Genomic DNA, 115,343 nt, shown 5'->3' on the forward strand with positions numbered 1-115,343 from the left:
CCAGGATATAGGTCAAGCACAAGCCCGCTTACAAAGCGCTCAAGCTACCTTAAGTAAAGCGGAAGATGATTATCGCCGTAATCAACAACTGTACAATTCTGGCGGTATTGCACTACAGGTTGTTAACCAAAAACGGGCAGATAGAGACAGCGCCCAAGCTGCTGTTAATGAAGCGCAGCAAGCCTTAGCTCTACAAAAAGCTGGTTCGCGTCCAGAAGATATTGCCCAAGCCAGGGCTACAGTTAACCAAAGACAACAAGCTTTAGCTCTATTAAAAGCCGGAAGCCGCCCAGAAGATATTGAGGTAGCGCGTGCCCAAGTTACATCTGCGCGCGGTTCACTGCAAAATATTCAAGCTCAAATAAATGACACTATTATTCGCGCACCTTTTGATGGCGTTGTAACTAAGAAATACGCCGATCCAGGTGCGTTTGTGACTCCTACAACAGCCAGTAGCGATGTATCTTCTGCTACTTCTTCCTCGATTTTGGCGTTAGCTTCTACGAATGAAGTTGTTGCTGATTTAGCAGAAACCAATATTTCTAAAATTCGCCTGGGTTTACCAGTGACAATTCAGGCAGATGCTTACCCAGGAAAAGTTTTTGAAGGTAAAGTCAAGCAAATCGCCGCCCAATCTGTAGTGACGCAAAATGTCACGAGTTTTGAAGTCAGAATATCGCTTACAGATCCCCAAAGATTATTGCGGTCTGGGATGAATGTGACTACAGATTTCCAAGTTGGTCAAGTAGAGAATGCGCTGGTAGTGCCAACCGCATCTGTTGTGCGTCGAGAAAATAGCACAGGTGTGTTTGTAGCAGGGACAGATAACAAACCTATATTTACACGTATTGAAACTGGCGTAACTGTTGGTAAATTTACGGAAGTAAAATCAGGCTTGACTGGTGACGAGAGAGTATTGCTCAGTTTCCCACCAGGTTCACGACCACAATCTACACCACGAGGCGGAGTTTTCCCTGGCGTGGGAGGCGGCGGTGGTGGCGGCGGTGGCGGCGGTCGCCAAGGTGGTGGTTCTGGTGGCGGTCGTCAAGGTGGCGGTGCGCCCTAAAGAAGTTGGTAATGGGTAATTGGTAATGGGTAATTGGTAATGGGTAATTGGTAATTGGAATTAATAATTTCCCCCTGCTCCCCTTCGGGTTCACCAGTCACTCATGGGGGAAACCCCCAAGACCGCGCTGGTTCACCTGCTCCCTGCCCCCCTGCCTTGCCAAGTCCCCAGTCCCCAATCCCCAATCCCCAGTCCCCAGTCCCCATTACCCCTTATCCCCAGAGGGGGCCCCGAGTTCCCCAGTCCCCAGTCCCTAGTCCCTCTCCTGTTCCTCAAACAGTATGTTTAAGCTATTTAAGGGGTTTTATAAACCTAAAAATACCCGGACTGTTCCGTTTCTAGAAATTTTGACAATGGCAGCGGAAACGCTGTGGAGTAATAAATTACGCACGGGATTGACGATGCTGGGTGTAATTATTGGCATTTCCTCTGTGATTGCCATTACCTCTGTGGGACAGGGCGTGCAAAAGGGTGTTGAGCAGCAAATCCAAGCATTAGGTACAGATGTCATCCAAATCTTGGCAGGTGCGGCGAGAAGCGGAAATATCAGCCAAGGGATAGGTTCTAGTAGTACTTTGACATGGGAAGATGCAAAGGCGATCGCACAACAAGCACCATCGGCTCAGATGGTGTCAGCTTATTTACAACGCAATGCACAAGTAGTTTATGGAGGGCAAAATACATCAACCACCATTTACGGTACTGATTTAAGTTACCCAGATATCAGAAATACTCACCCGCAACAAGGCAGATATTTTACTGAGGAAGAACTGAATACGGCTGCACAGGTAGCTGTACTGGGGCCGACAGTATTAAATACTCTGTTTGGTCAAGGTGCTAATCCCATAGATGAGACAATCCGGATTCGAGGAGAAGCTTATAAAGTAATTGGGGTAATGGAACCGAAAGGTTCTCAAGGGCCAATGGATCGAGATGACCAAGTTTTCATACCGCTAACAAGTATGTCTGCCAGATTAGTCGGTAACAATGCTCTAGCAGGTGTTTCTGTAAGTGGCATTTTAGTTAAAGGTGCCAATCAAGAACAGTTAGAGGCGGCGCAGTTTCAAGTTACCAATCTCTTACGTTTACGTCACAATATTTATCCACCACAAGCTGATGATTTCCGGCTAACGAACCAAGCTGATATTGTCAGCACCTTTACCAATGTCGTGGGATTGTTTACCGTCATGGTAGTGGCGATCGCAGGCATTTCGCTAGTAGTAGGCGGTATTGGGATTGCTAATATCATGTTGGTGTCGGTAGTGGAACGTACCAGAGAAATTGGCATTCGCAAAGCCGTTGGTGCAACCAATTCAGCGATATTGAATCAATTTTTAGCCGAAGCGATCGTTATTTCCATTGTCGGTGGCGTAATTGGGATGGTAAGCGGGATTGCGATCGCTTTTGGTGCAGCGAATATTTTTAAGTTCCCCTTTGTAATTTCTGTTCTCTCCATAATTGTTGGCTTTGCACTCTCGTTAGGTGTCGGCTTAGTCGCTGGCGTAATTCCCGCCAGAAACGCCGCCAAATTAGATCCAATTACAGCTTTACGTAGCGATTGAGGAGGGATTGGGGAAAAGGGGAAAGGGAAAGGGGTAAAAGGGAAACAAACACCAATTACCAATTACCAATTACCAAATGACCAATGACAAATGACAAAGGACAAACATCATTATGCCAACAATGATTTGGATGGAATCGATTACCAAAACCTACCACTTAGGGGAAGTTGAGGTTCCTATTTTGAAGGGAATTCAACTTTCTATTGAGGAAGGCGAATATGTTGCGATTATGGGTGCATCAGGTTCGGGTAAGTCTACACTGATGAATATTTTGGGTTGTTTGGATCGTCCCAGCGCAGGACATTATATTTTTGAAGGCAGAAACCTCACCACTTTTGATGATGATGAGTTGGCTTATATTCGCAATCAAAGAATAGGTTTTGTGTTCCAGCAATTTAATCTTTTGGCAAGAGCAACAGCGCTAGATAATGTCATGCTACCAATGGTTTACGCTAATTTACCTAAGCCGAAACGCCGCCAAAGAGCATTAGAAGCATTAGAAAGAGTAGGATTAAAAGAACGTGTGGCTAACCGTCCTAGTCAACTTTCTGGGGGACAACAACAACGAGTCGCGATCGCGCGTGCTTTGGTGAATCGGCCTGCATTAGTTTTGGCAGACGAACCTACAGGTGCATTAGATACAGAAACTTCTTACGAGGTCATGAATTTATTAACAGAATTGAATGAACAAGGCATCACAATTATCATTGTTACCCATGAACCTGATATTGCAGCCCAAACTAAAAGAATTATCCGCGTGCAAGATGGGTTAATTGTGGGCTGAGTTTTTTAGGGTTGTGAGTTGAATTTTATATTTTAAATTAAATTTTATTGTTGAATAATAGTTTACAACATCAAATAAGTAGTTAGGGCAAAAGTAGGGAAAGGAATCGCAAACTACACAAAAGAATAAGATAAGATGTTTAAGTGTATTTAGGGTGCGTAAGAATAATTTATATTTAAAAGCTGCTCTAACGAGTTTTAGATATAATTCAACATTACCAATAAAAATTCAAGATTTACTATCCTATCAAACCTATTTACTACATCAGCCATGAATTTTATTTTATTCCGCGTGCATTCTACCTGGGTCACATTATTAGTTGCAGTTCTCATGACGACTTTAGCCAAAAGTGCCAATGCAGAAACTACAGCACAAACTCTACAATCTCCAAGTCCTACAGTTAATAATTCTAGGTCAATTATAGATAATCTTAGCCCTAATCCTAACCCTTTACTGTTTCCTACCAAACCTGAAGAAGTGAGGATTCAGGGAACTGTACCTCTGAGTTTGGCTCAAGCTTTAGAATTAGCTAGACGCAACAATCCGACTTTACAAGCATCGCAATTTCAGGTAGAACGTAGCCGCAGCGCATTACGAGAAGCTCAGGCGGCTTTACTTCCTAATGCTAATGTGAGTGGGAATTTGGCTAATAGTGGTAGTAATTTATTTACTGGTGGTTCAACTCAATCCAGCACAGCTTTTAACGGTCAAGCACAAGTAAATTATAATCTCTATACTTCTGGTAACCGACAAGCTAATATTCGTTCCTCTGAAGAACAAGTACGTATAGATGAATTGAATTTAGAAAATCAATCTTTAGTAGTTGGTTTAAATGTTGCTACCCAGTACTACAATTTACAAGGTGCAGACGAACAAGTCAGAATTAATCGCTCTGCGGTAGAGAATGCCCAAGCTAGTTTACGAGATACGCAAGCACGATTGCAAGCTGGAGTGGGTACGCAGTTTGATGTTCTGCAAGCTCAGGTAAATTTAGCTAATGCTCAACAACAACTGACTAATTCTATTGCAAATCAGCAAATTGCCCGTCGTCAGTTTGGTACTCTCTTAAATTTGCCGCAATCAGTTGATATTACTGCGGCCGATCCTGTGCAATTAGCTGGTTTATGGCAACAAACACTAGAACAAACTATTGTACAAGCTTTTCAAAACCGCCCGGAATTGCCGCAATTTTTAGCGCAACGCAATCAAGCCGAACAACAGCGAAGACAAGCACTTTCGCAATTAGGGCCGCAACTGGGTGTAACTGGTACTTATAATTTTCGAGATATTTATAACGATGCGATTAGCGTTGTTGATGGCTATTCGGTGGGGTTACAAAGCAGTTTAACCTTATTTGATGGTGGTGCAGCTAGAGCTAGAGCAGCTCAGTCACGGGCTAATATTGCGATCGCAGAGACTCAATTTGCTAATCAGCGTGATCAAATTCGCTTTGATGTCGAACAATTTTATTTTCAGTTGCAGTCTAATTTAGAGAATGTGCAAACTTCCACTTTGGCTTTAAGCCAAGCTAGGGAAGCTTTGCAGATAGCTAGGTTGCGGTTTCAAGCAGGAGTAGGTACGCAAACAGAGGTAATTGCGGCTGAAAATGACTTAACAAGGGCGGAAGGTAATCGCGTTACAGCTATTTTGGATTACAATCGCGCTCTAGCTAGTTTACAGCGTTCTGTCACTTCTAGAGCCACACGTTAGTGCAGAAATCACGAGTCAAAAAGGTGATAAATCGAGCTTTTTGAGAGATTTACTGAATTGCTGCCAAGGCATATAATTTAGGGTCACGGCATGAAAATACTTTCGCTCTCTACAGAAATTGTCTGAATGTTGTGACCCTACTAATGTATTTTGAATGTTTTTTTAGGATGGGCTGTGGTGATTTTATTTTCTGGGAAATATTGCAGCAAAATTTGGATAAAAAAGCAATATTTCAATTAGGGATAAAAGCATATAGGAATCAGCACGGATGCGTTACGCTATCGCTAACGCATCCTACATGAACTTCAAAAATCGGCGTTGCATATTGGCGGGATGAATTCAGACTTCGGGAAAAAGCTAAAAGTCGATTCTTTGTTCCTTTGCACCTTTGCGTGAGACAAAAATCATCCAATCAATCAGCAACGCCCAAAAATCAAATATGAGTCTTATAGAGTCTAGGCTAATAAAACTTAGGGCGGAATTTTGATATTACTTCAGAATTCACACTTCATACTTCAGCCTGATTTTGAGTCACCCAGTCAGGTGAAGCCACGCAAAGAAGTGAATAGCTAATATGAAGGTATCTTAATATGCAATAACTGAGCAAATGAATCTTGAGGTCGTTGATTAATATATAACCTTGATTATGAACTTTATTTCCTTCTAAATTGCAGTAATAGCCCATTAACTAACAGCTATTCCAGCAAAACAATCTTTATCGCCTGGTATCATGAATACGCACATAGAAATCCCCATAGTTGGCAAAAAAATTAAGTATCCCATGCGCTGGCTGATAGGGTTAATAACAGCTGGTGCTTTGGTTGTGGGCACTACTACTACCTATAATTTGGTGAATCGGGGAAATACTAAACAAGATATATCTCAACTAACTGTTCCTGTAGAAACCCAAAGTGTGACGCTGCGGATTACGGCGAGTGGGAAGGTAGTACCAGTTCAAAGTGTAAATATCAGTCCCAAAAATCCTGGGGTGTTGGGTGAATTATATGTGGAACAAGGCGATCGCGTGCAAAAAGGGCAAGTAATCGCCCGCATGGATGTTGGCGAAATTCAAGCGCAAATCCTGCAATATCAAGCTAATATCGCCCAAGCACAAGCCCAACTCGATGAAGCACGGGCGGGTAGTCGTCCCCAAGAAATCGCCCAAGCAAAAGCACGTTTAGCGCAAGCCCAAGCACAACTAGCCGCAGCGCGTGCGGGTAATCGCGCTCAAGAAATTGGACAGGCGCAAGCGCAAGTCGAATCTGCAAAAGCTCAGGTTAATTTAACGCAAGCGCGGGTAGTACGCTATCAGGAATTAACTAGACAAGGCGCAACTTCTCAAGATCAGCTCGATCAGTATATTAGTGAAAATAGCCGCGCCAAAGCTGCTTTAGAAGAAGCGCAAAAACGCCTATCTCTGTTGCAAAGTGGAACTCGTAGCGAAGAAATTGACGCGAAAGAAGCAGCCGTTACTGAAGCCAACGCCGCTTTAGTACTGTTACAAAATGGTAGCCGTCCTGAAGAAATTGCTCAACGCCAAGCCGCAGTCAAAGCAGCTCAAGCGCAATTAAAAGCCGCCCAAGTCAGGCTTGCAGATACAGAAATTCGCGCACCTTTTAACGGTATAGTTACGCAGAAATACGCTAACGTGGGTTCATTTGTCACACCTACAACTTCCGCATCTAGTAGTGCATCAGCTACATCTAGCTCCATTGTCGCCGTGGCGCGTGGTTTAGAAGTGTTAGCGCAAGTCCCTGAAACCGACATTGGCAGAATTAAGCCAGGACAACAGGTAGAAATTGTTGCTGATGCTTATCCCGACCAAGTATTTAAAGGTCGTGTACGCCTGATTGCACCAGAAGCGGTAGTAGAACAAGGTGTAACTTCTTTTCAAGTGCGAGTTGCATTAGATACAGGGATAGATAAACTGCGTTCTGGCTTAAACGTAGATTTGACCTTTTTAGGCGATCGCGTCAACAATGCATTAGTTATACCCACCGTCGCTATTGTCACCGAAAAAGGACAAACTGGCGTACTCGTCCCCGACGAAAACAATAAACCCCAATTTCGCCAAGTTACCGTCGGCGCACAAATCCAAGACCAAACCCAGGTTTTAGAAGGCGTGAAAACAGGCGATCGCATTTTCGTAAACCCACCGAAGGATTACAAAATCGAAAAAGCCAAGGAGCAGGGTAAGTAAGGCATTGGGGACAAATCAATTCAAAATTCAAAATTCAAAATTCAAAATTAAAGAACTCTTGGGGAGTGGGGATAAATTACTCTTGACCTTTGACTTTTGACCCTTGACTCTTGACAATCACCCATTACCAATTACCCATTACCAATTACCAATTACCATGAACCTGTTAGAAAGTATCCAAATGGCGGGGAAAACCCTGCTGGCGAATAAGTTACGCAGCGCGCTTACCATGCTGGGGATTGTCATTGGTAACGCTTCGGTGATTGCAATGATTGGGATTGGCGAAGGTGGACAGAAGTATGTTTCGCAACAGCTGGAGTCTTTGGGGCCTAATATCTTATTTGTAATTCCCGGTAACCAAGAAACGCAGCGCATCTCTAGGGATGTACCGAAAACTCTGGTTTTGGAAGATGCGAAAGCGATCGCCACTCAAGTACCCACAGTTGCAAATGTGACGGCGGAATTAAATAGCCGTCAAGTTGTTACCTACCGTAATCGCAACACCGATGTTAATATCATTGGCACTACTCCCACGTTCTTGACAGTTAGGGATTTTGAAACCGCTAAAGGGCGATTTTTTACTGACATCGATATGAAGCGCAGCAACCAAGTTGCTGTATTGGGTGCAGATTTAGCCCAAAGACTGTTTGGTAGTGCTAATCCTGTAGGACAGCAATTAAGAATTAAAAATACTAGCTTTCAAGTCATTGGTGTACTCACAGCCAAAGGTTCTAATTTAGGCGTGAATTACGACGATGCAGCTTTAGTACCTATTATCACCACAGCTAATCGCTTAATTGGGCGAACTTCTCCCTACGGTTTGGAGTTAAGCTATATTGTCGCCTCTGCCAAAAATGCCGATAGCGTTGATGCAGCAGAGTTTCAAATTACCAATTTACTGCGCCAACGCCACAAAATTACTGGTGAAGATGACTTTACCATCCGTTCTCAAAAAGATGCTTTGCAAACAGTCGGACAAATTACAGGCGCACTAACAATTATGCTAGCTGCGATCGCAGGCATATCTTTGTTTGTCGGTGGTATCGGGATCATGAACATCATGCTAGTATCCGTCACCGAACGCACCCAAGAAATTGGATTGAGAAAAGCGATTGGCGCAACAGAGCAAGATATTTTGCTACAGTTCATGATTGAGGCGGTAATTGTTTCTGCAATTGGTGGCTTGGTAGGTACTGGCGTAGGTGTGAGTGGAATTTTGTTAGTCGCAGCCTTAACGCCATTACAAGCTGGCATTTCTCCCGTAGCAATTACAATGGCTGTTGGTATCTCTGGCGGAATCGGCTTATTCTTTGGTGTTGTTCCTGCACGTCGCGCCGCTAAACTTGACCCAATTGTCGCTTTGAGAAGTGCGTAGTGCCGCTACAGTCCGAATTCAAAATTCAAATTAAAGCACAACTAATTTACTCATATCAATTTGAAAAAAATGCGACAGATTGTAGGGGCAAGGCATTGCCCATACGTGTCAACTTAAGCTAAAAGCTATATACGGCGAGTGTTGTACAAATACCTCGCACCCTCATCCCCTAACCCCTTCTCCCGCAGGAGAAGGGGAACTAAATCTCTTGCTCCCTTCTCCCTGAGGGAGAGGGGCTGGGGGTGAGGGCGAAACCTTGCAACCAAGCGGGTTTGGTGTTAAGTTGACACCAATAGGCATTGCCTTGCCCTCTAGAATATATTGATGTGTCGCAAACATGATTTGAATTTTTATTAGATAAACTGCTGTGTGAATTTTAAAAAATTTTCTACAAGAGGTGTGAGACTATTTTCTTGCCAGATGACAGCAGTTTCTATAACGGGTGCTGCTTCTAGTAGAGGACGATAAGTCACACCAGAACGTTGCAAATTTTGTAGAACAGATGGTGTAATCGCCACACCCATTCCCGCCGATACTAAACCAATAATGGTTTGCATTTGAACTGCTTCCTGAGTAATTTGAGGTTTGATATTTCTCTGCCGAAAAAGACTCATAATCAAATCGTAAAGTCCGGGTGCTAGATAACGAGGAAACATAATCAAAGGCTCATCCTCTAATTCCTGCACCTGAATATGTTCTGTTTGAGCTAAGGAATGATTTGACGGTAACGCGACAACTAAAGTTTGCTGGTGAATAGATTGATAGGATAGCGTGTCATCTTCTAAAGGTGGATGGGCAAAACCTACATGAATTAGGGAATCTCGAAGTGCTTGTTCTTGTTGACTTGTAGTTAACTCTCGTAAGACTAGTTCTACTTGGGGAAATTGCTCGCGAAATTGGCGCAAAATTGAGGGTAATAATTCGTAGATTACCAAACTCGTAAATCCTATTCGTAGTTGACCAGTTTGACCTCTACCAATCCTTTGAGTGAGTACGATCGCAGTTTCTAGTTGTAGTAATAATCCATAAGCTTCTTGTAAAAAAACCTTACCCGCTTCTGTTAGCTGTACCTGTCGCTTGGTTTTGCGTTGGAAAAGTTCTACTCCTAGTTCTGCTTCTAGCTGCTGAATTTGTTGGCTGAGAGGCGGTTGCGCTATATGCAGCCTTTCTGCGGCTTTACTGAAATGTAGTTCTTCAGCTACAGCAATAAAGTAACGCAGGTGTCGTAGTTCCATTTTTTAATATTTAAAAGATATCAATTTGAAATAAATATATATTGGACATCTCAAAAAAGTCTACATATCATACTCGTACAACGATGTTGAATGAGGCTAGAGCAATGTCTGAGAAAACAATCTCCGAAAATTTCCGTAGTAAAGCAGTCACGCAAGGGGTACAACGAGCGCCAAATCGAGCGATGCTGCGTGCAGTCGGTTTCCAAGATGGGGATTTTAATAAAGCAATTGTGGGTGTGGCTAATTCCTACAGCACCATTACTCCCTGCAACATGGGAATTAATCGGCTGGCACAAAGAGCCGAAGAGGGAATTAAACTAGCTGGGGCAATGCCGCAAATGTTCGGCACAATTACCATTAGTGATGCCATATCTATGGGAACCGAAGGGATGAAATATTCCCTAGTATCACGAGAAGTAATTGCTGACTCCATTGAAACCGTCTGTAATGGTCAAAGTATGGATGGTGTGATTGCCATCGGCGGTTGTGATAAGAATATGCCAGGGGCAATGATTGCGATCGCTCGGATGAATATCCCTGCTATTTTTGTTTATGGTGGCACTATCAAACCCGGACAGCACAAGGGTAAAGATTTGACTATTGTCAGTTCTTTTGAGGCTGTCGGTGAATACAGCGCCAATAAAATTGACGAAGATGAACTATTAGCCATTGAACGCCAAGCTTGTCCGGGTTCTGGTTCCTGTGGTGGGATGTATACAGCCAATACCATGTCTTCTGCTTTTGAAGCGATGGGAATGAGTTTGCCTTATTCTTCTACAATGGCAGCCGAAGACGATGAAATAGCCGACAGTACGGAAAAATCAGCCAAAGTATTAGTAGAAGCCATTCGCCAGCAAATTTTACCGAGACAAATTATCACCCGCAAATCCATAGAAAACGCTATTTCTGTAATTATGGCTGTGGGTGGTTCCACAAATTCTGTATTACATTTTCTCGCGATCGCTCATGCAGCTGGTATAGAACTCAGTCTAGATGACTTTGAAACTATCCGTGGTCGTGTACCTGTGTTGTGCGATTTGAAACCTAGCGGTAGATATGTGGCTACAGACTTACACAAAGTAGGCGGTATCCCCCAAGTTATGAAGATATTACTTGTGCATGGTTTACTCCACGGCGACTGTATCACCATCACAGGTAAAACTATCGCTGAAGTTTTAGCAGATATCCCCGATGAACCACCCAGCAATCAAGATGTGATTCGTCCGTGGAATAACCCGATGTATGCTCAAGGTCACTTAGCCATCTTAAAAGGGAATCTCGCTACCGAGGGAGCAGTAGCCAAAATTACGGGAGTGAAAAATCCCTGTATTACCGGGCCAGCGCGGGTATTTGACTCCGAGGAAGAATGCTTAGATGCTATCTTGGCAAATAAAATCCAAGCTGGCGATGTGATTATTGTTCGCTATGAAGGCCCCAAAGGCGGCCCTGGAATGCGGGAAATGCTAGCTCCCACCTCAGCAATTATTGGTGCAGGTTTAGGCGACGCAGTTGGGTTAATTACCGATGGACGCTTTTCCGGCGGTACTTACGGGATGGTAGTTGGTCATGTTGCTCCCGAAGCCGCCGTTGGTGGTGCGATCGCTTTAGTTGAAGAAGGCGATCGTATCACTATCGATGCTCATTCTCGCTTACTGCAAATCAATATTTCCGATGCAGAATTAGCCAATCGCCGCGCTAAATGGCAACCTCGTCCACCCCGTTATACAAAAGGCACCTTAGCCAAATATGCTAAGTTAGTTTCTTCCAGCAGTGTTGGTGCTGTCACAGACTTAGATTTATTTAAGTAGGGCGTTTTGAAAATAGAATACAACATCATTGGTAGGGGCATGGCAATGCCCATTGGTGTCAACTTAACGTGAAACCCGCTTGGTTGCAAGGTTTCGCCCTCACCCCCAGCCCCTCTCCCACCAGGAGAGGGGAGCAAGAGATTTAGTTCCCCTTCTCCTGCGGGAGAAGGGGTTAGGGGATGAGGGCGCGAGGTATTTGTACAACACGCACCGTATATAGCTTTTAGCTTAAGTTGACACGTATGGGCAATGCCATGCCCTCTAGAACATATTAATGTGTCGCAAACATAATTTGATTTCTGAAAAAACTCACTAAGCCGTAACGCACCGCATTCTCAGCCTGGATGCGTTAGCGATAGCGTAACGCATCCTACGTGAACTTAATTCATAGATATTCTTTTCAATAGCATCCGCGTTCACTTTTCATTCACATTTATCTGTAATCCTAAAAAAAGGATGTGAGTAAAAATAATCGAACTGAGGGTTAAAACTCATGCTTAACTCTACAGTTCTTTCTGCAATTGAAAAATTATAGCATTCCTATTCGCTCCCTTAAAATCATCACTGATAAAGCGAATCAGGAATAAAAGAGAGAGTTTTGCACAAATCAATCTTATTTCGCTAGTATTTTACCTATTTATATTTAAATAACACTAATTTTTTAAATTAATTATTTTCAGAGGAGAAGTTGTGATGAATGCCAATTCAGTAAAAAATGCTATAGGCATTATTTCCAATCGTCAGGCTGTAACACAAGTGCTTGATGAATTGATAGCGATTGACTTTCCTATGCAAAAAATTTCTGTGTTTGCTACGGAATCAAAACAAAAAAAGTTGCACAATACTCGTTCTGGTAATCAAATTGTGACTCCTATTGAAGGAGCTAAAAAAGGTGCAATTACAGGAGGTACAGCAGGAGGAGTATTAGCATTTACCACTGGACTGGGTATTTTAATGATTCCCGGTTTTGGCCCCGCATTAGCGGTTGAATCTGTTTTGACTACACTACTGGCGGGTGGAGCAAGTGCAATATTTGGTAGTTTATGTGGTGCATTTCAAGGTTGGTTCGCTCCTGAAAAGCAAGTTAAACTTTGGCAACCTAGCGAAGATTTTTTGGTAAAGGTAGAGGGGACGGCAGACGAAATTCAGCAAGCAGAATATATTCTTCGCTACTGGGGTGTGCGAGAGTGGAATATTTATGAACTGAGCAAAAGATTACTGTAACCACAGCAATTTTAACTAAAAAACGACAGATTTCAACAGAAATTAAAGCTGATGAACTTGAACGATAAATTACTGCAATAGATAGTTAAATCAGGATGTAGAAATGCCAGCAAATACCATCAATACAAATAATTATTCCCATCTAGCAAAAGATGTACTCAATTATGAATGGTATACTCTACCAGAAACAGAGGTTGTGCAAACCTTAGTTAGTCATTCAGAAGCAGGCTTGAGCCATCAAGAAGCGACCAAGCGGCATCAACAGATGGGTGCCAATCAATTGAATATTCAAGCGAGAAAAAGCCCTTGGCTAAAATTTATTGAGCAATTTCATCAACCATTGCTTTATATATTAATAGCTGCAGGAGTGGTGACTTTACTATTACGAGATTGGATAGATGCAGGAGTAATTTTTAGCGTCACCCTGATTAATGTCATCATTAGCTACATTCAAGAATCAAAAGCAGAAGATGCGATCGCAGCTCTATCTCAAGCTGTGACTACAGAAGCTACTGTGATTCGCGATGGTCAAAAAACTCGTCTGGCTTCCACTGAACTTGTGGTAGGGGATTTGGTACTGTTAGCCTCTGGGGATAAAGTACCTGCAGATTTGCGGCTATTAACTGTACGCGAGTTACAAGTTGATGAGTCGGCTTTAACTGGAGAATCGGTTCCAGTAGAAAAAACAACTGCATCGCTGGCTGTAGACACACCTTTAGCCGAACGCAGCAATATGGCTTATGCCGGCAGTTTTGTCAGCTTTGGTCAAGCCGAAGGGATGGTAGTGGCGATCGCAGATGCTACTGAAACAGGCCGCATCTCGCAGTTAATTGAAAGTAGCACGGGGTTAAAAACACCACTCACCAGGAATATTGACAAGTTAAGCAAAACTTTACTGTATGCCATTTTAGGTTTAGCTGCCCTCACCTTTGCAGTTGGATTAGGACAAGGCGAATCTTGGATTAATGTTTTCAAAGCTGCTGTAGCTCTCGTTGTGAGTGCCATTCCTGAGGGTTTACCTGCAATTGTCACAGTCATTTTGGCGATTGGTGTTTCCCGCATGGCGCGACGTAACGCGATTATTCGCAAGTTACCTGCTGTGGAAACATTGGGAAGTACAACCGTTATCTGCTCTGACAAAACTGGCACGTTAACCGAAAATCAGATGACGGTGCAGCGGATTTACGCAGGTGAACAACACTACACCGTCAGTGGTATTGGTTATGCTCCAGATGGTGAAATTTTGCTGAATCGCCAGCCTGTTGATTTAGAAGGAGAGGCACAGATTGCTCTTGGGGAAACCCTAGCTGCTGGATTGCTGTGCAACGATTCTCACATCGAATGGAAAGACGAACAGTGGAGTTTAGTAGGAACTCCCACTGAGGGAGCATTGATTACGGCGGCTAATAAAGCGGGATTAACTCCAGAAGAATTGCCCAGAATCGATACTATTCCCTTTGAATCTCAATTTCAATACATGGCGACTTTGCATAAATTGGAGACTCAGCAAAGACAGAATTTGATTTATGTCAAAGGTTCTGTAGAGGCTATTCTCCAACGTTGCGATCGCCTGCTGGATGCTCAAGGACAACAAACTGCACTCAATCCTGCGGTTATAGAACAGGAAGTGGCGCAGATGGCAAAGCAAGGTTTACGAGTGCTAGCCTTCGCCAGTAAAAAAGTTACTGGTAAGCTTTCCTTGGAGCGTCATGATATCGATACAGGACTAGTATTTTTAGGACTTCAAGGCATCATCGATCCGCCTCGTGAAGAAGCGATCGCAGCTGTTGCTGCTTGTCAATCTGCTGGCATTCAAGTGAAAATGATCACTGGCGATCATGCACTCACCGCAGCAGCGATCGCTCGCCAAATGGAAATTTCCTCGGCTGAAGAACAGGTGTTTACAGGCAAGCAATTAGCTCAGATGGATGAAGCCGAATTTAGCCAAGCAGCTGAACAAGGCAGGGTATTTGCGCGAGTTGCGCCAGAACAAAAGTTGCGTTTAGTCAAAGCCTTGCAGCATCAAGGTGAAATTGTGGCGATGACTGGAGATGGTGTCAATGATGCACCAGCTCTCAAGCAAGCAGATATTGGTGTAGCGATGGGTTTAGCTGGGGCAGAAGTTGCTAAAGAATCTGCAGATATGCTGTTAACTGACGACAACTTCGCCGCCATTGAAGCTGCTGTAGAGGAAGGACGGGGAGTGTATCGCAACTTACGCAAAGCGATCGCCTTCTTGCTACCAATCAATATTGGCGAATCTATGACAATCTTGATTGCCATTTTCCTAGCGATCGCGCTTCCTATCTTACCAATCCAAATTCTCTGGCTAAATATGGTGAGTTCAGTTGGTTTGATTGTTCCCCTCGCCTTTGAGCCAAAATCTCGCCGGGTGATGCAACAACCACCACGCAACCCCAGAGAAAAGCTGTTATCGGGTAGCTTACTCCAGCGCATCTTGGCCATTTCTCTCTTCAACTGGCTGGTAATTTTTGGCGTTTTTCAATGGATACTGCAAACTACAGGTAATGAAGCCTTAGCTCGCACAATGGCAATTAATGGGTTAGTAGCAGCAGAAGTTTTTTATCTACTCAGCATTAGCCAGTTTGTGCCATCTGTAATTGCCAGAATTCAAGGTAAACGCAAACCCATAGCCTATGCCCCTGTAATTGGCATTGTGGTTGTAGTGACTTTACAATGTCTGTTCAGTCAGTGGAGCATCATGAATCAAGTTTTTGACACCATACCTTTAACATTTACTCAAGCCCTCATTTGTGTAGCTGTAGGTTTGCCAGTCATATTGATAGCGCTCATCTTGCAGCGTTTCGATCCGCTTGACTAAAGAATTTCTAGGGGAAGCAGGGGGAGCAGAGGGAAGGGGACAAGGAGATAAATTCCAATCACCAATTACCAATTACCAATTACCAATCCCCAATTCCCTATATCAAATATGACTGCAATAAACTAGGGTTGTAAAAATTTGATTTTACTCCATCCTTATAGAAGCAGTATTTACATCAATATCCAAAAATACTTTCTCAATTAATTTAGGTATTATTATTTATTGAAAATTTTTACTCTTTATAATCGATACAAGTGAGTAAAATTTTCAAATATTAAAATTTAAGTTTCTGTAAATTTCGCTACAGAATATTGCCGTTGATACTTCCGCATCATTAAAATGAATTTTATGCATAGAAAGATTTAAATTTCTGTATAAAATCACTAAGTTTTATGCATAATAGATACAAATATCATAGGCAAAAAATCTGGTTTTTACATTAGATAGCAAGAGTAAATCGCTCTTTATTGCTCATCTAAATGCAAATACTATTAATAACCCTTGATAAATGTTGCATTTGGTCAAAGTTGTGAAAATTACAGAGCAATAGTCGTTAAATAAAGGCTATGAAAGTGCAAGTCATTTATCTAGATTCCATAAGCTAGGACTTGACTTTATACAACGAATCAATGTAACGTATTTTACTTTATAGGTGTGCAGAAAGAACTTAATTAATTGCTGTTTATAGCAATTAGTTAGGCGCATTTCGTGGAGAGGAAAACGGAAATATGTCTAATAGATTGTGGAAAAATCTGGTATTACTTCCAGTATTTTTGGGTGCGAATGCATTGGCTTCATCCAGTGTGATGGCAGCAGAAATTTTAAATGCTTCTGACTCAAAAGCTGCAAATATTGCCACAGAGCAACCAAAAGTTAATCAACAGTTACTTGCTCAAGCTAAAACTGATGAGAATAGAGTTTTAGTTAGTGAAGTTAGTAGCCAGGATTCAATGTCTCAAGTTACGTCAGTTTCTCAGTTTTCTGACGTACAGCCAACTGATTGGGCATTCCAAGCTTTGCAGTCTTTAGTTGAACGCTACGGTTGTATTGCGGGTTATCCTAACGGAACTTATCGCGGAAATCGTGCTTTAACTCGTTATGAATTTGCTGCAGGTTTGAATGCTTGTTTAGACAGAGTTAATGAACTAATTGCTACAGCAACTGCTGACTTGGTGACAAAACAAGATTTAGCCACCCTCCAGCGTTTGCAAGAAGAATTCTCTGCAGAATTAGCAACTTTACGTGGTCGAGTAGATTCTTTAGAAGCACGTACTGCAGAACTAGAAGCCAATCAATTTTCTACAACAACCAAGTTAGTAGGTGAGGCAGTTTTTGCAGTTACCGATAACTTTGGTAATAACGACAATAACAACACTGTATTTCAAAACAGAGTACGTTTAGATTTACAAAGTAGCTTCACGGGTAAAGATACTTTACACACCCGGATTGCGGCTGGTAACTCAACTGGATTAACTTTGCCAAATGGCACATTTGAGGGTACTCAAACCTTTAATCTTAGCCCTAGCACCAATAATAGTGCGTTTATAGATTGGTTGTCTTATTACTTCCCACTGGGTAACTCCCAAGTATATATAGCAGCCAACGGCGGTATTCATAGCGATTATGCTCCTACACTCAATCCTTACTTTGAAGGTTTTGATGGTGGTAACGGTGCTTTATCTACCTTTGCATCTGAAAGCCCAATTTACCGGATTGGTGGTGGTGTAGGTGGTGGCGTTAATTTTGTTTTTGGTAAGAGTAACGCTGCTTTCCAACCTTCATTAACTGTAGGTTATTTAGCATCCCAAGGAAACAACCCAGGAGCTCGCGCTGGCTTGTTTGAAGGTAACTATGCAGCTCTAGCACAGTTGAATTTGAACGTAGGCGATCGCCTGTCTTTTGCTGCTACCTACGTCCACGGTTATCATAATGCTGGAACTGCTTTATTTGACCTAGGCGGAGCTGGAAATGTTGGTGTAGTAGGTACTGCACAGGCCAATTTAGTTGGTGGTGGTAACCCATATAACAGTAATTCCTATGGTTTTGAAGCTGCTTTCAAACCTAGTAACAAACTCTCGATTAGTGGCTTTGTGCTTTACAGCGATATTAGCGGCGTTGTAGGCAACAACAATGATGAAGTTTGGAGCTATGGTCTTGGTGTAGCACTACCAGATTTCGGCAGACAAGGTAACGTCTTAGGTATTTTTGCTGGTGCCCAGCCTTACTTAGGTCGTATTGGAGGCGATCGCCCTTATCATATTGAAGGGTTCTATAAATATCGTGTCAGCGATAATATCTCCATTACCCCTGGTTTAATTTGGTTAACCAATCCTGGTCAAGTTGCTAATAGCGATAATGCCATCATTGGTACTTTGAGAACCACTTTCACCTTCTAAAACACCGATTCCTTCATTATCAGGAATTTTTGTAGGGTGGATACTTGCGATCGTTAGGGTTTAAACCCAAGATCCAATAGTGTCTACCCTACGCTCATAAAAATGATAGCTATTGTCAACAAGCCAGAACTCAAATATCAATACAGTTCAGATAAGATACTGGTGGAAACAGCTAGCTCAATTGGGGGATTCTCCCCCAAACCCCCGATTGGGTGACGGTTGCGTCCCCCAAACCCCCTCCAAAATTATTGTTTTTGTTGTCAATTTATTTTTTAACTGAACTGTATTGACTCAAATATAAATGTTGCATCAAGTCCGGCTAATTACTTGCGATATGGTTGGTCTTGTTGGTCATTGGTAATTGTTAAACTGTATTTTTCTTTCCCATTACCCATTACCCATTACCCATTACCCATTACCCATTACCCATTACCCATTACCCATTACCCATTACCCATTACCCATTACCGACCTTCACATATACGATAATTTTTCAACTGGACATGATATTAGATGGATTTTCGCACTCTCTCTTTGTTACATAATGACGATAGCGAAACATTGCTTCTAGTTGTCCTTGAACTAACCAACCACTAAAAAGTTCTAATGTTTGACCTCCAGGCAAAGAAAAAGAAATGGCATCAGTCAACTTAGTCTTGCCATTTTCAGGTTCAAATTCATGCCTGTGTACCCAACTTTCAAAAGGCCCAGAAATTTGTTCATCAACAAATAGGCGGTTCTTTTCGCATTGAGTATGACGCGCTAACCAAGTTAAAGGTACAGGCCCAAGAAAAAGACGAAATTCTGTGATAGCGCCTATCTCCAATTCTCCCTCACGGCGCACTACTTTAACAGGTTGCCAAGGTGGAGTTAGCATTTGCAAAATATCTGTTCTTTCGTGAAATCTCCACACTACTTCTGGTGGTGCATTAATCACAGATGAATGTTTAAACTGCAGCATGGAAACACAAACCTAAAATTCAACAAATTAATTACTAATTCGTAATTCGTAATTCGTAATTCGTAATTCGTAATTCGTAATTCGTAATTCGTAATTCGTAATTCGTAATTCGTAATTCGTAATTCGTAATTCGTAATTAAAAATTTGGTGGAACCCCAACCTTATATAATCGCACCGTTATGTTTGTTGTAGTTGCTATAAAGTAATTACAAATTGTTAACCTTCGTATTCGGTGTCAATCTCAATATCTAGAGTGTCTTCATCAATTCGCACATACAAAATATTGGGGTTACAGCAAACTTGACAATCTTCTACATAAGATTGCTGTCCGCCAGCACTCAAATCAATAAATGTTAAGTTTGGTTCCCCGCAATAAGCGCAGTAATACTCAGCTGTTGTTTGCATTAATCTGTACGTTATGAATTTAATGGCTGAAGTTCTTTTGCGGATGACTCAAAATGACTAGTCGCCTCAGCCAAGTGTTTAAGTAGTGTAGACTGCGGTAGCGGCCCTTGCAAGTGATTCCAGGGTAAAATTTGCTCTGTTGACCAATTAGTATGGACGTAAAAATCTAAGTCTGGGATTTGTCCTTTGAGTTGTTTAAAAGCGCGTTTGTAACTGCCTAAAGAATCGCCAAAGTTACGAGTAAGTTCTAATAAGTGAGAGAGTCTGCGATCGCCTCTCGATAACAAAGCTTGGATAATAGACCAATTATAGCTTTCTGGGCGAAAATCTATGCCTTGGGGTTTTAGCTGTTTTTGTAATATCTGCAACCGCTTCTCGGCTTGTTTATTTACGCCAAACCATTGAAATGGTGTATGAGATTTGGGTACAAAGGTGCTGCATCCTAGTGTTAACCGCAATCCTGGAGCTGCTTTTTTAACATTACGCATCATGGCGACAGTTTGCTCTAAATCTTCTGGTTCCTCACCAGGAATTCCTACCATTCCATAGAGTTTCAAACTCGACAAGCCACCAGCTTTGGCGTTGACTGCGGCTTGAATAATTTCGTCATTATGTAGCTTTTTGTTGATAATGCGGCGTAATTTTTCCGAACCACTTTCTACAGCAATGGTAAGCGATCGCGTGTCTCGTTGTGCCAGAGTTTTTGCTAGCTGTATAGTAACTGTATTGGTGCGTACTGAGGCAATGCTAAGACGCACATCATCATACTTGGGCTGACTGATATAATCTAGCAACGTCTCAAATTCTGGATGCTGAGTTACAGAAGCACCTAACAAACCTAACCGCTTGGTAACTTCTAAGCCTCTTTCAATGGCAGGAATTAAAGAACTTTCAAGGCTTGCAGTTCTAAATGGTAATGTCAGATAACTAGCCAAACAGAAGCGGCACATTTCTGGACAACTCCGCACCACTTCTACCATATAAATATTTTCCCATGCAGCCTTTTCTGTTACCACAGTTGAGGCTGAGAGAATATTTCCGCGATAAGTTTGCTTTTGGACTATGGCAGGAATTTCAGCATCAATTGGTGTAATTGATTTTATTTCACCATCTTTGGCATGATATTCCACCTCATACAAACTCGGCACATAAATTCCTGGAATTTGTGCCAGAGTTTTCAGTTGAATTTTGCGAGAAGCATTCCTAACTTCTTTGTAAGCTGTAATAAAATCTCCCAGCAGATTTTCGCCATCTCCTAGCAAAATTACATCAAAAAAATCAGCGAAAGGTTCAGGGTTAGCAGTGAGAACTGGGCCACCACCAAATATTAGTGGATGACTATCCTCTCGCAAAGATGCGCGAATGGGAATTTCTAAAGATTCTAGTAAATTTAAGATATTTACATAATCTAATTCCCAAGAAATAGAAAATCCGACAATTTCGGGATTTATTGGCAGTTGTTCATGAATATCAGTAAACAGGCGACTCACCTGCACATCATCACGCATTGCCAAATTTGCCCACACTACTTGATATCCCAAGCTTGTGATCCCCACAGTGTACTCATTGGGAAAAGCAAAAATTAGTGGGATAGCATCGGTGTTAGGGGTAGTGGGAGTAAATAAAAGCCGTTCAGCAGAAAATACAGATGATGTCACAGGCAATTTTTCGGGGGTGTTTTTTATTTATTATTTTCATCTATATCTAATTTTAAGCCATAGAATTATCAAGTTAAAAAATAATGTGGCGGCATTAGCTAAAATAATAGGCAATTGTTGCAATATGATTCCATATATCAGCCATAAAAATATTCCTGTATTAAAACAAATCAACATCATAAACGAGACATCTTTTGCTGATTTTGTTTGCCATATTTTCATCATTTGTGGCAAAAATGAAATCGTCGTAATTGAAGCAGCAACTAGTCCTAAAACTGTGACAAAATCCATTAATGCAACCCTTTAAAATAATAATGCTATGATGTGTTGCAGTGCCATATTTTCGGCACTAACACACCCTACTATAATTAGATATATTTAAAATTGGTAGTTTTTTAGCTAAATCTAGCAATTAATTCTTCACGAGATAACTGCAAGAGTAAGGGAGTAAACTCTTCTGGAGGTAACGCTAATAAAGACGAAATAATTGCTTGCAGTTCATTATCTAATTCACCAAAGCGAACTTTGAGTAAGTTTTCTACTACTAGACGTTCTCCTTGTTCAATTCCTCTTTGTTCGCCTTCTTGTACAGCTTGTTCTCGGTCTTGTTGATAAAGTGGTGCTAATCGCATAACTAACTCCCTGTCATCTTCATCTTGACTTTGAGTGAATTGTAAGTTTTGTTGCAAGTTGTACAGTAATTCTAACGCGGCTTTTCTGAAAAGATTAGTAGGAGGAAGGGCTTCTAGTTCATCAATTGCTTGTTTTTGCACATTTCCCCTACCAATAATTCTCAACCATAGAGTTTCAGGAATTCTGGGTAATTGGTGAATTGCTACTATAGCTGTACGCAAATATTCTGCCATGAAGTACACTCCCGGCAAGCTATTACTTTTACTCTTAGCACCAAATCCTGATAAAATTTGCTCCGATGCAGTTGGTGTGAGAATCCATAGTTTGGGAATTTCAGCTTCTTGAATGCGAGTGTTATTGCGATTGGCTTGCCGTTGTAAATCACCACGTACTTCTAACAATTTTAAGAGACAATCGCAAATTTCTGTGGCTGAGGCGGCGTTACGAAATGGTTCAAATAATGCTGGGGTAGTAGCAAACTCGCCTAATAATCCCAGAGTTTCAGAAATGTTACTTGCTGGGGAGTTTGGGATAAAATAAACATCAATTTCTCTTACTTCTCCTGCTACTCGTCTTGCTGCTTGAACTTCGCCATAAGTAGTCAGTAATTGTTCAAGGTAGTCTTTGGCAAATTGGTCATGAATAAATCTAGTCATGTGTTCAATACAGTTCAAATAAGATTATTAGTGATTGATGTGTAACTTGTGGAAAAAGCTAGCTCAATTGGGGGATTCTCCCCCAAACCCCCGATTGGGTGACGGTTGCGTCCCCCAAACCCCCTCCAAAATTATTGTTGAGTTTTTTGTTGAGTAACTAGTTTTTTGGTTTTGTTTTCAATTAATTTCTTAACTGAACTGTATTGGTCATGTATTGTTATTTTGATAATCAACCTAGTTTAAATAATGATAAATTTTATGCAGTAAAGTCCAAATTTAATGCGTATCTTTATGGCTAAAACTGCATAGGCTTAGAACAATCAAATTTATCTAGGATAAATATTATATGCGGCGGATTCAGTTTTAATTACTGTACTTTGATTTGATTCTTGAATCTTGAGTTAAAGTCATAACTCAAGACTCAGAAATTAGGACTCAGAACTCAACACATGACACTGTCCATGATTCCGTAATAAATGGTCGCACAGAACCAAGGCTACCATTGCTTCTACCATTGGAACTGCACGAGGTAACACGCAAGGATCGTGTCTTCCTTTAGCTGCTAATACAGTTTCTTCACCTTCACAAGTTACAGTTTTTTGTTCTTTTCTAATTGTCGCTGTCGGCTTAAATGCAACGCGCAAAATGATATTTTCTCCGTTAGAAATTCCCCCTTGAATCCCGCCAGAACGATTAGTTACAGTGCGAATTTCACCGTTTTCATCAATATAAAATTCGTCGTTATGTTCAATTCCTGTTAACAGTGTTCCCGCAAAACCAGAACCAATTTCAAAACCTTTGCTAGCAGGAAGAGACATCACAGCTTTGGCAATATCTGCTTCTAATTTATCAAAGACTGGTTCGCCTAAGCCTTTGGGTACATTCCGCGCTACACATTCAACTACACCACCGATGGAATCACCTTGTCTACCAGTTTGCTCAATTAATTCAATCATGCGTTCTGCTAATTCGGCATCGGGACAGCGAACGATGTTGCTTTCCACTTGTTCTAAGGTGACAGTGTTGGGATCGATAACGCCTTCTAAGTCTTTGATCCGCTTGACGTAACCAATGATTTCTAGGTTTGCAACTTGGCGGAGAATTTTTTTAGCGATCGCACCTGCTGCGACTCTGCCAATTGTCTCACGTGCTGAAGACCTACCGCCACCTTGCCAGTTACGAATCCCATATTTGGCATCATAAGTTGCATCAGCGTGGGAAGGGCGATACTTCAAGGCCATCTCGTCGTAATCTTGGGGACGAGTATCTTTATTTCGCACCAAAATGGAGATTGGGGTTCCTAGAGTTTTACCTTCAAACACTCCAGATAATATCTCGCAGATATCAGCTTCTTTGCGCGGTGTGGTAATTTTACTTTGTCCTGGCCGTCTTCTATCTAGCTCTACTTGAATTTCCTCCGCCGAAATCTCTAGCCTCGGCGGACAACCATCAATCACAACTCCCACACCGCCGCCGTGGGACTCTCCAAAAGTAGTAACGCGAAATAGATGACCAAAAGTATTGCCCATGATATTGAAAAAAATAGACCAGGCTTATGTATTTTACCTATAGTTCCGATCAAAGTTAATTTTTCCTTTAGGATTTACCACTGGCCTGCAATGGTATTATTTTGTCAAATGAATGACTATAATTCTGTAATCATTAGCTGATAATTCTTGATCAACAGCAAAACTTACTGAACCACCTATAATTTTAGGTTTGTGCAAATTCATTCTTTCTCAGAATTTGACCCCAGCCCACAAAGTAATTATGAGCGGGGTTTGCAAAGGGTACTAGACCGTCTAGTCATCAGGATGCAGCGAGATGCATTAGTTCGAGAAACGATTAACCTACTGAGAGATTCGCTTCAGGTTGACCGTGTAGTTTTATATTACTTTTACGGCAAATGGCATGGGCAGGTAACGGCAGAATCTGTAGCCTCTAGTGAATACTCGATTTTTGGTTCCAAAGGGCCAGATGATTGTTTTAATCAAGAGTATGCCAATTTGTATTTAGCAGGACGAGTCAGAGCGATCGCGGATATTGAATTAGAATCATTGCATGATTGCCACAAAGATTTTCTCCGCAGTTTGCAGGTGCGTGCCAATTTAGTAGTACCAGTGTTGATACCTAAAGGCTTATGGGGATTGTTAGTAGCCCATCACTGTCAAGCACCTCATGTTTGGTCGTCATCAGATATTGAACAGATGCAAACAGCAGCAAATACTCTAGCAACCGCACCTTGTATCGTCGAAAGTTAAATAGGTTGCTTGCTTATCTAGATGCATAAACTAGATATAATCTTTGTTGTTGATACCAAAGATATTTAGGATAAAACTCATTTTTCGTTATCCATATTGTGGTGCTGGGCAGCGGTTTTTTAATGAAATCTTTAGGTTGATTGCTTTCCTGCCATTCTCTTGGCTTCAAGTCATAAGGTAGTTTATTTTTCAATTCATCATATTTGACTAAATTTTTCTGATTAATTAGAGTTTGAAAATATTCCTTTGGGACATTGACAGCTATTCTGACTTGTGGATCGGGAGTATCACTAATAATTTCATACTTTAAATCTGAATAATTACTAGGTAAAGGCGCACCCAACCACTTTTCTATTACCTCTAAAGGGGGTTCTTGTTGATTTTGATGACTGTAGTTATTACCGAAATTTAAATTTAAACACCCTATCAAAAAAAATAAAGGTATTAATAATATAAGTTTTTGATTTTTCCACATATCTTTGCATTTACAGCAACTATAACTAAGGAGAAACAAAGATGAAATTTGGTTATACAGTGATTTGGGTAGATGATGTGATGAAGACCGTTGAGTTTTACGAAAAAGCTTTTGGTCTTGTTCGTCGCACTATTCGGGAGCAGAATCAAGTTACTTGGGCAGAAATGGAAACTGGTGAAACTACCCTAGCTTTTTCCTCAACTAATGAAGCCCAAATGTTATTTCCTAATGGCTTCTATGCTAACGATATTACACAATCACCTTCCTTAATTCAAATCTCATTGATCACACCTGACGTTGCTACTGCTTATATGAGAGCCTTGGGAGCAGGTGCAAAATCATTAGATGCGCCAAAACGTCAAGCTGGTGGACAAATGCTGGCTCGCGTCCGCGATATTAATGGTGTACTGGTGTCATTAGTAAGTGGATAATAAAAATGACAATATTGCGTAGATTAGCCCATCTTTTACTAGGATTAACTTAACTTTTGATTTCCTGATTCACAACAAAAGGAAAAACAGTTACAGATAATTGTAATGTCACAATATGTTGTGTTGTTAGAAAATACTAAAAAATAAATTTTCAATAAATGTTAGGATGCGTTACGCTGTCGCTAACGCATCCTACGTTGACTAAAATCAAGTGTAATTTAAATTAGTATATTCAAATTAAGTTTGAAACTTTGCAGACTATAAAGCCAAGTTGGTTTTAAAGTAAAAATTGATAATCAAATTAATAATGATAGTCTCTCTCTACACAAAATTTTATGGATTCTAATCAGGCACTTTGTAAAGCTATTGCTAATCGTATTCAAACTAGTCCCCAACGGCGAATTACTTTTGCTGAATACATGGATATGGTGTTATATCATCCTGAACATGGTTATTATTCCAGCAATGCAGTCAAAATTGGGTTTGAGGGTGGTGATTTTTTTACTTCTGTCCATCTTGGCAATGACTTTGGGGAATTACTAGCAGAACAATTTCTGCAAATGTGGGAAATTTTAGGGCACCCGGATACCTTTTCTCTAGTAGAAATGGGAGCAGGGCAAGGTTTGTTAGCATCACATATCCTTAATTACTGTCAGCAGAACTATCCCAAGTTTTTTGCTGCCCTGGAATATATCATTGTGGAGAAATCGCCATCACTTAAGCAAGAACAGCAGCAAACTTTACAAGATTTCTCTGTACAGTGGTGCGATTTACAAGAAATAACACCCAATTCCATTACAGGTTGTTTTTTTTCTAATGAATTGGTGGATGCATTGCCAGTGCATCAGTTTATCCTAGAAGTAGGGGAACTGCGAGAAATTTATGTGACAACCAGGGGAGAGGGAGATAAGGAAGATGAAGGGGATATTGATTTTTCACCTCTACCAACTTTCTCATCTGCGCCTGCTAACCTATCTTTTCCATCATCATTTGTGGAAATTTCAGGGGAACCTTCTACGCCTCGGTTAGCAGAATATTTCGATTTAGTGGAAATCGAAATTACCCAAGGTGCTTATACAGATGGCTACCGTAGTGAGATTAATTTAGCTGCTCTAGATTGGTTGAGTATAGTGGCAGACCGCTTGCAGTGTGGCTATGTGTTAACAATTGATTATGGCTACCCCGCTAGTCGTTACTATAACCCCAGGCGATCGCAAGGAACGTTACAGTGCTATTATCACCATCGGCACCATGACAACCCTTATGTCAACATTGGGCAGCAAGACATTACAGCTCACGTTGATTTTACTGCTTTGGAGCGATGGGGCGATCGCTGTGGGTTAGAAAAAGTTGGTTTTACCCAGCAAGGATTATTTTTGATGGCTTTAGGGTTAGGCACTCGCATTGCAGCCCTTTCTCATCAAGAAAAATCAATTTCACAATTGTTGCGGCGGCGAGAATCTCTACACGAACTTCTCAACCCTTTAGGACTAGGTGGCTTTGGAGTCTTAGTTCAAAGCAAAGGATTAAAAGACAAAGCCATCTCGCAATCACTCAAAGGATTAACTGTGCCAGAGTGAAAGTAGGTTGGGGACTGGGGATTGGGGACTGGGGATTGGGGGACAAGGGGACAAGGGGAATAATTTTTAACTCAGAACTCAGAACTCAGAAATCAGCACTCACCACTGTCACCCCAGATGAAAACTTAAAACTCTATGTAATGCCGTACTAGTCTTCCGAGACTAAGTAACACTGTTACAGTGAGAACTAAAGCATCAGGAATTAAAAATTATGAGTACTCATGACTTGTTAATGCTAATAACACTACTGACTCCCGGTATTTTACTGTCGGTTGTGATTATGGCGACTTTTGCCGCAGGTGGCTAATCACCATCCGGGAATCAGTATTCAGTTACTAGTTATCAGTCAACACTGTTAACTGGTAACTGTTAGCTGTTAACTATTAACTGATAATGGAAAAGCGATCGCTGTACCAAAGGAACGTAAACAATGAAGGTGGCATTTCTGGGAACTGGATTAATGGGACTACCGATGGCCCAAAGGCTATTAGCTGCAAATATAGAGTTAGTCGCCTATAACCGCACCCCAGAAAAATTAGCACCACTACAAGCAGCTGGTGCAGAAATTGCGACACATCCCCGCTATGCAATTCGAGCTGCTGATTGCATAATTCTTATGCTCACCAATGCTGCTGCTATTTATAGTGTCTTGCTTTCTGACACTTCCTGGCGGACTCTTTCAGGACGTACCGTTATCCAAATGGGGACAATTACACCCACAGAAAGCCAAGAAATTCGAGATGCGGTAGTGGCTGCTGGTGGCGAGTATATAGAAGCGCCTGTTTTAGGTAGTATCCCAGAAGCACAAACAGGCAAACTTATTGTCATGGTAGGCGCTCGTGAAGATCAATTTCAGCGCTACTTAAATTTACTACAAAATTTTGGCCCGGAACCCCGATTAGTAGGCCCTGTAGGCGCTGCTGCGTCTGTAAAATTGGCACTTAATCAACTAATTGCTTCACTGACAACTAGCTTTGCGTTGAGTTTAGCTTTTGTGCAGCGTCAGGGTATTGACGTAGAGAAATTCATGGAAATTCTACGAGAAAGTGTACTTTACGCTCCTACTTTTGATAAAAAGCTGGCACGAATGTTAGATGGAAATTTTGCAAATCCCAATTTCCCCACTAAACATTTGTTGAAAGATACAGACTTATTTATCAATGAAGCGAAAACAGTTGAATTGGATGTCAGCAGTATTAAAGGTGTGCGGCAAATCTTACACTCAGCAATGAAAATGTCTTTTGCTAATGATGATTATTCAGCTGTTTTTTACGCTATTAAAGCATGGGAAGAAGGACGTTGGGAATAGTGATTGAGTCAAAAACCAGAGGGGAACTAAAAATTAAATATTAAGCACTAAATGATGGCCGCTATCTGACTTATTGTTGATTTTATAGCGGCATCGCTGGTATTTTGAGGACAATTGAATACGAAAATTGAATACAGTTAAATGCGATCGCCTAAAATTGAACTATTGGGCAAACGACCATAATTAATGACCTATGGTAAAGTCTCAACCATATCATGCTCTGCCAACCAGCGCTGAACTGCCTTGTTCGGACGATACGCCAGTGGATAACGAAGACCAAAACTTTATTCCTAATTTACTGCTGTTTCTCCTAGAGTCAATTTGGGCAAACAGGAATGACTGGTTTTTTGGGGTAGATATGGGTATTTACCACACAACTGGAGTGAGCCATCTAGTACCAGTAGTTCCCGATGGTTTTTTAAGCTTAGGAGTGCAACGGCGCAAAGCAGATAAATCACGCTCAAGCTATGTAGTTTGGGAAGAAGAAAACATTGTACCCAAGTTGGTTTTGGAAGTTGTTTCTAAAACGCCTGGTGATGAATATGATAATAAGCTCAAGATCTATGCCAAATTAGGTGTCCTTTACTACCTTATCTACAATCCGCAGTATTGGCGACGCGACCAACATCAACCCTTTGAATTGTATAAATTGATTGATGGCGAATATCAACTGCAAATAGGCGAACCTTTTTGGATGGCAGAAATTGGATTGGGAATTGGGCGATCGCGTTACACATCTGGCACAATTCAACGAGAAGCGTTGTATTGGTATGACGAAACAGGTACTCGCTACCCAACTGCAGAGGAAGTTGCTCAAGCTGAACGCCAACAGCGAGAACTAGCTCAACAACAGGCTCAAGCTGAACGTCAACAAAAAGAACGATTAGCAGCCAAGCTCAGAGAATTGGGAATCGATCCAGATAATATTTAAGGGACTTCCAACTAAAAAATATACTATCACTCTGTAGGCAGAGGGGCAGGGAGCAGGGCGCAGGGGGACGCTAAAAGTTAATTACTAGTATCTTCTGTTTTTACCAGCCAAAAACTGCTGAAATGTAATATGAGAAAAAGAGTAAATGCCCTTTGCTCTCTCTACTAATAACCCATTTTGAACTTGAATATACTTGAGAAGCACTGCGCTATCTATTTTCGCTACATCGATGTTTCTCTTAGCATCAGATAAGTTCTGAATATATTCACAAATCTGCTTCTCAATCGCTTCTTTTTTAAAAAAATACTCTCTTCTGTCCCAAGTATTTTGGGCAATTTCACTTAATAATTCTTCGATTAGCTGTGGATAAATTTGCTTATTACTTCCATTTCGTTGAATATAACGCTGCTCGTCCCATTGTTTAATTAATATATTCAATGCTTCTTGATAAATTTGTGCTTGCTCAAAATCTGCAACTTCTGCAAAAAATAAGCATAAAAATGTAAGTAATAAAGGATTATTCGCTAACTCTTGCAGAGATTGATTTTCTTGCAGCTTGTGTAAAACATATTGTGCTTTTATTGGTGCTTCTTCCTGAAACCACTTGCTAACAAACTCAGTCATCTGCTGCTCATCAAAATCGGCAATTTCTACTTCTGTAAACTGTTCAAAAATATATTTGCGTGCCGCAACTCTACAAGTAATTACAAAGCGATTGGTATAAAATCTGGTTGTAAACCTGCGAATATCCCGTACAACTCGTTCAAAATCTGCATCCTGAATTTCATCTAACCCATCCAACAAAACGAATGCTAAACCTTCAGTTAACAGGTTTAGCACTGCATTGGGTAAAGTAACCCCGCATTCTTCAAACTGTTCTGTGATGTACTCTAATAAGTTTGGTTGTTCCCTCGCCTCTGCAAAGTCTTTGAGATGAATAAAAATCGGGACGCGATCGCCTCTATACTCGCCTAAGTTACACTGAATAGCCAGCCACTTTAAAAATATCGTTTTCCCGCTTCCCGGTTTACCCAAAATCATCAATTTATCGTGGCTTTCTACGGCTTCTAAGGCTGGTCGGCGGGGTTGTTGTAAACTACCTAAGTTAAAGCAGTTAAACTTCCCAGGCTCAAAATTTCGCGATATCTCCGCAATATTCAGCCGCTTTCGTCCACTCACTCGTTCCCAAATCTTGACTTCAGTGTAGATAGTATCCAACCTTCTTGGCTGTTCCATATCTAGCACCCGCATCACCCCACAACGCCTTTGAATACTGTCGTGGACTTTTTCGCGGACAATCTGCACCAAACTTTGCATTTGACTAACGCTGGCTGGCTGTTCCACCTCCGGGAAGGATGAGGAGATGATAATGTCTTCCCAATTGAGGTTAAGCTTTTCGCAAATTGTCACGAAGATATAGCGATCGACTGGTTTACCTTGAAAAAACTTGGTGACTGGCTGGCGACTAATTCCCAGTTCTCCCGCTAACCCTTGCTGCGTCAAGGAATTACGGATTAGCGCAGCTTCGGCCTTACTAATTCCCTTAGCCGATGCTTGGAGCGATCGCCTAGTCATTACCCCTATCTCAAATGATTTTGTTAATTATATTACTACTTTTAAGTAAAATCATACATAACTCACTCAAAAGTCATACATAAATCATGCTCAAGAATGATTGTAAATCATACATGAGAGTGCGAATCTAGAGATCTAGGTATTTGACATCTCTTACATAAAGAAGTGAATATTATGTTATGTGGTCGGCGAAGGAGGGATTATGAGCGGCATTAACGTCACGATTGACGCTCCTACCGGAAAATATGTGAAACAAGCACTAGAGCTAATCGCTAGAGAATTTCAGGATTATCTCAATTCCTTACAACCTGAGGAAATAAAATGTTTAGCTGAACGTTTAACGCCTACTAATATCAAGCCAAAGTATTCTCAAGCTGAAATCAACTTTGCTGCCAAGCTTGGTGCCGATCAAATCAGCGATGAGGAGCATAGTAAATTAGAACTGGCTGCTCTGACGAGAAATTTTAAATGGAGACAAGAACTACTTAAATCTTCATTAACGGCTCCACAAGTAGCCGATTTGTTGAACACGACCCGTCAGACACCACACGATCGCTTAAAAAAGAATAGCCTAATTGCCGTTCAAGATAACGGAGTTTGGAAATTTCCCACCTGGCAATTCGATCCGGAGGGGCCAGATGGAGTAACCGCTGGGCTACCTGATGTTTTAAAGGCTCTCAATGTTCCTGCTTTATCAAAAATTAGTTGGCTAACTAAACCCAACAGTGCTTTAAATGGGCTAACCCCCATCGAAGCTTTGAAGTTTGGGCAGATAGACGATGTAATTGCTGCTGCTAGGACTGTCGGAGTTTTATAGTCATCTTGCAATCAAAAAATGAGCATCAGAATCAACGCGGAGCAGTTGAGACGCTTTGACGTGGAGAATGAAAATTCCCCGCGTCTTTGCTATCTCTACCTCCGCGTCTGCTTTCTGTGCCTTTAAGTATAAATCTTGCCTAAAAATCATCTGAGTGGCTGACAAAAGTTACAGAGACTACACTTGAATAGATAAAAATGTCCGGAAATACGTAGCCGACTTTTGAATTTTTGTGTAGATGTAGTTTTAATGTACTAGTTTACAAAGGCAGTCAAAATCTGCAACTTCAATTGAAGGCTATTAGCGCAGTGTCTCCGACAGGAGAAGCATAAAGCATAAAAGATGAAGTAAACCCTAGAAATAAATATGAGGCAACTCAGAACGGCGGTAGGTTTGCTTTGATTTTCTTAATGGATAAATCCCAGCGAATCAGAGCAAACTTTTATTGTTGTTTCATCTTTCATCCTTTATACTTCTGCGGTCAAGTATTCCCATTTTGTCAGTTAACCAGATGAGGAGTAATCAAGGTGGTCAAACTCATTGTCCCGCCACCTCGCTTTGGCAGGCCAAAACCAAAATTTCATATTTTAAAAAAGGGCACGGAATTTTTTCGGATTTTTCGCACAGACTTTGGCACGACTGCGCTGACTTTTCGGGAGTGGGGGCCACTTTTTCGCTTCGATCATCATCGCGGCAATTTTCCCAGTTTTTCCTACGAGCCATTGGATTACCAAGCAGCCAATGACCAGGAACGCGGTATATACTACATTGCGCCAAAACTTTCGAGTTGTCTAGTAGAAGTTTTTGGTGATATTGGTTGTATTGAAATCACTGACCAGTTGATTGCGATTGTTACTGCTACGAGGGATTTAAAATTACTCGATTTGCGCGGAAACGGAGCCATGCGTGCTGGTGCAAATGAAGCGACTCTCGCCAAGACAGAAAAGCGTGGTCTTAGCCAAGCTTGGTCACGTTATTTTTATGAGCAGCCAGAAATTTACTCCCAAATTCACGGGTTAATTTATTGCAATGCTCATAACAATGAAGATGCGATCGCTATTTATGAGCGTGCACAACATTTCTTCAGTTGTAGCCCAGACAATGTATTGCCGCTAAAACATGAGTTATTACGCGGGCCAATATTAAAAGCGGCAGATGAGAATAATTTAGAAGTAATTCCCTATTGGTAATTGGTAATTCGTAGTTCGTAATTAAGGAAGTTAGCACAAAATATCATTGGGCGAGGAAAACTTGCCCTTTACGAAAATTTATATGTCGCTATGATTAACTGAATGCTTACCCATGACAAAGCGCAAAGTCTGAGCGGAGGTTTCCTCCGCTCAGAACTTTGTAAGAGAGGACAAATGACAAATAACAAATGACACCCCTTGCTAATTATGTTTAATTGCACTGCCCTATAAAAATATGAATAGCAAATCAGATAAAGAGCCTAGTAACAACCAGATTTCTCGGGAAGCCGTAGATTGGCTGCTAAAGCGAATTATTCACGTCCCGAAAAACTGGTTAATTATTAGTAGTATTTTTATTCTTCTCAGCACCTTTCAAGTTAATGGTGGTGAAAAATTAACCTTTAAATTTCAAGTTACAAATACAACAGCTATTTTTTTAGCTCTAACTTGGCTACCTTCTATCCTCAAAATATTTGCATTAACTGGCGGAGCGGTAAAGACACCTGCGGGTGAAATTACAGGCTCCAGTATGATGCCAATGTTACAGTCATTAACGGGAGATACCTTAGGCTATTTGATTGAGCAGACCAAGCTAGCAGAAGATGTCGCACCACCTCAACAGCAGCTAGAAATGCGGCAAATACGCCATGAATGGCAGAAAGCCTATGCCTCAACTGTTCCTGTATCGGAAGCCAGGCAACAAATCGAGCGTTTAAGTCAACGTTATAAGGAACTCAGAAGTTCCCTACCATCGGGAGCAAAACGCACATTTGAAATGGAGTCGATTGCTGGACGAATGCGGGCGCTGGCTCCGGAGGTGAATTTTTCTGCCGCAGAAGTAAATAATTTACTCAAATCTAACGACCAAGGTAAGCGCTTGCTAGGACTTTCAATCGCGGAATGGAGTGGAGATGCAAATTATTTTTATGCAGTGCTGAGTATTATTAATAGCTCAGAAACAGCCTTTGAGCAGACTTGTGCATTGCGTGCAGTAGAAAAGATGGTATCCCATCTCAACGAACAACAGGAACAAGACTTGCTGTCAGCGCTGATACATCAACGCAATTTCAATGAAGCCGAAAAGTGCTGGATTAGGCCTAACTCTAATCGCTGGGCATTGAGCGATCGCATCTTATCTCTGTTAGAAAAATAGGTATATTAGAATATCTTCCCTCTTCAACAAGGGAACAGAAACTAGGGAACAGGATTTCCTATTTTCTGTTCCCTTGTTAATATATGCTCAAATTCAGGTGGAATTCTCCCTAGATATACCTTTGAAAGATTGTCTAGTTTCTCGTTTGAGGCTATGAATATCTACCAACAGTCAAAGCCTCGTTGACTTTAACGACAAAATTTGCTTTTCGTCTAGAGCGCAGATCGTTTAAGCTAGCTGAAAGATTCTTTGGATTTATGGGTAAAAGGCGGTAAGAGTGTGCGTAAAAATTTTGGATTAATGTCTCTTCTGGTAGTCTGTAGTTTGTGGGGTATGCCAAAAGCAGCGCAAGCACAGGCTCTACTACCTCATACACTGCAATTAGATGCCAGCAAATTAGAAAAACAAGGTTTGAGCTTGGCACAAGAAGCTGCACAACTGAGTCAGTTTCAACAGTTTGAGTTAGCTTTGCCACGTGCTCGTTTGGCTAGTCAACTAGCTCCAAAAAATGATAAAGTTTGGTTTCTATTAGGTGGATTGCATCTGCAAAATAAAGAGTTTGACGCGGCACTCGCAGCCTTGAAAAAGGCCCAAACTCTCAATCCCAAAAATGCCGACGTTTTATTTGCAATGGGTTCGGCTAATTTTCAGCAGAAAAAATATCAGTTAGCTGTTGCTAATTACCAAGCTGGTTTGAAGTTAAAACCTCAAGATGCAGACGCTTTGTTTGATTTGGGGAATGCTTATTACATGATGGGTCGCTTACCAGATGCGATCGCCCAATATAATAAAGCCGTCTCCTACGATCAAAAATTCTGGCCAGCAATTAACAATACTGGCTTAATTCAATACGAACAGGGTGATACCCAAAATGCCATTAAACAATGGCAAAGGGCTGTATCTTTAGATAAACAAGCCGCAGAACCTTTACTAGCGCTAGCAGTCGCCCTATATACTAAAGGCGATCGCCAACAAGGGTTAGCAATGGGAGAAGCTGCACTCCGCATTGACCAACGTTATGGTGATTTGGATTTCCTCAAGCAAAATCTTTGGGGTGAACGTCTACTATCAGATACCAAAAAGTTTCTCGAATTACCGAGGATTCAAGCAGCCCTCCAGCAGAGGGAAAGCCCATTAAACTCTACCCAAGAACCTCAATAGAAAATGACTAATTGGCAATTGGTAATTGGAGCCGCTTTTACCCATTACCTCTTACCTCTTGCCTAAAGCCGCCATTTCATAGTACATATATACTGGTTGATAGCAAGTAGTGCATTCCTGAAAAAAGTCACCAATTCTCGAATACTAGTACACCCGTTGCGGGTATAAATTATAAAAAACAGTTCAACAGGCTCAAATCAGAGTCTTTTGACTGCCGCGTAGTAGTGCTAGTCTTTGGGTAGAAGTGCCAGGATCTGATCAACAAAAAGTTGATGGTCAACAACAGGCTTAGAAATGTAGCCATCAGCGCCACTTTGTTTCAAAAAGTTCTCGCGATCGCCTTCCATAGCGTGAGCAGTTACCAGAATCACAGGTAAATTTGCTGTTTGCGGATCGGATTTCAACATTTGTGTAATTTTGATACCGTCAACAGATTTGCCCTGGTAAACACTCCGAGACAAAGAAACATCCATTAAAATCAGGTCTGCATCTCCAGATTGGGCAATTTTTATTACCTCTTCCACATTTTCTGTATGCTTAACATCTAAGCCCCCGCGCTTGGTCAAAATTTTGGAAAAAACGCGAGCATTAATGAGATCGTCTTCTACAATCAAAACAGTTTTCATGAGAACTTAACTTATAGGAATTTGGGGGATGAACATCTGGAAAAACAGTTGTCTGCCTCCTTTTTAATCTTCAGTGTGTATCCCCGTCATCAAGGATAATACTACTGCTTCTTATCATTTGACTAACAATATTTGGTTAGAAATTGCTTTTCATCCGTTATGCTGTGGTTGTTGCAGCGTTAGTTTCCAGCGACTTTTGTGTAATTAAATTTCAGGGAAAAAGCTCATGGCAAAACAGTTAAACCTTCTCTCCACGGGACAGGTAATCACAACAGCCCTGCACACAGAGATGCAACGGTCTTACCTCGAATATGCCATGAGCGTAATTGTCGGGAGAGCGTTGCCAGATGTGCGTGATGGCTTAAAGCCAGTACATCGCCGGATTTTGTATGCAATGCACGAACTAGGTTTGACACCAGATAGACCATATCGGAAATGTGCCCGTGTGGTGGGGGATGTGCTTGGTAAATACCATCCCCACGGTGACCAATCAGTTTATGATGCCTTAGTTAGGTTAGTGCAGGATTTTTCCAGCCGCTATCCCTTACTAGCAGGACATGGTAACTTTGGCAGCGTTGACAATGACCCACCAGCCGCGATGCGTTACACGGAAACCCGCCTAGCAGCCATTGGTCATGAGGGAATGCTGACGGAAATTGGCGATGAAACTGTGGAATTTATCGGCAATTTCGATAATTCTCAACAAGAACCCACAGTATTACCCGCTCAGTTACCCTTCCTATTACTTAATGGCTGCTCTGGAATTGCGGTAGGGATGGCGACGAATATTCCCCCGCACAATTTAGGGGAAGTCGTTGATGGATTAATCGCCTTAATTGATCAGCCAGATTTATCGGATGAAAAATTATTTGAGTTAATTCCAGGGCCAGATTTTCCCACAGGTGGAGAAATTATTGGCTCAACTGGAATTCGGGAAGCTTACACTACAGGTAAGGGTGGGATTGTGTTGCGGGGTGTGGCGCAATTAGAAGAAATCGCACCCGCAAGGGGAAGCAAGCGACGGACAGCAATTATCATCACAGAACTGCCATATCAGGTAAATAAAGCCGCCTGGATTGAAAAAGTTGCAGAATTGGTGAATCAAGGGCGATTGCAAGGTATTTCGGATATTCGCGACGAAAGCGATCGCGAAGGGATGCGTGTGGTAATTGAACTCAAACGCGATATTAATCCCCAAGAAATCCTTCAGCATTTGTATCACCAAACTGCCTTACAAACTAATTTTGGGGCGATTCTCTTAGCTTTGGTAGATGGACAACCCCGTCAATTAAGCTTGCGTCAGTTATTACTAGAATTTTTAAGTTTCCGCGAGCAGACACTCTCCCGTCGCTATAGCTACGAGTTGGGGAAAGCGGAAAATCGGCTGCATTTGGTGGAAGGTTTACTCTTAGCTTTATCTAATGTTGATACAGTAATTGAAATTTTGCGCCAAGCACCTGATGGAAGCACCGCAAAAATTACTCTATGTAGCCAACTGAATTTAAGTGAAGTCCAAGCAGATGCAATTTTAGCTATGCCATTGCGTCGCTTAACAAGTTTAGAACACCAGAATTTACAACAGGAATTTGAGCAACTCACACAGCAAATTAATTTATTACGCATCTTACTCAGCGATCGCAAAGAATTACTCAAAGCATTGAAAAAAGATTTGCGATCGCTCAAGCGCAAATACAGTGATCCTCGACGGACAAAACTAGTCAACCTGAGTGCTGAGGAAATTAAAAAACAAGGAGAAACTCAGACCAAAAAAGCAGGCGATCGCGACGCGGAAAATCTTAAAGTTAGCTCGGAAATTCTCAAATCAGAAGTTGCCGCAGAAGAAGCAATTTTAGAGTTCACTCACCGGGGATATGTCCGCCGCATTGCAGTTAACGGTAAAAAACCAAAAACAGAAAATGGTCTGAATGAGAACGACTTTATTATCCAAACTCAAATAACTGATACAGATAAAGAGTTGTTGGTACTTACTAGCGGTGCGAAAGTTTACCCAGTCAGAGTAGGCGATATCCCTGCAGTGACGGGGCGTTCTCCCAAGGGTACACCACTGATTACATTGCTCTCCAATACAGCCCAAGGTACTCAAGAAGGGGTGATTAATCGCTTGTTGTTACCAGACAATGTTGAAAACACCCAGATGATTCTTCTCACAAAGCAGGGGCGAATTAAGCGCCTAGCTTTAGAAGAATTGAGCAACCTGACTCGTCGAGTCACAATTTTAAAACTGAAAGACGATGATGAACTGATATATAGCCAATTAATTACTACAGGTAAACATCTGATTGTTGCTAGTTCCAGCGGACGGCTGTTGCGATTCGCTGTAAATGACGAACAACTGCCCATAATGGGACGTGCGGCTATGGGATTACAAGCATTACGGATGTTAAGACAACAGCAGATGGTGGGCTGTGGTGTTGTGAGTGGACAAGAAGAGTTATTGCTAGTGACTCAAGAAGGATATGCCAAACGCCTAACTGCTAATCAGTTAAAAGCTGCTAATCGCGGCGATTTAGGCACGCAAGCGCTGAAATTCACTAACAAAACCGACAACTTAGCCGCAATGCTGGTGGCGATCGCCTCTGGTGAGGTAGCGTTACTCACCAATAAAGAACGAATAGTGCGACTACCTCTAGAAACCGTGCCTTTTGCTGATCGAGATAGCAAAGGCCAAAGCATTCTCCAACTCAACCGCGATGAGAAAATCATCAGTGTTGTGGAAGTGCGTTAGTCAAAAAAGCAAAATATATTGTGCGATCGCAGGTAGTCATACCAATTCAAAATTCAACTGGACAAGACTTTGAGTCTGTGTATCTGTCGCATTCTTTTTTCAAATTGATATCAGGACTTTATTCCTGATTTGTTCACATTTCTCACCTCTTAAATGTGAACAAATATTAATATTTCTGAGAATCAGACTAATAGTAAATTGGCAAAAAAATACGCCAGGTACTTGATAGAGACGTGAAATATCAAGTCTTTATAGGTAGTACCTAAATTGTCATAATTTTTTGAAATTGAGCAATTTCTGAAATCCATGTAGAATAGTTGCAAAACTATTTCAATAAATTATCGCTTTACTTGCAGTAAAGTCATGCAAATTCAGCCTCTAACTTCAGAAGAGGCGATTTTTTCAATTTGTCTGAGTATAATTACTCTCTCTCCTTACTAGTAGTTCAAATCTGCTCCTACCTCTAAAGATAGAGATTTTCGTCTCCAGGTATCAGTTGGTGTTTTCTGCGTCAAGTTTTAGCAATAAAACTAAAAATATATCCTTGCAATTATGAAAATCATTGTTATATTAGTTTACATAACCACATAAATCTTATTATAGTCTCTTTGGAGTACCTACCATGACAAACGCAACCAAAACCCTATCTGCACCTGTAGTAGAAGATCGCAACTCTTGGCGTTGGGGCTTTACCCCGCAAGCAGAAATTTGGAACGGTCGTTTAGCAATGATCGGCTTCTTAGCAGCAGCTTTAATTGAGCTGTTATCTGGGAAAGGCTTTCTGCACTTCTGGGGTATTCTCTAATACCAATCTTTAATTTGCTATCAATCTTAAAATACAAAATTAGGTATAAATAAAAAACCTGGGAATTTATAAATTCCCAGGTTTTTTAATTTTTGTTCCTTGTCCTTGGTCATCAGCCATTTGCTAAAAGCTAATGACTAAGAACTCACAATAAATCACTAACGGATATATTCTTTAAGAACACTGTTACGATTTGGGTGGCGTAACTTGCGGAGTGCTTTAGCTTCAATTTGACGAATACGTTCTCGAGTCACATTGAAAATCTGGCCAATTTCCTCTAAGGTTTTCATGCGGCCATCATCCAAACCGTAACGTAATCTCAGAACATCTCTTTCGCGAGGGCTGAGGCTGTCGAGGACTTTTTCTAAATCTTCACGCAGCAGATTTTTAGAAACTTGGTCTTCTGGAGTTTCGCCATCAGATTCAATAAAATCGCCTAAGCGAGAATCTTCTTCTTTCCCAATAGGTGTTTCTAAAGAAATAGGCAATTGAGCAGATTTAGCAATAAACCGTAGCTTCTCAATTGTCATTTCCATGCGAGTCGCAATTTCTTCTTCAGTTGGTTTGCGACCCATTTCTTGAGAAAGTAGCTTAGTGGTTTTCTTGATGCGGGAGATGGTTTCGTAAAGGTGAACTGGAAGGCGAATAGTACGAGATTGATCGGCGATCGCTCTGGTAATTGCTTGACGAATCCACCATGTAGCGTAGGTAGAAAACTTATAACCTTTTTCATGGTCAAATTTTTCTGCGGCGCGAATCAAGCCTAGGCTACCTTCTTGAATTAAATCTTGGAAGGATAAGCCACGATTCATGTATTTCTTGGCAATTGAAACTACAAGGCGGAGGTTAGATTGCACCATCTTATCTTTCGCCCTGCGACCAACATGCAAACGGTAGCGAAATGCCGGCAAGGGTAGTTGCACAGCTTCTGCCCATTCGCTATCGCGAGGATCGCGTTCCAACTGTTCCGAAAGCCTTTCCCGTATTCTTTCTAATTCCAGTAAATCAGCAATTTTACGTGCTAATTCAATTTCTTCATCTGCCCGCAACAGACGAATGCGACCAATTTCTTGCAAGTAAAGGCGAATAGAATCTTCGGTATAGTGCTTTTTCTTGCTTTGTGTCCGACGACGCGATTTAGCGGCTTTTCCAGACTTTGCGTCGTCCTCATCAGACTGAGGCTCTAAAAAATCATCAATGTCGCCATCATCAGTTATCAGCAAGTCCTCTTCATCTTCTATTAAGAGTTCTTCTAACTCGAGCTCAGGCTGATTCATTATTTCTAGGTCAGGCTGATATATGCTTTCGAGTACGTTGTTAGCCTGGTTCATGCCGCGTTCCTCATGCTCCTTGCAGAATCAATTACTCAAGATGTGTGTATTGCTCTTTTATTAAGATATTAAGAGCTATTTACCACCGAAAATATTTTTTTGGCCAGGTTGCCTGAGATATTTTCGGAAATTTTGCTTCTCCTATTGGAGAGTTTATTACTAAGTGTGGAAATCGCTGTTGTAGCTAACTTACTCACACAAGTAAAGGCTATGCGTAATTATTAGCGCATATTACCTTTAACTAACTTGTCTAAAAAAAGACATGTCTTGATAAAAAAATTTACCACTACAGTTAAATAAACATAACTGTTGATAGATTTTTTCCGTAAAGACTGTTCCGATTGTAGCCTGTTTCACAGAAATTGCACTCTTTTTGTGTGTTAATCTTGTAGTCCTTAAGGCAGGTAAAGCCACTATTATCAAAAACAACTTCCAAACGGTAGTCATGCCCTTAAATATTTTTTGAAACTTTTTGGAATTGCAGTGGCATTGTCATTAGATTAAGACTTAGGTATCCCTGCCCATGCACGATTTCAAGTACAATGCACAACATTTATTACTTAGAAACAGCGCATTTTATATTAACTCAAGCGAGCAGCTTTAGCGCACGTATTTTTACATTTCCTTCATAAAGCAGTAAATCCGTGAAGCTAAGGCGGAAATTCCCGCTAGGTAGATACAGCTAATATGCTGGTGTTTGTCTGTAGGGAATCTTCATTTTGTGTGCTAATTACCTAAACTGAGGAGTTGAGGTAATGACAGAACCAACGTGATGTTTCAAATGAAATTGAAATAAAGTTGGTCTTATTCACACGTTAGCGCACTCTGAAGATTTCAGCCCTATGAAACTTGACAAACTTTTCCTATTGTATACAACGATATTTTAATCAATTCATAAAGGATTTGACATTACTGATGAACATTAATTTTCCTACTGAAACTAAATAGTTTAAAGAAGGGGTTATACACCTACTTAGAAAACCGCTTAAGTAAAATATTTGTAATTTTTAATACTCATTACTACAGTAGTTTAGAAGTTCTCTTGTTAACCAGGAATATTGCAGCTGCTGAACAAATCCCTAAGCGGATATGAAATAGCGCTTTGCTATTCAAGGATAGCAAATACATTTCTGAGTGGGGCAAAATTTACTGATACTCAATAAAGTAAGACATTTGTACCTTCCCTATTTGAAATATTGATGAAGTTAACAAACTTATCGATGCTTAACTACTGAGAATAAAAGATATAGCTTGACAAACAAAACTTTCCATGTAATGTGAAGTTTTCGTGAATTTTATTATTTTTGTGATTAAAGTTTATGTATTTTATCAACTATTCTCATCATTAACTATATAGCTTTTGGATGCGTGCTATACGGAAAAAATCTGAGAGTAATTATAAAAGGCGCGATTAACGCGCCTGGCAATGTGGTTTATTAACCTATAGGACTGAAAAAGTGCAATAAGTTAATAAACAAACAAAATTGCACTTAATTTTTCCTGCTTGGTACTCAAGAGTTCAAATTTCCGGCAACTTTAACTCTTGAATAGCTGATTCACGTCACAACTTATTAGATATCTAGATCCGTTAAATTCAGTTTAGAACCATAGGTTTCGATAAATTCCCTTCGGGGTGCGACGCGATCGCCCATTAAAATTGTAAAAATGCGATCAGCTTCAGCCGCATCCTCAATCTCTACTTGCTTCATTTTGCGGGTTTCGGGGTTCATTGTCGTTGTCCAGAGTTGTTCTGGCATCATTTCTCCCAACCCTTTAAACCGTTGGATAGTGTAGTTGGCATTGCTAGGAAAGGCAGCAATCTTTTGTTGTAATTCGCGATCGCTATAGCAGTACTCATGATTGCGTCCTCGTTCTAATTTATAAAGTGGAGGACAAGCAATATAAATGAAGCCCTGCTCAATTAACGCTCGCTGATACCGATAGAAAAATGTTAACAACAGTGTACGGATATGCGCTCCATCCACGTCAGCGTCAGTCATAATTACTATGCGATGATAGCGCAACTGCGAAGCGTCGAATTCTTCACCTTTGACACCTAAACCTAGTGCTGTAATTAACGCTTGGACTTCATTATTTTTATAAATTTTGGAGTCGTCAGTTTTCTCAATATTGAGGATTTTACCGCGTAGGGGAAGGATGGCTTGAGTACGGCGATCGCGTCCTTGTTTAGCACTACCACCTGCAGAATCGCCTTCTACAATATAAATTTCCGATTCGCTAGGATCGCGAGAACTGCAATCTGCCAATTTACCAGGTAAAGGCGAGGATTCTAGCACCGATTTGCGGCGCACTAACTCCCGTGCATGACGGGCGGCTTCGGCGGCTTTAAAGGCTTGGATAGCTTTATCTAAAACTGCATCAGCTACACCGGGGTGAAATTCTAGGTATTCGGTGAGGACTTCCCCAACCAAAGAATCAACAATCCCGCGAACTTCTGTATTACCCAGTTTAGTTTTGGTTTGTCCTTCAAATTCGGGATCGGGAACTTTGACAGAAATTACTGCTGTCAGTCCTTCACGGACGTGTTCACCACTAAGATTGGCTTCATTTTCTTTAATTTTGTTCCGCTTGCGCGCGATCGCATTAAGTGTCCGTGTCAGAACTGCCTTTAAGCCTTCTAAATGCGTACCACCATCAACTGTACGAATATTATTAGCAAACCCTAGAACATTATCTGTATAAGCATCAGTACACCACTGCAAAGCTACTTCTACTTGAACATTATTACGTTCACCCTGCACATAAATAATTTCTTCATGCAGAGGCTGCTTCTCGCGGTTCATGTAGGCAATATATTCTTTGATCCCGCCCTTATATTCGTAGGTTTCTACCTTGGGAGTATCGCTTTTGAGTAATTCCAGGCGGTTGTCAGTAAATGTAATTTTGACACCTGCATTCAGATAAGCCAGTTCCCGCAAGCGACCCGCTAAAGTAATGTAATCAAACTCAATGCCTGTAGTGAAGATTTGAGTATCAGGCTTGAAGGTAACAGAAGTTCCGGTTCTCGCTTCCTTGTAAGCCTTGGTTTGCAGGTCAGAAGCAGGGATACCTCGTTCATAACGCTGGAGATGAACCTTTTTATCCCGCCAAACTGTCACCTCAACAAACTCAGACAGGGCGTTAACTACAGAAATCCCTACCCCGTGTAAACCTCCAGAAACTTTGTAGCCGCCACCGCCAAACTTACCCCCGGCGTGTAACACTGTTAACACAGTTTCCAACGCTGATTTTCCGGTTTTTGGGTGAATATCAGTAGGAATACCCCGCCCATCATCTGTTACAGTAACAGAGCCGTCAGCGTTGATATCCACTTCCACATGAGTGCAATAACCAGCTAAAGCCTCATCAACCGAGTTATCCACCACCTCGTAAACTAAATGATGGAGTCCCCGCGGGCCAGTGGAACCGATGTACATACCTGGTCGTTTGCGGACGGCTTCCAGACCTTCCAGAACTTGAATCTGATCGGCACTGTAACTGCTCGTCATGAAAATTCTCCTGATGCGTGGGGTTGAAAATCGCCAAAAGGCTAAAAAAGTCAAATCACTCCAAAATTCTAACACATCAGCCTTGCTAGCGTCTGTAGGGCAATTTTGTGGGAGGTTTATACAGGGGCTGCACCCCTGGGATTGGGGACTGGGGATTGGGGATTGGGGATGAGGGGGAACGGGGAAGGGGGAAAGGAGAAAGGGATAAAAGGGGAACAATTACCAATTACCAATTACCAATTACCAATTACCAAATGACAAATAACCAATGACTAAATTAGTTGTAATTTGTGGAGCGACGGCAACGGGGAAGTCGGGTTTGGGTTTGGCTTTAGCTATGCACTTGGAGACTGTGATTCTCAGTGCTGATTCTCGCCAAGTTTATCGCGAGTTTAATATTGGCACAGCTAAACCGACATTAGCGGAACAAAAATTAGTGCCGCACTATTTAATAGATATCTGCGCGCCAACAAACACGATGACGGTAGCAGATTACCAAGAACAAGCACAAGCGTTAATTACTTCTGTTGCTAATTCTCCCCTATTAATGGTTGGAGGCACAGGTTTATACATACGTTCTATTGTTCAAGGCATGAAAATTCCGCGAGTGGCACCGCAATTAGAACTGCGATCGCAACTCACAGAACTTGGTCAAAATCAACTTTACGCTATGTTGCAACAAGTTGATCCGGTTGCTGCTCAAAAAATTCATCCCCATGACCCTGTACGGACTTTAAGGGCTTTAGAAGTATATTATGTGACGGGAATCCCTATTTCTGACCTACAAGGGGAGAATCCGCCAAATTACCCAATTTTACAAATTGGCTTAGATTGCGCTACTGACGCGTTACGCCTACGCATTCACCAGCGTACTGAGCAGATGATCAAAGAGGGATTAGTGGCTGAGGTCGATTATCTTTGCCAGAAATATGGTGCTGATTTACCTTTATTAAACACTTTAGGTTATCAAGAAATTAAGCAATATTTAGCTGGGGAAATTTCTTTAGAGGAAGCTCAAGAATTAATAGTTTTACATACGCGGCAATTTGCCAAGCGACAACGGACTTGGTTTCGCGCCTATCCCCAAATTGAATGGTTTGATGCCAATGATGCTGATTTATTCGCTAAAGTTTTGCGGCGTGTGGAGGAGTTTATGGACAAATGAAAAAGGAATTACTAATTCGTAATTCGTAATTCGTAGTTCGTAATTCGTAATTTGTAATTCGTAGTTCGTAATTCGTAATTAAAAATTTCTTAATTGCAGGGCATAACAAAGTCATTGATTAAGCAAAAAATAAATTTATTCATGATTGTGCTGCTCCTTTTAGAGATTGGTATATAGCGTCTAATCTAGCTTGGATAGCAGGCGGTTTAGCAGTGAAATGAATATAAAAACTGCCATTTTCTACTGGTTTATCAAACACCTTGGCATATATATCTTCTTGAAGCTCTGGAGGGATGTTTGGTACTAATAATTTGAGTTTGATATTAGTCTGTGCTGGTGGTGGAGAAACTTCTGGTGCGTTTTCCATGCGAATTTTAGCACCCTTAGCTGAGAGTTCAACTATACTTCCTTGATATATAGTTGTGCTAATATGCTTTTCTTCTAACAACGCATATTGTATAGGTATGATGCCTGAGAGTGGTAAAAATTCCTCTGCTTCTATAGATAGAAAAAGATTGTAATCTCCGCTAATTCCATAAACTTGGTGTACAGTAATTGGCTGTTTTACTCCTTTTGGCTGTACTTGTCTATTTCCACTTAATTGCACAATTGAGCCAGCAGCTTTTAATGTTTCATCAGATATTAAAACTTCACCTCCTGTTGTGTAAGATTCAATGCGATAAGTAAGGTTTACCTGACTACCCACGACACCATATTTAGTGCGTTTTTGTGAGCCGATATTACCTAAAATAACAAGTCCAGTATTAATCCCAATTCCCATGTCTAGTTGAGGAAAACCTAAATGTTGTAACCTTTCATTAACAGCAGTCATGGCTAATTGCATGGCACAAGCACAAGCTACTGCTTTAGCAGCATCATCTTCTTTGGGCATAGGCGCGCCAAATAGCACCAAAATGCCATCACCCATGAATTCATTAATAGTTCCTTGGTACTGGGTAATGACATCAGCCATGTATTCTAAATAGATGTTAAGGATTGTGATGACTTCTTCTGGTTGCGATCGCTCTGAGATGGCGGTGAATCCTCTTAAATCAGAAGTCAGGATTGTAATTCTCCGCCTCTCACCCCCAAGTTTCAATCCTTCGGGACTATCTAACAAGTTGGCGACAATTTCATCACTCAGATAACGGCCAAACACTTGGCGAATTAGGGAATTTCTTTTTTCTAAATCTGTATTGGCTTGAGCTAAATCAGCCGTGCGTTCTGTGACACGCACTTCTAATTCTCTAGTTGTTTGACGCAACCTACTAATAACCAAGGTTAACCCAGCTAGTCCTAGTACAGATAATCCTCCCAACATCACAAATGTTGTTTGCAAACTTTTATTAGTTTTTTCTGTAAAACTGTCTAGAGATTGAGTAATCGCCAAAACTCCCCGCACGTCTCCTACTTGCCAATCGCGTTTTGGACTATTAGGATCACTGTCGTGACAAGCGACGCAGCTAGCCTCCATACGTACAGATTGCCCATATCGCCATAAGCTACGACCATCTTGTTTTTCAAGACGAGAAAAATTGTTCTCTTCAGGATGTTGTCTTAAGTAGGTAAGTGCCTGTTTCTCAAAATCATCTCTGGGCCCACCTTCAGCTTTTCGCCAGGGATAGGGGTAATCACTGTATAACCTGACTGCCATCCCCGCTTTTTGTTCGCTGATGTTTTTTCCGAGTTCAATGGCGTAAGTTGCAGGTGGGGGAATTGCACCTTCTTTGATCAGGTAGTTGTGGATGACGCTAATTCCCTTAACTTTTCTGGCGCGATCGGCACCTGCACTACTGTAAAGATTCCAAGCATCAATTATTGATTTTGCTTGCAATTCGGCATTCATCAGTGCTTGGGATTTTATGAGGCTAGTCGAAAGACTAGACATATTTGCCAACGCTACACCTACTCCAATAGAGAATAAGAGCAGAAGAATCAAAACAGTTTGTTTAAAAAGCAGACTGAGGAAAAATCGCCATACGCGAGAAATAAACGTATTCATCGCTAAATTTGAGTACTATTTATTACTTTATTTTTTCACAAACTATTAATATATCTCAAGAAACATTGTAGATAAGTTATATGTAACAGGACTTACGCAACTGGTACACACATCTTCTGATTTAAGAGTCAAGCGTCAAGAGTCAAGGGTCAAAAATTCAGGTCTTTTGGACTTTTGACAGCCTAAACGAAAAAAATGTGACACTCGCGTAAGTCCTATGTAATTTATCTACATTTACTTGCTAAAACTGCTAACTGTTGTATTTGTATTTTTTTCTGGCAATATCTACGAATGTGAAGTTTTCTATTCTTTGATAAATATCTGCAACGCTGATTATTGCAAGTGTTATTTATAGTTTAGTTAACTGAGCTAGGAAACAAGCAGATTTTTTGACTTAATTTCGCCCAACGCATCATCTCTAAAGCTAGAGATTTTCTAGAAAAATGAAGATAAAAACTCCGGGAATCTGCTAAATTTTCCGATACTTTAGCATATATATCTTCTTGCAGTTCTGCTGGAATATTTGGTACTAACAAGTTGAGTTTAATGTTTGTTTGTGCAGGTGGTAAACAACCCTCAGATACATGATCGCAGTAGACTTTAGCTCCCTTTTCTGAGATTTGGATTACACTTCCCTGAAACATAGTTTCATTAATATGCTTTTCCTCAATCATGGCGTACTGGATAGGGATGATTTCAGTCAGAGTGAAGAATATTTCTTCTTCTCTGGGTAGAAAAAGGTTGTATGGTTTGCCAATACCGTCAACACAGTAAATATTAATTAGTTGTTTCACTCCTTTAGGATGTACTTGCTTTTGCCCGTTGATTCTGACAATAGAGCCAACTTCTTGTAATGTTTGTTCTGAAATCAGAATCTCACCCCCTAGACTGTAAGATTCAATCCGGTAAGCTAGATTTACTTGACTGCCGACAATACCATACTTAGTACGTTTCTCTGAGCCAATATTTCCCAAAATTACCAAACCTGTATTGATACCAATACCCATGTCTAGTTGAGGGAAATTTAAATACTTCAACTTTTCATTCACAGCATCCATCGCCAACTGCATAGCACAAGCACAAGCTACTGCTCTTAGCGCGTCATCTTCTCTAGGCGTAGGAGCACCAAATAGCACCAAAATTCCATCACCCATGAACTCATTAATGCTTCCCTGATACTTGGTAATGACATCTGCCATGTATTCAAAATAGATGTTGAGGATACTAATGACTTCTTCTGGTTGCGATCGCTCTGAGATGGCTGTAAATCCTCTTAAATCGGAAGTCAGGATCGTCATTTTTCTTCTATCGCCGCCAAGTTTCAATCTTTCTGGGCTTTCTAGCAAATTGGCGACAATATCATCACTTAAATAACGTCCAAACACTTGACGAATCAGTAAATTCCGTTTTTCTAAGTCCATATTGGCTTGAGCCAGTTGGGTAGTGCGTTCCTGTACTTTTTGTTCTAGAGTTTGGTAGAGCAGTGCATTTTCAATGGAAATAGCGGCTTGAGAAGATAAAATTTTTAAAACTTCCAGGTGATTTTCCGTAAATGCACCTGTGGTTAGGTGATTTTCCAAATACAATACACCCATAAGTTTGCCTTGATTTAGGATGGGAGTACAAAGAACTGATTGGGGTTGATTTTCCTGAATCAAAATATCTTTAATAAATAGCCCTTCACAAGTAGCATTGCTAAGGACGACATCCGACTGGGTTCTAGCTACATAATTGACGATGACTGTTGGTAGCACATCGCTGTGATCCACTGGCAATGATTGCAGAACTTTGACAGTATCGCTACCCACTTCTTTGACAGCTTTAATCCACAGTTCACCGTTTTGGCAGAGGATTAAAACACCTTTAGTTGCTCCCGCATTTTCAATCACGATCGCCATCAATTTCGCTAGTAAATTCTCCAAGACAATTTCACCTGCGATCGCTTGGGAAGCTTTGATTACAGTTGCCAAGTCTAGCGCTTCAGCAACACCACTATCACTGCTAGAAGAAGTTGCGGAAGTTGTCAGCCTATTAAGAGTTTGACTGATGCTGGTACGTGCTTTTTCAAAACTACTAGATTGCCATATAAGCAGATGAGAATAGGTCTCTTCTAACTGTCTAACTTTGGCGAGCGCTCCCCATCGCTGATAACAATAATGGGCATCCACCATGTAAACCTGAGCAATTTTGGTCATGCCTTTTGTTAAATAAAATTTGGCTGCTAGTTCATTTGCTAAAGCTTCTTCTTGTAAATATTCATGTTCTCTAGACAATTCTATGGCGCGATTATAGTTGTCTATTGCCTGAATATCTTCACCCAGAACTCGATGCTTTTCTGCTGCCACTAAATGATACTTCTGTAAGAAATTCATCGGTGCATGGTATGCCCAGATTTGCATTTTTTGTTGGTTAGTATGTACTTTATCTAATATCTGGACTTTTTCATCGCTTTCAGCCTCTGCATATATAGCTAGTTGGTATAAAGACTCATAAAAATTAAATATAGCTCCGAGAATAAATGCACATCCACTATCTAGGTATGTTTCTGCTAGCACAGCATATTTATTTACTAGTGGAAAATCTTGCAGTAAGTAACTAACTATCAGTCTGTTAATTGCCAAAACAAAAATTGTGTTACATAGATTAGCTTCTAGCAGAAATTTTAAGAGTTTTTCATCATTAAAATCCCCGCAGTTACAACCAACTGTGGGTTCAAATCTGTCCAGTAATTTCAAAATAGAGCGACGAATTATTTCATTCTTACAAAGTACTGATTCCTGTTTTAATTCCAGCATTAAATGGCTGTATTTTGACATATCCTGTTCAGTTTCTACCAATGGATACCCTGCGAGATAAGAATGGCAACCATAATGTAAAGCCGCTCGGGCAGCATATTCAAAATCTGCCATTTCTATACCGATTTGATAACTACTAAGTAAGGGTTTTAGTGTTTCTTTAACATGGAATTTCCACGGCATAATAAAGATATTAAAGGCAAAAAAAGTCTTAGCTTGAAATTCTTTAGCATCGAATTTATCTAAAATCTTTAATGCCAATTGACCAAACTCATAACCTGTATCAATATCATCCACAATCCCAGACAAAAATAAGCCATACCAAGCATAAGATGAAGCAGCAACTGCAGAATTACCATACTGAACTAATAGCTTCACTTGTTGCAGAGTCATCAATTGAAAGATGATCGGCGCTGTATTGTAAGCACTAATAGTCACATTTGACATTAGCCGGAGAGCGGCTATTTTATAGGGATCTGTCATTTCTGGTAGGTCAAGTAAATCCAGAGGTTCTTTACCAGCTAATGCATATTTTGTTTCTGTATAACTCTGTTGAACATCTAATTTACTGGGATTTTGTGGAAACCTAATTTCTAGTAAATCTAAAATTTCTAAGGTTGTTTCTATCGTTCCCTGCATCTTATTACGAGCAGCACAAAATTGGATTTTAATTTCATAGACTTTTACTTTATCAAGCACAGTCTTTGCTTGTTGTAAAACTATTTGCATATAACGCTCCATCTCTGCAAACTCGCCATTGATGTAGGCTGCTTCGACGGCTTCTTGATAAAGTGCTAGTGTTAGTTCATATTGCTCCTCCCAGCTACAATTACCTAACAGCTTCATGCCATTTCGCAAGTAATTCATTGCCGAATTATAGGCGGCGGATAGTTTGGATTTTTTACCAGCACAGAGATTTAATTCTGCCAATTCATACTTTTCTGATTGATTAGTAATCAATTGCATTCCAAAATTGAGTTGATTGACAATATCAAAAATTTTTTCTTCTCGTGCACATTGATTATTTTTGAGCAGTAGTTGCCCTACTTGTAGATGTACTATTTGTTTTTGGTCTTCGGGAATTAAGCAATCAGCAGCTTGCTGTACGCGATCGTGCAAGAATTTGTAAGATATCAAAGCTGGGAGATGAGAAACAGCAAATTTTGACTCTGTTTCTGTCTCTTGCTTGATCCAATCCTCAGTCCTCAGCAGTTGATCCTCATTTCCCAAAGGCAGAATTAGCCCTGACTCAATTGCTTCCCATAAATCACTAGCAGTTGCGATCGCAGTTTTTTTATAGACAATGGATAGGGTTTGCAAATCAAATTGATACCCAATACAAGCCGCTAGCTTTAAAATTTGTTGAGTCTGAGCAGAGAGTCTTTGAATTTTATCTGCCATTAAATCAACAACATTATTTGTAATGGGTGCAGCTTGAATATCCGCTATATTCCACTGCCATACTCCTTGATCAAAATCAAATTCTACTAGTTCTTGTGTGTATAAAGATTTCAAGAACTCATTCACAAAAAAAGGATTACCATGAGTTTTCTCAACAACCAGTTCCGCTAATGGCATGGCTCTCGATTGCTCACAATGTAGAGTTTCTGTAATTAACTGCGTAATATGAGCTAAATTTAACGGAGAAAGAGAGATATGATTGAGCTTAGGAAAAAGATTGTTACCACAATTGCTTTTATGATTGTGCTTTTGAATTTCTTTTAATGTCAACATTAATGGATGAGTTGCATTAACTTCTTTATCTCGATAGGCACCTATGAGAAATAAATAATGACTATTTGCTTCTGTCATCAGCAATTGGATCAGTTTTAAGGAAGCAGAATCTGCCCATTGTAAATCATCTAAAAAAAGTACTAAAGGGTGTTCAGGTTTACTAAATATATGGATGAAGTTTTGCAAGACTCTATTAAAGCGATTTTGTGATTCTACTACCCCTAGTTCTGCTACAGCAGGCTGTTGACCTACAATTAGTTCGATTTCAGGAATTACATTAATAATCACCTGGCAATTAGTCGATAAAGCAGCTAAAATTTTTACCCGCCAAACTGCAATTTGGGCATCAGATTCTGTCAACAACTGGCGAATTAATTTTTGAAATGCCTGAATTATAGAAGCATAGGGAATATTCCTCTGCAATTGGTCACACTTACCAGAAATAAAGTATCCTTTGTGCTTAGTAATTGGTTGATAAACTTCTTGTACTAATGCTGATTTGCCGATACCAGAATAACCAGATATAAGCATCATTTCTGAATAGCCAGATGGGGAATATAAGCATAATTTGTCTCTATCTCCCCCTAGTACTCGTTCACAAGCAGCTAACAAGGTGGCAATTTCTCTATCTCTGCCATATAATTTTTGAGGAATTTGAAAGATTGGTGAAATATCTTGCTGCCCTAATGGAAAGTATGAAATTTGCTTAGTTTCGCATAATTGATTGAGGCATTTTTGCAAATCGCCTCTCAATCCATAGCTACTTTGATATCTTTCTTCCGGCGTTTTGGCTAACAATTTCAAGATAATAGCGGAAATTGTTTCAGGAATATCCGAATTCAATTCATGAGGTGGTAGTGGCTGTTTTGCAATATGACAATGAACCAACTCCATTGCATCGTTAGTTTCAAATGGCAAATGCTGGGTGAGCATTTCATAAAAGGTGACACCTAAAGAGTAAAAGTCAGTCCGATAGTCTATTGATCTATTCATCCTTCCTGTTTGTTCTGGCGACATATAAGCTAATGTCCCTTCCAAACGATTGAGATTACAGATGAACTGGGTTTCTCTAGAAACTCGGGAAGCGATCGCAAAATCTGTAATTTTGATCTCGCCAGTTTGCGAGCTAATAATAATATTGTGTGGCTTAATGTCCTGATGAATAATTCGTTTTTTGAATAATTCGCCTAAAATATCTACTAATTTAATGGCAATTGTCAAAAATTCTGTGATTTTTAGGGTTTTTATTTGAATATATTGATATAGCGATTCTCCTCCAAAATCTTCTAATATCAATGCTAGAGAGCCATTAGTATTTTTCAAGCAATAAGACTTGACAATTCCTGGCATATTCAGAAATTGGGTGATGTCATATTCATGCTTCAATCTGGCGATATCATTAAGAGTGGGATATTCGTTGTTAACCACCTTCACAATTATTGGTTGTTGATCCCCTAGTCTAAAGCCCCGATAAATAACCGTTTTTGACCCTACATAAATAGTTTCTAGAATTTGATGCCCTGAAACTGTAATCATAGTTGTATTCTTGACTCCCAATAAGTATTACCTATTTTTTGATTTTCAATATTGAGGAATCACAATCAATTCCTCAATATTGGAACATCAACCATTTGGGCAGATGATTGGAAAATTTTTCATCTTAACGCTTGTAAGCTTTAAGAACACTGACTAAAGAGTGTTTATGTTGGGAAAGCTTTTGCAATAGCGCTAAAGAATATTTACAAACAGTTAATCCGTGAAGAGTTATCTATCAGTTATCAAGTGATTAATGTTAAGTAATCACTTGCATAACGAATTTAATAAACAAACCTTAAAATGTAGTTTTTAATACTGTTTATCAAATATGTTTATGGAATTTAAAAAAAGTAGATGAGAGAAGTTTAATAAAAGTATTGATTTGCAAATTTTCTTAGTAATGAAAAACTGAATAAATGATATTAGCTTGATTATCAAATCATGATAATCATAATTTGATAATCAAAAACACACAAGACAAGCATAATGCCGATTAAAAAAGTTTTCTCTAATCAATAGCGATGATGAAGTAGGTTAAAAGCAAATACAGTTCAGTTAAGAAAATTAATTGATAACAAAACCAAAAAACTAGTTACTCAACAAAAAAAACAGAACAATACTTTTGGAGGGGGTTTGGGGGACGCAACCGTCACCCAATCGGGGGTTTGGGGGAGAATCCCCCAATTGAGCTAGCTTTTTTAATAAATGAGTTTAACCCAAGCGTATTGTTGTGATCTAGTACGCAATAAATGCAAAAAAGGCGATCGCACTCTTGTAACTCCTGTCACAATATTCTTGTATGAGCCATGCAATTGCAGGCTCAGGTGCTTAACCTGGACTGCATCCTACCCCAATACTGCTCGGTTAAGGATTGTCAACTCTTAATTTGGTTTGGGGAAAAGGTGAAAGGGTAAGGGTTAAAGGCTTTTTCTTACCCCTTTTGCCCTTAACCGACAAGTATTGCATCCTACCCCTATCAGAAAAAAGTTATGCTCACCCAAGACAAACAACAACGTAACTGGAAACCTATTATTCAAGCATTTGAGGCTGTTCTGGGTAAAAATGGTGTAGTGCAACGCCGTGAGGAACTAATTACTTATGAATGCGATGGTTTAACAGGCTATCGTCAGCGTCCGGCGGTAGTTGTACTTCCCAGAACTACAGAACAGGTTGCAGCGGCGGTAAAGATATGCAACCAATACTCTCTTCCCTTCATTGCGCGGGGTTCTGGGACTGGGTTATCTGGTGGCGCTTTGCCTGGGGAAGATTCAGTTTTAATTGTTACTTCTTTAATGCGGCAAATACTCAGCATTGATTTAGAAAATCAACGTGCTGTTGTGCAACCAGGAGTAATTAATAGCTGGGTAACACAAGCAGTAAGTGGTGCAGGTTTTTATTATGCACCAGACCCCTCTAGCCAAATTATCTGTTCAATTGGCGGCAATATCGCCGAAAATTCTGGGGGCGTGCATTGTCTGAAATATGGTGTAACTACTAACCATGTTTTGGGATTAAAATTAGTGCTTCCTGATGGTGAGATTGTAGATGTAGGGGGACAAATTCCTGAAATGCCTGGTTATGATTTAACAGGTATATTTGTGGGTTCAGAAGGTACTTTGGGGATTGCTACAGAAATTACCCTGAAAATTCTCAAAACTGCAGAATCAATTTGTGTATTGTTAGCAGACTTTACGAGTGTTGAAGCTGCTGGTGCTGCTGTTTCCGATATCATCAGTGCGGGGATTATTCCTGGTGGTATGGAAATGATGGATAACTTTAGTATTAATGCTGTGGAAGATGTGGTAGCAACTAATTGTTATCCCCGCGATGCTACAGCAATTTTGCTAATTGAAATCGATGGTTTAGAAGTAGAAGTAGCAGGTAATAAACAACGGGTAATAGAAATTTGTAAACAAAACGGGGCGCGTAGTGTCACTTCTGCCAGTGATCCCGAAACGCGATTAAAACTTTGGAAAGGGCGGAAAGCTGCTTTTGCGGCTGCGGGACATTTAAGTCCAGATTATTATGTGCAAGATGGCGTAATTCCTCGAACTCAGTTACCCTATGTGTTACAAGAAATTGAGGCATTAAGCCAAAAATTTGGTTATCGAGTTGCCAATGTATTTCATGCGGGAGATGGTAATCTGCACCCACTAATTCTTTACGATAACTCCATACATGGGGCATTAGAAAAAGTTGAAGAATTAGGAGGAGAAATTCTCAAGCTTTGCGTGAAAGTCGGCGGTAGTATTTCGGGCGAACATGGTATTGGTGCAGATAAAAAATGCTATATGCCAGATATGTTTAGCTCAGTGGATTTAGAAACTATGCAATGGGTAAGGCAAGTTTTTAATCCTAAAGGGTTAGCTAATCCAGACAAGATATTTCCTACACCACGCACTTGTGGAGAAGCTGCAAATGCAGTAAGCACGAAAAATTTTGAAGGAATGGAGAGATTTTAATAATTAATAATTCGTAATTCGTAATTCGTAATTAAAAGCAAGATAATTACGAGTTACGAAGCAAACTGAGCAATTAGAAAGTTTTGAATGATGACCTGATCATGAGAATTATGTTGTATTCAGTCTAGATTTCTAGTAGAAATTACGATGAGATACATTGGTAGGGGCAAGGCACTGCCTTGTCCTTACAATTGTCTGGCTTTGCGCCCGCATAATTTACGTAATACCAATTCAAATAATGTTGGCGACACATCAATATATTCTAGAGGGCAAGGCAGTGCCTTGCCCCTACAATCTGTCGCGTTATTTTTTCAAATTGGTATAACGCAAAAAATATTTGAATTTGTATGATTTTTGGCAGATCTAAATCTCTGTTGATGCTGCAATTTGTCATTCTAGCTTTAATAACTGATGACGAATAACTTTGAGGACTGCTATAGTATAAAAGCCTGCTAAACCAGGCTTTTTTTGCATATATTTACTGTTTGATAAGGATGAGTATGTTTGTTATTCTCAAAGATTAAAATAGTTAAATTTGAGCAAATTTGATTTTGAGATATTTGCTAAAGTTGATGCTATAACTACATAATCCGGAAGCTGGAGATTGAATTTGTAGTTATATATTTTCCTTCTATCCTTTCTATCTCTTCAAAACGAAGTCAAGCCCATAAATGAATCGGTTTGCCCGCCGTTATTTTTGTTACTGGCTGTGTTTGGAATTATTATTATGCTTCATCGCATTTTCTCTTCCTTCTCATTCAGTTTATTACCAAAAAGCCAGTCCTCCAACTACAACCGAAATTCGTGGTGTTTGGCTAACTAATGTTGCCAGTGGTGTATTCTTTGTCCCTTGGGGTATTAACCGCGCTGTCAATCAACTTTCAGCGCTTAACTTTAATACTATTTATCCTGTAGTTTGGAACAGAGGACATACTTTTTACAATAGTGCAGTTGCCAAAAGAGTAACAGGTGCAGATACTCAACCTTTACTCAAAATTATGCATGGTGGACAAGATGTTTTAGCAGAGTTAATTCAACTTGCTAAACTTCAAGGTATCAGAATTGTCCCTTGGTTTGAATATGGGTTTATGACACCACCATATTCTCAATTAGCGCTACGTTACCCGGAATGGCTAACAAATGGGCAAGAGGGTATAAGGTCAATTAATGAAATTCCACCGGAAGAAATTGGTAATAATCATGTTACTAAACTAGCTTGGCTTAATCCTTTGCATCCACAAGTTCAAGAATTTATTCAAGAACTAATTGTAGAAGTTGTCAGTAAATATGATGTGGATGGGATTCAGCTTGACGACCATTTTGGGATGCCAGTACAGTTTGGTTACGATGCCTTTACTATCGAACTTTACCAACAAGAACACCAAGGTAAAAGTCCACCAAAAAATCCTTTTAACCCAGAATGGATGCGTTGGCGATCCGAAAAATTGACTGATTTCATGGCAGCAATTTATCAATCTGTCAAAGCAGTTAAACCTTATGTGAAAATTTCTTTGTCTCCCAACTCTCAAGCTTTTGCTTACAAATATTATTTGCAAAATTGGGAAGATTGGGTAAAAAAAGGTTTAATAGATGAGTTGATTTTACAGGTATATCGAGATAACAAAAATAGTTTTATTAGGGAACTAGAAAAGCCTGCGGTGGAATTTGCTCGCAGTCAAATACCTGTAGCTATTGGGATATCAACGGGCACATTGCGCGATTCCGTAGAGATAGCCCAAATCAAAGAACAAGTTAAGATAGCGCGCGATCGCAAATTTAATGGTATCTCATTTTTCTACTGGGAAAGTTTATGGGGTTATATCTCACCAGAGTCCCCCCAAAGGCGACGCAGGGCTTTTCTAGAGATGTTTAACACCAAAGCTGCGACACCAATTCTCCTACCAAAGAAAATTTGATGTTATTTGTACCTGTAAAAACTCAATTTAGCTTTACTTTGCAGTGGACGATAGCCACTTTGAGCGGTTTTTTGGTGAGTCTGCTATTCATTGAAATTGGCGAAAAGCCAGATTTGGGTTTATTACAGGCGATGATTGGCGGATTAGCGATCGCACTAGCTCAGACTATCATGCTCACCCATACCAGCTTTTACCTGAAGTGGGTATTGTTCACAATGGGGGGTTGGGGTGCGATCGCAATTATTGGTATAGGTGCTATAGGTTGGATTGTACCCACAACTGACTTACTCCCGACGAGGATGCTTTATGAGGCGCTTTCTGGGTTAATTGGCGGTTTCGTCATTGGATTTGCTCAATGGTGGGCTATTTACCAATCAGTTCCTTTAGCTTGGCGCTGGATATTTATTAGTGCATTTAGTTGGGCAATAGCCTTGCCCATCGGTGCAGCTATTGGCTTGATTTTACGCCAACTCACACAGTTTTTTCTAGGCGAAGTCATCGGTTTAGCGATCGCTTGGCTGCTGGTTGCTATTTTGACGGGGATGAATGCTTATAAGTTGTTGAAGTGATTGGGGGGTTGGGGATGAGGCAAGGGGGCAGGGGGCAGGGAGCAGGGGGAGAAATGATTAATGGCAAACACCAATTACCAATTACCAATTACCAATTACCAATGCCCAATGCCCAATGCCCAATGCCCCACCTATTAAGAATAATCACAATAATTCATAATAGTCCTTGATTATACTTAAAATATGTGCAAAAATCTTTAAGGAATTATTAACAAATCAATATCAAGTAACTTTACACTAACCTGCCCATGTATTTTATTCTTCAACCAGCAGGATTTGTTAAGCTTACTTTTATGGGCTTTCCGTAATTTCTGAAGAGAAATAGAGAAAGACGCAAATATCAATAGATCCAAGCTGACAATCCTTTGCTTTAGGCGCTAAGGATAATTTTTACGACCGTAACTATACAAGAGAGCGCCTAGATGAGTCAGTTATACCAGACAGGGACTCTCGCATGAATATTAACCAATCGGAATCAACTGTAGAACTCAAACCACTGTCTCCGCCTTACTTTCTCTTCGGCAAAGATGCGGACAAAAGTAGTAGTGAGCAGTTTCTACTCAGCATCTACGATTCTGGACAAGCATCGATTTTTGTAGTAGATGTGCTGGAAGATGGGGATTTTCGCTATGTGGCACTGAATCCAACTCATGAACGCTGGCTGGGAATGAGCTCCGAGGAACTCCAAGGGAAAAAGCCAGAGGATATACTATCGCCTATGGATGCGGCGAAAGTACGTCAGCATTACAATGATTGCGTACGCTTTGGCAAAACTATTTCCTACGAACAATGCTTGCAATTCCAAGGTGTTCCTACATGGTGGAGTACGACGCTGACACCGTTGCGAGATGCGAATTCAAAGATTTATCGCTTGATTGGTACTAGTAGCAGTATCAGTCCAATCAAGCAGATAGAACGTAACGGGAAACTGCAAGCAGAAAAAGCGCAACTATTGGCAGATATAGACCAAAAAATTTGCCAATCGCAAGATTTAGAGACAATTCTGCCACAAATAGTTAAAGAAGCACGGAATTTATTAAGTTGCGATCGCGTTTTAGTTTACCGCTTCCAGGCTGATGGTACTGGTGCGATCGCCGCAGAAGCCACTATAGTTGCTCATGGCCCACTATTAGGGAAAAACATCCATGATCCTTGCTTTACTACTAAACATCAAGAACGCTACAGAAAAGGCGGGATTCAGGTTATTGAAGATATTTATGCAGCGGGGTTACATCCTTGCCAAATAGATTTTCTCGCCTCTTTGCAAGTTAGGGCTAATTTAGTTGTACCAATTCTCTTACACCAAGATTTGTGGGGGTTATTAATTGCCCAGTATTGTGACAAACCCCATCAATGGCGAGATGCAGAAATTGACTTACTCAAGCAGTTAGCAGTGCAAATTGGCATTGCTAGCCAGCAAGCTAAACTGCAGCAACAGGTAGAAAACCTGAAAGCTAAAATGGAGTTGCAACGCCAAGAGTATGCAGTTCAAGTCCAAAAGATTCAAGACTTTCAAGCACTGTGGCAACGCATCACAGAACAAATCCGCGACAATCTTGATATCAGCCAAATACTAGAAACAGTAGTTCAAGATTTAGCGCAGTTACTTAAAAGCGATCGCTGTCATATCGAACTCTATGACACTGACTGCACCTTAGCAACTATTGCCTATGAATACACCCATAGTTCACCTTTGTATCAAGGTGTAAGCAAGCAAGTTGCAGACTTCTCGGAAATTTACCAACGCTTGTTGCAAAAACAATCCCTGCATTCTGTGGAAATTCTTCACGGATGGCAACCAACATTGCAGGTAATTACCCAGCTAGCTTATCCAATTTTTGATCGCCAAGGAATGCTCGGCAATCTATGGCTGATCCGCACCACCCAACAGCCATTTGATGAATGGGAAAATGGCGTAGTGCAGCAAATCGCCAGTCAATGTGCGATCGCAATTCGCAATTCGCGGCTAAATCAAACTATCCAAACCCAAGCGCAAGAAATAGCAAGCATTGAACGCCTCAATAACCAATTTCTCCGCGCTTTAGCGCAAGAACTCCGCACACCCATTACTAGCATTAATCTTGCAGCCCAAACCCTTGAAAGTATGCTTAATCTAGAAGGGCTATCAGATAAAGACATAGTGCCACAACTATTGCAGATACTTCATAGCGAATGTGGTAGAGGTAGTAACTTAATTCAAGACTTGCTCACACTTACCCAGCATCAAACCCCACCCGATCCCCAAACCCTTATTCCCATCGACTTACAAACCTGGTTACCCCCAATTGTCGAGTCTTTTCGGGAAGTCACCGCTTGTCAGAAACAACAATTAAAGCTGAAGATTGACACTGCACTACCAACTTTAGCAACAGAGATTACCGAATTAGAGCGAATTGTTACAGAATTGCTTAACCATATCTGCAAATACACACCTACTGGTGAAACCATAACAGTATCAGTGCAATTGATAGCAGATATGATGCAGATTAGGTTCCAAAACTCCGGCTTAGAGATATCTGCTCAACAACGAGCAAGAATTTTTGAGCCATTTTATCACATCGCTAAAAATGACCCCTGGAAACATAGCGGCACCGGGCTAGAACTAGCATTAGTGCAAAAAATGGTCACCAATTTAGGTGGTAAAATTCACGTAGAAAGTGTAGCAGGAAAAACTACATTTATAGTAAAACTCCCTAGAGCTTAAAACCCGCTCCCAGACTGCACTAGTAAAGCCGTCAGCAATTTGCTATAATCATTATTCGTGTGGGTGACTAGCTCAACGGTAGAGCATCGGACTCTTAATCCGCTGGTTCTGAGTTCGAATCTCAGGTCACCCATTACGTTTTAGCCTTTGCAAAAATCAGGCTTGACTAGAATTTGACTAGATTCCGCAAATATCCCCCTCGAAAATGCTTGTTTTGAGGGGGATACAGCTATTTTGTCCTTGACTAAATTTGATAAAAATCCCTAATAGTATCAGCATTGCGATCGCGTGCTTGTCTGCCTAGCATTAATCGGTCTACAATGCAGTATTAAGCCTATTTTTGACTGTCAGATAGCTGTCAAGACTAATTTTTTACTTCGAGTTTAAGTGGCTGTCGCTAGATAAAGACTCCGGCGGGTAAAAAATTCTCTCTAGTCCCGTGACGGATTTGACCAACATTTTTCAGTATTGCCAAATAGCAAATTGTCCTCGCTGGCGATCGCCACCTTCCAGTAGCCTCAAACCCTTACTCTTTCGTTAAATGTCAGTTTGCCATTTGGCTAGTCTTTGTCGTGTTCATATTCCCGAATTTTAAACACCCCCTGCCCTTGCAGGAAATGCTCTACGTCTCTCATTGATGCGGCTACCCTGCCAAATTTATGATTTATCTTTTCATCTAACTGACGGCAAATTAAGTTAACAGCTTCTACCCTGTTTAAATAGTCTTGTACATGCAGGTCTAGCCGCTTATCCAGTCCAGTGTATTCTTTTTGTAAAATCTCAGTTTTTTGGGTAGATATATTGACAGTATTTAAATCTTCCCTGAGATTTTTAATTTCAGCCTCTAGTGCATTAAATTTTGAGACAGTTTTAATTATTAAGCCTATTAGCACTGAAAGACTAACGGATGCACTTAACAGAATGCTGACTGTTTGCAGATTAAAGTTAATAGTTACGCTGTTAGGGTTAACAGCAATAAAATTTCTCATTTATAAATTATTAAGCGTTGACTTAATCTCGTCTATAGAAGTTTTGATAACATCAACTTCATCCCCGGAATATTGCCAAACTTCTACCAACATTTCCTGATGCCAAGGTGGTACTCTAACCTCGACATAATAAGGGTAAAGCTGTAATTCAGGAAATTGGATTAATGTTAAAGTTCCTAGTCTTAAATCCTGTCTTGCAGTTTCTACACCTGCTGCAAATAATGAGGTAGAAGATGGCAAGGTAAATAAATTCATGTATGCCGTCCCAGCGTATCTCCAAGTATCTTTAGCCTGGCGATTTCGCATACCAATCATTAAAATACGGCTATTGACAATTACGGTTAAAGGCTTAAAAAAAGCTGGTTTATTAGGGAATTTGACAGGAGTTAGTTTCGTCCTCACCACCAAATCCCAATTAAGCCGGTCATGAATTCCGGTCATTATTTAGTCCGAAGTATCCCACCTAATAGTCTGTCCTGCAGGCGTTCTAATTCCAACAATTCCCTTGCTTTTCCCATTTTTTTGAAAATAAAGAATAGCATCGGTAACTGTACAGCCACTGCCCAATGGCAAGGCAACTGTTTTATATGTTCCTGGTGACTTCCCTACTGTTTTTGCTTTGCTAAAAATTAGCGTTATAGAAATACGTCTATAACTTCCTTGAGCGTTAACGCGCTTAAAAGTTGCAGATCCTTTAGCCGTTTTTGAAGTAACACTTTGAGTAGGTAGCGTAGTAATAGGCTTTAATCCAAGCTCTTTAGCAACGTTCTCCTTAACTCTGACTAACTGACTCTTTCCAGGCTTTCCTTTAGCAGAGGCAACTGTCCGTCCAAAAGGCAATTTAACCAAAACCCGCCCGCCCTTAGTAGGCCCTTTCCTCGTAGCCATAATGAATCAAGTCTCCTAGATTATGGGTTTATGGATGATTACGGCAAGTAATCAGTAGCAGTCATTACTGGCTTACCAGCAGAGTCTAGGGACGGAACGATTGGGAGAGTTGCGGTAACAGTAGCGGTCAATCCTTCCAAATCAATCGCAATAGTAATGTTATTGGGTGCAGTAGGGGTAACCGCTTGCTCCGCAGATGCAAGTAATTGAGCCATTTCTAAAAATGCAGCCGGAGAATGAGACCCTTTTAACTCACCACCAGTGCCTACATTGAATGGGGCTGTTCCTAAGTAGTTGGTAGCAGTGATCACGATTTGACCAGAAGAGTTAATAGCACTGCCCACTGGTAAAGATGCTGTAATTGTTGCTGTTCTAGCTTCAGCATCATAAGCTACGTTGAGGTTGTTGAACGTAACATCAGCTGTCGATGCGGCCCGCTCTGCCTCATTAAGAATATGCGACAATTCCAAAAAAGCAGCCGGCTTATTTGTAGATTTGAGTGTTCCACCACCATTATTAAAAGTGCTCATGTTCTACGTCCTTGTACGGAGTGATTTAAGACACTATCTTTATAACAGTATTTGAGAATAATCTTTTGTCTGGAAACCTCGCGCTGTCATAACTGCGCGATTAAAAGTAAATGCGCCACTGTGGATTAGGAACATTTTGTCCATGAGGGTAATAGTCCGCTCTAATTGGTGTCATTTCATCTCTTTTGACCTTGGACGGACTGCCCAAAACAAAATTATCTTTATCTTTGATAAACTTGTCATCGACAAATTTTAAAAAATACCTAATAACTGATTTACCTTCGTTCTCAGATACAGCATTTATTACTATTTTTGTCCTATCTTTTAAATTAAAAATGACTGGTTGATTCCCCTTTGTATACTTTGGAGGCTTGATACTTTTGCTTCCTTTGTAATGAGGAATATTTAAATCATAATAACCTTTGCGTTCTTTGCTATTGGTTCTATAGATAATTTTTAACTGAGGGATGTCTGTACCCGAATGAATTATCCAGCTTTCAGGGTAAGACAATACGCTATTCTCTGCAGCAGTCAACCGAGTAAAAAACATCTGCTTATTTGCAACAATAATAGCTGAGTCGTTCTCGTAAATAAGTAGACAATCTCTTATTGCTTCTCTGCCAGTATTTGCACCACGATAAGTTTGATTGTCAGCATCAGTTTTTAATGTTTTAAAGTATTTTTTGACTTCTCTGTTATGAGTGATGCGTATAACTTTTCTCGTGAACTTCCAATTTTTGTAATTAACTGGCACTTGTTAAAACCTCATCATCAGCGTTGATTTTAGGTGGATTGCTTGATTTATCTAGTGTTGATTCTGTGCCTGTTTGTTCTTTCTGTCCACTAGTCAAAGCTTTCTTAAATTCGGCTTTTTGATTAGTTAACTCTTCTACATCTTCTTTGATGCTTCTGACTGAGCTAGTAACGGTTTCGATGCTGCTTGCTGCATCTGATAAGTTATCTAACTTGTCTACCATTCTTTGTAGTTTGGTTGTACCCAAATTAGTAGACATTGGTTTATATGCGTCATCACTCACTACACCTTCATTTCTTAAGGCGTTGCCAATGTCTGCTACATTCACACCTGTAACAACAGCGATGTCTCTAGTACTATCTATAATGTTTCTGACAGTACTGAGGATATTTGCACCGGCTTGATAAATTCTATTAGCTTGCTTCCAGGCTAAAGTTAACTTTACATAATTTTCTAAACCTAATGTTCTCTTTAATAAGTCAGCGATACTGCCTTTTATTAGGTCTCCGGCATCATAAGGATTGCCTTCAGCATCTTTTAATCCGAAAACAGCCAACGTATTAGTAATACTTGATGTTAATGTACTGACTATATCGTTAGATAGCATTGTTGCATTATGCAGTGTTGTAGCTAACGTTATTAAATTTGTAATTCGGTCTAACATTGACCAGGAAGCAAATCGTTGAATTTGTCCTGTTATGCCACCAATAACTTGAGAACCTAGCTTGAGGTTAACAATATTTGTAATACCTAAATTCGTAGTAGTTTTAGCCTCTATTCTGGCTAATGCCGCTTTGATAAAATTCAAATCTGCTGGGTTCACATCCTTACCATCCTTTCCATCCTTTCCATCAATCCCAGGTCTTCCATCTCTGCCAATCCCTACATCTCCTCTATCGCCTTTATCCCCTTTCTCTCCCTTCTGTCCAGGTAGATAAATGCTGTAAATGAAACCATCCTTTCCTGGTATTCCTTGTAATCCTCTATCGCCTTTTTGTCCTGGTAAACCTCTCAAGCCTGGTAAACCTGGAAGACCTCTATCACCTTTTAAGCCTTTAAGTAATTTAATTCCCTGATAAAGGCTGATAGCAGTTAAGGCAGTTGTAAGCGCTACACCAGCTTTACCAAGTGCATCACCACCAATTTTTAATGCCTTGTCACCTATCTTTTTAGCTAGCCCTGCATTCTGATCAGCTATTTCAGCCTTTGCTTGTGCCCTGATAGCATCAGCTTGAGCTTTTTTCGCTGTAGCACTTGCACCACTAGCAACCCTTACCGCAGTGTTAGCCGTACCTTGTGCGCTTTCTGCTTTCTGGAATGCATTAGTTGCTAGTCCTAAAGCAGATGCAGCATCCTCACGAATTTTAGGTATTTGGTTGCTGGCGTTGAGCGCTTCTATCCTTGCTTGGTCAGCAAGTGCCTTTACTGGCGGAACGGTAGCGCCTACAGCTTCAATTCTTCTGGTTAGAGTAAAGAGCTTGCCTAGTATTCCGCTTAAATCATTACCCAGTGCATCTAATCCCCTTTCTACAGCATCAATTCTTGCACCTAAAGTTTCGAGAATTGCTATCTGTTCAATCATCGTGAGAATAGTTGCTACTACGCCGATTATCTCAAGAATTTTTCCTCCCCACTTAGCAACTGATTTTAAAGCTTCCTCACTAATACCTATTGCTTTACCAGCTTTTAAAATTGCATCTCCTGCAAGTTTTTCAGCTTTCTCAATAGTGCTTGAAAGTTTGCTAAGTTGACCCTTGAAACCATCAACTAAACCTCTTATTCCCTTAGTTTCCTTGATAGCATCCTCAGCTTTACTAGCAGCACTACCAGCTTTTGATACTGCGTCAAGTGATTTGTTAATAGCATTGCCCGATTTTAAATCAGCCTGGTTAGCAACATTTTTTGCTAATTCTGAATTTTGAGAGGCAATCCTAGCGGCATCTTTCGCGGATAACGATTCTCTTTCGGCTATTCGTGCTTTAGTTTCTGCGCTAACTGCTTGTACTTCTACAGTGTCAGCTTTGCGTTTAGCTCTTGTAGCAACCTCATCAGCTTTCTTAGCAGTGCTATTAGCGTTTTTTGCTTGCCCATTTGCATTTGTTGCTTCTCCTTTAGCTTCATTAGCTTGTCTCTTTGCTTCTACTGCTTCACTAATTGATTTTTCTGCTTGTCTCTTAGCTTCTAATGAATTTTTATTACTATTAGTAGCTGCACTATCAGCTTTAAATGCTGTTTCTAGTGCGTCTTTGGCTTTGCTTGCTGCGCTATTAATTTGTGGTTCTAATTTGTTATAAATTACCGTTGCACCTGCCGCTACTGCTACATCAATCCTAGGAACAATACTCATCTCAGAACGTTTAACAGCTTGAGCAATAATAGCGTTCTCATCAATTGTTTTTAACTTTGCTATTTCTCGTTTTAAAGCTTCAATCTCAGCTTTTAATTGTGTGCAATTATCAGCCATACTTGACCTTACCTTTACTGTTCACGATTTGAACAGTATTCTTAATTTGTCTAACTTGACTCGCTAAACTTGCACAATCTTGGCAACAGTAACCGGGATAACTATCACTTTCACATCTGCAAGTGCCAGCAGGACAATCAGCACAAGCAACTTCAAAACTACCTGGGTAATCTCCCTCAGTTGTAAAAATAATTGTGCTTGTACCTGCTTTTTTTATCTCTAGTTTTGACTTACGGATATCTGGTTTTGTCGTTGGGCAAGATGCGTCATTGTGAGTAGTAAGCGTAGATGGATTGACAGCAAATACAGCCTCTAAAACATCAGAATTGCAGTACTGAACATACAGGGTATACCTAAAGATTGGGTCAGAACCAGCACCGTTATCTACTATTTGATAGTTTCTGACTGTTAGATTGACGTATTGAAAATTGTTTGTGCTATAGACATTTATTCTGTACCCAGTACTAGAGAAATTAGCACCATAAGTTGAGTAATCCGTCATCGATACATCAATGGGTGACTCTTTGGAAGAATAAATCTGTTTTGATTGTCCATTGAATTTAAAATAAACTTTTGGACTGTCTCCGATATTGCAATAACTCATATTTTGTTACCTCTACAAAATGATATGTAGTGAAATTATTAAGCAGATATCGGGAATCCTCGACCGGGAATTATTGATAAATCCTCAGCACGATTAGAGAATCTCAAATCATCGATATAACCGTAAAAGTAATTGTTAGCAGTAGATTGTGCCCTACCTACTGTTAAAGGTAATGAGTTATTCAAACTTATGGTGTGTGTTGCGCTTCCGTCTCTAACGCCGTTTATCCACAAAACCAGTGATTTATTTGTAGGATGAATTACCGTGTCAACCGTTACACGAACTCCGATGTAACTCCACTGTAAAAGCGGTAATGATACGCTTCCTATGATGTCTGTCCAATTACTAGTAGAGTCAGCCCTTACAACAAATCTAAGCTTATTACCGTTAAGTGCAAGAAACCAACTCCATGCAGTAGAAGCGCTATATCTATCAAGTATTACCCGCGTACCCGTAACACTTAATGGCTGTACCCATGCCTGAATAGTAAAGTCACTATTGCCAAAAGATAACTCGCTTGCTGATGGCATAGACAAGCTACTTGCACCGTCAAAATAGATACTACTACCATCAAACCTGGATTGACTAACAGTAATTATTGGGCTTCCTTGTGTGGTAATAGTTCGATTGTAGTTACTGTTATCAGTAAATGTTGATTGTCCGTCCGAACCGTTGCCTTTAAGCAATAGCAATCTATTTGAGTAGTTTGCATCATTCCCATAGTTAGGCGTAGTACTTGGCGCTAGTCCCGCTACAAAGTTAGATGCTTTGATGCGGTATGTTTGATTATTTGCGTCATCTTGAAGTACAAGCCAATCATTATTAACACGTGATGTTTTTATGACTGCTAAGTTTTTAATATTGCTCATAGCTAATAGACCTCAAACTCATGTAAGACAAACTGAAAAATCCTGTAATTTACGTTTCCCTTTTTCTTAAATATCGTTCTCCAATATTCAAGATAGAAAGTATCAAGAATATCACCTTGATTAAAAGTGATGGGTACGCCGTTTTCGTCGGTAATAGGATTACCGTTCTCGTCAGTGAGTTTACCCGCAAAAGTGTCTAGTACCTTTAATAAAATAGCGACTAGCAAAGATTCCGCAGTATTATTGCTAGCCGCTAAAAGTCCAGGTAAGTCACTTTTTTTAATTGTTATGGTGTCAATATTTTGAGTTGCACCATCACCAAATAATTGTTGTAAAGTGACTTGCATTTTTAGAATAGGTCAGGGTCAACATCAGTACTTGCATCAACTACTTGCAAATTTACAGTTTTTGAATACTGCCTATATTGCGTTGTACCTCTAGTTGTAATTTGCTGGTAAGAATCCTCAATACTAATCTGTTGCTCTGTATTAGCTTCAAGGTTTGTAGGTGTTAGATAGGTTTGCCAAAGTTTGAGTAATGAGACAACTAATGACTCAGCACTGTTAGTTGATGAAGCGGTCAAACCAACGGCTAACAAATCAGCTTTTTTAATCACTAAATCGGTTGATGTCTGGCTAGCATTTGCGCCGAAAATTTGAGCTAAAGTTGGTTCTGCCATGTTGCTAAGTTACATAAATTCTTTTTCTTTTATAAACAACATTTTGATTAAAGGCGATCGCATTTCACATAAAACATCTGAAAAGTACGATCGCACTCGTTGCAGAACCAGCGCTGAATTTTAGCGCCGCTTTTGTGCTTGTTATGCCCATTGCGGTAGATATTCCTGGCTTTGCAGTATGGGCATTCCATCGGCTTTACATCATCGGTCATAACGGACATTTAAGTTTGTCTTTTTTGACGTACTCTTGGCGGCCAGAAGCAAACTCAACTTGTAGCTTACGTCCCCCGCTAGCAAAGCCAACAATTTCAACCCATTCCCCGCCGTAATCAGCCAACTGACCACCGCCAATAGGATTCCAGGGTTGTGCTGGCAATGGGTACAAGTCGCTCCAAAGTAATCGCGGTTCCGATGCACTGTCACCTTTGATCAACACATCAGCTTTTTTGTTTTTGTATATTTTGGTTACTTTCACCTGCTGCTTGAGCGATCGCGATAAATAAACCCCTCCCACCTCAATGTTTTTGCTATTTCGTTTGCGATTTCGTACTACAGATTCAGGTTTTGAAAGGTGATCATCGCTTGAGGTGATCACCTGGTGATCAGCTTGGTGATCACCAGCTTTACAATTTGGAGTGCTTGCAGTGCAATTATCCTGGGAATTGTTAAGCAAGCTGATCACCTGATCATCCTTTTTCTGCCTATTAGGGACAATTTCTAAATTCGTTTTTTTTGCAATTTCAGGCATACTTAGATGATCAGCTTTGTAAAGTTGTTCAGAATTTTCTTGATTTGCAATGCTTTGAGGTGCTTTACAAAGCTGATCACTCAAGCTGATCATAGGGGTGATCAAGGGTGATCCATCGTTTTTATACAAGTCGCCAGAATCAGCGCTATCACTTGTCTGACAATGGATTTGTTGTGTTTCAGGGGTGATCCACTGATTGGATGTTACTGTTAACGATTGTAAAGGCTGTAACGGACTCTTAATACTACAATTTCCGTCATCACGGCTGATGTAGTACAATTTCTTCGTTCCGGTGGAAGTTATTTCCTGACAAGAAATAACCCCGTCACGCGCTAGTTGAGAACAGCAGCGCCGTGCATTGCCATCTGATGTACTGATTTGGCTAGCAATCTCTTCTGCCTCAAATTTGATGTTGGCGTACTCTTGTAAAAATTTGATGATGCGGGCTTTAGTCGAGTTGTCAGGGGAACCCATTTCTTGTCCAACTTCCTCCAGGAGCGTAAAGCTAAAATCTTCCTCATTGAAGAAAAGGCGATAGCTGCAAGGGAATCTACGCGATCGCGATTTTTCAATGGTGAGAATTTTCTCTTGGGGGTTAGCTGTTGGGCTGGTGTCTCTCTCCAGCTTGACCACCTCAGAAACAGCGTTTTTAATTGCCGATGCACCCCTAGCTTTACCTTCCTTGCTGGAGTGGTGAACAATAATGATAGTTTTGCCAGTTCTGGCCGCGATTTCGTTTAACTCTAGGACTGGGCGGGAATATTCGGTTCTGTTTTCGTCATATATTGAGTAGCGGTTAACAAAGGTCAGTGAGTCAATCATGATCACTGCCGGGTCAAATTCCTCAATGTCCTGGTAAAGTGTGGCGATCGCGTCGGTGTTCCAGCCAAACCTAACCTGAGTTCGCTGACGGGCTTCTGTCCCTGGGTTGAATCCGCGCTTGTTTAGCGCTTGAAGCATATCGTGCTTAGATTCATCACCCTGATAAATTAAGACTTTTCTTCCTTCAGATGTGGCCGGAAAGTTATTCCAGTTTTGACCAGTGGCAAGGCAGAAAAGCAGGTCATATAACCATTTAGTTTTACCTACCCCACCGTCAGCATGTACCAGCATGGTTGTAGCGTCTGGTAATATCCCCCCCAAAAGCCACTTCCTAACGGTTGTGCCAACTTCCTGCTCAAGTTCATCTAAACTCCGGCGGGCTTCAACGTTAGCGCAAAGCGACTTCATATAAATTTCTTCCAGGTCTTTGACTCTTCTGCCTGGGGTGCGATTAGCTAATTCTTGAAGCTTGTATAACTTGAAACCTGGATCTGAAATTCTCAGGTAAATTTCTTGCAGTTCTTTGAGTAGCTGATTGTAATGCCACTTCTGCCTTTCGTTCTCTGTTTGGAACAGTGGTGACTCGATAACAGCCTGAGTTTTTTTACCAACAATAGAAGCAATATCTGACCATTCTTGCTCAGTATCGTAGGCTAAATAGTAGGCTTCATTCAGTGTTTTAAGCAGTTCACGGCGTTTAGCCTTTTCAATGACTTTCTCTGTTAAAAAATCAATATTTACTGAGCTTACTGTTCTGTCTATAAGTGTTGCTAGTTTGTTCCTTCCGCCAATTCTTTCTAACAATCCTTTGTCTGATAACCAGCTAGTAACACTCAATAAATCGGTCGGTTCATTTCTTTTACAGAGTCTTAGACAGGCTTGATAAATATCCTTGTGAGCGCCAATATAAAAATGTTCTGGTTTTAATCTATCCTTGACTCTATAAATAGCTTCTGGGTCAAGCATGATACCACCAAGAATTTCTTCTTCTGCTTCAATATGCTGTGGTGGTAATCTATCAAGGGCAGGACGAAAGTCTACTTCATCTGTGTAAGTATAAGGTACTGCTACCATTTTTCAGTACCTCCATTTCCGGTGAAAGTGTTAGAATATATAGAATATTCTTTGTTTTGCTTGCCCCCTTTCTGGGCATTTTTTTTGTAATCAAAGAATGTCATTTTTATTACCTTTCTGAAGTTAATTTTCGTGCTGCTTCTTTGAGTGACTCCGGTATTTCCGAGTTAGCTGCAAAGAATCCTGGTGTAGCTTTTAAGTACATGCAGGTCATTAATATTGCTTGTTCTCGTGTTAATTTGGGGTCTAATGACCGCATGAAATTAAGTAGTTCAATAACAAACAATATGAGGTTTTTTATCAGTGATAATTCCCTGAGCATTTAAAAACCGCCTCCAGTTTCAAACCATCTCATGTCTAAGATTTTGAAAAGCGTTTCCCAATTGTTCATGTGCAATTTACCGTCCTGTCCATGTCGTTGGAAGAATGCTTGTATTTCTGGGTCACTGGAATCAATTTTCAGAAGTGACATTAATTGTTGGCATTGAAAGTAAAAGCTGAGGAATTTGGTTAAGCGATTTAGGCAATAGTCTGAGGCTTGTTCAGGTTTGTTGATAAATCTGCCGGTTCTGAGTTCTACTTGTTGGATAAATGCCTGAACTCTTGGGTTCTGCCAAGTCCATTTAAGATTGGCAAGTGCTTGATTAAGGTTGTTGATTGTTTGTTGTGTTGGCATGGTCATTGGTAAGCGATCGCTTATAAGTTCCGCATAAGCATCTCTAGCAACTTCTGAGCCTGTTTTTGGCTAACAGTAAAAGTTATTCGATTGCGTTTCTTACTATTGAACTGGATGGTTATTTTGCATTGTTGATTTTGGTCATTCATTGGTCATTAGGTATTAGGTAAGCGATCGCTCTTCTTCCATTCGCTTTCGGGAACACTTAGGAAAAGCAGTCCAAGCTGCAAACTGGACTGCTTTGTTGTTAACGGAAAAAATGGAATGAACAAAGTTAATTTGACTGATGATGATGTTGTATCTATGAGTGAAGATGCCAGCTTTACCAAATCATCAACATCAACAGCTAGAGAGTTAATGTCCGCGCTAGAAGAATTACTTTGCAACAGCGATTTAAATATCACTGTGGTTTCAAGCTGGGCTGACGGAATCGGAGTAGATTGCAAAGTGATACAAGCTAAAGGTGGCGGCTGGAAGACAGGAAAGGTAAGACTCCAAATTGAATTTATTCCTGACCAGCCGGCTACACCTGTTAACCGTGATTTTTCACCATTGGACGATTTAAGGAATAATTTATGATGTTGAGTTAATACCTACAAATAAAGCCGTCCTACTCACTTGTAGGGCGGCTTTATTCCTGTTCATCCTCACTCACTTCGTTTTGTGAAGCTAAATTGTAGATTTCTTGTTCGAGTTCTTTTACCATTTCTCTAAAAGCAAGTTCTCGCTCCTTGCTTTCGTTCATTCGCGTCTCAAGCCGTTCCTGATGTCCTTGAAGATATGACAAGTACTCATGTTCTATTATTTTGAGACGCTTTAGGATTTTCCCAACGCAATGGCTTGTTGATTGATCTGTCCAAGCGGTATTTTCCCTTGAGCGATGAGCCTGATTAATTCGGATCGAGTTACCCCCATTGCCTTGGCTTGAGCATTGAATGCTTCCCAGTCCCTTTCGCTGATCCGGACTGTTGCCCTCATCGTATCTTCCGTCAATTTTTTCGGTCGTGCCATTTATCGAAACCACAATAACTACCCCATTATTGTACGAACAGAATAATTTCGTATGAACAAAATACTTGACAAGGTTGTTTTGTTCGTCCACTATTATATTCATATTATGGACGAACAAAACTAAAATATACAAGCTCCCTCCCGCCTAGACCTTGCGGGACACACCAGTAACCACGGAGCAAGCACCCGCGCCAATTCGCTGAAAGCGCAGCGCGGAAACACCCTACCTGATGCCAAGAGTTGTTTAGTGGAGGAAACGCCTATAAGTAAAGGGAATTGTGACTCATATTTGTTGTTGCTTACTTCAAAATTTTTTTGTTGCCAGCGCACAAGGCTAATGTCGCTGGTAACTTCCCCACCATGAAACAAAACGCAGATATCACACAAGACTTGCAACTACTGGAGTCAAGACTACAGCATGTCTTGCAATCTCCAGCCTATGCAAACCTAGTCAGGTCAGGTAATTACAGCCCTTACCTATCACTTTTAGATGCACTTCATGCCGTCCAGGAGTGCAAACGTACCAACTTGGCGTTAACGAAAGGTAAACGCTAATAAAAATCCATCGGCATTGTTGCGATGCCGATGGATTTGAACGAATGGAAATAAATTATCTAACCAATGATTGTATGACAAAACCACTTGGTTATTACACCAGCAATACCCCACCAAATGAGGGCGTATTAGCTGAGTTACAAGATGCCTTTGGCGCACAGCTTCAAAACTTAAACAAAGCTCAAAAGCTGGTGCTAATCGCAATCATCGCTGGTGATTTGGCCTGCCAATACTCAATGACCGATCAACCTTATGGGAACCAAGTTTTTAACTATGTTTCCAAAATTCGCGAGTTACCGCTATCAGACAGAGAAGGGCTAATTGAATGCTTAATCAACGGAGTGAGGTATCAATGACAGAGTATAAACCCTGGTCAGTTCTATTTTACAACTCAGGACTAATTCGGCAAGAGATAGCACGTTATAGCCTTCGCGGTGATGCAGAAACTCACGCTCAAAACTTACGGCGAATGATGCGTACCGCTAAGGTTGAAGTCGTTTTTAATCAGCCAGTGGCAACGAGGTAACATTATGCAATTAAAAAGCATCAGTTATAAACGTGTTCTCAACTTAGGAAATTATGAGAACAAACATCTAGAATTGTTCGCTGAAATGGCAGACGGAGACGATGAAGACACTGGAATTCAACATTTAATGGAATTAGTTGAACGTAATATCCGCTCCCAAATTGGCAAGGATTTTCAGAAACAAATCCTAGATTTAGAAGCCAAAAAAAATACTTTATCTGACGAGGTTTATTACCTTAAACAGGAACTTGTCAAACTCGGAAAAATTAAGGACGAGCCAGCAAAGGAGGATAATCCTGATATCCCTTTTGACTCCGGGAATGCTGCTAATACTACACTAGACAACTTTTAACTAATTTAGGCGATCGCTGTGGGGCGATCGCTTATTTAATGAACAGTGTGGAAAAATGTTTCAACGTAAAAACAAAGCTCATAATGTCATTTGCCCTAAATGTGCCAGTAGTAACTCCATATTTCTTGTCGAAACAATAGCACGACTGGGACAATTTCCTTTTGTGTGTGAAAGTTGCTCACATAGCTGGTTAATTGTTAGGGATTACAAACCCCATGATCCGTTTGTTAGAGAAGAAGCTGATTTTAGATGCCCTTGCGGCGGGTTTCATGACCTTGTTTCTGATGAGGATGAAGGTAGTTATTACTGTCAGAAATGCCACTCATATATTGTTTAAAAAGCCACATAACACAAAATCATGAAAACGATTTGTCTCGTATATCACGACTTAGTAAAAGAGAAAAAACACGGGCTCTCTGAAGGAGACACACTCACCGATGAATCGTTAGTAGTAAAAGAAATGGTTATTCCCGGAATGCTTGATTATCCACCTATGTATATCAGGCACTTAAATTTAATGTTTAAGGGCAAGCGATATTTCATAATCAGCATGACTGATTACGAACTAGACGAAACTAAAAAGCAAGAAATTATCAATGGGGCTGAACAGTTTGTAAAACAGTTGAACTGATGGAATGAAAAGAACACAAAAATACTCTAAAGCACTAGATTTGCTAACATTTCCTCATCAAACCCAAGACCAACTCTACAGCGAGCTAAACCGACTTGGGTGGTACTGGGAGCCACAGCGCAAGGAGTGGATAAGAGATGATACTCCAGCGAAGGAAGCAAGCAAGTTAATTAGAATTCGGGTATGGGCTGCTAGCGATAAAGTCGCCGATGTCGTTGATTCCTTTGTGGAAATAGCTGAGGATAGCGGACTAAGGCTTTTAGAGGAATCAGCACCTTATCCTTGCCGTCCACCAAACCAAAACGACAGCAGAATTTACCTAACTTTTGAATAAAAAGAGCGATCGCTTTTAATTAGGCGATCGCATTATCTATATGTAATTGGGTGCGTTAAAAATCTCGGAATGTTACTGCAAGGGGAACACCCCATCAGTAAGGCGATATTAACACAACATCAAAAATAAGTATGAGTGATGAAATTTTACGCCAAAAAGCTATTGAAGCTATCCAAGACATTTATCAAGAAGCTAGAGACAAGAAAATTAAGCAATTAGCTGAAGACTATATAACTGAGCAATACGCACCAGTTGGACAACGTGTATATTGTTGGGAAGTTTGGGACGACCCCGACGACGATTTAAGCTCATATACAGAAAGTGGTATGAGCGCCCCGGATGAAGCTGATTATTATTCTTGGTCAAAAGTTACTCATTGCGAAATTATTAAAAGTCATATCAGCGAAAGCAACGATGAAACCGGAGAATATTGTGTTGATGTTCATTGCTTAATTGCTACTAGCGAAGGCACGCAAGCAGACGAGGACGAAGATGAAATTTATGATATAGAACCCAATGACCACATAATCTACGTTCATATCGAGCAAGACGACGAAGGAGATTATTGTGTCGTCGGGACAGAAGAATAAAACAGCTACAGTTTAATATTGGTAATGAGTATTGAACAGAGAATCAAAGAGGCAAATGGAAGATTGCAGGCTAATAGCTACAAGCTAAAAATAGAAAAAATTGGCAATAAATTGATTTTAAGAGGCATACTACCACCAAAGCCAAACTCAGGTAAATATATTTATCATCAGCAAAGAATTAGCATTGCTTCTGCTAATTTTGAAGGCGTTAGACTGGCTGAGAAGAAAGCTAAAAAAATTTCTATTCAACTAGATAACAAAGAGTTTGACTGGGCTGATTATCTCGATATCGAAAGCTTAGTCAAACCTAAAACTATTGGTATGTGGTTAGAAGCATTAGAGAAAGATTATTTTTCTAGACGCGCCAAAAATTATAAATCTGAAACAACTTGGTATAAAGATTACGAAATTGTTTTTAGGAATTTAGATGTTGATAATAAGTTAACACCTGAAATTATCAAGCAAGTTATTCTCTCAACTCAGCCGGATAGCAGAACTCGCAAAAGATACTGTTTGGCACTAGGAGTTTTAGCTAGATTTGCCGGAGTCGAGTTTGACCCATCCTTGTACATGGGTAACTACAGTCCCAAACGAAGGAAACCGCGTGAACTGCCAACAGACAAACAAATTAGCGAGTGTTTTTTAACAATTGACAATCCTAAATGGCGTTGGGTATTTGGAATGCTAGCCACTTATGGCTTGAGGAATCATGAAGTGTTTTTTCTTGATTTAGATGACCTCAGAGACGGGAACAAGGTCTTAACAGTTTTAGATGGTAAAACGGGATTTCGTCGGGTTTGGCCTTTTCACCCTGAATGGATTGATCAGTTTGATTTGACATCAGTCAAAATGCCCCAAATCAATTTAAACCGAACTAACACGGCTATCGGTGGCACAGTTAGCCAACATTTCCGACGTAATCAACAAATTCCGTTTAAGGTTTATGACCTTCGCCACTGTTGGGCAATCAGAACTTTAGAGTATGGCATCGATGTTTCATTAGCCGCACAACAAATGGGGCACAGCTTACAGGTACATTCAACTCTTTATCACACCTGGATTACTTCGGCTGTCCATCAACGGGCTTTTGACTTGGCGCTGCAAAAGAGCGATCGCCCCAAACCACCTCAAATTTAACAATCATAATTTTTGGTTATCAAAACCAGTGGAGTACTACTGGTCTTTTTTGCGTGAAAACCTGATGTAATAGCGTCTCTTAATCCGCTGGTTCTGAGTTCGAATCTCAGGTCACCCACCTCTGATGAATTTTTCAACTATCTCAATAGCGATCGCATTTTGGTTGTAGTGAAGAGAATGCGATCGCGTTTTAGTATTTGCGTACTACCAATTACCAACGCTCTAACACCATCCAGAGCAATCTCACCACTCATTTATATCAACCTGCCGACATTCTGCTACTATTGACTGTCTTATTTCTTCTGCTTCAACATCACTTAAAATGCCTGCAAATTTGGCGAGGGGATGAATTTTGCGTGTAGCTTTTACTCTATTTAAACTGAACTTCCCCCTGTGCAAATGTACTAAACAGACCTAAAAGGCTTGTATTGCTTTGGATACAGGCTTTTGTTGGAGAACGCTTGTACCCATGTAATTTAAGATTATTTTTAGATTATAGAGGGCAATAAAATCGGACAATTGTAGACATGTATATAGAACGTGTCCCTAACAGAAACTCTCCTCCTGCCGTACTACTTCGCGAGTCGTATCGTGAAGGAAATAAAGTCCGCAAACGTACCCTAGCAAACCTCTCAAAATTACCTGATTCGGCTGTAAATGGGTTGCAAGTTTTATTGAAAGGAGGAGTGGCAATTGAAAGCTTGCCATCAGCGTTTAAGATCATCCGTAGTCGTCCTCACGGTCATGTGGCAGCAGTATTGGGAAGCTTAAAAAATATTGGTTTGCATAACCTAATTAGTGAAGAAAATACCAGGGAAAGAAGATTAGTATTGGCGATGATAGTAGCGCGGATCATCGACCCACGTTCAAAGCTAGCCACAGCCAGAGGACTCAGCGATGAAACATGCTTCTCTAGCATTGGAGAAATATTGAGGCTAGAAGGCGCAGATGAAGACGAATTATATCAGGCAATGGATTGGTTGCTGGACAAACAAGAAACAATTGAAAATAACTTGGCAGCCAAGCATCTAGCCGAAGGAACATTGGTTCTTTACGATGTATCGAGTAGTTATTTCGAGGGAAAAACTTGTCCGTTAGCTCAGTACGGTTATAACCGTGATGGCAAAAGAGGTAAATTACAAATAGTATTTGGATTACTTTGTAGTCAAGAAGGCTGTCCAATAGCAATAGAAGTATTTTCCGGGAATACTGCTGACCCAAAAACATTTACTCTTCAAATCAAAAAACTTAGAGATAGATTTGGTATCAAACAGGTAATTTGGGTTGGGGATAGAGGAATAATTACTTCGACAAGTATTAAAGAAGATTTGAAAACAGCAGGTTCAGTAGACTGGATAAGTGCTTTGCGTTCGACTCAAATCCGTTCTCTGGTTGAGCAAGACAGTATTCAACTATCTTTATTTGATGAACACAATCTCGCTGAAATATCATCTGATGATTATCCAGGAGAAAGGCTGATTGCTTGCCGTAATCCTATCCTGGCAGCAGATAGAGCCAAAACTAGAGAAGAACTATTGCAAGCAACACAAAAAGAATTAGACAAAATTGTGGTGGCGACAACTAGAGAAAAACGTCGTTTAAAAGGGGAATCGAATATTGGCTTGAAAGTTGGACAAGTTCTCAATCGTTACAAGGTAGGGAAGCATTTTAGCGTAGATATTCAAGCGGATAGTTTTAGCTATGAACGTAATGCACAAAGTATTGAACGCGAAGCTGCACTTGATGGGTTATATGTGATTCGTACTTCTGTAAAACCCGAAGTTTTAGGAGCCAAAGAAACTGTTAAGACTTATAAGAGCCTTTCACAAGTTGAACAAGCTTTTCGCAGTTTTAAGACCGTTGATTTAAAAATACGTCCTATTTATCATCATACAAGTCAAAGAGTTAAAGCACATGTGTTTTTATGTATGTTAGCTTATTATGTCGAATGGCATATGCGAGAAGTTTTATCTCCAATTCTTTTTGATGAAGATGATTGGGAATCCGCTGAACTCAAACAAATATCTGTTGTTTGTGCTGCTCAAAGTGATAAAACTTTAGCTAAAGCTCAAACCAAACGTACTGAAGATAATTTGCCAGTTCATAGTTTCCAAACTTTATTAGCTGATTTAGGCACTATTGTTAAAAATCAAATCCAATCTACTCTTCAGGGAGCTAGTGACATCATTTTTGACAAGATTACTGAACCGACTCAATTACAACAAAAAGCTTTAGATTTGCTTGGCGTTTCCTTGATTTGTACCCAGTAAACCCGCAACTAAATTCTTGAAATCCCTTGCTATGCATTGCATACAACTTTTGTCAAAGGGGGAAGTTCAGTTTAAAAAATCTAGCACTGACTGAACTATATCATCGGGAGCTTGTTCTATTTCCTGAATCAGTTCTTCACGATTCGTCATACATTCAAATGCTATGGACTTGTTGTTTTAAGTTTAGTACTATTTTGAAAAAAGAATGCCATAGATGAATGGGGGCACGGCAGTGCCCATTGGTGTCAACTTAAGCTAAAAACTATATAGGGCGGGCGTTGTACAAATACCTCGCGCCCTCATCCCCTAACCCCTTCTCCCGCAGGAGAAGGGGAACTAAATCTCTGGCTCCCTTCTCCCCGTGGGAGAGGGGCTGGGGGTGAGGGCGAAACCTTGCACAAGAGCGGATTTCACTTTAAATTGATACCAATGGATGCCTTGCCCCTACAATCTGTCGCGTTCTTTTTTCAAATTGGTATAACTAATATCTGCTGATCAAGCTTTGCTTATGTATTGATACCCGTGAGGGTATCAAATACTAATTAATGAGTTTGTGAATATCAAGGTCAAGCTTTTAAAACCACATTGAAGGAATTTAAATAGCCATTAATGGTTTTAGCTAAACCGTGGCGTTGTTTTCTGGTAGTTATTGCCATCACTTGATACAAGCGCCCTTCAGCAAAATACATTCTACTTTTAGTGACTTTACCACCAGAATTGATATACTCAATTTCTTTTCCTGGGTGACCATTTGTACTACGAATATCTCGTTGGCTAATTAAATTGCTTTTCGTAGTTTTTAAAGCCAAATCTCTAGCATTATTCAGTACGGCTTGCGGGTTTGCCAATTCACCATAACTATAGGGGAAATCATTATAAGTAACTACATAAGCTACTTCCTGTTTTGGTGGTTGAGCGATAAATATTTCTAGGTTGATTTTCCCCATATAGGTTTTTTGCGATTGAGTATCTCTTTTGGGGATTCCTGGCATTAACACGCTAAAGCGTCCATCTGGGCCTGTATACACCTTCCATTGTGGCTGCACAGGTTGAGTAACTGTGGCTTTAGCGGGAGTAACCTTTGGCTTGGGTTGACTTGCATCTACCAACAAAGATCCGCTACACACAAGTGTGGCGGCAAATAAGGGCAATAAAAATTTGATTGTCATAGTTTTTGCTTCAGAGATGCGGATATCACTGATGCTGCTAGTACAGCAAAGCGGAAATAAAGTTCAGATTCAAAAGACAACAAAAGCTGATAAAGCAAGCCTTGGGAAATTTGAATTTTGAATGAAAGAATTTTAAATTCCGCCTAGTGGTACTAGCTGTTATAACCTAGCTGCATATAAAGCAGCACCAATTAGTCCTACTTGTTGGTTGAGAATAATATATATCGGTATTTCTTCGAGGAGAGAACGCATCCTACCTTTTTGGGTGAAGTTTAACAGGAAACTACCCTCTTGCATTAAAGGCAGAATTTTGGGAGCAATACCACCAGCAATATACAACCCGCCATAAGGTAGAAGTTTAATGGCGAGATTTCCGGCTTCTGCACCATAAATTTCCACAAATAATTGTATAGTTTGTTCCGAAAGGCGATCGCGTTTTTGTAGGGCAGCAATACCAATAGTTGCAGCTGGATCGACACTTTTCTCTAGCTTTCCTGCCTCTTGTTCCCAGGTTCTCACAATTTGAGCGATATCTGGTGATTCCACAGCAACTTTTTGATCGCGCAAAAATTGGTAAATCGAGACGATTCCCAATCCAGAAACTACCCGTTCTACAGAAACGCGCTGGATGTCATGTTTATCCAGCAAGTATTTCATCAGTCGAAATTCTAACTCGTTACGCGCCGCAAAGTCGGCATGTCCACCTTCTGAGGGAAAAACCTGATAATGTTCTCCCTGCTTAATTAAAAAGCCTTGTCCTAATCCCGTACCAGCACCAATAATGGCAATCGGTGCTTCGTGTTTTGGCTTCCCAGCTTGTAAAGTCACCAAATGTTTGCTGTTTAAGCCAAAAATGCCGTAACCTACGGCTGCAAAGTCATTAATTAGCGAAACCGAAGCAATTCCCAGTTCTTGTTGTAGACGTTCGCTATCCAAATACCAAGCTAAATTTGTCAGCTTGGCAGTATTATGAACCACTGGCCCTGCGATCGCAAAGCAAGCCTTTTGTGGTGTTGCGGACTTGGCTTTAACGAGGAACTGCTGAACTATAGGCACTAAATCAGGAAAATCCTGACTGTGAAAAGTTTCCTCATAAATATTGCGTAAAGCCTGTGCCTCTGCTGACTCCGTAATTCCTGGTGAGTCTGCTATTTCACTCAACCGCAGAATAGTTTTTGTGCCGCCAATATCTCCCGCTAGTAATAATGTCATAAAACTTATCAGTAAATTAGTAACTTTCTCAGTAAATGGCAATGTATCTAGATTAGCGGAAGCGAGGATTTTTAAATCCTCTTAGGGATTTAAACAAATCGAATTACTTCCTCTACTTCCATTAAATGAGAAGTATCGCCCTTCAGCTCTAACAACCATTCTGAGTCTTGAAGCACTACTTTTACTAAAGAACATAAAGAAGCTTTAACTTCAGCTTGAGCAATTTCTCCTACTAAACCCATAGCTGCCCCTAATACAGAAGCACCATGCCCTACTAATAAAATGTTCTGTGGGTAATTTTCCACTGCTAAACATCTAGCTGTTTGTCCCGAACGTGCCCTTACTTGTTCTTTAGTTTCGGGATATTTGGCAGCAATCCGTGGCGTATAACTCACATCAATTCTGGGGAATAATTCTGCTAATGCTGGCGTTGACAGCCTTTGTGGTTCTTCTGTCATCCAAGCAGGATTTAGCCATTCACTCAAACCAGTTTCTAATTTAATCGGTAAATCTAGCGCTTGAGCAACCGCATTGGCTGTTTGCACTGTTCGCAGAAAAGGAGAAGCGAAAATCTGACTGATTTTCTCTTGTTTGAGGCGGTTAGCTAGCTGCTTGGCTTGAATAAAACCATCGTCAGATAAAGGTGGATCGTAGCGTCGTTCAGCAGTGAGGAACCAATCAGGGTTAACGAAGTCGAGGCGGTTAGCGTGTCTTGCAATCCAGATAATTTGGCTCATAGATTTAGTAATTTATGCTAATAAAATTCGCATCTATACAAAGATAGATACTTAACAATCAGGCTAACAATCTAAATATATGATAAATATTGTAATCTTTTGTAAAAACTTAATTCATACCAATTCAAATAATGTTTTCGACAAATCAATGTATTCTAGAGGGCAAGGCAGTGCCTTGCCCCTACAATCTGTCGCATTCTTTTTTCAAATTGGTATCACTTGCAGAAGATTAAAGATGTATCAATTTTTCTTACAAGCAAGAACAGAGAATAGTTCCCATGAAAAATTGTTACCCTTATGTATAGAAAAGGGATAATAGAGATAGAGAAATCACAAGATAAATTAATTACTTTTGGCTCAAGAATTAGCAATCAGAAGTGTTTACAAGTAAGAGCTAAGAAGAAATTTTAATTTTTATACACGCAATATTAGCCTGCGATTTGAGCGTCTTCACAAGCTCCGTTACAATCAATAGAGATAATAATTGTATGACCGCCAAATAGCTCACCATCATCATAAAAAAGGTCGGCACTACCGTCAGTATTAATATGAACTGATACCAATTTTATTAGTTCTATAAAAGTTAAGCAGTCAATTTCTGTACCATTATTCCAGTGCTTATTATATCGTTCTAGAAGTTGGTTAGCTGCAAAACGGCGAAGATTGATTTCTTGTGCTTGAATTCTGGTAAAAGAATGGCAAGCAGGTATTTCTGTATCGTCAATATCAACACTCAAATTTACAATATTGCCTGGGATAATTTCAACTTGATTAGACCACCATTGAAGCTTACTATTCCAAACTAATTCACCTAAAATATCATTTTGAATTTTTTGTTCAGGCATTGGCTATTGCTCATTATTCTATAGCTTTAACCAGCCAAATAATTGCCCTACAGTCAATTGAAAATTTTTCACTAATTCTGGAACTGGTAATATTTCATCTTCTTCTTGTAAAAGTAGTGGTTGCTGTTTTGGAGGATAGACTAAAACAGATTTTTCATCTGGATCTAGTAGCCAACCTAAACTACTACCATACTTAAGACAATGCAAAATATTGCCTGTTACTTTCGTTTGACTTTGGTCAGGTGATAAAATTTCAATTGTCCAATCTGGATACGCCTCAAATACATTTGCTATATCTCCGCTTGCATCCAAAGGAATTCTTTCCCAAGCAAACACAGCAACATCTGGAATAATTGAACGTCCGCCAAATGTACACCGCAATTCAGGAAAAGCTAGGGCAATTTTCTGAGGCTTTACCAATGCATTGATAGAACTGACTAGTTCACCCTGAAGTATACTATGTTTTCCCTGTGGCATAGGTTTTGGAATAACTTGTCCATTAATATATTCACTAGCTGGCTTCGTTTCTGGGAGTTTTAAAAACTCCTCTAGAGTCAGGGTTTTAGTTGGTGAATGTACCATATATTTTGACCTCCCAAATCTTTACCCTAAATAAGCTTTTTTAACTTGCTCATCTGTCAATAATTCTGAAGCTGCACCTGTTAAAGTAATAGAACCAGCTTCTAAAACATATCCTCTATCAGCAATTTGCAGAGCTAAATTAGCGTTTTGTTCTACTAACAAAATTGTTACACCAGTAGCGCGGAGATTTTCAATAATAGTAAAAATTTCTCTAACAATTGCAGGGGCTAAACCTAAGCTAGGCTCATCTAAAAGCAGGAGTTGTGGTTTACTCATCAAAGCACGAGCGATCGCTAACATTTGTTGTTCGCCACCGCTAAGAGTTCCTGCTAGTTGATTGCGTCTTTGGGCTAACCGAGGAAATAACTCATATTGACGCTGAATATCTGCTTTAATCCCTGCTTGATCGTTACGAATATAAGCACCTAATAATAAATTATCTAAAACTGTTTGCCTTGCTAACACCCTCCGTCCCTCCGGACAATGGGCGACACCTAATTTCACCACCTCATAAGCTTGGCGGCGAGTAATATTTCTGCCACTATAAATAATTTGACCGCTTTTAGGATTGACAATTTTCGAGATAGCGCGGAGAGTTGTAGTTTTACCTGCACCATTCGCACCAATTAAGGTAACTACTTCACCTTTTTTAATTGTCAAATTGATATTTTTTAGCGCTTGAATACCGCCATAATTAACATCAAGGTCTTTAACATCTAAAATCGTAAAATCTTCTTTATCATTTACATATCGGCGTTCATCTGCGTTCATCTGCGGTTAAAATCCTCATGCATTTCCCAAATAAGCTTCAATTACTGCTGGATCATCCCGCACTATAGCTGGTTCACCCAAAGCAATTAATTGTCCAAAATCTAAAACAGCAATGCGATCGCACAATCCCATCACTAAGGGTACATGATGCTCAATCAGCACAATCGTTAAGTTGAAGCGTTCCCTGAGATTGCGGATAAATTCGCTGAGTTGCTGCTTTTCGCTGGGGTTCATTCCCGCTGCTGGTTCATCGAGGAGTAAGATTTGCGGTTCTAAAGCTAAAGCGCGGGCGATTTCCAAGCGACGTTGATCGCCATAAGCAAAGTTTTTGGCTTTTTCCTGGGCGCGATCGCTTAATCCCACCATCTCCAATAATTCTAAAGCCTGTTGTCTACTTTTAGATTCTTCACTTGGTGCGGGTGGTAATCCTAAAACCCCTTTAATCATACTACTGTTAGTATGTAAATGCCTGCCAACAATCACATTTTCTAAAGCTGACAGTTCACCAAACAGGCGAATATTTTGAAAAGTCCGCGCAATCCCTAAACCTGCTATTTTATGTGGACGGAGTTGCGAAATATTTTGATTTTGATAAATTAATTCTCCACTCGAAGGCGGAATTAAAGCAGTAATCAGATTAAATAATGTAGTTTTACCTGCGCCATTAGGGCCAATTAATCCAAAAATCTCGTGTTTTTTGACTGCAAAAGATACATTATTGACAGCCACTAAACCACCAAATCGGCGAGTTAAAGATTTGGCTTCTAGGACAATACTATTGTTATCGGCTGTTTGCATATTTAGAGATTAGGAGCTATGAACTAGTTATGATAATTAAAAATATCTGGTATTTTGAGCATATTTTATTGCACGTTTATGCATCAATTTTTTGCTTCTTTTGCAACTTGCCTTTTTTAAAAATATCTGGTGTCACCAAACCTTGAGGGAAAAAGATTGTTCCCACTACAATCAGTAAACCAAAAATAATTAATCTCCCGTCTCTGAGGAATTGTGCTAACCAATTTGGTAATCCCCCTGTATCAGCTATTCCTCGGAGAATTTCCGGTAAAGCTGTAAATACCATCCCGCCTACCACTGAACCTAAGAAAGTTCTGGAACCACCAATTAATACAAAAGTTAGGTAGATAATACTAGCATCAAAAGTCCCTTGCCTAGAATTCCAAGTATTGAGGAAATGAGCGCTAACTGCACCAACCACACCTGCCAAAATTGCACCTAATGTAAATGCTAAAACCTTGTAGTATGTAGGGTTAATTCCCATTGAACCGGCTGCTAATTCATCCTCTCTAATTGCAGTAAATGCCCTACCTACCTTAATCCGTTCCAGACGGTAAAACATTACCATTGCAATTATTAGTAATGGCAAAGCAATCCATAAATATTCGATTTGGCTTTGGAAGGGTTGAGGGATACCAAAAATTCCCACAGCGCCACCTGTAATTTCCAAATTAAGGGAAATAACTCGCAGAACTTCTACAAAAGCAATTGTGGCGATCGCTAAATAAATTCCTCGCAATCGTAACGCGGGAATTCCCACAGCTACGCCCAATAAACCGGACACGACACCAGCAATTAACATTTCTAATAATAATAGCGGGATAGGAAATGAACTATTATTAGATGCAAAAACTGTGGTAGATAAAATAGCAGCAATATATCCACCTAAAGCATAAAATCCAGGGCTAGCTAAGGATAATTGTCCAGTCATTAAAGGGAGATAAAGTGATAGCCCTAATAATGCCCCTAATACCATAGAGACAATTAACGAAGCGTAGGTTGAGAGAAATTCATTGGGAAACATTGTAATTATGCTGTTAGTACTTGCTCTGCTGTCAAGGTGAGTTCGGGAAAAGTCGCTGATACGATTATTTCAGCACCTCTAAATTGAGTACGTTGGTATTTGCCATTAGCATCTAAGAGAAAAATAAACACAGTCGGAACTTTAGGATTACCTAAATATTCTCTTAGCCCAATTGCTAAATAATCAACAATCCAATATTCTTTGATACCCAACCGTTGATATTCATCCAATTTATCAATGTAATCATCTTCCCAATTTGTTGATGTTACTTCTACAGCTAACTGAATAGGTTCTTCCAGTGCTGAATAAGCATTGCGATTTGCGCGCCATATATCTTTATTGATGACGCTGACATCAGGTTTCCGTCCTTGTTCTATGCCTTCCGCAGTTCTAGTTTTAAATACTGCTGTGTTTTTGACTACATAATTGAAATTCAGCCGTTTAATTTCATCTTTGAATGAATCAGCAATGAAATCGGCAACATCATCATGATTTCTAGTTGAACGCACTTCTACAATTTCTCCATTCACCAGTTCATAAAAACCCTCTTCTGAGCATTGTTCAAGAAATTGCTCAAAAGTTAATTTCTGTTTAGTAAATGTTGTCATACAGTATTTAAACCTTCTGAATAAATCGCCGTCCGAGTAAACCTTGGGGTCTAACTAATAGCATGACAAACAAAATTGCAAATGCGACAGCATCTTTATAACCAGAATATTCACCAGGAACAAATGCTTCCACTAAGCCAATAACTAAACCGCCTAGTACTGCACCGGGAATACTACCCAAACCGCCTAAAACAATAACTGCTAAACCTCTTAAACCAAAAGCAATACCAAAGTAAGGCCCCGCAATACTCACACTAGAAGCGACTAAAGTTCCCGCCAAACCTGCTAAAAAACTGCTGATAAAAAATGTCAGCACAATAAAGCCATCGGTATTAATTCCTAACAAACTGGCGGTAGTTGCATCTTCTGCGATCGCCTGCATTGCCTTACCATATTTAGTACTGTTAATAAAATAGGTAAGAATTGCCACAATCACTACAGATACCGCAAAAATCACTATCTGGACGCTACGAATGGGAATTGGGCTTTCTGGGCTACCAAAATTAATCGAAGCAGGTAAACTTCCGTAAGCATCTGCGGGGAATGTATAACTTTCCGCACCTACTAAATATTGGATGAGGTTAACTATTACCACCGCCACACCCAAGCTAGAAACTACCGTGAGTAAGGGGTCAGAACCTTTACGGCGCAAGGGTTGGAAAGCGATCCGTTCCATCGCGATCCCCACCAAACCGGCTATACTACTGCCCAAAATTAAGGCGATCGCAAATGGTAATTTTATTGGTAGGGTAGCATTCGCGAGTAAGCCATTAAATCCAAAGGTACCACCCATGAGTGCATAAGTGAAATATGCACCCAGAGTAAATATTGCACCATGAGCTAAATTGATGATGCCCAAAATCGAATAAACCAGGGTATATCCTAAGGCGAAAATTGCATAAACGCTGCCAATGGATAACCCATTTAAAAATTGTTGTAGGAACAGAGTCAAAGTCATAAATTAACTATTTCAGAAATGCAAATTTACCCTGACTACCATCTTTATCCATTTTGATTTGGGCTACATAAAAATCTTTCTGCACAACTTCACCTACAGGAGTAAAAGCAATTTCTCCGAGTGGGGTATTGTATTTTCCAGCTAGTATCTGTTTATTTAATTCATTCCGCAATTGTGGCAAGGCTAATTTATTCACTTTGCTGTTTTTATCTACAGCTTGGAGTGCTTCTACATAAACTTGGACTGCGGCAAAAGCTTGGGCACTAAATTGCGGTGGTTCTTTTTTAAATTGTTCAGTATAGGCTTTACGAAATGTCGAGTTAATTTCACTAAGGTGTTCTGGGCTATATGCTTGAGCAATTAATACACCGTCACATAGTGCTTTACAAACTGGGAAAATGTTAGAAGTGTTCATTCCATTCCCACCAACAATTAAACCTTTATAACCTAGTTCTCGTAGTTGTCTAACTAAATTCCCACCATCCGCAGCTAAACCAGAAATAATTACTAAATCAGGTTTCAGGTTAATCGCATTTGTGGCTTGGCTTTGAAAATCTGTATCGCTAGTTTGGAATTTTTGGACTGTTACTAATTCTAAACCCTGATCCTTAACAGTTTTCTGAAAAATTTCTGTTTCTGACTTACTAAATGCATCATTTTGGGCGAAGAAAACAGCAACTTTTTTAATGTTAGGATTTTGCTTGAGTGCTGCTTTTATAGAATTAGGCGCTACCACAGAAACAGGCGCAGAAACACGCGCTACATAATCACCAATTTCGGGAATTTTGTTAGCAGTATTCGAGGCTGCTAATACTGGTACTTTAGCACGCTCGGCAACAGGGTCAGCACTAAAGGCTTGCTGTGATAAAGTAGGGCCAACAATACCGACAACTTTATCTTTATTAATTAAAGTTTGAAAGGCATTAATTGCTCCTGCTTCATCACCGCTAGTATCTTGAAACACCAATTTAATTGGAGTGCCGTTAATACCACCTTTATCATTAAAATACTTTTCAGCAATTCTCGCTCCAGCAACTTGTTCTTGACCGAGTAACGCTACATTGCTAGTTTGAGCAAAAGCAATACCAATAGGAATTGCACCTGATGAGTTTGTTATTGAGCCAGTATTATTTGCAGTCTGAGTTGGGGAAGTATTGCCTACATTTGTAGCATTATTACCACCACCACAGGCTGTGAGGAGCATGGTAACACTGGCTAAAAATGTAGTTGTTAAAGCACCAGATTTTTTCATGGATGAAAAATTATGTCTTTTGGAATCCTCTTTATTTGACCACAGGGAGATGCAGATTCCAATAGTAATATGTTCAGTTTTGCCAATACCCCAGTCAGCTACCGGCGAAAAGCCTCAGTTTGCTTACACCAACTTTGCGTGTATAGCGATATAGCGATGATATTATTTTGGGTAAGCTAAAATGCATTTGGTGTTGCATATTCTTTGCTTGAGACTGTTATTTGTCCTTGTTAATACAAAGGGCAAATAACAAAGGGCAACCTTAATAATTGTTTATACAATGAATGTGGATTTTAGCTGATTATTTGTCTTTATGAAAACCTGCGATTTCTGCCAGAGTATACAGTGGTCTTTCTTTTACCTCTTCATAAATCCGCCCAATATATTCGCCCAAAATACCAATACTAACTAATTGCACTGCGCCTAAAAAGAAAATAGCCATTAATATAATGGCCATTCCTGTTAAAGGAGAATGGGGTTGAATCAGTCGCCAGTACAAAACCATCACACTCATAAATAGTGAAATTAGCGCAGCGAAAAAGCCCATATAAGTTGATAGGCGTAGCGGTACTTTAGAAAAAGAAACGAGTCCATTAATAGCTAATGCTAGAGATTTGCGAAATGTATATTTCACATCACCTGCAAACCTGGGATCTCGCTCAAACTTAATAGCTATTTGATTAAAACCAACCCAAGCACGCAATCCCCGAATGTAGCGATTGCGTTCTGGCATTGAATTTAATAAGTCTACAACTTTACGATCTAATAAACAAAAATCCCCGGTATCTGTGGGAATATCTACATCTGCAAGTTGTTTGAGAATGCGGTAAAAAGCATAGGCTGTAAAGCGCTTAAACCAGCCTTCTTTGCGGCGTTGGATGCGTTGGGCATAAACAATTTGATATCCTTGTCGCCATTTTTCCACCATGTCTGGAATTAACTCTGGTGGATCTTGTAAATCAGCATCGAGAATCACAACCACCTGTCCCCGCACATAATTTAGCCCTGCTGTCACAGCAATTTGATGACCAAAATTTCTCGCCAAACTTAAGTAAACCACACGCGGATCTTTTTGATGTAAATCGCGCATCATTTGTAAAGAGCGATCGCGGCTACCATCATTGACCAAACATAACTCTACCTCACCATCCATCCGATCCATCACCTGGGAAATGCGACGATACATTTCTTCTATATTTTCTTCTTCGTTATAAATCGGTACTATAAAAGAATACTTAGGTAGCATACAAATCCGGTTTGATTCCTGAAATTACTTGCTTAGAAAGGGAACAGGGAACAGAGAGTTGGGAATAAAGGTTTACCTGAATTCCATCATGTAATTAAGGTTTGCGACGAAACGGAAAACTACGACGACGGCGATACCAAGTAGATCCCGCAACTAGGATTCCCAGCAAGGCTAAAGCACCAATCAGTGGTAACACTTCTCCGGTGCGGATGGCTTTAATGCCAGAACTACCCAGCAAAACAAATGGTAATATCCCTGGTACGGTTCCTAAAGCTGTACCAATTAAGTAATCTTTAAAGCTAACTGAAGTCAAACCAGCAGCAAAATTCACCAAACCATAGGGCATAATCGGCACTAGGCGAATGGCAAACATATAATAAACTCCGCCTGCTTGCACTTCTGCATCAATTGCTTGCCAACGTCCAGCCAGTCTTTTAGCAACCATATCATGCCCAATTGTCCGGGCAAATACAAAAGAAGCGATCGCGGCCACAATTGCTGCTACACTTGTCCAAAATGTCCCCAGCCAAGGGCCGAAAATTGCTCCCCCAGTTAAATTCAGGGCTGTGGAAGGCAAAACTAGAATTGTAGCAACCACATAAATCACAACATAAGTTACAGGTGCCCAAATTCCAGAGTTTTTCAACCACGACTGAATCAAGGCGGGATTAATTCCCCCTAAATAATAGGCTGTTGCGCCTGTAGCCACCAAACAAATCACAAACAATAAAATAAAACTAGTTTTAAAATTGAGCATCAATCAACTAATCCTAATACTTCACAGTTCATACTTCTCCTGCGGAGACGCTACGCGAACAGCCTTAAGTTGACGTAGGGATGTAATTGCTAAGACTAAAACACTCAAGGTTATTCCTAAAACAGCATAACTTGGTAATGTAAATATAGTTACTTTTAAAATGTAAGGTAACTCACCTTTTTTCCATTGCCAATTGTTGGCTAAAGAGGTAAGTAACCAGCCATTAATAAACTTTGTTTGTATGAACAGGCAAGCAATTCCTCCTAACCAAACAGATATTCTCCCCCATGAAAATGAACTATACCTGATTTGAAACAGTAAATCGTTGATTAAAAAAACCACAGCAGGTACTAACATTACAGAACTAGTCGGCTGTGAATAGCTAATAGCAATACTTAAGCAGAAAATTAGTGCTATTTCCGATAAGAAAATAGTTTTTGACCAGGCAGTTTGCAATTGTTTTTGATACCAATACCAACATCCTAAGCCCAGTAATACCAAAACAATTAAATCAGAAAATAGTTTGGCTAAGAACGTGTTATTCGGAAAAAATCTCGGGCCGACAACTCTTAAATCGATGCGGCTAATCGAAATATAAGGATTATTTGATGGATCGTTCAGCCACAAAGGAACTCCACGCGCTGCATCTTGAAGAAACTCTGTTACAGAATTACCTGTCAATACTAAACCGATAATTCCCAGGAGACTGGCTGTAATCAGACTGGTTAAAACCAAAGAAAACCGTCTTTTCAACAACAAATAAGGAATAAATAATATAGCTAAAGTTGGTTTAAAAAGGGCAATACCTAAACAAAATCCACCTGCAATATTGCTATCTTTCTTAGCAAAAATCAACATCCATAATAAAAGTACTGCAATAAAAGTAGCAACGTTACCAGTTTGCAAATCAAAAATTAAGCCAAAGAGCAAGGCAACTGCAATGGTACAAATGTTTCGCAAAGCAGGCGATCGCGACTCTAAAAGTATATTTGCTCCCCATAGCAGCAATCCGATGGCTATTAAATGCATTACCGTCCAGATAGTAAATGCAGTATTAATCGGAAAATAACCAAGAAACCAAATTAGGGGAATAATATTAGGTGGATAAACAAAAGGAGGAATAGAACCACAGACTTTTGTGAAAGTACAAAAACCCTGTTGAAAAATATCTAGATTAAAGGGACTTAAATGCTGATGAGCTAACTTACTTGCTGTGTAAAACCATTTGAAATCCCAGAAAGGTGGATCTGATTGATTGAGTAAATAAACTAACCAACCTGTATAAATAACTAATCTGCTAACTAACAATACAATCACTGCTTGTAAAGCAAAATTAACTATCGGTTGCCGACAAAATTTGATTAATTTACGGAGAAAACCGTTTTGTAAAAAAATTGAATCTTGCCAGAGGATTTTTTCATCATCTAAACGCCAATTATGTTTGAGTACTAAAGCTACTAACATCACAATAATTAGATTCCAAAATCCCAAGCTAATCATAAAATATTGAATTGGACAATTATTTTTTTACATATTTACACTGTAATCTTTAGTCATATATCATACATCAGTAAAGTTGCTAGCAATTTATAAAAATTTGCCGTTCGTGATTAAACAAATGTCAGACTCTTTTGTCAGGGAAACTTCTTAGCCCTTATTTTTTAACCCTCTACTAAAGCGTTCCATAAAGCGACGATCAAGCCAATCTTTCCAAAACCACAATAGTTGATGAGGTGGTAAGGTAAATGCACCTCTAGTTGCGATCGCTTTTCCATCTCCTGTACCAAGTAAACTCAAATATTGCTTCTGGGGTATATAGCGTTGCAGAGGCTTACCTTGTAAAAACCGCCGCAAATTCTTAAACAAAGGCTTACCTTGACGTACAGCAAATACCCCAGCTTTAGGACGGGTATGATTCACCATTGTGGCAATGTCACCTGTGGCAAATACATGAGGGTGGGTAAGCGATCGCAATGTATCATCCACTAAAATAAAGCCTTGCTCATCAGTTCCCAAGCCAGTTGTTTTTAACCACTGTGGTGCAGATGCTTGGGTTACCCAGAATATTTTGTTGTACTCTACTGTTAACCCTGAGTCACATTTAATTTGCAAAATATCTGGATTTCTTTTCTCTGTTAAAGGTGTAACTTGAGTGACAGTTTCTCCTAAATGTAGTTTTATCCCCCGTTGGGTGAGAATTTGCTGAACTAACTGCCGCACTGAGTAATGATGCTTAGGCATAAGTTCGCGATCGCGCTGGAATAAATGAACTTCCAGCATCCCCAACTGTGACACAATCTGCTGTAAATGTGCTTGCATCGCCAGCGCCAACTCTACACCCCCAGCACCACCACCTGCGATCGCAATCTTGATCGGTTTTTGAGGATTTTCTTTGACATTTTTGAGGAATTCATCCCAATGTTCTAATAGTTTTGATACTGGTTTCGCTGGTATCACATATTCTGCACCATCTGATACAGATATTTTGGCTGGTGTGCTGCCAATATCAACAGATAAAATATCAAATTCTATCGGTGGGTGGTTGGCACAAATTACTCGATTATTTTGCAAATCTAATCCTACAACTTGGTCAATATATAATTGTGCTTGAGCAAATTTAGCTAATTGTTGTAAGTCAATATGGCATTGCTCGTGGTTGTAGAAACCAGCAATATGTCCTGGTAACATTCCTGAATATGGTGTATCTGAGTTCATAGTAATCAAACTTAAATGCACACCAGGTAGAGGTTTCATACCAAACATCTTCAACACAATTGCATGGCTGTGTCCACCACCAATCAATACTAACTTTTTCAATATAGGCTTTTTATTTGGCTGCATTTGCTTAGTTTCGTATTTGTCTAATCTAAAATCTAAAATCCAAAATTGATTGACCGGAAATTAAGCTACCTAATTACCCTTCTCTGCTGGTCTCAATTAAATTTATTCTGAAGAAATAATTTACTAGGTTTACTACGTATAGCAATCTGACTCAATTACTCAAAATACTTATCTAGAAAGAGAAAAGGGAATAAATAAGCAGGAATAATGGTATATCTAGATTTGAAAAAAATACATATGATTCCTAATATATATTACTGATTATTGCTAAATTAAAGCAATTAATAGCATTTTGAAAGATTAGTGATATAATGTCATAGCAGTTATATTGTTTTTTATCTGAATATTTAATTATTCAAAATTATCTTGGGTATGTTAAAAGTATTTGTAACTGCTTACCAAAATGCCAAAAATTGGAATACTAAAAATATCAGTTTCTTAGAGAGAATCTTTCTAGCGATAAGTAATAATCAACAAAACATTTTAACAAATACTAATATTTCTAACAAAGAGAGTTTCAAATTAGCAATTGAACAACTTGAGCAAGAGAACTTAGAAATTAGTTTAGCTGTATTTGATAATTTAGCCAAAATTGCCCAAGCAGATCCCAAACTTCACTGGCAAATAATGAAAGCTCTAACTAATTTTGTGCGAAATAATGCTTCTAGTTTGCCTAACACAGAAATTAAAAGCAATACCGCCACAATACGTGCAGATATCCAAGCAGCTTTAACAGTTATTGCTAACAGAAATCCTCAACAAGATTTAGAAAATGAGCAACTAGATTTGAGCCATACAAATATCAGTGGGGTTAAACTTGCTCAAGCAAATTTAGCACAAACAAACCTTTACCAAACCAATCTCTCTGGTGCTGATTTATGTAGTGCTAATCTGCAAGGAGCAATCCTCAGTGCAGCTAATTTATCTGGGGCTAACCTCTCCGGTGCTAATCTAAAAGAAGCAATTCTCAGCGCAGCTAATTTATCTGGTGCTAATCTTGCTGGAGCTAATTTACAACGGGCAAACTTCTATTTAGCCAAGCTTAATGGCGCAATTCTTAATGATGCCATAACCACTGGGGCAAACTTCCGAGATACAGAATTTTCCCAGGTTATCAACAATCAAAGCATATCAAATTAAAACCACAGATAAAAACCGATAAAAATCGATGAATATCTGTGGTTTGATGTTTTTAATGGTCAAGAGTCAAGAGTTATTTTCCCAATTACCCATGACCCATGACCCATTACCATTTCCCTAGACAGTCGTAATGTCCTTTTCTTTTTCTGCCAATAATTCGTCGATTTTGGCAGTATATTTGTTAGTTATTTTTTGCAGTTTATCTTGTTGGTCTCTAGCTTCATCTTCAGAAATTTCTGCGCTTTTTTCCTGTTTGCGAATAGAATCTAAAGCATCGCGGCGGATGTTGCGAATACCAACACGACCTTCTTCTGCATACTTGGCAGCAATTTTGACTAATTCTTTACGGCGATCGCTTGTCAAGGGCGGTATATTCAGCCGAATTACAGAACCGTCGTTGCTGGGGGTTAAACCCACATCTGACAGGGAAATTGCCTTTTCCACAATATTCAAGCTACTGCGATCGTAAGGTTGAATGAGAATGGTTGAGGCATCAGGTGTACTGATATTTGCCAGTGATTTTAAGGAAGTAGGCGTACCGTAATACTCTACTAATACCTTATCTAGTAGGCTGGCATTGGCACGGCCAGTACGAATTGTGTTAAAAGCCCGTTGAGTTGCCTCAACAGTCTTTTGCATATTACTCTCAGCTTCAGCTAATTTCACAAGAACCTCCCACAAGGGTGCCGATCGATTCTCCCATGACTGCGCGGTGGATATTACCTCGCACCGTTAAGTCAAATACAAGAATCGGGATATTATTTTCTTTACACAAGGCAATCGCGGTAGTATCCATTACCCGCAAATCTTGAGCCAAAACATGGGCGTAGGTGAGGCTGGTGTAACGTTTGGCATCAGGATAGACATGGGGGTCAGCATCATATACTCCGTCTACCTTGGTGGCTTTAAAAATCACTTCTGCGTCGATTTCTGCGGCTCTTAACGCGGCAGTAGTATCAGTCGTAAAGAAGGGATTTCCAGAACCAGCGCCAAAAATAACCACCCGCCCTTTTTCAAGATGACGGATGGCACGACGACGAATATAAGGTTCAGCTAATTCTTGCATAGCGATCGCTGTTTGCACGCGAGTCTGTATCCCCATGCGTTCTAACGAATCTTGCAGCGTCATGGCATTCATTACCGTGGCAATCATTCCGATGTAGTCAGCGGTTGCCCGATCCATCCCCGACGAAGCCGCTTTCACGCCTCGAAAAATATTGCCGCCGCCAACGACGATCGCGATCTGAACGCCAGTGGCTACCACCTCTCCTACTTCTTGCGCTATTTCCTTGACCACTTCTGGATCAATGCCATAGCCCATATTGCCCATTAAAGCTTCACCGCTCAGTTTAAGTAAAACCCGTCGGTAATTCGTTCCCATGAAGTTACGCTTTGTCGAAAAAGTTGCAATTGCCTCCAACTTAAGATAACAGTACAGGGACTATCTGTGTCTAGTTACGCCACATTATTGAAGTACCTACTGCCTCAGTTTCTGGTGGATATATTTTATGGCCTTTCAGTAGCGATGCGATCGCTTTTTTTAAATAATCTTGTCCAACACCTAGGGGGCTGTCAGGATGATCGTCAATCATGCCTTTGTAGCAAACAATACCTGTATTATCTATTAAAAAAGCCATTGGTGTTTTATTGGCACCAAAGCTGCGAGTAACATCTTGGGTAGGGTCCCACAGATAAGGAAAGTTTAATTGGTGACGCTGGGAAAAAACTTTCATATTGTCAAAACTTTCTGTTGGATGCCCAAAAGTTGCACTGCCGTTCATACCAATCAGTGTAAAACCGATGTTGGCAAATTCTGCCTGCATCTTTTTCAGTCTACCTAAATATAAGCTTACATAAGGGCAATGGTTAGACATTGAAACTACAGCAACTGCACGGAACTTGTTGAGGTAACGGCTCAGATGGTGTACCTGATTGTCAATCCCTGGCAACTCAAAGTCCGGTGCATAGCTTCCAACAGGAGTATCAATTGATTCAAGTATAGTCATTTTTTTCGGTACGGAGGTACTAGCAACAAAAAAAATTCGTCAAATTTCGCGTCACTTTCCTAGTTGCAAACTACTCCTTGGCAGATGCTTAATATGCAATAATTTTATAGATGAATTTAGTTATCGTAAATTGGGAAACTACTGAATCTACTACTGGTAATCATTCCCATAAATTCTTGCTAATGACATGAGAATTTTCACGTAATTACTAAATAAAGCTAATCAGTGCAGATCAGTTTAAACCGCTAAAGGCTGAAACTCAAGTTAGAAACTGCTATTACAGGTTCTATTTTTATTGGCAAAAATCTTTGTCAGAGCAATATTCGTCAAATTAGCCCCATCATTTTAGTTATTGGGTGTAATTGATTGCTTTGAATCTACGAAAAATTCAAATAATCATCTTGCAGGTAAATCAAATCCTATCTCCTATTTTCTTAATGGCACTTCTAAATAATATAAATTTAGCTTCAATACTCGTAGCTGTAACGACTTTAAATGACAAGTTCTCATCATTTTACTCTGTACAACCATAAAAGCAATTCAATTATTTATCTGCCATCACTAAACCAAGCTTTGAGGAAAGTATAAGCTTATAATTATATTCATTTATCAAGAGATAAATATAAACTAATTTAAAATATGAAAATTTACTGATGCCTTTAAATAATAATATACAACAAAATAGGTATTAAGAAACACTTATAATTTAAGTGTAAATACTAGATACGTTAAAAATTAGCCCTTACACTTAAAGTAATGCCTCTAATATCAAACTGGAGAATTTTGATAGACCAGACGATAGGAAATATTTATCTGGCTAACAATCTATAGTATGAAGAAATATGAAGTATCATCAATAACAACGGTACACCGTCACCAGCAAAATATGCTGTCTGTTAAGGGTTTCACAGTGTTTTTTCTGCTCCTGCATATAGAATCTAATTATTTTCAAAACTTCAAGATTTTTATAAAAATTCAACAAAGATGGCAATGGCAAAACAATCTAGGTCAGGTTCCAGCATTTAGTAAGTTCTATTTCACAAACTGCTTATGAAGACTTCTATCAATGGATTTACCGCAAGTAAAACTTGGGTTTGGCAAGAATTTTCCATTTCCTATCAAACTCAAGGAAGTGCTGGGCCAGCAGTTGTGATGATACATGGCTTTGGAGCCTCTTGGTGGCACTGGCGGCACAATATCCCCGTATTAGCTGCAAATTGCCGTGTTTATGCCATTGATTTAATTGGCTTTGGTGGTTCCGCTAAACCCAAGCCAGGCGAAAAAATTGCCTACACCTTAGAAAACTGGGGACAGCAAGTAGCAGATTTTTGTCGTGAGGTGGTAGGTGGGCCCGCTTTTTTGGTAGGAAATTCTATTGGCTGTATTGTGGCTATGCAAGCAGCCGTAAGCAACCCAGAAATAGCCTTAGGGGTAGCATTGCTCAACTGCTCATTGCGATTATTACACGATCGCAAACGGGTAAGTTTACCTTGGTCGCGTCGCGTGGGCGCACCCTTGCTTCAGCGAGTCTTATCTATTAAACCAATTGGCGAGTTCTTTTTTAATCAAGTTGCTAAACCAAAAACTGTACGGAAGATTTTGTTGCAAGCCTACGCTAATTCTGAAGCGGTAACAGACGAGTTAGTAGATATTTTAACTGCACCTGCCAGAGATCCGGGCGCAGTAGCAGTATTCTTAGCTTTTACCAGTTATTCTACAGGCCCCTTACCAGAAGACCTTTTACCTGTACTACCCTGTCCAGCAATTATGATTTGGGGAACAGCCGACCCTTGGGAACCAATAGCTTTAGGTAGAGAATTAGCCAACTACCCCCAAGTCCAAAAGTTTATTCCCCTCGAAGGCGTGGGACATTGTCCCCAAGACGAAGCACCAGAATTAGTCAATCCGATTTTATTAGATTGGATACGGGAGCGATCGCAGTATGAGGAGAATTAGGGATTGGGGATTGGGGATTGGGGACTGGGGATTGGGGACTGGGGATTGGGGACTGGGGACTGGGGACTGGGGATGAGGGAGATGACAAATTCAATTACCTATTACCTATTACCTATTACCCATTACCCATTACCCATTACCAATTATCATGCCCAATGCCCCATGCCCCATGCCCAACAAAGTCTGATTTTATTCCAGCCTGCCGAAAATTTGTAAATTTTAGAAAATAATTAAGTTAGGTCTAAATAATACAGGACTAATTAATTTCCGCATGGCAAATATTACTCAGTCTTTTCTTGAACGCTTACATAGTCCAGATGCACCGGTGATTGTCTTTGACGGTGCAATGGGTACTAATCTGCAAACCCAAAACCTGACGGCTGAAGATTTTGGTGGGCCCCAGTATGAAGGTTGTAACGAATACCTCATTCATACTAAACCGGAAGCTGTCGCCAAGGTTCACCGTGATTTTTTGGCTGCGGGTGCAGATGTCATTGAAACGGATACTTTTGGTGCAACTTCGATTGTTTTGGCAGAATATGACTTGGCGGATCAGACATATTATCTGAACAAGAAAGCCGCAGAATTAGCTAAGGGTGTAGCAGCAGAATTTTCTACGCCTGAAAAACCCCGGTTTGTAGCGGGTTCTATTGGCCCCACAACTAAACTCCCGACTTTGGGACATATCGACTTTGACACGTTAAAAACAGCCTTTGCAGAACAAGCAGAAGCGCTGTGGGATGGCGGAGTTGATTTATTTATTGTTGAGACTTGCCAAGATGTGTTGCAAATCAAAGCCGCACTCAACGGTATTGAAGAAGTATTTGCCAAAAAAGGCGATCGCCGTCCGTTGATGGTATCGGTGACAATGGAAAGTATGGGGACAATGCTGGTAGGAACCGAAATCAGCGCTGTCCTGACAATTTTGGCACCTTATGCCATTGATGTTCTCGGTCTCAACTGTGCTACTGGCCCAGATTTGATGAAGCCACATATTAAATATTTGGCAGAACATTCACCTTTTACTGTTTCTTGTATTCCTAACGCAGGTTTACCAGAAAACGTTGGTGGTAAAGCCCACTACCGCTTAACACCGATGGAATTACGGATGTCTTTGATGCATTTTGTTGAAGATTTGGGTGTCCAAGTGATTGGGGGTTGCTGTGGGACACGTCCAGAACACATTCAACAATTAGCAGAAATTGCCAAAGAACTAAAGCCGAAAGTTAGACAGCCTAGCTTAGAACCAGCAGCCGCATCAATTTACACCACTCAGCCCTACGAGCAAGATAACTCTTTCTTAATTGTGGGCGAACGCCTCAACGCCAGTGGTTCCAAAAAATGCCGCGAGTTGCTAAACGCCGAAGATTGGGATGGACTCGTTTCGATGGCGAGGGCGCAGGTCAAAGAAGGTGCCCATGTCTTAGATGTCAACGTCGATTATGTGGGGCGTGATGGGGTACGGGATATGCACGAACTAGTTTCGCGCATTGTCAATAATGTGACATTACCCTTGATGCTGGATTCCACTGAATGGGAAAAGATGGAAGCCGGGTTAAAAGTCGCTGGTGGTAAATGTTTACTCAATTCCACCAACTACGAAGATGGCGAACCGCGTTTCCTTAAGGTGTTGGAATTAGCGAAGAAATACGGTGCTGGAGTAGTAATTGGCACAATTGACGAAGAAGGAATGGCGCGCACCGCCGAGAAAAAATTTGCGATCGCTCAACGTGCCTATCGTCAAGCTGTAGAATATGGTATTGCTCCCGAGGAAATTTTCTTTGACACCTTAGCTTTACCTATCTCTACAGGGATTGAGGAAGATAGAGCCAATGGTAAAGCCACTATTGAAGCGATTCGCCGCATTCGCCAAGAATTGCCAGGATGTCACGTAATTTTGGGTGTTTCTAACATCTCTTTTGGTCTTAGCCCCGCCGCCCGGATTGTGCTCAATTCGATGTTTTTACACGAAGCGATGAGCGTGGGCATGGATGCAGCCATTGTCAGCGCTAGCAAGATTTTACCACTTGCCAAGATTGAACCACGCCATCAAGAAATTTGTCAGCAGTTGATTTATGATGAGCGGCGGTTTGAGGGTGATGTCTGCGTTTACGATCCTTTGGGAGAACTTACCACTGTGTTTGCGGGAGTGACGACAAAACGCGATAAAGGCGTTGATCAAAATCTCCCCATTGAAGAACGGTTGAAGCGTCATATTATTGACGGCGAACGCATTGGTTTAGAAACACAACTCAAAAAAGCCTTAGAAATCTATCCTCCTCTAGAAATTATCAATACCTTTCTCTTGGATGGGATGAAAGTGGTAGGTGAGTTGTTCGGTTCCGGACAAATGCAGTTACCCTTTGTGTTGCAGTCAGCGGAAACCATGAAATCGGCGGTAGCATACCTCGAACCTTTTATGGAAAAATCTGAGGCTGGGAATAATGCCAAAGGAACCGTCATTATTGCCACAGTGAAAGGTGATGTCCACGACATTGGTAAAAACCTAGTGGATATCATTCTTTCTAATAACGGCTACAAAGTAATTAATTTAGGCATTAAACAATCAGTAGAAAGCATCATTCAAGCTTACGAACAGCACAAACCTGATTGTATTGCTATGAGTGGTTTGCTAGTAAAATCTACCGCCTTCATGAAAGAAAACTTAGAAGTTTTCAACGAAAAAGGAATTACAGTCCCCGTAATTTTAGGTGGTGCAGCACTGACTCCAAAATTTGTGCATGAAGATTGCCAAAATACTTACAAAGGTAAAGTAGTTTATGGCAAAGATGCATTCTCTGATTTGCATTTCATGGATAAATTAATGCCAGCAAAAACTGCTGGTAATTGGGATGATTTGCAAGGATTTTTAGATGAAGTCGTCACAGATGAACCTGCAATTCAAGACTCATCCTCCAAAACTAAAACCTCAAAACCCAAAACTCAGCACTCAGAACTCAGCACTGAAATTGATACTAGACGTTCTGAAGCTGTAGCAGTAGATATTGAACGTCCGACTCCACCTTTTTGGGGAACAAAGTTATTGCAGCCTGAAGATATTTCTTTAGAAGAATTATTCTGGTATTTAGATTTGCAAGCCTTAATTGCCGGACAATGGCAATTCCGCAAACCCAAGGAACAAACAAAGGAAGAATATCAAGCTTTCTTAGGCGAAAAGGTTTACCCGATTTTAGAACAGTGGAAACAGAAGATTATCAATGAAAATCTGTTGCATCCTCAAGTAATTTATGGGTATTTTCCTTGTCAGTCTGAGGGCAATACTTTGTATGTTTACGATCCGAATTCTAGAGGCGCAGAGAATGCAGAGGTAAAAGCAAGTTTTGAATTTCCTCGGCAGAAGTCTTTGAAGCGGCTGTGTATTGCAGATTTCTTTGCACTCAAAGATTCGGGAATCATTGATGTCTTCCCTATGCAAGCGGTAACTGTAGGAGAAATTGCAACAGAATACGCCCAGAAGTTATTTGCAGATAATCAATACACCGATTATTTGTATTTTCACGGTTTAGCGGTGCAAGTAGCAGAAGCCTTGGCAGAGTGGACACACGCCCGCATTCGTAGGGAGTTGGGTTTTGCTGCTGAGGAGCCGGATAATATTCGAGATATCCTCGCACAGCGTTATCGTGGTTCCCGGTATAGTTTCGGCTATCCCGCTTGTCCAAATATTCAGGATCAGTACAAGCAACTGGCTCTATTGGAGACTGACAGGATTAACTTGTATATGGATGAAAGCGAGCAACTTTATCCAGAACAGTCTACAACGGCGATTATTACTTATCATCCAGTAGCGAAGTACTTTAGCGCTTAGACATTTAGTCTTGAGGGCTTAGTTTCGCACTCAAAGCGGAGATTGGGTTATTTGAAAAGTAACTCAATCTCTAATTATCCTCAATCTTGAGTAATTCTTTTTGAAACAGTTTTGCAACAATTTAGGATTAAAGGCTTAACTCTGAACTTATTCAGTTGTAAACAATAATAAAGTGGGAAACTAAAATTTTTTGTTAAATCCCTACTTAAAATTTTACATTTTAAGCATAAGCTTTTTACGTAAATCTTGTGTTAGTTTACAATATACGAATTAGTTTCCAACTCTATTAAAGTTAAACTTGAAACCATGCCGTTAAAGCCACAGCCAGGGCATCTGAGGCATCGTCTGGCTTAGGTATATCCTCCAAATTTAACTCTCTTGCCACTGCCTCTTGCACTTCATACTTTTCAGCATTACCATATCCCGTTAACGCTAGTTTAATTTGGGCAGGGGTAAACTCCACATAAGGGAGACGACGCTGTGCCAAAGCTAACATGATTACACCCCGTGCTTGTGCAACCAGAATAGTACTTGACATACGATAGAAGAATAATTTCTCGATCGCAACTAAGTCAGGTTGCAACTCTTCCATCAGGGTGTGCAAATCGTCAAATAAGGTACACAGCCGTTGTCCCATCTCCGCATTTGCGGGTGTACTAATTACGCCAAAATCAACCATCTGAACGGTTGTGTCTTGGATCTTGGCTTCATTTTTTTTGCAGTTAATTACCCCAAATCCTAAAATTGCTAATCCGGGATCTAATCCTAAAATGCGTTTTTCCATTAAATTCGCTTTTACTCAATAAATTGTGATCTGAGGGTAAATGCTGGCAACTTTGATGATTTACTCAAAGTCTATAGAGATGAAAATTTTTCATAAGTCTATACTTGGTATTTAAACCACTTAGTTACATTTTCTGTTAATTATTATTTGTCCCACTGCTCCCAACTAGCTATGTCAATCGGTTTTTTTAGACAAGCAATTAATTCTCTGCAACAGCAGTCACGCGGCCGCACTTCCCATCGAGTCAACCAATGGTTTAAGTGGTTATCCCCAGGTTTATCGGTTAAACGTTGGTTACTCATCAGTGTTGGAGGAGTATTGCTGGCGAGTTTGGGGTTAGCTATTTGGATTAAGCTGACCCCAATTTTTTGGACTATAGAATTACTTAAGGGGTTTCTGAGCTTTCTGAGTGACCTCTTACCCAACTATATTAGTGGCCCTTTGGTACTACTGTGTGGCTTGCTATTGCTGCTTTGGGGACAAACCCGCACTGTCGGCTCAATTACTAAGGTATTAAGACCAGAAGGTGAAGAAGAATTAATTGATGTACTGTTGGCACATCACCGCTTGTACCGAGGGCCAAAAATGGTGGTAATTGGTGGTGGTACAGGTCTTTCTACTTTGCTAAGGGGCTTAAAAACTTACAGCGCTAATATTACGGCCATTGTAACTGTTGCTGATGATGGTGGATCTTCTGGACGCTTGCGCCAAGAATTTGGCGTTCTACCACCAGGGGATATTCGCAACTGTTTGGCAGCGTTAGCAGATGAAGAAAAATTACTCACAGAATTATTTCAATATCGCTTTCGGGCTGGAGATGGTTTAAATGGCCATAGTTTTGGTAATTTATTTTTAACTGCAATGAGTGATATTACTGGGGATTTAGAACGGGCTGTGGCAGCTAGTTCTAAAGTCCTGGCAGTCAGAGGACAAGTTTTACCAGCTACTCTCAGCGATGTGCGTCTGTGGGCAGAATTAGCCGATGGTCGCCGGATTGAAGGTGAATCTAGCATTCCCAAAGCTGGGGGACGCATTGTGAAACTTGGCTGTATTCCAGCAAATCCGCCAGCTTTACCAGCCGCAATTAGAGCCATTAAAGAAGCTGACTATATTATTATTGGCCCGGGTAGCCTTTATACAAGCTTGATTCCGAATTTGTTAGTACCAGAAATTGCCGATGCGATCGCACAAACTGATGCTCTCCGCATCTATGTCTGCAATATTATGACTCAACCAGGAGAAACTGAAGGTTATACTGTTTCTGACCATATCAGAGCTATTGATGCATCTACAGGAGGAAGACGGCTATTCGATGCTGTGCTGGTACATAAAAAATCCCCCTCAGCTAAGTCACTCATCCGCTACGCTCAACAAAATTCCCATCCTGTCTTCCTCGATCGCGAAGCTGTCACCCAACTAGGACGTAGAATTGTGCCAGCGAATATTTTATTTGAAGATGAAACAGGTTGTGTACGACACAATCCCCAGAAACTAGCACGAGTTTTATTGCGGTGGTACAGTGGAGCGCATCATGGCAGATAAAACCAAAATTATCCTCGCCAATGCAGAAGCAACCCTAAATTTGGGTATTTCTCTGGGAAAATCTCTTCATGCTGGCAGTGTAATTTTACTCGAAGGTGATTTAGGTGCTGGTAAAACTACCTTAGTACAAGGCATTGGCCAGGGTTTAGGAATTACTGAGTCTATTGTCAGTCCTACTTTTACAATTATTAATGAATATACAGAAGGACGGCTACCTCTTTACCATTTGGATTTATATCGTTTAGAACCACAAGAAGTTGCCGCCTTAAACTTAGAAACATACTGGGAAGGCTTTGAGGTGACACCGGGAATTGTCGCCATCGAGTGGTCAGAAAGGATGCCTTACCAACCAGATAGTTATTTGAGCATTTATTTAACTTATGGCAATGAAGGCGATCGCCTTGCCGAAATTACTCCATACAATGTGGGGATCGGGGACTGGGGATTAGGGACTGGGGAAGCAGGGGGATAAGGAAGCAGGGGTGCAGAGGAAGCAGGGGAGAATTTTCCATTACCCATTACCCATTACCCATTACCCAGTCCCCAGTCCCCATTACCCCCCTCAATCAATTCCCCGTATCTGCTGGTACTGGATTCACTGTTGAACTTGGGGGAATTTGTTCAATGGGAATCAAGGCTTCCATGACAGCTTTGACAATTGGTGCAGCCACGGTGGAACCATAGGCGTTTTCTCCTTTTGGTTCGTCTACTAAAGCTAAAACTACATAACGAGGAGCTTCTACAGGTAAAATTCCCACAAAACTTGTGATTCTTGCCCCTACTTGGTAACCACCAGAAGCACTTGCTTTTTGGGCTGTACCTGTTTTACCTGCGATGCGATAGCCAGGAATTTGTGCTACTTTACCAGTCCCTTCCGAAACCACAGTTTCCATCATTTCTACTACCCGTTGGGTGGTTGCAGGTGAGAAAATTTGCCGTGGCATGGGACGATTAGGTAAATAATGCATCTGCCCTTTGCTATCAACTAGTCCTTTGACGACATGAGGCGTAACTAATTTACCGCCATTAGCTAAAGCACCATGCATTTGTACTAGCTGTAATGGAGTTAAAGAAAAGCCTTGACCAAAGGAAGTGGTTGCAGGTTCAATGGGTGAAGAAATAAATTCTTCTTGGCTTTTGAGGCGACTTCCAACTTCAAAAGGTAAATCTGTATCAACAGTTTGACCTAACCCCAAGCGTTCTAGCCAGTTGTAGTAAATATTGGGCTGTAATCTTTGGATAATTTGCACCATGCCAATATTGCTAGAATGTTGCAAAATTTGAGCAATATTAATCCGCCCGTAGCTTTTGTTCTGAGCATTTTTAATAATGCGGTCAGCTACTTGAATTGAACCAGGATCGTTAAAGGTATCGTCTGATCTAATGACACCATTTTCGAGAGCGATCGCGACATTTAAGGGTTTAAAAGTCGAGCCTGGTTCGTACAGATCCGCTACTGTCCAGTTTTTAAATAGTGAAATATCGGCTTTAGAATATTGATTTGGATCGTAACTAGGTTGGGAAACCAAAGCCAATAGGGAACCGTCGGCTGCATCCATGACAATTACTCCACCTCGTTTTGCACCAAACTTTTCCATCTGTTGTTTGAGTGCAGAACGAGCTGCCCTTTGCAACCTACTATCGATAGTTAGTTGTAATTGCAAGTCATCAAAGTGCAAAAATCCTTCTGGTGCATGATCTGGCATTAATGCACCATTTCCAGCACGACTTAAGCGCACCGTTTGCACAGAACGTTCGAGTAACTTCTCCTGACTATATTCGACTCCAGCCTGACCACGGCGGTCAAGATTAACATAACCTACGATATCAGCAGCTAAATCTTCTTGGGGGTAAAATCTGGCGTATTTTTGCACAAATTCAAACCCATTTAAATTTAACCGCATAAAGCGATCGGCAAGTTCTTCGGGTAATGCCGGAACTAATGTAATACCACTTTTTTTACTTTCAAATATTTTCACCAAGTCAGCAGCATCTTTATTTAAGATAGGTGCCAGCAGCTGTGCTATTTCTTCATTAGGTTTATCAAATAACTTGGGATGAGCAAAGACCGTATATACAGGACGGTCAATTGCTAACAAATTATTACCACGATCTATAACTGGACGACGGGGCATAAAAGGTCGCAAATTCACCATTTGTTGCTTGCGCGCCTTTTCTGTGAGTTTTGCTCCGTTAACTATTTGTAGTTGATACAAATTAATTGCTAAACCTAACCCTGCTGCCATCAATAAACCCCATGCGATCAACAGTCGCGTTCTCGTATTGGGTATTGGTTCTTGGCTGGTAGGAGTAGGCTTTTCTATTAACCCTCGTTGAGTACCCTTCCTCTGCCGGGTAAAATTGGCAGTCCGAAAATTTTGGAATTTACTTCTACTTGGTGACTTACGCATTTAGATTTATCCATGTCCTTTGCCATTAGTCATGAGCCACAAGTTTTATACCAATTCTCTCTAATAGAGCAACAGATTAAACCCTCTAAACATAGATTAAATCTGACTTTCATAATTACAAACTACGAATTACTTACGAAGAGCTACAAATTACAAATTACGAATTGGTATTAATCCTCATGACCAACGACTAATGACCATGACTTTTAAATTTAATATCCCAGCTGCGAGGAAGTTGGCGGCTGCGTTGGCAAATTAGGTGTGGTCTCAGTAGGTGTGGAATTAGGATTATTATTGGCAGGCGGCAAGAAAATTGTACGCGCTGGAGTTGGGGATACAAATCCTGCTGTGGGTTGTTCTGCTTCTTGCGCCATTTTATTAGTTAGGGTGGCGTTAGTTGTCGTCAACTGCCGTTCATGGCGTTGCAGGCTTTGCAATCTCCGATATCCCTGACTCCAAAGCTCTTGTGAATAAACTGTCCAACCATAAACCATGAGTGTTGTTGCTACTAACAAAAATGTCAGCACAGAGGAATAGCGATGTAATGTATAAAAGCGCAACAGCCACACAGGTAAATTGCTAGAGTTATTCGTTCCCGGCAACTTGAGGAAACCCAACCGGGAATTTTTATGTACAGTACTCGCAGTACTTAATTGCCCTTTGAGATTAGCAGTTTGTTGTTTACCAGACGGCATGGTAGTTGGCATAACCAAGCCATTTGTGGAACCAACAGATACATTTTTTGAGGAACGCCGTTGTCTTGTTGAGGGTACTGGTGAAGGTTCAACAGCAGGTTGAGACATTCTAGGCGCAGCTGAGTTTCTATATGCTGAACGCCTCTTCACTCCAGAAGGAGTAGAATCTCGTCGAAACCAATTACCCGTTGCAGAAACAGCTGATTTACGAACAGCAGCCATAACTTTTTCTTGAGGTGAAAAAACTGTATTTTAGATTTGGTTGTCTGTTTTTGCTAAGGTTCCAATCCCCCTTATGCAATCAGCACAAATAACACCCTAAACCCTTTTCAGTGTTTTGACAGGTAGCTGCACCAAGGTTTGCATCACTTGAGTATTGCAATACTAGCAATCAGCGAACTGCACCAGGACAACTGAAACCTTTGGGCATCGCCTCTAAAGTATGGCAATGCTGGGCAGCAAGCGGCAAGTGTCTGCGACAACATCACAATTTTTGGTATGATATCCCGAATTGCTACCTAATTATCCAAATCTCAACTGGAGTGATTAAGTTATCTTCTTGCTTAGTTAAGAGAAACTAATTACCCAAGCCTGCTGATAATGTTACCCTCAAGAAAAAATCTTTGATTGTATTGCCTGCAAAATATGTACCTCAAAGGATTTTAAAAAAAAGCAACAAATAGGGTATCGTATTCATCAGGCGAAAATTTTATCTTGCCATAAATGGTGAACGAGGAGTTATGAAAACAAAAATCTTTGGTTTGGCTTTAATGTTAAGTCTGGCAACATTTCTAGGTGCTTGTGAAGGTGGTGGCGGTGGTGGCGAAGGTGGTACTGGTGGTACTGCCACAACCAGTCCAGCAGCTACAGGCGAACCCACTGATTCTGGAACTGCAACCAAAGCCCCAACTACTACAGCGACTACCCCATCTACTGCAACTACTCCTGCAGCTACTCCAACTAAGACCCCCTAGTAGCTCGATCTTACTCAAGCTCAAAACAAGTTAGTAACTACGATGTTCACTGCATCGCTTGCGCTATGTAGTGGAGATTAATAACTAAGTAATCTCGTGTTGCTAAATGAAAACTTGAGTTAGCTCAAGTTTTTGTTAACTGAATTTCCAACATAGAGGGCATTGGTGAAGAGGTGTATTACTTTGAGCCAATGCCTTTCTATTCAATGATTTGGGTAATTCAGAGCTTTGACTATTAGAGTGCGCGCACTTTCTCTAGCCTAGATAGCGTTTAGCTTGCACGAAATTGGGAATTCTCAACAATCGAGCAGCTAACTCCCCTATATTTATTCTGAATCCTGCAAGATAGAAGAAAATATATCATTCAATCGTTAAGCATTATTTTCCAGCCCAACTTGCTCTCAACTATAAGTAAATTAAATATTCAAAATTGCATTCAAAATTTGTCAAAAATATATAAGTTGCTAGATATCGCGCTCGATAGGGTTTGAAAATATCAAAGTAGATAGAATCAAGCAACCCCAATCTCAGTTACAGGATTTGATTGCCAAAGCTAATGGGGATGGAATTAATTTCGTCTCTATTGTTTTTCCTCTAGTCCCGCTGCGAGGTGTTATGAAGCGGATCAAATTTTTCCTTTTGAGCATTAGTATCACCATTCTGGTGGGTTTAAGTAGCCATTGGGGGACAAAAGCAATGGCATTACCACCAGTAGAAGACATACCAGAAGAGATATTACGCACACAGATCATTATAGAAGCGCGATCGCCTGTTGATGGTAAACCGCTAACTGCCGCCGAATACGCTCAATTACAAGAGCAACTACAAGTCATCCCACCCCGACAGCTAGATCCCAAAATTCGGGATCAAATCTTCTTACTCAGAATACGTAAAGGCTTGCTCCAACTTTTCCCCTTTTTAGGAATTTAATACATTTGGTGTTTGGTGTTTGGGGTTTGCCAAAAGTCAAAAGTTATTCAATTATTTTCCCTAGTCCCCAGTCCCCAGTCCCCAATCCCTATTACCCCTTATCCCCAGAGGGGGCCCCGAGTTCCCCAGTCCCCAATCTCCCATTACCAATTACCCATTACCCATTTCTGATGTACGATAACGGTGGCGACAAAATTGCAAATAAATGTAAAGAATATATATATATTTTACAAAAGCCTTTTTAGTCAATCACTTTATTTCAAGTAGGTAGCTTTAATGTCCATGACCACGATCGCTCCTGAACAGGTTAACCGCATCGTTTGGAATCAACATCAAGACCCCTTTGAAGTACTGGGTTCTCATCTCATAGAGCAGAATGGCAAAAATGTCTGGGCGGTGCGAGCCTACTTACCAAATGCAAGTGCGGCTTGGGTTGTGATTCCACAGGAACGCAAAGAGTACCCAATGCAAACAGCCCACCATCCGAATTTTTTTGAATGCATTATTGAGACGGGAGAACTAGCAAATTACCAGTTACGGATTAAAGAAGGGGAACATGAGCGTGTCACCTACGATCCTTATGCTTTTAGATCTCCGCACTTAACAGACTTTGATTTACATTTGTTTGGTGAGGGTAATCACCACCGAATTTATGAAAAGTTGGGAGCGCACGTCACAGAAGTAGATGGCGTAAAGGGCGTTTATTTTGCAGTTTGGGCACCCAATGCTCGTAACGTTTCTCTGTTGGGAGATTTTAATAGCTGGGATGGACGCAAACACCAAATGCGAAAAGGCCCCACTGGCGTTTGGGAATTGTTTATTCCTGAATTAGGAGTGGGAGAACACTATAAATATGAAATCAAAAATTTTGAAGGTCACATTTACGAAAAATCCGATCCTTACGGTTTCCAACAGGAACCTCGTCCAAAAACTGCATCAATTGTCACTGACTTAGATAGTTACAATTGGAGCGATCGCGACTGGTTAGAAAAACGTCGACATACCGATCCTCTAACTCAGCCTGTGTCAGTTTATGAAGTGCATATAGGTTCTTGGTTACACGCTTCTACTGCGGAACCTGCAAAATTACCCAATGGTGAAACTGAACCTGTAGTTGTAGTTTCTGAACTTAAACCCGGCGCACGTTTCCTCACCTATCGCGAACTAGCCGAGAGACTTATTCCCTACGTTAAAGAACTCGGTTATACCCATGTAGAGCTTTTACCAATTGCAGAGCATCCCTTTGATGGCTCTTGGGGTTATCAGGTGACTGGCTACTATGCGCCCACCTCTCGGTTTGGTACTCCTGAAGATTTCATGTATTTTGTTGACCAATGTCATCAAAATGGCATCGGTGTGCTTGTAGATTGGGTTCCCGGCCACTTCCCTAAAGATGGACATGGTTTAGCTTTCTTCGATGGTAGTCACCTCTACGAACACGCTGACCCGCGTAAAGGCGAACATAAAGAATGGGGAACGCTGGTATTTAATTACTCGCGCCACGAAGTGCGTAATTTCCTAGTAGCAAATGCCCTCTTCTGGTTTGACAAATACCATATTGATGGTATTCGCGTCGATGCTGTAGCTTCTATGCTTTACCTCGACTATTGCCGTAAACCGGGAGAATGGCTACCTAATCAGTATGGTGGTAGGGAAAATCTGGAAGCTGCCGAGTTTCTGCGTCAGGTAAATTATCTAATTTTCAGCTATTTTCCTGGCGCGCTGTCCGTTGCAGAGGAATCCACTTCGTGGCCAATGGTATCTTGGCCTACCTACACAGGTGGTCTGGGCTTTAACTTAAAGTGGAACATGGGTTGGATGCACGATATGCTGGACTACTTCAGCATGGACCCTTGGTTCCGCCAGTTCCATCAAAACAATGTCACTTTTAGTATGTGGTACAACCACAGCGAAAACTTCATGCTGGCTCTGTCCCACGATGAAATCGTGCATGGTAAGAGCAATATGATTGGCAAAATGCCAGGGGATACATGGCAGAAGTTAGCTAATATACGTTGTTTATTTAGTTATATGTTCGCTCACCCAGGTAAGAAAACCATGTTTATGAGCATGGAATTTGGGCAATGGAGCGAGTGGAATGTGTGGGGTGATTTAGAATGGCACTTGCTGCAATATGAGCCACACCAACAGTTAAAACAATTTTTCCAAGAGTTGAACCACCTCTACCGCAGCGAACCAACCTTATACACCCAAGATTTTGCCGAACCTGGTTTTGAGTGGATTGACTGTAGCGACAACCGTCATAGTGTGGTTTCCTTCATTCGCCGTGACAAAGATTCAGAAAATTTTGTGGTTGTGGTTTGTAATTTTACACCTCAACCCCATTCTCATTACCGTATAGGCGTACCAGAAAAAGGCTTTTATACCGAGTTATTTAATAGTGATTCCCGTCAATATGGCGGTAGTAACATGGGTAACTTGGGCGGTAAATGGACAGATGATTGGTCATTACACAATCGTCCTTATTCCTTAGACTTGTGTTTACCACCTTTGGGAGTATTAATTCTCAAGTTGGATCAGGAGAAGACAGTAGCAGCTTTGGGGGCTTAAGGTATTGTCAAGGGTCAAAAGTTGTTTGCATAGACTTTTGACTCTTGACTAGGTAAAAGTTATTGCATAGACACCGATCATATAAAAAAGCGATCGCAAATTTGCGATCGCTTTCCCTTAAATATCTGATTCTCGGATCATCCCGACTCAGTACTATTGCACTAAATTAGTTGGGAAAGCACCAGGACGCACCGCAACACTGACATTTTGCCCATTGCGTCGCAACTCTAAGCGCACATCGCCACCAATTTCGCTATTATCTACAGCTTTTTGGATACTGCTAGCGTCTGTTACTGTTTGACCATTGAGTTTTTGAATCACGTCACCTGCACGAATTCCGGCTTTAGCTGCTGGTGAATTCGGCACGACTTTCACAACTAAAACACCTTTATCTTCTGCCACACTCAAACCACTATTAGGATCTGAGTTGATGTTTTGCTTTAATTCCGGTGTCAAACCCACCATTTGAATTCCCAAATATGGGTGTTGTGCTTTACCTGTAGCTATTAGTTGATTAGAAATACGTTGTGCTGTATTGATGGGGATAGAAAAGCCCAAGCCTTGCGCGCCTTGAATAATGGCGGTATTCATACCAATGACTTCACCACGGGAATTCAGCAAAGGCCCGCCAGAGTTACCGGGGTTAATTGCTGCGTCGGTTTGAATAAATTCAACTCGTTTATCAGACGCACCAATTTGATTGCCACTCCGTCCGGTAGCGCTGATAATCCCGGTTGTGACAGTATTATCTAACCCTAGAGGATTACCGATCGCGATCGCCCATTGTCCTGGTTGCAATTGGTCAGAGTTACCAAGGCTGACTGTTGGTAAATTATCTGCTTGAATTTTCACCACAGCAACATCTGTTAACTCGTCTTTGCCTAATACCTTACCTTGAAAACTGCGACCATCTTTGAGAATAACTGTCACAGTATCAGCACCGTCTACTACGTGGGCATTAGTCAAAATCCGACCATCTTTACCAATGATAAAGCCAGAACCAGTACCCCTTTGTACTTGGTTTCCTTGTGGTAGTTGAGAACCAAAGAAACGGCGGAAAAATGGATCGTTAAATTCTTCTGGTAACTGAGTTTTGACTGTGCGTGAAGAGTTAATTCGTACCACAGCCGGGCCTACTCTTTGCACTACCTCTGTGACAAAGTTGGGGTCTGTACCTGCTGTAATTGGAGGTGCAGCATTTACTGGACTAACTGCCAAATTCGATGCACTCTGAGATAGCTTTTGAGGCTGTCCAGCTAAATAGCCACCTGCCAATGTCATCCCAGATCCCAGCAGCACCAGCGAAAGAGAGGCAGCTGCCTTAGTCCAGGGTGCATGATTACGGTGTTTAGTACCAGATGTATTCAATGAATTGTTGTTTGAGAAATTGTCTCCGTCGCGTGGTTGGTTTTGCATTGCTGTCTGGAAGGATATTTAGATGTACTACTAATTATAGATATCGTTTTTGACGCTTTTGTTGCACGGATATTACTCTGGTGTGAAATAGTTCTTGATAGTAGAAATTATTTCCGTGTTTTTATGCCGTTGCTAAAACTAAATATTCACATCTAGCTTTAATTGCAACTATAAACAGCGATCGCAGCGATAGTTAGATTTACTACTAATTATAAAAATTGTTTTTGACAGTTCTGTTGCAGAGGTATGGCGCTGATGTGAAACAGCGCCGGAGTAGAATTAAAAAAACTGAGATATCTCAAACTTGCTGTGAGTGCGATCGCTTCTCAGCAATTTTATCTATAAAATTACTTCAACTTTGCGCTGTCCCACCACTTCCGGCGCACTTACTTTTAAGCTCATTTCTTGAGAACTTATAGTTAAAAATGGCTGACCTAAACCTATTCCCGCAAAAGGACTTTCTCGGGGAACCTCTAGCTTTGAACTAATCA

95 protein-coding genes and 1 tRNA gene (2 of these 96 cut by a window edge) are annotated in these 115,343 nt (G+C 40.5%); 45 read left to right on the forward strand and 51 right to left on the reverse strand.

The features are described from left to right. The 6 genes from AACU25_RS31015 to AACU25_RS31040 all read left to right on the forward strand — a co-directional run. Nucleotides 1–1,066, forward strand: the 3' portion of a protein-coding gene (locus AACU25_RS31015) for an efflux RND transporter periplasmic adaptor subunit (protein ID WP_096582254.1). It extends 536 nt beyond the left edge of the window; the window shows 1,066 of its 1,602 coding nt (coding positions 537–1,602); its start codon lies off the left edge, out of view; its stop codon occupies nt 1,064–1,066. A 281-nt stretch (nt 1,067–1,347) separates the two neighbouring features. Next, entirely contained in the window at nt 1,348–2,628 is a 1,281-nt protein-coding gene (locus AACU25_RS31020) for an ABC transporter permease (RefSeq protein WP_096582256.1), read from the forward strand. A 112-nt stretch (nt 2,629–2,740) separates the two neighbouring features. Beyond that, the gene (locus tag AACU25_RS31025) at nt 2,741–3,412 is read left to right on the forward strand and encodes an ABC transporter ATP-binding protein (RefSeq protein ID WP_096582258.1); all 672 of its coding nucleotides are present in this window, start codon (nt 2,741–2,743) and stop codon (nt 3,410–3,412) included. Between the two features lie 270 nt (nt 3,413–3,682). After that, nucleotides 3,683–5,122, forward strand: a complete 1,440-nt coding sequence (locus AACU25_RS31030; protein ID WP_096582260.1) for a TolC family protein — start codon at nt 3,683–3,685, stop codon at nt 5,120–5,122. 730 nt (nt 5,123–5,852) lie between these two features. Then, a complete protein-coding gene (locus AACU25_RS31035; protein ID WP_096582262.1) occupies nt 5,853–7,322 on the forward strand; it encodes an efflux RND transporter periplasmic adaptor subunit in 1,470 nt (489 codons plus the stop codon). Between the two features lie 157 nt (nt 7,323–7,479). Further along, entirely contained in the window at nt 7,480–8,697 is a 1,218-nt protein-coding gene (locus AACU25_RS31040) for an ABC transporter permease (RefSeq protein WP_096582264.1), read from the forward strand. Between the two features lie 353 nt (nt 8,698–9,050). Here AACU25_RS31040 and AACU25_RS31045 read toward each other — a convergent pair whose 3' ends face one another. Further along, on the reverse strand, nt 9,051–9,932 hold the full coding sequence (locus tag AACU25_RS31045) for a LysR family transcriptional regulator (protein ID WP_096582266.1): 882 nt from the start codon (nt 9,930–9,932) through the stop codon (nt 9,051–9,053). Between the two features lie 104 nt (nt 9,933–10,036). Here AACU25_RS31045 and ilvD point away from each other — a divergent pair, with 104 nt between their 5' ends. The 4 genes from ilvD to AACU25_RS31065 all read left to right on the forward strand — a co-directional run bounded on the left by ilvD (nt 10,037) and on the right by AACU25_RS31065 (nt 18,202). Then, nucleotides 10,037–11,740: a dihydroxy-acid dehydratase gene (gene ilvD, locus AACU25_RS31050; protein WP_096584312.1), complete on the forward strand. Its 1,704-nt coding sequence runs from the start codon at nt 10,037–10,039 to the stop codon at nt 11,738–11,740. Nucleotides 11,741–12,433: 693 nt separating this feature from the next. After that, nucleotides 12,434–12,964, forward strand: a complete 531-nt coding sequence (locus AACU25_RS31055) for a hypothetical protein (RefSeq protein ID WP_096582268.1) — start codon at nt 12,434–12,436, stop codon at nt 12,962–12,964. 103 nt (nt 12,965–13,067) lie between these two features. Continuing rightward, entirely contained in the window at nt 13,068–15,806 is a 2,739-nt protein-coding gene (locus tag AACU25_RS31060) for a cation-translocating P-type ATPase (RefSeq protein ID WP_096582270.1), read from the forward strand. Between the two features lie 728 nt (nt 15,807–16,534). Beyond that, nucleotides 16,535–18,202 (forward strand): iron uptake porin, encoded by a 1,668-nt coding sequence (locus AACU25_RS31065; RefSeq protein ID WP_096582271.1) that lies wholly within the window; start codon nt 16,535–16,537, stop codon nt 18,200–18,202. 493 nt (nt 18,203–18,695) lie between these two features. Here the strand turns inward: AACU25_RS31065 and AACU25_RS31070 are convergent, their stop codons facing one another. The 6 genes from AACU25_RS31070 to aroC all read right to left on the reverse strand — a co-directional run bounded on the left by AACU25_RS31070 (nt 18,696) and on the right by aroC (nt 24,044). Further along, nucleotides 18,696–19,163, reverse strand: a complete 468-nt coding sequence (locus AACU25_RS31070; RefSeq protein ID WP_096582273.1) for an SRPBCC family protein — start codon at nt 19,161–19,163, stop codon at nt 18,696–18,698. Between the two features lie 216 nt (nt 19,164–19,379). After that, nucleotides 19,380–19,568 (reverse strand): CPXCG motif-containing cysteine-rich protein, encoded by a 189-nt coding sequence (locus AACU25_RS31075; RefSeq protein WP_096582275.1) that lies wholly within the window; start codon nt 19,566–19,568, stop codon nt 19,380–19,382. A gap of 11 nt (nt 19,569–19,579) precedes the next feature. Next, nucleotides 19,580–21,226 carry a B12-binding domain-containing radical SAM protein gene (locus AACU25_RS31080; RefSeq protein ID WP_096582277.1) on the reverse strand — a complete coding sequence of 549 codons (1,647 nt, stop codon included), beginning with the start codon at nt 21,224–21,226 and terminating at the stop codon, nt 19,580–19,582. 36 nt (nt 21,227–21,262) lie between these two features. Then, nucleotides 21,263–21,517, reverse strand: a complete 255-nt coding sequence (locus AACU25_RS31085) for a SemiSWEET transporter (protein WP_096582279.1) — start codon at nt 21,515–21,517, stop codon at nt 21,263–21,265. 104 nt (nt 21,518–21,621) lie between these two features. Continuing rightward, nucleotides 21,622–22,515, reverse strand: coding sequence for an RpnC/YadD family protein (locus AACU25_RS31090; RefSeq protein WP_096582281.1), 894 nt, complete (start codon nt 22,513–22,515; stop codon nt 21,622–21,624). A gap of 428 nt (nt 22,516–22,943) precedes the next feature. After that, nucleotides 22,944–24,044: a chorismate synthase gene (gene aroC / locus AACU25_RS31095; RefSeq protein WP_096582283.1), complete on the reverse strand. Its 1,101-nt coding sequence runs from the start codon at nt 24,042–24,044 to the stop codon at nt 22,944–22,946. A gap of 192 nt (nt 24,045–24,236) precedes the next feature. Between aroC and AACU25_RS31100 the strand changes: the two genes are divergently transcribed. Further along, nucleotides 24,237–24,776, forward strand: coding sequence for a GAF domain-containing protein (locus AACU25_RS31100; protein ID WP_096582285.1), 540 nt, complete (start codon nt 24,237–24,239; stop codon nt 24,774–24,776). A 13-nt stretch (nt 24,777–24,789) separates the two neighbouring features. Here AACU25_RS31100 and AACU25_RS31105 read toward each other — a convergent pair whose 3' ends face one another. After that, nucleotides 24,790–25,251 carry a hypothetical protein gene (locus AACU25_RS31105; protein WP_096582287.1) on the reverse strand — a complete coding sequence of 154 codons (462 nt, stop codon included), beginning with the start codon at nt 25,249–25,251 and terminating at the stop codon, nt 24,790–24,792. A gap of 41 nt (nt 25,252–25,292) precedes the next feature. On the opposite strand from AACU25_RS31105, the gene AACU25_RS31110 reads away from it, so the two are divergent. The 4 genes from AACU25_RS31110 (at nt 25,293) to AACU25_RS31125 (ending at nt 29,502) form a co-directional block, all read left to right on the forward strand. Continuing rightward, nucleotides 25,293–25,682: a VOC family protein gene (locus AACU25_RS31110; RefSeq protein WP_096582289.1), complete on the forward strand. Its 390-nt coding sequence runs from the start codon at nt 25,293–25,295 to the stop codon at nt 25,680–25,682. A 335-nt stretch (nt 25,683–26,017) separates the two neighbouring features. Further along, the gene (locus AACU25_RS31115) at nt 26,018–27,262 is read left to right on the forward strand and encodes a class I SAM-dependent methyltransferase (protein ID WP_096582291.1); all 1,245 of its coding nucleotides are present in this window, start codon (nt 26,018–26,020) and stop codon (nt 27,260–27,262) included. A 430-nt stretch (nt 27,263–27,692) separates the two neighbouring features. Continuing rightward, nucleotides 27,693–28,571 (forward strand): NAD(P)-dependent oxidoreductase, encoded by an 879-nt coding sequence (locus AACU25_RS31120; protein WP_096582293.1) that lies wholly within the window; start codon nt 27,693–27,695, stop codon nt 28,569–28,571. Nucleotides 28,572–28,764: 193 nt separating this feature from the next. Beyond that, nucleotides 28,765–29,502 carry a Uma2 family endonuclease gene (locus AACU25_RS31125; protein ID WP_096582295.1) on the forward strand — a complete coding sequence of 246 codons (738 nt, stop codon included), beginning with the start codon at nt 28,765–28,767 and terminating at the stop codon, nt 29,500–29,502. An 84-nt stretch (nt 29,503–29,586) separates the two neighbouring features. Here AACU25_RS31125 and AACU25_RS31130 read toward each other — a convergent pair whose 3' ends face one another. Beyond that, nucleotides 29,587–31,077 carry an NACHT domain-containing protein gene (locus AACU25_RS31130; RefSeq protein WP_096582297.1) on the reverse strand — a complete coding sequence of 497 codons (1,491 nt, stop codon included), beginning with the start codon at nt 31,075–31,077 and terminating at the stop codon, nt 29,587–29,589. Nucleotides 31,078–31,279: 202 nt separating this feature from the next. Between AACU25_RS31130 and AACU25_RS31135 the strand changes: the two genes are divergently transcribed. From AACU25_RS31135 to AACU25_RS31150, 4 genes are all read left to right on the forward strand, one after another. Further along, on the forward strand, nt 31,280–31,894 hold the full coding sequence (locus AACU25_RS31135) for a hypothetical protein (protein WP_096582299.1): 615 nt from the start codon (nt 31,280–31,282) through the stop codon (nt 31,892–31,894). Nucleotides 31,895–32,421: 527 nt separating this feature from the next. Next, complete coding sequence (locus AACU25_RS31140) at nt 32,422–33,084, forward strand: RES family NAD+ phosphorylase (RefSeq protein ID WP_096582301.1); 663 nt, start codon at nt 32,422–32,424, stop codon at nt 33,082–33,084. A 235-nt stretch (nt 33,085–33,319) separates the two neighbouring features. Further along, entirely contained in the window at nt 33,320–34,237 is a 918-nt protein-coding gene (locus AACU25_RS31145; RefSeq protein ID WP_096582303.1) for a hypothetical protein, read from the forward strand. Nucleotides 34,238–34,516: 279 nt separating this feature from the next. Beyond that, nucleotides 34,517–35,398: a tetratricopeptide repeat protein gene (locus tag AACU25_RS31150; protein ID WP_096584315.1), complete on the forward strand. Its 882-nt coding sequence runs from the start codon at nt 34,517–34,519 to the stop codon at nt 35,396–35,398. 227 nt (nt 35,399–35,625) lie between these two features. On the opposite strand, the gene AACU25_RS31155 is transcribed toward AACU25_RS31150, so the two are convergent. Further along, complete coding sequence (locus tag AACU25_RS31155) at nt 35,626–36,024, reverse strand: response regulator (protein WP_096582305.1); 399 nt, start codon at nt 36,022–36,024, stop codon at nt 35,626–35,628. 226 nt (nt 36,025–36,250) lie between these two features. Here AACU25_RS31155 and gyrA point away from each other — a divergent pair, with 226 nt between their 5' ends. Beyond that, nucleotides 36,251–38,770 carry a DNA topoisomerase (ATP-hydrolyzing) subunit A gene (gyrA, locus tag AACU25_RS31160; RefSeq protein WP_096582307.1) on the forward strand — a complete coding sequence of 840 codons (2,520 nt, stop codon included), beginning with the start codon at nt 36,251–36,253 and terminating at the stop codon, nt 38,768–38,770. Nucleotides 38,771–39,392: 622 nt separating this feature from the next. Next, nucleotides 39,393–39,575, forward strand: coding sequence for a chlorophyll a/b-binding protein (locus AACU25_RS31165; RefSeq protein ID WP_045867743.1), 183 nt, complete (start codon nt 39,393–39,395; stop codon nt 39,573–39,575). 158 nt (nt 39,576–39,733) lie between these two features. On the opposite strand, the gene rpoD is transcribed toward AACU25_RS31165, so the two are convergent. Both rpoD and gyrB read right to left on the reverse strand, forming a co-directional pair. After that, the gene (gene rpoD / locus AACU25_RS31170; RefSeq protein ID WP_045867742.1) at nt 39,734–40,906 is read right to left on the reverse strand and encodes an RNA polymerase sigma factor RpoD; all 1,173 of its coding nucleotides are present in this window, start codon (nt 40,904–40,906) and stop codon (nt 39,734–39,736) included. A 1,571-nt stretch (nt 40,907–42,477) separates the two neighbouring features. Next, a complete protein-coding gene (gyrB, locus tag AACU25_RS31175) occupies nt 42,478–44,415 on the reverse strand; it encodes a DNA topoisomerase (ATP-hydrolyzing) subunit B (protein WP_096582309.1) in 1,938 nt (645 codons plus the stop codon). Between the two features lie 268 nt (nt 44,416–44,683). Between gyrB and miaA the strand changes: the two genes are divergently transcribed. Beyond that, the gene (gene miaA / locus AACU25_RS31180; RefSeq protein ID WP_096582311.1) at nt 44,684–45,580 is read left to right on the forward strand and encodes a tRNA (adenosine(37)-N6)-dimethylallyltransferase MiaA; all 897 of its coding nucleotides are present in this window, start codon (nt 44,684–44,686) and stop codon (nt 45,578–45,580) included. Nucleotides 45,581–45,719: 139 nt separating this feature from the next. On the opposite strand, the gene AACU25_RS31185 is transcribed toward miaA, so the two are convergent. Further along, nucleotides 45,720–47,468, reverse strand: coding sequence for an adenylate/guanylate cyclase domain-containing protein (locus AACU25_RS31185; RefSeq protein WP_321206600.1), 1,749 nt, complete (start codon nt 47,466–47,468; stop codon nt 45,720–45,722). 470 nt (nt 47,469–47,938) lie between these two features. Beyond that, on the reverse strand, nt 47,939–53,647 hold the full coding sequence (locus tag AACU25_RS31190) for an AAA family ATPase (protein WP_096582315.1): 5,709 nt from the start codon (nt 53,645–53,647) through the stop codon (nt 47,939–47,941). Between the two features lie 989 nt (nt 53,648–54,636). Here AACU25_RS31190 and glcD point away from each other — a divergent pair. From glcD to AACU25_RS31215, 5 genes are all read left to right on the forward strand, one after another. Further along, entirely contained in the window at nt 54,637–56,109 is a 1,473-nt protein-coding gene (gene glcD, locus AACU25_RS31195) for a glycolate oxidase subunit GlcD (RefSeq protein ID WP_096582317.1), read from the forward strand. A 671-nt stretch (nt 56,110–56,780) separates the two neighbouring features. Continuing rightward, nucleotides 56,781–58,025 (forward strand): glycoside hydrolase family 10-like protein, encoded by a 1,245-nt coding sequence (locus tag AACU25_RS31200; protein ID WP_096582319.1) that lies wholly within the window; start codon nt 56,781–56,783, stop codon nt 58,023–58,025. Further along, complete coding sequence (locus tag AACU25_RS31205) at nt 58,025–58,594, forward strand: hypothetical protein (protein WP_096582321.1); 570 nt, start codon at nt 58,025–58,027, stop codon at nt 58,592–58,594. Before AACU25_RS31200 ends, AACU25_RS31205 begins: the two co-directional genes overlap by 1 nt. Before the next feature lie 454 nt (nt 58,595–59,048). Continuing rightward, entirely contained in the window at nt 59,049–61,298 is a 2,250-nt protein-coding gene (locus AACU25_RS31210) for a sensor histidine kinase (protein ID WP_096582323.1), read from the forward strand. A 61-nt stretch (nt 61,299–61,359) separates the two neighbouring features. Beyond that, nucleotides 61,360–61,431: transfer RNA gene (locus tag AACU25_RS31215), tRNA-Lys, on the forward strand. A 427-nt stretch (nt 61,432–61,858) separates the two neighbouring features. Here AACU25_RS31215 and AACU25_RS31220 read toward each other — a convergent pair. The 13 genes from AACU25_RS31220 to AACU25_RS31285 all read right to left on the reverse strand — a co-directional run bounded on the left by AACU25_RS31220 (nt 61,859) and on the right by AACU25_RS31285 (nt 72,395). Beyond that, complete coding sequence (locus AACU25_RS31220) at nt 61,859–62,287, reverse strand: hypothetical protein (protein ID WP_096582325.1); 429 nt, start codon at nt 62,285–62,287, stop codon at nt 61,859–61,861. Beyond that, nucleotides 62,288–62,689 carry a hypothetical protein gene (locus tag AACU25_RS31225; protein WP_190445646.1) on the reverse strand — a complete coding sequence of 134 codons (402 nt, stop codon included), beginning with the start codon at nt 62,687–62,689 and terminating at the stop codon, nt 62,288–62,290. A 42-nt stretch (nt 62,690–62,731) separates the two neighbouring features. Next, on the reverse strand, nt 62,732–63,136 hold the full coding sequence (locus AACU25_RS31230) for a hypothetical protein (protein WP_190445647.1): 405 nt from the start codon (nt 63,134–63,136) through the stop codon (nt 62,732–62,734). A gap of 77 nt (nt 63,137–63,213) precedes the next feature. Next, entirely contained in the window at nt 63,214–63,705 is a 492-nt protein-coding gene (locus AACU25_RS31235; RefSeq protein ID WP_096582331.1) for a hypothetical protein, read from the reverse strand. A gap of 100 nt (nt 63,706–63,805) precedes the next feature. Continuing rightward, nucleotides 63,806–64,459 carry a hypothetical protein gene (locus AACU25_RS31240; protein ID WP_096582333.1) on the reverse strand — a complete coding sequence of 218 codons (654 nt, stop codon included), beginning with the start codon at nt 64,457–64,459 and terminating at the stop codon, nt 63,806–63,808. After that, complete coding sequence (locus tag AACU25_RS31245) at nt 64,449–66,923, reverse strand: collagen-like triple helix repeat-containing protein (RefSeq protein ID WP_096582335.1); 2,475 nt, start codon at nt 66,921–66,923, stop codon at nt 64,449–64,451. Before AACU25_RS31245 ends, AACU25_RS31240 begins: the two co-directional genes overlap by 11 nt. Next, nucleotides 66,916–67,527, reverse strand: a complete 612-nt coding sequence (locus AACU25_RS31250; protein WP_096582337.1) for a hypothetical protein — start codon at nt 67,525–67,527, stop codon at nt 66,916–66,918. The genes AACU25_RS31245 and AACU25_RS31250 overlap by 8 nt, the downstream gene beginning before the upstream one ends. A gap of 38 nt (nt 67,528–67,565) precedes the next feature. Continuing rightward, on the reverse strand, nt 67,566–68,219 hold the full coding sequence (locus tag AACU25_RS31255; protein ID WP_190445648.1) for a LamG-like jellyroll fold domain-containing protein: 654 nt from the start codon (nt 68,217–68,219) through the stop codon (nt 67,566–67,568). A 179-nt stretch (nt 68,220–68,398) separates the two neighbouring features. Then, nucleotides 68,399–68,743, reverse strand: a complete 345-nt coding sequence (locus tag AACU25_RS31260) for a hypothetical protein (RefSeq protein ID WP_096582341.1) — start codon at nt 68,741–68,743, stop codon at nt 68,399–68,401. A 2-nt stretch (nt 68,744–68,745) separates the two neighbouring features. Then, on the reverse strand, nt 68,746–69,075 hold the full coding sequence (locus tag AACU25_RS31265) for a hypothetical protein (RefSeq protein WP_096582343.1): 330 nt from the start codon (nt 69,073–69,075) through the stop codon (nt 68,746–68,748). Nucleotides 69,076–69,122: 47 nt separating this feature from the next. After that, the gene (locus tag AACU25_RS31270) at nt 69,123–69,287 is read right to left on the reverse strand and encodes an IS1 family transposase (protein WP_190445649.1); all 165 of its coding nucleotides are present in this window, start codon (nt 69,285–69,287) and stop codon (nt 69,123–69,125) included. Next, nucleotides 69,284–71,719, reverse strand: a complete 2,436-nt coding sequence (locus tag AACU25_RS31275) for an AAA family ATPase (protein ID WP_096582345.1) — start codon at nt 71,717–71,719, stop codon at nt 69,284–69,286. The genes AACU25_RS31270 and AACU25_RS31275 overlap by 4 nt, the downstream gene beginning before the upstream one ends. 322 nt (nt 71,720–72,041) lie before the next feature. Continuing rightward, a complete protein-coding gene (locus AACU25_RS31285) occupies nt 72,042–72,395 on the reverse strand; it encodes a hypothetical protein (RefSeq protein ID WP_096582349.1) in 354 nt (117 codons plus the stop codon). 264 nt (nt 72,396–72,659) lie between these two features. Between AACU25_RS31285 and AACU25_RS31290 the strand changes: the two genes are divergently transcribed. Continuing rightward, nucleotides 72,660–72,974: a KGK domain-containing protein gene (locus tag AACU25_RS31290; RefSeq protein ID WP_096582351.1), complete on the forward strand. Its 315-nt coding sequence runs from the start codon at nt 72,660–72,662 to the stop codon at nt 72,972–72,974. Between the two features lie 237 nt (nt 72,975–73,211). Here the strand turns inward: AACU25_RS31290 and AACU25_RS31295 are convergent, their stop codons facing one another. After that, nucleotides 73,212–73,406 carry a ribbon-helix-helix protein, CopG family gene (locus AACU25_RS31295; RefSeq protein ID WP_190445650.1) on the reverse strand — a complete coding sequence of 65 codons (195 nt, stop codon included), beginning with the start codon at nt 73,404–73,406 and terminating at the stop codon, nt 73,212–73,214. A 360-nt stretch (nt 73,407–73,766) separates the two neighbouring features. Between AACU25_RS31295 and AACU25_RS31300 the strand changes: the two genes are divergently transcribed. The 8 genes from AACU25_RS31300 (at nt 73,767) to AACU25_RS31335 (ending at nt 79,801) form a co-directional block, all read left to right on the forward strand. Beyond that, the gene (locus AACU25_RS31300) at nt 73,767–73,961 is read left to right on the forward strand and encodes a hypothetical protein (protein WP_190445651.1); all 195 of its coding nucleotides are present in this window, start codon (nt 73,767–73,769) and stop codon (nt 73,959–73,961) included. A gap of 74 nt (nt 73,962–74,035) precedes the next feature. After that, entirely contained in the window at nt 74,036–74,317 is a 282-nt protein-coding gene (locus AACU25_RS31305; protein ID WP_096582355.1) for a hypothetical protein, read from the forward strand. Further along, complete coding sequence (locus AACU25_RS31310) at nt 74,314–74,487, forward strand: hypothetical protein (protein WP_190445652.1); 174 nt, start codon at nt 74,314–74,316, stop codon at nt 74,485–74,487. The genes AACU25_RS31305 and AACU25_RS31310 overlap by 4 nt, the downstream gene beginning before the upstream one ends. A gap of 4 nt (nt 74,488–74,491) precedes the next feature. Then, a complete protein-coding gene (locus AACU25_RS31315; RefSeq protein ID WP_096582357.1) occupies nt 74,492–74,839 on the forward strand; it encodes a hypothetical protein in 348 nt (115 codons plus the stop codon). Nucleotides 74,840–75,474: 635 nt separating this feature from the next. Next, nucleotides 75,475–75,804, forward strand: a complete 330-nt coding sequence (locus AACU25_RS31320) for a hypothetical protein (RefSeq protein ID WP_096582361.1) — start codon at nt 75,475–75,477, stop codon at nt 75,802–75,804. 131 nt (nt 75,805–75,935) lie between these two features. Then, entirely contained in the window at nt 75,936–76,394 is a 459-nt protein-coding gene (locus AACU25_RS31325; RefSeq protein ID WP_096582363.1) for a hypothetical protein, read from the forward strand. Nucleotides 76,395–76,418: 24 nt separating this feature from the next. Beyond that, the gene (locus tag AACU25_RS31330; protein ID WP_096582365.1) at nt 76,419–77,531 is read left to right on the forward strand and encodes a site-specific integrase; all 1,113 of its coding nucleotides are present in this window, start codon (nt 76,419–76,421) and stop codon (nt 77,529–77,531) included. Nucleotides 77,532–78,058: 527 nt separating this feature from the next. Continuing rightward, the gene (locus AACU25_RS31335; protein WP_096573917.1) at nt 78,059–79,801 is read left to right on the forward strand and encodes an IS1634 family transposase; all 1,743 of its coding nucleotides are present in this window, start codon (nt 78,059–78,061) and stop codon (nt 79,799–79,801) included. 566 nt (nt 79,802–80,367) lie between these two features. On the opposite strand, the gene AACU25_RS31340 is transcribed toward AACU25_RS31335, so the two are convergent. From AACU25_RS31340 to AACU25_RS31410, 15 genes are all read right to left on the reverse strand, one after another. Then, nucleotides 80,368–80,970 (reverse strand): hypothetical protein, encoded by a 603-nt coding sequence (locus AACU25_RS31340; RefSeq protein ID WP_096582367.1) that lies wholly within the window; start codon nt 80,968–80,970, stop codon nt 80,368–80,370. Nucleotides 80,971–81,129: 159 nt separating this feature from the next. Then, nucleotides 81,130–82,182: a glucokinase gene (locus tag AACU25_RS31345; protein WP_096582369.1), complete on the reverse strand. Its 1,053-nt coding sequence runs from the start codon at nt 82,180–82,182 to the stop codon at nt 81,130–81,132. Between the two features lie 89 nt (nt 82,183–82,271). Beyond that, the gene (locus AACU25_RS31350) at nt 82,272–82,919 is read right to left on the reverse strand and encodes a histidine phosphatase family protein (RefSeq protein WP_096582371.1); all 648 of its coding nucleotides are present in this window, start codon (nt 82,917–82,919) and stop codon (nt 82,272–82,274) included. Nucleotides 82,920–83,347: 428 nt separating this feature from the next. Beyond that, complete coding sequence (locus tag AACU25_RS31355) at nt 83,348–83,764, reverse strand: DUF2262 domain-containing protein (protein WP_096582373.1); 417 nt, start codon at nt 83,762–83,764, stop codon at nt 83,348–83,350. Between the two features lie 18 nt (nt 83,765–83,782). Next, nucleotides 83,783–84,346 carry a Uma2 family endonuclease gene (locus tag AACU25_RS31360; RefSeq protein WP_096582375.1) on the reverse strand — a complete coding sequence of 188 codons (564 nt, stop codon included), beginning with the start codon at nt 84,344–84,346 and terminating at the stop codon, nt 83,783–83,785. A 21-nt stretch (nt 84,347–84,367) separates the two neighbouring features. Beyond that, on the reverse strand, nt 84,368–85,117 hold the full coding sequence (locus AACU25_RS31365) for an ABC transporter ATP-binding protein (protein WP_096582377.1): 750 nt from the start codon (nt 85,115–85,117) through the stop codon (nt 84,368–84,370). Between the two features lie 15 nt (nt 85,118–85,132). After that, nucleotides 85,133–85,915 (reverse strand): ABC transporter ATP-binding protein, encoded by a 783-nt coding sequence (locus AACU25_RS31370; protein ID WP_096582379.1) that lies wholly within the window; start codon nt 85,913–85,915, stop codon nt 85,133–85,135. Nucleotides 85,916–85,991: 76 nt separating this feature from the next. After that, a complete protein-coding gene (locus AACU25_RS31375; protein ID WP_096582381.1) occupies nt 85,992–86,939 on the reverse strand; it encodes a branched-chain amino acid ABC transporter permease in 948 nt (315 codons plus the stop codon). Between the two features lie 5 nt (nt 86,940–86,944). After that, nucleotides 86,945–87,547 carry a Uma2 family endonuclease gene (locus tag AACU25_RS31380; protein ID WP_096582383.1) on the reverse strand — a complete coding sequence of 201 codons (603 nt, stop codon included), beginning with the start codon at nt 87,545–87,547 and terminating at the stop codon, nt 86,945–86,947. A gap of 7 nt (nt 87,548–87,554) precedes the next feature. Next, nucleotides 87,555–88,505 (reverse strand): branched-chain amino acid ABC transporter permease, encoded by a 951-nt coding sequence (locus AACU25_RS31385; RefSeq protein WP_096582384.1) that lies wholly within the window; start codon nt 88,503–88,505, stop codon nt 87,555–87,557. A gap of 7 nt (nt 88,506–88,512) precedes the next feature. Beyond that, entirely contained in the window at nt 88,513–89,757 is a 1,245-nt protein-coding gene (locus AACU25_RS31390) for an ABC transporter substrate-binding protein (protein WP_096582386.1), read from the reverse strand. Between the two features lie 301 nt (nt 89,758–90,058). Continuing rightward, nucleotides 90,059–91,003, reverse strand: a complete 945-nt coding sequence (locus AACU25_RS31395; RefSeq protein ID WP_096582388.1) for a glycosyltransferase family 2 protein — start codon at nt 91,001–91,003, stop codon at nt 90,059–90,061. 94 nt (nt 91,004–91,097) lie between these two features. Further along, a complete protein-coding gene (locus AACU25_RS31400; protein ID WP_096582389.1) occupies nt 91,098–91,760 on the reverse strand; it encodes a TVP38/TMEM64 family protein in 663 nt (220 codons plus the stop codon). A gap of 21 nt (nt 91,761–91,781) precedes the next feature. Then, on the reverse strand, nt 91,782–93,224 hold the full coding sequence (locus AACU25_RS31405; RefSeq protein WP_339382119.1) for a glycosyltransferase family 87 protein: 1,443 nt from the start codon (nt 93,222–93,224) through the stop codon (nt 91,782–91,784). A gap of 183 nt (nt 93,225–93,407) precedes the next feature. Next, a complete protein-coding gene (locus AACU25_RS31410) occupies nt 93,408–94,601 on the reverse strand; it encodes an FAD-dependent oxidoreductase (RefSeq protein ID WP_096582393.1) in 1,194 nt (397 codons plus the stop codon). 372 nt (nt 94,602–94,973) lie between these two features. Here AACU25_RS31410 and AACU25_RS31415 point away from each other — a divergent pair, with 372 nt between their 5' ends. Further along, nucleotides 94,974–95,741, forward strand: a complete 768-nt coding sequence (locus AACU25_RS31415; protein WP_096582395.1) for a pentapeptide repeat-containing protein — start codon at nt 94,974–94,976, stop codon at nt 95,739–95,741. A 117-nt stretch (nt 95,742–95,858) separates the two neighbouring features. On the opposite strand, the gene frr is transcribed toward AACU25_RS31415, so the two are convergent. From frr to AACU25_RS31430, 3 genes are all read right to left on the reverse strand, one after another. Then, nucleotides 95,859–96,407 carry a ribosome recycling factor gene (gene frr, locus AACU25_RS31420; RefSeq protein ID WP_096582397.1) on the reverse strand — a complete coding sequence of 183 codons (549 nt, stop codon included), beginning with the start codon at nt 96,405–96,407 and terminating at the stop codon, nt 95,859–95,861. Beyond that, nucleotides 96,394–97,122, reverse strand: coding sequence for a UMP kinase (gene pyrH, locus AACU25_RS31425; protein WP_096582399.1), 729 nt, complete (start codon nt 97,120–97,122; stop codon nt 96,394–96,396). The genes frr and pyrH overlap by 14 nt, the downstream gene beginning before the upstream one ends. A gap of 70 nt (nt 97,123–97,192) precedes the next feature. Next, the gene (locus AACU25_RS31430) at nt 97,193–97,747 is read right to left on the reverse strand and encodes a thioredoxin family protein (protein WP_096582401.1); all 555 of its coding nucleotides are present in this window, start codon (nt 97,745–97,747) and stop codon (nt 97,193–97,195) included. A gap of 1,050 nt (nt 97,748–98,797) precedes the next feature. On the opposite strand from AACU25_RS31430, the gene AACU25_RS31435 reads away from it, so the two are divergent. The 3 genes from AACU25_RS31435 (at nt 98,798) to metH (ending at nt 103,529) form a co-directional block, all read left to right on the forward strand. Continuing rightward, on the forward strand, nt 98,798–99,703 hold the full coding sequence (locus AACU25_RS31435) for an alpha/beta fold hydrolase (protein ID WP_096582405.1): 906 nt from the start codon (nt 98,798–98,800) through the stop codon (nt 99,701–99,703). Nucleotides 99,704–99,784: 81 nt separating this feature from the next. Further along, nucleotides 99,785–99,919: a hypothetical protein gene (locus AACU25_RS31440; protein WP_321206789.1), complete on the forward strand. Its 135-nt coding sequence runs from the start codon at nt 99,785–99,787 to the stop codon at nt 99,917–99,919. Between the two features lie 64 nt (nt 99,920–99,983). Beyond that, the gene (gene metH, locus AACU25_RS31445) at nt 99,984–103,529 is read left to right on the forward strand and encodes a methionine synthase (protein ID WP_096584318.1); all 3,546 of its coding nucleotides are present in this window, start codon (nt 99,984–99,986) and stop codon (nt 103,527–103,529) included. Between the two features lie 292 nt (nt 103,530–103,821). Here metH and ruvC read toward each other — a convergent pair whose 3' ends face one another. Then, on the reverse strand, nt 103,822–104,313 hold the full coding sequence (ruvC, locus tag AACU25_RS31450) for a crossover junction endodeoxyribonuclease RuvC (protein ID WP_045867713.1): 492 nt from the start codon (nt 104,311–104,313) through the stop codon (nt 103,822–103,824). Between the two features lie 171 nt (nt 104,314–104,484). On the opposite strand from ruvC, the gene AACU25_RS31455 reads away from it, so the two are divergent. Beyond that, on the forward strand, nt 104,485–105,855 hold the full coding sequence (locus AACU25_RS31455) for a gluconeogenesis factor YvcK family protein (RefSeq protein WP_096582409.1): 1,371 nt from the start codon (nt 104,485–104,487) through the stop codon (nt 105,853–105,855). Continuing rightward, nucleotides 105,845–106,327: a tRNA (adenosine(37)-N6)-threonylcarbamoyltransferase complex ATPase subunit type 1 TsaE gene (gene tsaE / locus AACU25_RS31460; RefSeq protein ID WP_096582411.1), complete on the forward strand. Its 483-nt coding sequence runs from the start codon at nt 105,845–105,847 to the stop codon at nt 106,325–106,327. Before AACU25_RS31455 ends, tsaE begins: the two co-directional genes overlap by 11 nt. Nucleotides 106,328–106,421: 94 nt before the next feature. On the opposite strand, the gene AACU25_RS31465 is transcribed toward tsaE, so the two are convergent. Beyond that, nucleotides 106,422–108,266 carry a peptidoglycan D,D-transpeptidase FtsI family protein gene (locus AACU25_RS31465; protein WP_096582413.1) on the reverse strand — a complete coding sequence of 615 codons (1,845 nt, stop codon included), beginning with the start codon at nt 108,264–108,266 and terminating at the stop codon, nt 106,422–106,424. 212 nt (nt 108,267–108,478) lie between these two features. Next, entirely contained in the window at nt 108,479–109,183 is a 705-nt protein-coding gene (locus AACU25_RS31470) for a hypothetical protein (protein ID WP_096582415.1), read from the reverse strand. A 518-nt stretch (nt 109,184–109,701) separates the two neighbouring features. Between AACU25_RS31470 and AACU25_RS31475 the strand changes: the two genes are divergently transcribed. The 3 genes from AACU25_RS31475 to glgB all read left to right on the forward strand — a co-directional run bounded on the left by AACU25_RS31475 (nt 109,702) and on the right by glgB (nt 113,436). Beyond that, complete coding sequence (locus AACU25_RS31475) at nt 109,702–109,935, forward strand: hypothetical protein (RefSeq protein ID WP_096582417.1); 234 nt, start codon at nt 109,702–109,704, stop codon at nt 109,933–109,935. A 615-nt stretch (nt 109,936–110,550) separates the two neighbouring features. Beyond that, nucleotides 110,551–110,865, forward strand: a complete 315-nt coding sequence (locus AACU25_RS31480; protein WP_096584321.1) for a hypothetical protein — start codon at nt 110,551–110,553, stop codon at nt 110,863–110,865. 276 nt (nt 110,866–111,141) lie between these two features. Then, the gene (gene glgB / locus AACU25_RS31485) at nt 111,142–113,436 is read left to right on the forward strand and encodes a 1,4-alpha-glucan branching enzyme (protein WP_096582421.1); all 2,295 of its coding nucleotides are present in this window, start codon (nt 111,142–111,144) and stop codon (nt 113,434–113,436) included. A 153-nt stretch (nt 113,437–113,589) separates the two neighbouring features. Here glgB and AACU25_RS31490 read toward each other — a convergent pair whose 3' ends face one another. Next, the gene (locus tag AACU25_RS31490; RefSeq protein ID WP_096582423.1) at nt 113,590–114,852 is read right to left on the reverse strand and encodes an HhoA/HhoB/HtrA family serine endopeptidase; all 1,263 of its coding nucleotides are present in this window, start codon (nt 114,850–114,852) and stop codon (nt 113,590–113,592) included. A gap of 339 nt (nt 114,853–115,191) precedes the next feature. Further along, a protein-coding gene (locus tag AACU25_RS31495; protein ID WP_096582425.1) for an acetoacetate decarboxylase family protein crosses the window boundary here: on the reverse strand, nt 115,192–115,343 show its 3' portion. It continues 493 nt past the right edge of the window; 152 of the gene's 645 nt are visible here — the last part of the coding sequence; the start codon falls outside the window, past its right edge; the stop codon is at nt 115,192–115,194.

This window comes from Tolypothrix tenuis PCC 7101 (genome assembly GCF_963874875.1).
Lineage (GTDB): Bacteria > Cyanobacteriota > Cyanobacteriia > Cyanobacteriales > Nostocaceae > Aulosira > Aulosira tenue.

Bases quoted from the DNA above. Each gene is read 5' to 3' on its own strand.
- AACU25_RS31395 (WP_096582388.1), bottom strand. From the start codon at position 91,003: ATGCTACCTAAGTATTCTTTTATAGTACCGATTTATAACGAAGAAGAA.
- AACU25_RS31335 (WP_096573917.1), top strand. From the start codon at position 78,059: ATGTATATAGAACGTGTCCCTAACAGAAACTCTCCTCCTGCCGTACTA.
- AACU25_RS31020 (WP_096582256.1), top strand. From the start codon at position 1,348: ATGTTTAAGCTATTTAAGGGGTTTTATAAACCTAAAAATACCCGGACT.
- AACU25_RS31125 (WP_096582295.1), top strand. From the start codon at position 28,765: ATGGTAAAGTCTCAACCATATCATGCTCTGCCAACCAGCGCTGAACTG.
- AACU25_RS31360 (WP_096582375.1), bottom strand. From the start codon at position 84,346: ATGGTACATTCACCAACTAAAACCCTGACTCTAGAGGAGTTTTTAAAA.
- miaA (WP_096582311.1), top strand. From the start codon at position 44,684: ATGACTAAATTAGTTGTAATTTGTGGAGCGACGGCAACGGGGAAGTCG.
- AACU25_RS31310 (WP_190445652.1), top strand. From the start codon at position 74,314: ATGACAGAGTATAAACCCTGGTCAGTTCTATTTTACAACTCAGGACTA.
- AACU25_RS31405 (WP_339382119.1), bottom strand. From the start codon at position 93,224: ATGTTAGTAGCTTTAGTACTCAAACATAATTGGCGTTTAGATGATGAA.
- AACU25_RS31350 (WP_096582371.1), bottom strand. From the start codon at position 82,919: ATGAGCCAAATTATCTGGATTGCAAGACACGCTAACCGCCTCGACTTC.
- AACU25_RS31380 (WP_096582383.1), bottom strand. From the start codon at position 87,547: ATGACAACATTTACTAAACAGAAATTAACTTTTGAGCAATTTCTTGAA.
- AACU25_RS31480 (WP_096584321.1), top strand. From the start codon at position 110,551: ATGAAGCGGATCAAATTTTTCCTTTTGAGCATTAGTATCACCATTCTG.
- AACU25_RS31205 (WP_096582321.1), top strand. From the start codon at position 58,025: ATGTTATTTGTACCTGTAAAAACTCAATTTAGCTTTACTTTGCAGTGG.
- AACU25_RS31345 (WP_096582369.1), bottom strand. From the start codon at position 82,182: ATGACATTATTACTAGCGGGAGATATTGGCGGCACAAAAACTATTCTG.
- AACU25_RS31055 (WP_096582268.1), top strand. From the start codon at position 12,434: ATGAATGCCAATTCAGTAAAAAATGCTATAGGCATTATTTCCAATCGT.
- AACU25_RS31075 (WP_096582275.1), bottom strand. From the start codon at position 19,568: ATGCAAACAACAGCTGAGTATTACTGCGCTTATTGCGGGGAACCAAAC.
- AACU25_RS31355 (WP_096582373.1), bottom strand. From the start codon at position 83,764: ATGCCTGAACAAAAAATTCAAAATGATATTTTAGGTGAATTAGTTTGG.
- gyrA (WP_096582307.1), top strand. From the start codon at position 36,251: ATGGCAAAACAGTTAAACCTTCTCTCCACGGGACAGGTAATCACAACA.
- AACU25_RS31155 (WP_096582305.1), bottom strand. From the start codon at position 36,024: ATGAAAACTGTTTTGATTGTAGAAGACGATCTCATTAATGCTCGCGTT.
- aroC (WP_096582283.1), bottom strand. From the start codon at position 24,044: ATGGGCAATACTTTTGGTCATCTATTTCGCGTTACTACTTTTGGAGAG.
- AACU25_RS31025 (WP_096582258.1), top strand. From the start codon at position 2,741: ATGCCAACAATGATTTGGATGGAATCGATTACCAAAACCTACCACTTA.
- AACU25_RS31115 (WP_096582291.1), top strand. From the start codon at position 26,018: ATGGATTCTAATCAGGCACTTTGTAAAGCTATTGCTAATCGTATTCAA.
- AACU25_RS31295 (WP_190445650.1), bottom strand. From the start codon at position 73,406: ATGGCACGACCGAAAAAATTGACGGAAGATACGATGAGGGCAACAGTC.
- AACU25_RS31290 (WP_096582351.1), top strand. From the start codon at position 72,660: ATGAACAAAGTTAATTTGACTGATGATGATGTTGTATCTATGAGTGAA.
- AACU25_RS31235 (WP_096582331.1), bottom strand. From the start codon at position 63,705: ATGAGCACTTTTAATAATGGTGGTGGAACACTCAAATCTACAAATAAG.
- AACU25_RS31265 (WP_096582343.1), bottom strand. From the start codon at position 69,075: ATGGCAGAACCAACTTTAGCTCAAATTTTCGGCGCAAATGCTAGCCAG.
- rpoD (WP_045867742.1), bottom strand. From the start codon at position 40,906: ATGAACCAGGCTAACAACGTACTCGAAAGCATATATCAGCCTGACCTA.
- AACU25_RS31190 (WP_096582315.1), bottom strand. From the start codon at position 53,647: ATGATTACAGTTTCAGGGCATCAAATTCTAGAAACTATTTATGTAGGG.
- AACU25_RS31030 (WP_096582260.1), top strand. From the start codon at position 3,683: ATGAATTTTATTTTATTCCGCGTGCATTCTACCTGGGTCACATTATTA.
- AACU25_RS31065 (WP_096582271.1), top strand. From the start codon at position 16,535: ATGTCTAATAGATTGTGGAAAAATCTGGTATTACTTCCAGTATTTTTG.
- AACU25_RS31490 (WP_096582423.1), bottom strand. From the start codon at position 114,852: ATGCAAAACCAACCACGCGACGGAGACAATTTCTCAAACAACAATTCA.
- AACU25_RS31465 (WP_096582413.1), bottom strand. From the start codon at position 108,266: ATGCGTAAGTCACCAAGTAGAAGTAAATTCCAAAATTTTCGGACTGCC.
- AACU25_RS31315 (WP_096582357.1), top strand. From the start codon at position 74,492: ATGCAATTAAAAAGCATCAGTTATAAACGTGTTCTCAACTTAGGAAAT.
- AACU25_RS31390 (WP_096582386.1), bottom strand. From the start codon at position 89,757: ATGAAAAAATCTGGTGCTTTAACAACTACATTTTTAGCCAGTGTTACC.
- AACU25_RS31340 (WP_096582367.1), bottom strand. From the start codon at position 80,970: ATGACAATCAAATTTTTATTGCCCTTATTTGCCGCCACACTTGTGTGT.
- AACU25_RS31130 (WP_096582297.1), bottom strand. From the start codon at position 31,077: ATGACTAGGCGATCGCTCCAAGCATCGGCTAAGGGAATTAGTAAGGCC.
- AACU25_RS31260 (WP_096582341.1), bottom strand. From the start codon at position 68,743: ATGCAAGTCACTTTACAACAATTATTTGGTGATGGTGCAACTCAAAAT.
- AACU25_RS31145 (WP_096582303.1), top strand. From the start codon at position 33,320: ATGAATAGCAAATCAGATAAAGAGCCTAGTAACAACCAGATTTCTCGG.
- AACU25_RS31385 (WP_096582384.1), bottom strand. From the start codon at position 88,505: ATGACTTTGACTCTGTTCCTACAACAATTTTTAAATGGGTTATCCATT.
- AACU25_RS31060 (WP_096582270.1), top strand. From the start codon at position 13,068: ATGCCAGCAAATACCATCAATACAAATAATTATTCCCATCTAGCAAAA.
- AACU25_RS31185 (WP_321206600.1), bottom strand. From the start codon at position 47,468: ATGTCTAGTCTTTCGACTAGCCTCATAAAATCCCAAGCACTGATGAAT.
- pyrH (WP_096582399.1), bottom strand. From the start codon at position 97,122: ATGGGAACGAATTACCGACGGGTTTTACTTAAACTGAGCGGTGAAGCT.
- AACU25_RS31270 (WP_190445649.1), bottom strand. From the start codon at position 69,287: ATGACCGATGATGTAAAGCCGATGGAATGCCCATACTGCAAAGCCAGG.
- AACU25_RS31090 (WP_096582281.1), bottom strand. From the start codon at position 22,515: ATGACTAGATTTATTCATGACCAATTTGCCAAAGACTACCTTGAACAA.
- AACU25_RS31040 (WP_096582264.1), top strand. From the start codon at position 7,480: ATGAACCTGTTAGAAAGTATCCAAATGGCGGGGAAAACCCTGCTGGCG.
- AACU25_RS31410 (WP_096582393.1), bottom strand. From the start codon at position 94,601: ATGCAGCCAAATAAAAAGCCTATATTGAAAAAGTTAGTATTGATTGGT.
- AACU25_RS31165 (WP_045867743.1), top strand. From the start codon at position 39,393: ATGACAAACGCAACCAAAACCCTATCTGCACCTGTAGTAGAAGATCGC.
- ruvC (WP_045867713.1), bottom strand. From the start codon at position 104,313: ATGGAAAAACGCATTTTAGGATTAGATCCCGGATTAGCAATTTTAGGA.
- AACU25_RS31455 (WP_096582409.1), top strand. From the start codon at position 104,485: ATGTCAATCGGTTTTTTTAGACAAGCAATTAATTCTCTGCAACAGCAG.
- AACU25_RS31250 (WP_096582337.1), bottom strand. From the start codon at position 67,527: ATGAGTTATTGCAATATCGGAGACAGTCCAAAAGTTTATTTTAAATTC.
- AACU25_RS31245 (WP_096582335.1), bottom strand. From the start codon at position 66,923: ATGGCTGATAATTGCACACAATTAAAAGCTGAGATTGAAGCTTTAAAA.
- AACU25_RS31320 (WP_096582361.1), top strand. From the start codon at position 75,475: ATGAAAAGAACACAAAAATACTCTAAAGCACTAGATTTGCTAACATTT.
- AACU25_RS31470 (WP_096582415.1), bottom strand. From the start codon at position 109,183: ATGGCTGCTGTTCGTAAATCAGCTGTTTCTGCAACGGGTAATTGGTTT.
- AACU25_RS31110 (WP_096582289.1), top strand. From the start codon at position 25,293: ATGAAATTTGGTTATACAGTGATTTGGGTAGATGATGTGATGAAGACC.
- AACU25_RS31210 (WP_096582323.1), top strand. From the start codon at position 59,049: ATGAATATTAACCAATCGGAATCAACTGTAGAACTCAAACCACTGTCT.
- AACU25_RS31200 (WP_096582319.1), top strand. From the start codon at position 56,781: ATGAATCGGTTTGCCCGCCGTTATTTTTGTTACTGGCTGTGTTTGGAA.
- AACU25_RS31070 (WP_096582273.1), bottom strand. From the start codon at position 19,163: ATGCTGCAGTTTAAACATTCATCTGTGATTAATGCACCACCAGAAGTA.
- AACU25_RS31400 (WP_096582389.1), bottom strand. From the start codon at position 91,760: ATGCTCAATTTTAAAACTAGTTTTATTTTATTGTTTGTGATTTGTTTG.
- AACU25_RS31035 (WP_096582262.1), top strand. From the start codon at position 5,853: ATGAATACGCACATAGAAATCCCCATAGTTGGCAAAAAAATTAAGTAT.
- glcD (WP_096582317.1), top strand. From the start codon at position 54,637: ATGCTCACCCAAGACAAACAACAACGTAACTGGAAACCTATTATTCAA.
- AACU25_RS31370 (WP_096582379.1), bottom strand. From the start codon at position 85,915: ATGCAAACAGCCGATAACAATAGTATTGTCCTAGAAGCCAAATCTTTA.
- AACU25_RS31105 (WP_096582287.1), bottom strand. From the start codon at position 25,251: ATGTGGAAAAATCAAAAACTTATATTATTAATACCTTTATTTTTTTTG.
- AACU25_RS31045 (WP_096582266.1), bottom strand. From the start codon at position 9,932: ATGGAACTACGACACCTGCGTTACTTTATTGCTGTAGCTGAAGAACTA.
- AACU25_RS31120 (WP_096582293.1), top strand. From the start codon at position 27,693: ATGAAGGTGGCATTTCTGGGAACTGGATTAATGGGACTACCGATGGCC.
- AACU25_RS31430 (WP_096582401.1), bottom strand. From the start codon at position 97,747: ATGACTATACTTGAATCAATTGATACTCCTGTTGGAAGCTATGCACCG.
- AACU25_RS31135 (WP_096582299.1), top strand. From the start codon at position 31,280: ATGAGCGGCATTAACGTCACGATTGACGCTCCTACCGGAAAATATGTG.
- AACU25_RS31285 (WP_096582349.1), bottom strand. From the start codon at position 72,395: ATGCCAACACAACAAACAATCAACAACCTTAATCAAGCACTTGCCAAT.
- AACU25_RS31305 (WP_096582355.1), top strand. From the start codon at position 74,036: ATGACAAAACCACTTGGTTATTACACCAGCAATACCCCACCAAATGAG.
- AACU25_RS31330 (WP_096582365.1), top strand. From the start codon at position 76,419: ATGAGTATTGAACAGAGAATCAAAGAGGCAAATGGAAGATTGCAGGCT.
- AACU25_RS31325 (WP_096582363.1), top strand. From the start codon at position 75,936: ATGAGTGATGAAATTTTACGCCAAAAAGCTATTGAAGCTATCCAAGAC.
- glgB (WP_096582421.1), top strand. From the start codon at position 111,142: ATGTCCATGACCACGATCGCTCCTGAACAGGTTAACCGCATCGTTTGG.
- ilvD (WP_096584312.1), top strand. From the start codon at position 10,037: ATGTCTGAGAAAACAATCTCCGAAAATTTCCGTAGTAAAGCAGTCACG.
- AACU25_RS31375 (WP_096582381.1), bottom strand. From the start codon at position 86,939: ATGTTTCCCAATGAATTTCTCTCAACCTACGCTTCGTTAATTGTCTCT.
- AACU25_RS31415 (WP_096582395.1), top strand. From the start codon at position 94,974: ATGTTAAAAGTATTTGTAACTGCTTACCAAAATGCCAAAAATTGGAAT.
- AACU25_RS31475 (WP_096582417.1), top strand. From the start codon at position 109,702: ATGAAAACAAAAATCTTTGGTTTGGCTTTAATGTTAAGTCTGGCAACA.
- AACU25_RS31085 (WP_096582279.1), bottom strand. From the start codon at position 21,517: ATGGATTTTGTCACAGTTTTAGGACTAGTTGCTGCTTCAATTACGACG.
- gyrB (WP_096582309.1), bottom strand. From the start codon at position 44,415: ATGACGAGCAGTTACAGTGCCGATCAGATTCAAGTTCTGGAAGGTCTG.
- AACU25_RS31365 (WP_096582377.1), bottom strand. From the start codon at position 85,117: ATGAACGCAGATGAACGCCGATATGTAAATGATAAAGAAGATTTTACG.
- AACU25_RS31435 (WP_096582405.1), top strand. From the start codon at position 98,798: ATGAAGACTTCTATCAATGGATTTACCGCAAGTAAAACTTGGGTTTGG.
- tsaE (WP_096582411.1), top strand. From the start codon at position 105,845: ATGGCAGATAAAACCAAAATTATCCTCGCCAATGCAGAAGCAACCCTA.
- AACU25_RS31440 (WP_321206789.1), top strand. From the start codon at position 99,785: ATGACAAATTCAATTACCTATTACCTATTACCTATTACCCATTACCCA.
- AACU25_RS31275 (WP_096582345.1), bottom strand. From the start codon at position 71,719: ATGGTAGCAGTACCTTATACTTACACAGATGAAGTAGACTTTCGTCCT.
- AACU25_RS31300 (WP_190445651.1), top strand. From the start codon at position 73,767: ATGAAACAAAACGCAGATATCACACAAGACTTGCAACTACTGGAGTCA.
- AACU25_RS31220 (WP_096582325.1), bottom strand. From the start codon at position 62,287: ATGAGAAATTTTATTGCTGTTAACCCTAACAGCGTAACTATTAACTTT.